Raw genomic sequence first — 98,293 nt, forward strand, 5'->3', positions numbered from 1 at the left:
CGACGGCCGATATCGGCCATCAGTGCCACAGTGTCTTCGCCGGACTTTTCATGCAGCTTCAGCATGGTTCATCCCTCCGCCCCATCTAGTCGTCGGCCAATACTTGGTCGCCGGCAACGCTTACCACAAGGTCGTCGCGATGGATCATCGCCGATCGCGCCTCGTAGCCGAGCACGTTTTCGATCTCGGCCGTCTTCAGACCCGCGATCCTTACGGCATCGGCGGCATCGTAGGCAACCAGGCCGCGCGCGATCTCGCGGCCCTCCGGCGACAGGATCGCCACCGTATCGCCGCGCGAGAAATTGCCGCTGACCAGCTTGACACCGGCAGCCAGCAGCGACTTTCCGGACTTCAACGCCCCGACGGCGCCGGCATCCACCGTGAGCCGGCCGGCCGGTTCGAGCTGCCCGGCGATCCAGGTCTTGTAGCCCTTCACCGGGTTGGCGCTGGGCTTGAAAAAGGTCGCGCGCTCGCCGCGCTCGATCGCCATCAGCGGCGAGAGCCTGGTGCCCGATGTGATGATCATGGCGGTGCCGGCGGCATTGGCGATCTTGCCGGCGTCGAGCTTCGTGCGCATGCCGCCGCGCGATAGCTCTGAAGCTGCCGCGCCCGCCATCGCCTCGATATCCGGCGTGATGCGGTCGACCACCGGGATGAACTTCGCTTGCGGATCCTTGGCCGGCGGCGCCGTGTAGAGCCCGTCAATGTCGGAAAGCAGCACCAGCAGGTCGGCGCCCATCATCGTCGCCACCCGCGCCGCCAGCCGGTCGTTGTCGCCATAGCGGATTTCGGAGGTCGCCACCGTGTCGTTCTCGTTGATGACCGGCACCGCCTTCATCTTGAGCAGGGTCGAGATCGTCGCGCGCGCATTGAGATAGCGGCGGCGTTCCTCCGTATCGCCGAGGGTCAAAAGGATCTGGCCCGATTTCAGCCCGTCCTTGCCGAGCGCGTCAGACCAGGCGCCGGCAAGCGCGATCTGGCCGACGGCGGCCGCCGCCTGGCTCTCCTCGAGCTTCAGCGCGCGTTTGCCGAGGCCGAGAATGGTGCGCCCGAGCGCGATGGCTCCCGAGGAGACGACGAGCACTTCGGCGCCCGCATCGGCAAGCACCGCGATGTCGCCGGCAAGCGAGGTCAGCCAGTCGCGCTTCAAACCTGTCGCGCGGTCGACGAGCAGCGCCGAACCGATCTTCACTGTGATGCGCCGGTATGATCTCAGCGATTTCATCGGTCTTATCGCCAGCGCGTGTCGACGGGAACCGGAACGGCGTCGCGCGCTTCTGCGACCACCGCCATCAGCGCGCGCAGCACGGCCTCGACGCCTTCGCCGGTGACAGCCGAGACAAGCATCGGCGCGCGGCCGGCGGCGCGCTTCAGCGAGGCCGCCTTCTTCTTGCGGGCGTCGGCGTCGAGGATGTCGACCTGGCTGAGCGCCACGATCTCGACCTTGTCCGTCAACCCATTGCCATAGGCATCGAGCTCGGCGCGAACCGTCTTATAGGCTTTGCCCGGGTTTTCCTCCTGCGCGGAGACGAGGTGGAGCAGCACGCGCGTGCGCTCGACATGGCCGAGAAAGCGGTCGCCGATGCCCACCCCCTCATGCGCCCCCTCGATCAGGCCGGGAATGTCGGCGAGCACGAACTCGCGGCCGTCGATGCGGGCGACGCCGAGGCCGGGATAGAGCGTGGTGAACGGATAGTCGGCGATCTTCGGCTTGGCCGCGGTGACGGCCGCAAGGAAGGTCGACTTGCCGGCGTTGGGCAGGCCGACCAGGCCGGCGTCGGCGATCAGCTTGAGCCGAAGCCAGATGCTCAGCTCCTCGCCCGGCAGGCCGGGATTGGCGCGCCGCGGCGCCTGGTTGGTCGAGGTCTTGAAATGCTGGTTGCCGAAGCCGCCATTGCCGCCCTTGGCAAGCAGGAAGCGTTGGCCGACGACGGTCAGGTCGCAGATCAGCGTCTCATTGTCCTCGGCAAAGATCTGCGTGCCGGCCGGCACTTTCAGCGTGATGTCGGCGCCCTTGGCGCCTGTCATGTTGCGTCCCATGCCGTGCATGCCGGTCTTGGCCTTGAAATGCTGCTGGTAGCGATAGTCGATCAGCGTGTTCAGCCCGTCGACCGCTTCCGCCCACACATCGCCGCCGCGGCCGCCATCGCCGCCGTCGGGCCCGCCGAACTCGATGAACTTTTCACGCCGGAACGACACCGAACCGGCACCGCCGTCGCCGGAACGGATGTAAACCTTGGCTTGGTCGAGGAATTTCATCGTTTCAAGTTTCTGCTATTGCAATTGCGGGATTGCTCTAAACCAAGGCAGGGCCGAGGGCGAGGCCGAATTGCGACTAAAGCGCCGGATGCCCTTTCGGCGCGCACGCGGTAGCACTGGCGGGGACTAAAGGGGCGCGGGAATGAAGATCGTTTCCTACAACATCCAATACGGCATCGGCCTCGACCGCAAATACGATGTCGGGCGCATCGCCGACGCCGTGCGCGGCGCCGACGTAATCGCGCTGCAGGAAGTGACCCGCAACAACCCGCGCAACGGCGACCGCGACATGGTGGCCGAGATCAGCGAGGCGCTGCCCGATTATTTTGCCGCCTATGGCAGCAATTTCGAGGTCAATATCGGCTCGCGCCTCGAGAACGGCCGCGCCATCTCGACCTCCTTCCAGCTCGGCAACATGGTGCTGTCGAAGACACCCATTCATCTGTCGCGCAATCTCCTTCTGCCGCGCAGCCGCAGCCTCGAGGCCATGAACTTCCAGCGCGGCGCGCTCGAAGCGCTGATCGAGACGCCGCTCGGCTTCATCCGCTTCTACTCCACCCATCTCGACCACCGCAGCCCGGTCGAGCGCCAGAGCCAGATCCGCTTCCTGCGCCAGCGCCTCCTGAACTATGCGCTCGAAGGCGGCGGCCTGTCGGGCATTCCCGAGATCGGCCTGCCGGACCTGCCCTATCCGGAAGCCTTCATCGTCATGGGCGACTTCAACATGCTGCCGGGCTCGCCCGAATATGTCGAGCTCGCCGGCCGCCCGGACCATGAGTTTGGCATGCCGCTGACCGCCGATCTTGCCGTCGACGTCGCCCAGCGCCTTGCCGTCGCCGACCTCGTCACCTGGGTCGACCCCGACCGCCCCGACGACAAAAGCCGCCACAAATGCATCGACTACATCTTCACCAGCGCCTCGCTGGCCAGATCGCTGAAGCGTCTATGGTCCGACCGGGACGCCGTCGGCTCCGATCACCTGCCGCTCTGGGCCGAGCTGGGCTGAATTCTGAACTCCCCCTCATCCGGCCGCTTCGCGGCCACCTTCTCCCCGAGGGCAGACGAGATTGGCGCCGGCGCTTACCGGCTCCTCTCCCCTTGGGGAGACGTCGGATTGCCCCGAATTGCCCTTCGCGATTCGGCTGGCAATCCGGGTGAGGGGCGCTTGCCCAGCCCTGTAAAGCAATCGTCAAAAATGAATCCAATTCCTCAGGCTCGTCCAGGTCTTCCTGTCGAGCCTATAGCGCTCGACCGGCACCTGCCCCGCGACGATCGAGTTCAGCATGCCCTGGCCGGCATACTGGAAGCCGCATTTGTGGATGACACGGCGTGAGGCCGGATTGATCACCCGGGTCGAGGCATGCAGCACCTGGATCGAGGTCCGCTGGAAGGCGAGGTCGACCAGGGCATGCGCGGCCTCGGTGGCATAGCCGCGCTTCCAGTAAGGCTCGCCGATCCAGTAGCCCAGTTCCAGGCCGCGATCGGTGGTGTTGAGCCCGGCGCAGCCGACGAAGGTGCCGGTATCCTTGAGCGTCAGGGCATAGACGATGCCGGCGCGGCGCGACGCCGCCATGGCGAGGAAGGTGCGGCCCTCGGCTTCGCCATAGGGATGAGGCATGCGGGCCAGCATTTCGGCGACATGCCGGTTGTCGGCCAGCGTGACGAGTTGCTCGAGGTCGCTCTCGCGCGGGGCGCGCATGGCCAGACGCTCGGTGGCCAGCACCGGGCAATCGATCGCGTAACTTTCGTCTTCGGAGTCTTCCGCTTCGGCAACCATTTTAGTCCTCCAGGGCAAGAAAAAATGAAAAAGGAGAGAGGGCAAACCCATCTCTCCTGATCCTTTTCCTGGCCTGGCCAGACACCGGTTCCCGAGATGGGCGCCGGTGTTATGGTGCGGAACCGGCTACTCCGCTGCTTTGGTAATCGGGTTCACCGATACGTAGGTTCGGCCGTTGGCTTTCTTGTTGAAGGTGACTGCGCCGGCTTCGAGCGCAAAAAGGGTGTGGTCCGTGCCCATGCCAACATTGGTGCCCGGATGCCATTGCGTGCCGCGCTGACGAATGATGATGTTGCCGGCGATGACGGCTTCGCCGCCGAACTTCTTCACGCCGAGACGCTTGGAGTGCGAATCGCGACCGTTGCGCGACGAACCGCCAGCTTTCTTGTGTGCCATTTGACTAACTCCGATGCGCCCTGAGGCGCTTGAATGGTCTTATGAACGCGTTCGCGTTCCGTTTCAAGTGCGCACCGGCGACGATTGTCGCCGGGCCATCTTATTTCAACCTGCCTTACTTCTTCGCCAGTTCCTTGGCCTGCTCGCGCCAGTCCTTGATCTGGTCGGCGCTGAACGGCATGTGCTCGTCGATCTTGGCGACATCCTTGTCGGTGAGCTTGGCGAGCTGCGCGAAGGTGACGATGCCCTGTTCGGCGAGGTCCTTCGCCGCGACCGGGCCGATGCCCTTGATCACGGTCAGGTCATCCGGCTCGCCCTTCGGCGCCTTGAACAGCGGCGCAGCCTTTGCCTCTTCGCCGGAAGCGGCCTCAGACTTGGTCTCCTTCTTTGCCTTGGCCTCCTTCGGAGCGGCTTCGGCCTTTGCCTCGGCGGCGACTTCCGCCTTGGCTTCGGGGGCCTTGGCCTCTGCCTTGGCGGCGGCCTTCTTCGACGGCTTGGCGCCGCCCAGCAGGATCTCGGCGATCCTGACGGTGGTCAAAAGCTGGCGGTGGCCGATCTTGCGGCGCGAATTCTGGCGGCGGCGCTTCTTGAAAGCGATGACGGTGCGGTTCTTGCCCTGCTCGACGACTTCCGCCGTGACCAGAGCGCCATCGACGAACGGCGCGCCGAAGGTGACATTCTCTCCCTCGCCATGCGCGAGCACATTGCCGATCTCGACGATATCGCCGACCTTGGCTTCGAGTTTCTCGATCTTCAGGAGATCGTTGGCGGCGACGCGATACTGCTTGCCGCCCGTTTTGATGACTGCGAACATTTTTTGCCTTTCGCTGTTCGGTCGGCCTCGATGAGCCGCCTCGGGCGGTTCGGCCGTCTTTTTGTCAGTCTGCGGGTTCAAAAAACAAGCGGCGCGGAAGAGCCTCCACGCCGAATGCGGGCTGTCCCTAACCGAAGGTTGCGCCGGAGTCAAGGCAAGCGGCTTGTCCTTGGAGAGGCCGCGAGCGACGTTGCCGGCAAATATCGGTCCGTCCCATCGCAACCGCTTTCCGCGGAAGCAGGAAATCGGTGGAATAGGGCCTTGTAACTGGAGCAGTCAGCCGTTATCTAGTGCGCCGCGCCGGCAACGGCCGACCATGACCTCGCGGAGAGGTGGCAGAGTGGTCGAATGCACCGCACTCGAAATGCGGCATACTCGCAAGGGTATCGGGGGTTCGAATCCCTCCCTCTCCGCCATCCTGCTTCGCGCTGCGCGCTTCGCAGGACAGGTCCAACGAATTCCTTTCCGCGCGAAGCAGGATGCCCTCCGGAGCTTTAGCGAAGGAGGGCGGCTCGGAGCTTTCCCCACATCCCCCTCACCTGCCCCATCGGCCTGCGGATGAAATCCCGTGGCCCTCGGGTGACAAAAATCCGACCATGATCGATAATAAATCGATAATAATATGATCTCACGGGTTGTTGCGTAGAGGGCCACATGCGCTCGGGGGCGAAATCTAACAATGCCCGGTCGCGGCTTCACAACGGGGGACAAGATGGTCGCGCGAACAATTGCGGTTGTCCTTGCAATTGCGTTTTCCCTTTCACCTTCGCACGCGCAACCACAGCATCGACTGCCGAGCGGCTATAGATGGGGCCGCTGCCTGCTTGTCGTTCACGGTCAAACTCGCATCTCCGGAAGATGCTCCTACCAAATCGAGAAGGGCGGCGATTTCAATATCCAGGGGCCTCGTCAGGTTTTCGCAGGCATCGACTATCCCGACACGCATAGCGGGGCCGGTGAAATGTCGAAAGATTACTGGGCGGTTGTCTACAAGGACGGCGATCTTTGGGCAGGCTATGCGAACGCTGACATTCGCGACACGCACGGCGAGGCAGGCGATTGGGGAGAGCTTCGCCGCGAAGGCGCCTGCTATGTCGGCAAGGACGTCAAGGTTTGCCTTTGGCGTTAGCCGGCTCCCTTGCAAGACCTATCCCAGCGCCACCAGGCGTTCGAGGAAGCGCCCCTTGCCTGCGTGGCGCTCCCGGAGCGACTGAAGCCGGAGACGGAAATCCTCGGTGCTGCCTTGTTTTTCGGCAAGCGCCAATAGATCGGAAAGGAGCGCCGCTGCTTTATCGTAGCCGGCGGGGTTGCGCCGCCCGATCTCGGTCTCGACCTCTTCTCAGACATTTTCACCCCGCTGGCGAAGGACCTCGACCTGGATATCGCGGGCCTTCTCAGCCGCCTCCGCTTGCAGTCGCCGCTGCGCTTCCGCCAGCTCCGCCTCGGCGCGCTTGCGGGAAAGGCGGATTTCTTCGGCCCGCGCCTGCAGATCCGCTGCTGTGTGCAAAGGGCCAGGCGAGATTGTCGTTTCGGGTTCCAGACGTGCCCGAATCGTGGCCCGCAACTCGGCGGACATATTCGGCTCGCCATTGAAAACCCGCATGAGCAGACTGGTTTTCTCGACGTCGCTCATCGCCGCGACCACCCGCCGGGCGATATCCGGTGCCGCGCCATCGGGACCCGTTGTCGCGCTTCGCTCAGCTGCCGCCCGGACGAGATCGCGATCGATGCCGAAGAGGGCTGCGAACGCTTCGAGCGCCTCGGTCAGCGGTCCGATTCCCGGCATCGGTTCAGGCTCATCGGGTTCAATCGCGCCCGCTTCGACAGCCATCAACCAAAGTAGGTAGAAAAGCCGAAGATCGCCGGCGAGCAAGTCGGCCCGCAACGGCGCCAAGGCCGAGAGCCAACCTGAGTCGTCGTCGTCCAGGTACTCGAACTCCAACTCGTCGCGCGCGATGCTTATAATGATGTTCTCACCAGCGACCCTGAGCATGACGTCGTCGGTCGCTCCAAGGAAGGCGTCCACGCGATCCCGATCAACCAGCCGAGCCGGCAGCTTGATCATCAGGCGGCGGGAACCCCAATTGGCCCAATAAAGATGAAGATCGAACCAGCGCTCCATGAGCTCGTCCGGATCGCCCTTGAAATCCCCCCACTCGTAGAAATTGGTGAAGCTTGTGGCGGTGATCCGCGCCCGCGATGACAAATCGCGAAGCACGTGGCGATCCGCGTTGCCAAGGGGACGGTCGACCGCCTGGAATTCATAATATTGGTATTCGCTCATCCTCGCTCTCAGGATTGACACAAGTGTGCGGCTGGGGGATCGGTAGCATACCGCCGGGCCGGGGCTCCATCGACGCGACTGGACGCGATGAAAAAGAAGATCTGGAAAAGCTGCTTTCCGACGACAGCAGCGACTTCAAACTGTTTCCGATAGACCGCTATCTCCATGCCGTGGCGACTGAACGGCAGGTGCCGGATCTCGCAATCGCGGTCTGCACGATCAGGATAGAAGAATCAGCGCCTGCGCTGCGCATGGTCCTTGAACGCGCCGCCAACGGACAGCCTTTGTCGGACGATGAAGAGATGCTGCTCTTCAGGGGCGTGTATATCCTCGGCGGCGCCCGCGACACCCAGGCATGCCAAGCTTTGCTGCGTCTGCTGCGCCGCCCTGGGAAGGAAGCCGACCGGCTGCTTGGCGACGCCATAACCGAAACCTTGTCGCGCATCATCGTAGGCGTATTCGACGGCGACGCCGGCGCGCTGTTCGACATCATTGCCGAACGCTCCGGCGACGAATTCATCCGCGATGCGGCGTTTGGCGCGGTGACCTTTTTGACCTGGGAAGGTCGCATCGAGCGCGACCGGACAAGGGATTTCGTGGAACGGTTCTACAGGGAGAGGCTGGCCGACGACTGGGATTACGTGTGGGTCGGCTGGCTGCAAGCCATCGCGATGCTTGCCTTGCGAGACCTCGTTCCGCTTGCCTACAGCGCTTGGGATGAGGGCCTGATCCCGGAAGATGCGCTTGAACGCAGTGATTTCGAAAGCGACCTGCGGGAAGCCGAGCAGCAACCGGGCGACATCGGCCGGTTCGATCGCGCCAGTCTGAGTTACATCGAGGATGTCCTTGTGGCGCTGGATTGGACCCGCGGCCTTGACGATGACGACGACTTCGAGTTCGGCGACGACGAATTCGATCTTGACGAGGACGAGGATGGGCAAGCCTCACGGCTGGACCTGGCCTTCACCAGCGTCACACCGGCCACCAACCCCTGGCGCGACGTCGGGCGCAACGATCCGTGCCCTTGTGGAAGCGGCAAGAAATTCAAGAAATGTTGCCTTGCCAGCTGATTGGCGATCCTTCGCGAAGATGGCCTCCGAAGCCTTGGCGAAGGAGGCCGCTCATTCATTTCAGGTTACGCATTCGCGCGGCGCCCTTCGCAGGACTGACATCCTGAGCCCGAAGCAGGATGCGGCATAGAAAGCCGGCGTTCGGGCAGGTGCGCCCCTGACGGCCGCAAACGCCGGTGATCCGGCAGTCCGTCTTTGTGCCCTCTACGGGCGCGCTCATGCTGCCAGCCTCTGCATGGCTTCGGCCATCTGAGCCGAGACACGGCGGTCGTAGTCGTCGGCAAGCGCCCGCAGGGCCGCAGCCCCGTCGCCGGAAAATGACGGACCGTGCATGAGCGCCAGAGTGCGTGGCGCGAGCTTGGCAAGCTCGCGGATGGTCGTGCCCATGCCGGGATTGAGTGCCGAATATTTGAACAGATCCTCGGCGGCGATCGCCGGGCCGACAACATCGCCGTCGGTCAGCGCGCGGTCGTTGCCGAGTTGGGTGAACAGATCGCCGCAGAGCAGGGTGCCGGTCGATTCCTCGTACATGACGCCGGCGTCCCAACCATGCGGCGTGTGCGGTGTATCGATGAAGCGCACGCGCTTGCCGCCGCCGATGTCGATCACCTCGCCATCCTTCAGCACCCGCGGCGCACGATCCGCGAAATCGTTGAGCGACACGTAGACGCCTGTCTGTCCGTGCGCGGCCGTTGCTTGCGGCGCAACGGTGAGCCATTCGTTCATGGCGCCGCATTCGTCGGATTCGAAATGGCCAAATCCAATCCAGCGAAGACGCTCCGGCGGGATGATGCGGGCAAGCGCGTCGCGGTTGAGCGCGAACATCTTCCGCAGACCGGTGTGGAACATGAGCGGCTCATCGCCCATGACCAGGAACTGGTTGAAGGTGAAGCCGACGGGCGGAGCAATGTCCGATACATAGGTCGATAGGCGGTAGATGCCCTCGGCGATTTCGTCGATTTTCGTTTCCATGGAATCTCCTCCAAAACAATGGTTGCGTTCCCTCTCCCGGTTACCCAGGGCTGGACTTCGACTAAAATCGAAGTACATATGTGTGTAGCGAAATATTAGAGCCCTGTCAACAATGGGTGCACATGCGTGTGCACTTAAATACATGACCCGCAAATACACCCTTAAACGCCGTGCCGAGCAGCAGGCGGAAACCCGGCGGCGCATCGTCGAAGCTGCGATCGACCTGCACGGTAGCGTTGGTCCCGCAGCAACGACCTTCAGCTTGGTCGCCGAGCGTGCCGGCGTTCAGCGACACACGCTCTACGCCCACTTCCCCGACGAGCGCAGTCTGCTGCAGGCCTGCTCGAGCACGCACATCGAGACGCATCCGCTGCCGAGCCCGGAGCCGTGGCGAGTTGTGGCCGACCCAGGCGAACGGATGCGGATCGCGCTGCTGGCGATCTATGAATGGTACGGGCGCAATGAAAGCGTGGTGGCCAGCGTGTTGCGCGACGCCGAACATCACCCGCCAACCCGGGAGGCTGTCGAGATGAGCATCGGCCCGTATTTCGCGACCTGCCAGGGGGTGCTCGGCGAAGGCCTTGGCGGCAGCCAGCGAGCGTTGCTACGGGTGGCGCTGAGCTTCTTCACCTGGCGCACGCTGGTGCGCGAAGCTGGCCTGCAGCCCGTTGAAGCCGTAAACGCCATGGTTCAGGCCGTCCAAGGCATGGGTTAAGCGGCAGACTCCGGCGGCAGTAGGCTGAGACGTGCGTGTTGTCAGCTTTCTGACGGGTGCGCCGCGATCGCACTCAAGAACGCCTCCCCGAACTCCTTGAGCTTCGTTGCACCCACGCCGTTCACTTCGGCAAAGTCGTCGAGGTCGCGCGGACGGCGCTCGGCCATGTCGATCAGGGTGCGGTCGGAAAACACCACATAGGCCGGCACCTGGCGTTCCTTGGCGAGCCGCAGCCGCAGCGTCTTGAGCGCGGCCAGCAAGGAAGTGTCCACGCTCTCGCCCGTGGCAGAGCCTTGCGCGGCACGCTTCCTGCCGCGCGCCAGACGGTCCCGGCCTTCGACACGATACTCGAACGCAACCTCGCCGCGGCCGAGCGCGCGGCCGCTTTCCGAGATGGCGAGGCCGCCATGGCCGTCGGGATCCGGCACCAGGAAGCCGCCGGCGACAAGTTGCCGGATGAGCGACAGCCAGACCGGCTTCCGGTGCATGATGCCGGTCCTGAAGCTGGCGAGCTGCTGATGGCCTCTGGCCAGCACCTTTTCGGTCTCATGGCCGAGCAGGATATCGATGACATGGGCGGCGCCGAAGCGCTCCCCGCTTTGCGCGATGGCCGCGAGGATGATCCGCGCCTCCGCCCCGCCATCGGCGCGCGGCGCCTGGTCGAGGCAGTTGTCGCAATTGCCGCAGGCTTGCGCCTCCTCGCCGAAATAGCCGAGCAGCACCTGGCGCCGGCACTGCGCCGTCTCGCAATAGCCGATCAGCGTTTCTAGCCGGCGATGCGCCCGTCTTTTGTGCTCGGGCGAGGTATCCTCGTCGTCGATGAACATCCGGCGCGTGCGGATGTCGCCGGCGCCGTAGAGCATGTGCGCTTCCGCCGCCCGGCCGTCGCGGCCGGCGCGGCCGATCTCCTGGTAATACGCTTCGAGGCTGCCGGGCAGGTCGGTGTGGAAGACATAGGCGACGTCGGGCTTGTCGATGCCCATGCCGAAGGCGATGGTCGCCACCATGACGACGCCCGACAGGCTCATGAAGGTGTTCTGGTTCGCCTCTCGCGCGTCCTTGCTCATGCCGGCGTGATAGGCGAGCGCGCGCACGCCGTTCTTCTCCAGGAAAGCCGCCATTTCTTCCGTCTTGCGGCGCGACAGGCAATAGATGATGCCGCTCTTGCCCTGGTGACGCTCGATGAAGCGCAGCAGCTGGCGCTTGCTGTCCTGCTTGGGCTCTATCGCCAGCTTGATATTGGGCCGGTCGAAGCCCAGCACCAGGGTTTCGGCGCGCCCGGCAAACAGCCGCGCTTCGATGTCGGCGCGCGTGGCCTCGTCCGCCGTCGCCGTCAGCGCGATGATGGGCGCCTGCGGAAACATGCCGCGCAATTGCGACAGGTCTTCATATTCGCGCCGGAAGGCCGGTCCCCATTGCGAGATGCAATGCGCCTCGTCGATGGCGATCAGGCCGACATCGAGCCGGGACAGGGCTTCGAGCATCCGCTCCGTCATCAGCCGCTCCGGCGCCATATAGAGCAGCCGCGTCTGCCCGGACGCCACGCGGCGCCAAGCAGCGACATTGGCGTCGCGGTCGAGCGAGGAATTGATGGTGTCGGCGGCCACGCCGGCAAGGCGCAAGGCGGCGACCTGGTCCTGCATCAGCGCCACCAGCGGCGACACCACGATGGTAAGCCCGCCTTTGACCAGCGCCGGAACCTGATAGCAGAGCGATTTGCCGGCGCCTGTCGGCATCACCGCCAGCACATGCCGCCCGGACAGCAACGCCTCGATCACGGTCGCTTGCCCGGGGCGAAAATCGTCGAAGCCGAACACATCCTTCAGGACGCGCCGCTTGTGATCCTCGGCCCGGATGCTCACTGCCTGCGCCGGCATCACAGCGCCGTTCCCGCCTTCAAGGTATAGGCCGGCATTTCGTAGCCGAATTCGTGGCAGAAGCTCTCCACGCGGGCGAGGAACGCCGCTGGGAGGCCATGCAGGTAGGTCTGGAATTCTTCATTGCGCTCCCATTTTCTCAGCGACGTCGGCCGTATCGGATTGTCCGCATCGCGGCTGTAAAGCGTGACCGGTGAAAGACCGAACGACCGGGCGATCCTGCCCTGGACGATATCGGGTTCGGCGATCAATTCCTCATAGCGCAGATAGAAAACGGCTCTTTCGGGTTGAGCCTTTCTAAGGCGCGTCAACCCGTCATACTCCGCCTCCCAGCGCTCGGTCGTTACGTGAAAACGCCGTTCGTTCACCGTCTCTGGATGGGAGCTTGTGAGCACGTCGAAAGGATGCCGCACACAATAGATCAATCCGACCGAGCCAGGCAGATGCTCGATGTCCTTATGGCTCTCATAGGTGCGTTTGACGACCAGATTGACTTCGGGGCGATCCAGTTCGAGCAGCGCCTGATACGGCGCTTCGTCCCTATGAACATAGATATCGTCGAAACACGCCATCAAACGACGGCTTAGCGTGGTTCCGCTGCGAGCACAGCCGGCAATGAAGATTCTTTTGCGAAACGTCATTGCCGAGGGCAGCCGGGGCGCAGCCTTGCGCAATCGCCAGAACAGTCGTCTTGCGCCACGGTGTAGAGTGGTCGCCGGCATCCGGGCTGCTTTGCCAGGAACGTCCTTCGACGTGATCTCGGCCAAGGCGATGCCGCTCTCTCCGGCAACGGCGTAGAGCAGCCAGGTGCGGCCTCTCTCCTCGAAAATCGCAGGATCGCGCAACGCGTTCTCCGCGCCTTCGGCCGGTCCGTCCCGGCTGGGGCAAACCGGCAAGCCCGCGCCTTCGAAGTCCGTCTGCGGTCGCAGCAGTTCGGTCTCGCCTTTGACCGTCCAGCCTCTCCAGTCCTCGGCGAGATCGATCGTGCCGTGAAGTATCCGTTCCGGCGCGTCGCCCCTGCGCGTGTAAAAGACCCGCAGCCAGCGACCGGATTTCTGCAGTGCAAGATGCCTCGGGGTGGGAAGATGCTTCATGCCGGACAGAACGACCGCACCCCGTTCGAAATCGGAGATGCCGGTCCTGGAGCGGAAGACGGTGATGGCTCCTGTCCCGAGAAGACCGTACCACCACTGATCGTGGCGGAAGAACCGGGCATAGGAAGGCCCGAGCGGCTCGGAAAGCGGATTGAAATGAAGGCCGTCACCGGATGTCGCGGCAAAGGTCGTCTGGCCTTCTCCGCCTTTTGCCGGTCCGTGAAAATACATAACGAAGCGGCGATTCCCCTGATCGACATGAACGTCGGGAGACGCGATGTGGCCTTTGATGAACGGACATTGAGCGAGGGACAGTACCCCGCCGGGATGGATGCGCCACGGGCCTTCGATCGAATCGGCGTAGGCGAGGCGGATATAAGAACCCCCGTGATCGGCGAAATAGAGATAGTAGGCGCCCTGCCGCCCAGGCGCCCAGTCCGGCATGCCGATAAGCGACGGCCCGTTGATGTTGATCCCATCGCCGCCGGGCAACATGTCCGGCGTCACAATAAGCCCAAGCCGGCTCGCGGTGAGAATGGGTGGCGCGATCATGCGGCAGGCTGCTTCCGGTCGCCGATTCCATCCTGGCGACAAGCGCGCCTGTCGTGGAGCCTGCACGTTCCAGCCCGGCTTCGCCGGGTCTCACATGTCGCTTGCTCTTCCAAGCCAGCCCCCTTGATCTTGCCGCCGCCTGGGGCAGGCGCCTTGGCTCGATTGCCGATCCGGCATCGTTCGGCCTTGTCGTTCGATACAACGACGTGCATTGAAACGAAAGGTCAAAGCAATGCCGCGGTCCATTCCCGGCGGCTTCGAACGACAGGGCTGTGGGACAGCGTACGCTTGCGACGAAATCATCGAAGCGTGGAAGGCCGTCACGACATTCCGCTCGAATCGCTGCGACCGCCGACTTCGCCGCCCGAGAGTTCCCCCGGCCCGTTCTGCGGTGCTATAACGCCGAGCCGCTCCGAATGAAGAGCGACGCTCGACGCAAAAGGAGCCTTGGCATGATCGATCCCGCGACGCTCGTCACCTACATCGCGGTCGTGTTCGGCTTCGTCTTCATCCCGGGGCCGGCGACGCTGCTCACGGTCGCGCGGGCGACGAGCTCGGGCACGAAGGTCGGCATCGCCACCGGCGCCGGTGTCGCGGCTGGCGACGTGATCCACACCGTCATGGCCATCGTCGGCATCTCGGCCGTCATCGCCGCTTCGGCGATGCTGTTCAGCATCGTCAAATATATCGGCGCGGCCTATCTCGTTTATCTCGGCATCCGCGCCATTTTCGAAAAGGCGCCGGCAGACCTGGCGGCCACGACGCTCCCCATTTCCGCGGGCCGGGCCTTCCGGCAGGCGATCCTGACCGAAGTGCTCAATCCGAAGACCGCGCTGTTCTTCCTGGCCTTCCTGCCGCAATTCGTGCACCCGCAAGGTGGTTTCGTGGTGCTGCAGCTGATGCAGCTTGGCATCATCTTTGTTCTGCTCGGGCTCTTCAGCACGGCCGTCTTCGCCGTCAGCGCGGGCGGCCTGGGTTCCTTGCTGCGCCGCAATCCGGCGGTGTCGAAATGGCAGGGCAAGGTGGTCGGCGGCATATATTGCGCGCTCGGCATACGCCTGGCGCTGCAGCAGCGCTGAAACGCTTCACCCGGCGGCGCCGGTCCCAGGCAGGCATGTCATAGCTGAATTCGTAACAGAAGGCCCGCTTAGCCGGCGTCGGCGGGGTGACGAGATCGCGCTTTCTTTATAAAAGAAACCAAGCATATTCTTGCAGAACTCAGCCGGGGGCTTGCTGATATTATTCTTCCGCAGTCGTCCTGCTTCTCCGACACCACAGCAATGGAATCCGTTTCGCCATGGATTCGTCCGCGCCCGTGCTGATCTTCTATGCCCGCAACGACGCGCTTGGCGACGGCCTGCTGCGGATTCCGGCCCTGCGGGCGGCGAGGACGGCCTTTCCGCAAAGCCGTGTCGTCTACGGCGCCATGCGCGGCTCATCGCTCTCGCATGCGTTGCACAAGCATGTCGCGCATCTCGTCGACGATTTCAGGACGAAGACGCCGCTTTCCGCCATCCTCGCCGAATTCGCGCCGCGCGGCCGCAAAGCCGTCGTTGCCGATCTGCGCACCGGCGTACCGGGCCTCATGCTCACGGCTCTTCGACTTGTGGGCCGGGGCATCCGCTACGAAGCGAACTTTGCCGGCCATCTTCTGTCGCTGCGCTGGGGCACGCGGTTGACGCTGCGGCCGGAACACAATGCCTGGCGCTACCATCGGCTGGTCGAGCGCCTGGCGGGGCGGCATCTGCCTTTCGACCACAGGCTCGATGTGCCGGACGCCGCCCGGACACTGGCGCGCCAGCTGCGCGGCGGTTGCGGCCGTCCGCTCGTCCTGCTTGGCGGCAATGCCCAGGGCAGGAAGTGTATGAGCGAAGATCAGGTGGTGGCCGTTGCCGGCAATCTCATCGATGCCGGCTACCGGGTGCTGTATCTGGCGACCCCCGGCAGCGGACCGGCGCCACCGGCGCTCCTCGCAAGGGAAGGCCGCCTCCAGGTGGCCGGTCCGGAACTGGCGCCGGACATTGCAAGCTTCGACGATCTCCTGCTTGCGCTGGGCGAGATGGCCGTCGCCTATATCGGCATGGAGGGCGGACTGGCGCATCTCATGGCCGCCGTCATGACGCCGGCGGTGATCGTCAACAACGGCGCCAATGTGGAGCGCTGGCGCCCCCTTTCAAACGCGGTCGAAGTCGTCACGGCGCCAAGGCGAGGCCGTTCGGCCTATGTCGCCGACGCGCCGGTCGAGGCCATACTCGATGCCGCGCATCGCCTGCTCGCGGCAGGCCGCCGCGATCACATGGCGGTCGCAGCGGTTCCGGAAAGGCGTGAAACCGCTCCGGTGCAATCGGCGTTCGATAGAACCGCCGACCTGTCCTAACCGAGGAAATCGGCCCGGCAAGGCGCAAAGCTGTCGACCAGCCGCCCGGCCTCCAGCGCCTTGACGCCATGCACGAGATTGGACGGCACGATGAAGCTGCTGCCTGTTTCGAGGATCTCCGATCGGCCGCCGATGGTAACCTCGAAGCAGCCCTCGGCGACATAGCTCGCCTGGACATGCGGATGCGAGTGCAGCGCCCCGACACCGCCCTTGTCGAAGGCGAACTCGACCATCATCAATTCATCAGTATGCACCAGCACGCGCCGCCTGTTGCCGTCCGGCGTCGGCTCCCAGGCTTTTTCGCCCGCATGCGAAAAGATATCGGTCATCGCTCAGCTTCCGTTCGGCTTGTAAAGCAAATCCAGGCAAGGTCCGGCGCGGTTTTCCGGCGGGAGACGGTCACCGCGCCAGCCAGCCGCCATCGACCGGCACCACCGCGCCATGCATATAGTCCGACGCCCGCGCCAGCAGGAACACGGCCGCGTCGCCGATGTCGTCGGGCCGGCCCCAGCGCGCCGCGGGGATGCGCCCGAGGATGGCCGCGCTGCGGTCCGGATCGGCGCGTAAGGCTTCCGTGTTGTTGGTCTCGACATAGCCCGGCGCGATGCCGTTGACGTTGATGCCTTTCGCCGCCCATTCGCAGGCGAGCAGCCTTGTGAGGCCGAGCACGCCGTGCTTCGAGGCCGTATAGGAAGCAACGCGGATGCCGCCCTGGAAACTCAGCACCGACGCGATGTTGACGATCTTGCCGCGCCGTCCGGGCTCCGTCAGCACGCGCCTGGCAAAGCTCTGGCACAGGCGAAAGACCGTCTTCAAATTGATGTCCATCACCTCGTCCCAATCGGCTTCGGTAAGGTCGACCGCATCGGCGCGCCGGATGATGCCGGCATTGTTGACGAGGCCGTCGAGCCGGCCGCTTTCGCTCCAGACCCGGTCGAGCATGGCGGCCGCCTCGGCCGGGTCACCGAGATCGGCCTTCACCGCTTCGAAGCTGCCGCCCGCGGCCGTAACTTTCGCGGCGGTGTCATCCATCGCCGATCGGCCGACGCCGACCACCAGGCCGCCGGCGCGCGCGATCGACACGGCGACGCCTTGCCCGATGCCGGTGTTGGCGCCGGTGACCAGGATGCGCTTGCCGGTAAGGCTGAAGGCGGAAAGATCGCTCACCGCAATTGATCCATCGCCACCTGATCGACGTCGGTATAGTCGACATTGTCTCCGGCCATCGCCCAGATGAAGGCGTAGTTGGATGTGCCGGCGCCCGAATGGATCGACCAGCCCGGCGACAGCACCGCCTCCTCGCTGCGCATGACGATGTGGCGCGTCTCGTCCGGTTCGCCCATGAAGTGGAAGACGCGCTGCCCTTCCGGCAGATCGAAGTAGAGATAGGCTTCCATGCGCCGGTCATGCACATGGCAAGGCATGGTGTTCCACACCGAGCCTGGCGCGAGCTGCGTGATGCCGACGACGAGCTGGCAGGTCTTGACGCCGCCGGCGTGGATGAACTGGAAGATCGAGCGTTCGTTGCTGGTCGCCTGGCTGCCGAGATCGATCCGCCTGGCGTCGCCGATGCGGATTAACTGGCTGGGATAGGGCCGATGCGCCGGTGCGCTAAGCAGGTAGAATTTTGCCGGCTTGTCGGGCTCCGCCGAGGCGAACGACACCTGCTCAGCGCCCATGCCGAGATAGACCATGTCGCGCGCCGCCAATTCGTAAGCCATGCCGTCGGCCGTGACGGTGCCGGCGCCGCCGATGTTGACGGCGATCAATTCGCGGCGGTCGAGGAAAGCCTTGGTTCCGGTCGGTTTGATCGCCTCGAGCGGCAGGGTCTTGTCGATAGGCATCGCGCCACCGACGATCATGCGGTCGTAATGCGTGTAGGTCAGGCTGACGAGGCCCGGCTGGAAAAGCCCCTCGACGTGGAAATGGTGGCGCAGCTCGTCTGTTCCCATGGCCGCGGCGGTGATGGGATCGATGGCGAAGCGCGAGGAAAATTGTGTCTGGTCCATTTCTAGGCCTTGTCTGAGGTCACTCGGTCGATGCGGCTTTCAGCGAATTGGCATAATAGGCCTGTCTGGCCTGCAGCCGCTCGCGGTAGCGCTGCTGGCTGCGGCTCAGATGCGTGCGCATCGCCTCGCGCGCGGCCTCGGCATCGCCTGCCGAGATCGCGTTGAGAATGACGAGATGCTCGCGCTGCAGGCCGCGCTGGTACTCGTCCGACTGGACGAGCTCTGTCGACCAGGGCGAGGTCACGTCGCAAGGAATGGCGCGGCGTCCCAGCACATCGAGCATCTCGACATAGAACGGGTTGTTGGTGGCGCTGGCGATCGCGCGGTGGAAGGCGAGGTCGGCCGGGCCGGTCGGCTGGCTGGCGAGCAGCAGCCGCTCGAACTCGAAGAAGGCCTCCTGGATCGCGGCCTCCTGGGCGGCGTTGCGGCGGATGGCGGCCAGGCCCGCCGATTCGATCTCGATCGCGAGGCGGACCTCGAGCACGTTGAGCGCGACCGAATCCTTGGCTCCCATGTCGGCGGCCAAAACGCCGAAGGTGGTCGAGATGTGCTCGCTGACGAAGACGCCGGCGCCTTGCCGCGCTTCGACCAGGCCATCGGCGGCAAGCTTGGCCAGCGCCTCGCGGATGACCGTGCGGCTGACGCCGAAAGTCTCCGTCAGCTGGCCTTCGGTTGGCAGCTTCTGTCCGGGCGGAACCTCGCCTGCCAAGAGCTGCTTGCGGATCGCCGCGACCACGGTCTCCGACAGTTTGGGTTTGCGTTCGACCCTGAGGTCGGCAACTGTTTGGGACACGTGGTGCCCTCCTAATGGAACAGGCTCGGCAGCCACAATGAGATCTCCGGTATGTAGGTGACAAGCATCAGCACCACGAAGGCCGCTCCATAGAACGGCCAGATCGAGCGCATTGCCGTCCAGATGGGAATGCGGCCGATGGCGCAACTGACGAACAGCACCGCGCCGACCGGCGGCGTGCAGAGGCCGATGCCGAGATTGAGGATCAGGATGACGCCGAAATGCACGGGATCGACGCCATAGGCCATGACCACCGGCAGGAAGATCGGCGTGGTGATGATGATGAGCGGCGACATATCCATGAATGTGCCGAGGATGAGCAGGACGACATTGATCAGAAGCAGTATGACCAGCTTGTTGTCGGACACGGACTGCAAAAACGCGACAAGCGCTGCCGGAACCCGGAGATAGGCCAGCAGCCAGCCGAAGGCCGCGGCGCAGCCGATGATCATCAGCACCATCGCTGTCGTGCGCACCGCCGCTGTCGTCGCGGTGACGAAATCGTTCCAGCTCATCGACCGGTAGATGATCAACGTCACCAGGAAAGCATAGACGATGGCAATGCAGGAGCTTTCGGTGGCGGTGAAGATGCCGGAGCGGACGCCGCCAAAGATGATGCCGATCAGGATCAGCCCGGGAATGGCAGCGACAAGCAGCTGCAAGGCCCGGCCGAAACCGGCAAAAGGTTCCGTCGGATAGCCGCGCCGGCTTGCCACCAGATAGGCGGTGACCATCAGCGACAGGGCCAGCAGCAGCCCCGGCAGAACGCCGGCGGTGAACAGATCCGCGATCGAGATGCGGCCGCCGGCCGAGATCGAATAGATGATCATGTTGTGCGACGGCGGGATCAGCAGCGCGATGATGGCGCCGACGGAGGTGATGTTGACGGCATAGTCGATGCCGTAGCCGCGCGCCTTCATCTGCGGGATCATCAGCCCGCCGACCGCTGAGGCATCGGCTACCGCCGAACCGGAAATTCCGCCGAACATGGTCGACGCGGCAATGTTCACTTGACCCAGGCCGCCGCGCAGATGGCCGACCAGGGACCCGGCCAATGCCACCAGGCGGGCGGCGATGCCGCCGCGAACCATAAGGTCGCCGGCGAAGATGAAGAACGGGATGGCCATCAGCGAAAAGACGCTGATGCCGGAATTGAGCCGCTGGAACACAACGACCGGCGGCAGGCCGATCGTGAGGATCGTCGCGAAGCTGGCGACGCCGAGGCAGAACGCGATCGGCGTGCCGATAACCAGCAGGAAGACGAAAGTGCCGAAAAGCACGATCAGTGCCATGGTTCAGAGCTCCTCGCCGGTTGCGTAGATGTCGGCATCGACCGGCAGCCCGGCAAAGCGCCCCGCCAGCCGCTCGAGTGAAAACAGGCAGACCAGCGCGCCTCCCATGATGACCGGCAGGAAGCTGACGCCGCCGGGCAAGGCGAGCGACGGCATCACCGTGTTCCAGGTCAACCTGGCGAGCTGCACGCCATAGACGATCATGCCGGCGCCGAAGGCCAATACGACGAGATCGGAAATGCTGCGCAGCACCGCCTTGGCCGAGGCAGGCAAGACATAGAGCAGCACGTCGAAGCCGAGATGCGTGCGCTCGCGCACGCCGACGGCGGCGCCGAGAAAGATGAACCAGCCCATCAGCAGCACGGATGAGGACTCGGTCCAGCTCGGCGAGCGGTTCAGCATGTAGCGCGAGAAGACCTGCCAGAAGATGATGACGGTCATCAGCGTCAACCCCGTGCCGCTGACCCATAAGGCCAATCGCGCAAGCCCAGAAAGGGCCTGTTCCACCCGCAGCCAGAACCCTTTCGTACCCGACCGGCTGGGTGGCAGCACGGAGGCCTCCGTGCCACCGGGCCTGTTGCCGATCCCGGTCATTTCGTCGCCTGGATACGGGCGGCGAGGTCCTTGAGCTCGGGCGTCGACAGATATTTGTCGTAGACCGGCTTCATGGCGTCGATCAGCGGCTGCTTGTCGATCTCGCTGATCTTGACGCCGGCCTTCTCGACGATGTCGCGCGACTTCTTCTCCTGCGCGTCCCACAGCTCGCGCATTTTGACGACGCTGTCCTTGGCCGCCTGGCGCACGATCGCCTGGTCTTCCGGCGCCAGCTTGTCCCAGCTTGCCTTCGACATCACCAGCACCTCCGGCACGATCTGGTGCTGATCCAGCGTGTAGTGCTTGGCGACCTCGTAGTGCTTGGCGGATTCGAAGCTCGGCCAGTTGTTCTCGGCGCCGTCGATGACGCCGGTCTGCAGCGCCGAATAGACCTCGCCATAGGCCATCGGCGTGGCGTTGGCGCCGAGCGCATTGACCATGTCGACAAAGACGTCCGACTGGATGACGCGGAACTTCATGCCCTTCATGTCTGCCATCGAGGCGATGTCCTTCTTGGTGTTGTAGAAGGAGCGCGCGCCGGAATCGTAAAAGGCGAGTCCGACAAGGTCATGCGCCTCGAACGCCTTCAGGATCTGGTCGCCGATCGGCCCGTCCATGACATGGCGCATATGCTCGACCGAGCGGAAGATGTAGGGCAACGACGGCACGGCGGTTTCCGGCACGATGCCGTTGAACGGCCCCATGGAGACGCGATCGAGGTCGATGACGCCGGCCTGGGTCTGCTCGATCGTATCCTTTTCCTCGCCGAGCTGCGCCGAATGATAGACCTCGATCGAATAGCGCCCGTTGGTGCGCTGCTTGATCAGCTCGCCCATATATTTGACCCCCTCGACTGTCGGATAGCCGTCCGGATGGGTGTCCGAAGAGCGCAGGACGGTTTCGGCCTGCGCGGCTCCGATCATCAAGGACCCGATGGCGAATGTCGCCGCCAGCAATCTCGAAATACGCAACATGTCTTTCCTCCCTTCAAAAATCACGGATATCCCGGCTCAGAGTCGGTACGCCTTCTTGGCAAGCGAGTAGGCAAGCTCCCGGGCCAGCTCATGCGCCTCCTCCTCCCGGAGGCGATGCTCGGCGACCAGCCGCGCCAGAAAGGCGCAGTCGACACGCCGCGCGACGTCGTGGCGCGCCGGGATCGACGGGAAGGCGCGCGTGTCGTCATTGAAGCCGACGGTGTTGTAGAAGCCCGCCGTCTCGGTGGTCATCTCGCGGAAGCGGCGCATTCCTTCCGGGCTGTCGTGGAACCACCAGGCTGGCCCGAGCTTGAGCGCCGGATAGATGCCGGCGAGCGGCGCCAGCTCGCGCGCATAGCTCGTCTCGTCGAGCGTGAACAGGATGATCGTGAGGTCGCGCTCCAGCCCGACGCAATCGAGCAGCGGCTTCAGCGCCGACACATAATCGGTCCGGGTCGGGATATCGAAGCCCTTGTCGCGGCCGAATTTCTGGAAAATGGAAGGCGAATGATTGCGCCATGATCCAGGATGGATCTGCATCGCCAGGCCGTCGTCGCGGCTCATCTTGGCCATCTCGGTCAGCATCTGGGCTCGGAACAGTTTTCGCTCGCGCTCATCCTCGGAGCCGCGCCGGATGCGGTTGAACAGCTCCTGCGCCGCCGCGTCGGAGAGATTGGCGGTCTCGGCCGTCGGATGACCGTGATCGGACGAGGTCGCGCCGAACTCCTTGAAATAGGCGCGGCGCTTTCGATGCGCATCGAGATAGCCGGACCAGCTGCCGGTGTCGCATCCGGTGATCTCGCCGAGCCTATCCAGATTGGCCGGGAACCCCTCGAAATCGGGATCGACCACGGCGTCCGGCCGATACGCGGTGACGACGCGACCCTTCCAGCCGCTGTCGCGGATCATACGGTGCCATTTGAGGTCGTCGAGCGCGCCTTCGGTCGTCGCGATCACCTCGATGTTGAAGCGCTCGAACAGCGCGCGCGGCCGATAGTCGTCGCGTTGCAGCAGCGCGGCGATCGTGTCGTAGATACGGTCGGCGCTGGCTGCGGTAAGCGGCTCCCTGATGTCGAACAGATGCTCGAACACACGATCGAGCCACAGCCGTGTGGGCGTGCCGCGGAAGAGATAATAATGCTCGGCGAAGCGCCGCCAGATCGCCCGGCCGTCGGTTTCGACGGGTGCGCCTTCGAGCGTCGGGACGCCGAGTTCCTCCAGCCGCACGCCTTGGCTGAACAGCATACGGAAAATGTAATGGTCCGGCACGATCAAGAGCTGCGCCGGGTCGGAAAACGGTTCGTTGAGCGCGTACCAGCGCGGGTCGGTGTGGCCGTGCGGACTGACGATCGGCAGGTCCTTCACACCTGCATAAAGGGCGCGCGCCAATGATCGCGTTTCCGGCGAAAACAGCAGGTCCGGATCGGTCAATACGGCCACGCGGCTCCTCCCAAGCTCCGCTATTGGTAGATCGGCCAGAGATAATGTCAACATACAAATATTATGCAGTTGTATGATGACTTTCGAAAGGAACGTGGCCATTGTGCACGGCGACAGCGGGTGTTAGGTCGCTGCCGTCGTTTTCCGATCGGAGACCAGCTTCCATGAACGGCCGCCTATCCAACGCCACCCTTGCGGAGCTGCCGGCCGAAGTTCTGGTGCCTCGCTATGACCGCAAATCCGTCGCGCCCGGCATCGTCCATCTTGGCGTCGGCGCCTTTCACCGTGCCCATCAGGCCGCCTATGTCGATGCCTGTCTGGCGGATGGCGAGAGCGATTGGGGCATCATCGGCGTCTCCCTGCGCAGCCCCGACACGCGCGATGCGCTGGCGCCGCAGGACGGGCTCTACACGCTGGCAATCCGCGACAGCGCCGGCGAGCAGCTGCAGGTGATCGGCTCGATCCAGTCCTTGCACGTCGCCCCGGAGGACCCTGGCGCTGTGCTCGCCGCGCTCACCGATCCGGGCACCCGCATCGTCACGCTCACCATCACCGAGAAGGCCTATCTAAGGGCAGCCGACGGCACGCTCGACGCTGCGCACCCCGATATCGTCCACGACCTCGCCAACCCCGGATCGCCGAAGACGGCGCATGGATTTCTCGCCGAGTCGCTCGCGCGCCGCCGCGCCGCCGGCACGCCGCCCTTCACGGTGCTCTGCTGCGACAACCTGCCGGCCAACGGCGCCACATTGCACCGGCTGATGGTCGAGTTCGCCGAGTTGCGAGACAGCCGCGAAGGCGGTGCCCACCTCGCGCGTCACATCGCCGACGAAGTGGCGTTTCCATCTTCCATGGTCGACCGCATCGTGCCGGCGACCACGGACGCCGATCGCGCCCGCATCGCTGGCGAGCTCGGCATCGATGACGCGTGGCCGGTGATGACCGAGCCGTTCCGGCAATGGGTGATCGAGGACCGCTTTCCCGCCGGGCGGCCGGCCTGGGAGAAATTCGGCGTCACCATGGTCGAGGACGTCGGCCCGTTCGAGGACATGAAGCTGCGGCTGCTCAACGGCGCGCATTCGGGCATCGCCTATCTCGGCCTGCTCAGCGGCCACGCCACCGTCGACCGCGCCTTTGCCGATCCGTCGATCCGGCAGTTCGTCGATTGGCTCTGGGCCGAGGCTATTCCAACCCTGCCGCAGCAGGCCGGGCTCGACACAAGCGCCTATACGGCCGAGCTCGCCGAACGTTTTTCCAACACCGCGCTCGCCCACCGCACTGCGCAGATCGCCAATGACGGCAGCCAGAAGCTGCCGCAGCGCATCGTCGCCTCCGCCCTCGCCCGGCTGGAGGCCGGCTTGCTGCCGGAACATCTGTCGCTGGTTGTTGCCGCTTGGATCGCCGCCTGCGCCGCGCGCGGTAGCAGCTTGCCTGAGGGCCATTTCACCGACCCGCTCGATACCGCCCTCGGCGACCTGTTCGGCCGCAATCTGCCGACCGCAACATTGGCCGAGGCTGTGTTCGACCTCGCCGGCTTTGCCAAAGGCCACGCGGAACGACAAAGGTTGATCGAGTTTGTCGCCACCCACCTCGTCCATTTCAAGCAGGGCGGTCCGAAGCTGGCTTTTGCCGCGCTCGGCATTAATGGCAAGAGCGGAAAGGCCGATTAGTCCGAGGGCTCGACGGCGCCTTACCGGCCGACCGACCCGTTCACGACCTGGCGTGAAGCGTAATCGAGACCTCTCGAGTTCCAGAACAGCCGAGCGGCCTTGCCGACGAGATTTTCGTAAGGAACGAAGCCCACTCTGAACCTGCTGTCGGAAGCATTATCGCGATTGTCGCCGAGCACGAAATAATGGCCGGGCGGTACGATCCAGGCGCGTGTGTTGTCGCCGACGGAATTGTCCGTCAGGTCGAGTACGAAATGGACGACGCCGCCGGGCAACGTCTCGCGCCGAAGCTTTGCCGGTCTCGACGATTCTTCGTAAGCAAACGTGCCGGCGTCCTCGAGGCCGACGGCCACGTTGTCGATGTGCAGCACGCCGTCGATCATCTGGATCTTTTCACCGGGAAGACCGACGATCCGTTGGATATAGTCGATGCTGGGGTCGGGCGGGAACTTGAACACCACCACGTCTCCCCGTTTTGGCTCGGCACCAAAAACGCGTCCCTCGATCGGCAACAGCTCGAACGGTATGCTGTACCGGCTGTAGCCATATGCAAATTTCGACACGAACAGATAGTCGCCATTCTGCAGGGTGGGGTTCATGCTGCTGGACGGGATCGTAAACGGCTGGAACAAAAGCGTACGGATCACCAGTGCAGCAATCAGCGATGTGAGAATAGCCAGGGCGAGGACCACGCCTCCGTGCGCATACCACCTGTTAGGCGTGAAGCGGTTTGCGAAGGGCGCCACGAGCGCGGCCGACAAGACCATAGATGTCACGTTTGAGAAATTTGTCGCCCGGCTAAGATCGACTCCCGGCAGCGCCGGAAAGCCGACATAAACAATCGCCAAGGCGAGCACGCTGAAAAAGACGAGGCTGACGAGGGCCAGCCTGCCCGCTCCAATCCAAAGGAACCCGGCAAACGGCCCGCCAAAAGCGGATATCAGGGCCGTCGACCACCTCGATCGCGAGGTTACTTCTCGTTGATCCGTCTGCTGCGTCATCGGCCACCCCCTGCCAAGGCAGCCGGACTGTCGGATAAACAAAAAAGCGGGGCAAGGCCCCGCTTTCAAAATTGCCCCCATGCGGATCGATCTGTCGTCCTGGACGGACTTCAGGCCGGCAGCAGCGCGCCTTCCAGCGTGGTGAGCTGGCTGAGGAACTGCTCAGCCTTGCTGCGGCTCTCGTCGTCCTTTGCGTCGGCCGCGTCTTCCTTGGCCTCCTGGATGCGACGAGCAAGATCGGCGCGATCGATGTCGTTCACATGCGTCGCCGATTCGGCAAGAAGCGTGCAACCGGAAGGCAGGATGTCGGCGAAACCGCCGAACACGACGAAGCGCTCTTCCTTGCCGCCCGCGGTCTTTATCGTGACGACGCCGGGCTTGATGGTCGTCATGACCGGCGCGTGCTGCGCCATCACCGTCATCTCGCCTTCGGCGCCCGGGATGACGACCGACTCAACCTGCTCGGAAACGAGCAGCCGCTCCGGCGAGACCAGTTCGAACTTGAAAGCTTCAGCCATGATCAATTTTAGCGAGTAGGGAATAGCGAGTAGCGAGTAGTGAAGAAACTCGCCAAACCCGTTGCTCCCTATTCGCTACTCCCTATTCGCTATTCGCTTTCTTATGCCGCTTCCGCCGCCAGGCGCTGTGCCTTCTCGACCGCCTCGTCGATGCCGCCGACCATGTAGAAGGCGGCTTCCGGCAGGTGGTCGTAGTCGCCGGCGCAAAGGCCCTTGAAGCCCTTGATGGTATCGGCGAGGTCGACCAGCTTGCCCGGCGATCCGGTGAACACTTCGGCGACGAAGAACGGCTGCGACAGGAAGCGCTCGATCTTGCGGGCGCGGGCCACCGTCTGCTTGTCCTCTTCCGACAGCTCGTCCATGCCGAGGATGGCGATGATGTCCTGCAGCGACTTGTAGCGCTGAAGGATCGACTGCACCTGGCGGGCAACCTGATAGTGCTCCTCGCCGACGACCATCGGGTCGAGCATGCGCGAGGTGGAATCCAGCGGATCGACGGCCGGGTAGATGCCCTTTTCCGAGATCGCGCGGTTCAGCACGGTCGTGGCATCGAGGTGGGCGAAGGACGTCGCCGGCGCCGGGTCGGTCAAGTCGTCGGCCGGCACGTAGATGGCCTGCACCGAGGTGATCGAGCCCTTGGTCGTCGTCGTGATGCGCTCCTGCAGCGCGCCCATGTCGGTCGCCAGCGTCGGCTGGTAACCCACGGCGGAAGGAATGCGGCCGAGCAGCGCCGACACTTCCGAGCCCGCCTGCGTGAAGCGGAAGATGTTGTCGACGAAGAACAGCACGTCCTGGCCCTGGTCGCGGAAATATTCGGCGACCGTGAGGCCGGTCAGGCCGACGCGGGCGCGCGCGCCCGGCGGCTCGTTCATCTGGCCGTAGACAAGTGCTGCCTTCGAGCCCTGGCCGCCGCCCTTCTTGTTGACGCCCGATTCGATGAACTCGTGATAGAGGTCGTTGCCTTCGCGGGTGCGCTCGCCGACGCCGGCGAACACCGAGAAGCCGCCATGCGCCTTGGCGACGTTGTTGATCAGCTCCTGGATCAGCACGGTCTTGCCGACGCCGGCGCCGCCGAACAGGCCGATCTTGCCGCCGCGGGCATAAGGCGCCAGGAGGTCGAGAACCTTGATGCCGGTGACCAGGATCTGCGCTTCCGTCGACTGGTCGACATAGGCCGGAGCCGGCTGGTGGATGGCGCGCATTTCGACGCCGTCGACCGGGCCTTCCTCGTCGACCGGCTCGCCGATGACGTTGATGATGCGGCCGAGCATGCCGGGACCGACCGGAACCGAGATCGGCGCGCCGGTGTCATAGACCTCCTGGCCGCGAACCAGACCTTCGGTCGAGTCCATGGCGATGCAGCGCACGGTGTTCTCGCCGAGATGCTGGGCCACCTCGAGCACCAGGCGGTTGCCGACATTGTCGGTTTCCAGCGCGTTCAGAATGGCCGGCAGGTGATCCTCGAACTGCACGTCCACGACGGCGCCGATGACCTGGCGGACCTTGCCGGCGGCGCCGACGCGCTTGGCCGCGACGCTGGCTGCGGAAGCCGCGGCCTTGGCCGGAGCGGCCGCCTTCTTCGCCGGAGCGGCGGCCTTCGCGGCTGCTGCCGGGGCCTTTGCCGCCTTCGGGGCCGGTGCCTCCTTGGCCGCGGTCTTCGGGGTAGCTGCTTTCGCCATCGTCTTTGCCCTTTTCGTCTATCCGTTGTTCACGCCACTCGCCGGGTGTCCCGCGCGGGGCGTGATTAGAGCGCCTCGGCGCCCGATATGATCTCGATCAGTTCCTTGGTGATCTGCGCCTGCCGCTGGCGGTTGTAGGTGATCGACAGCTTGTTGATCATGTCGCCGGCATTGCGCGTCGCATTGTCCATCGCGCTCATCTTGGCGCCCATCTCGCCGGCCGCGTTTTCAAGCAGCGCGCGGAAGATCTGCACCGCGATGTTTCGCGGGATGAGGTCGGAGAGGATCTCGCCCGGCTCCGGCTCGTATTCGTAGACGGCATTGCCGCCACTGGTCGCCTCGGGAGCGGTCGACCCGACGGCCGCCGCCGGGATGATCTGCTGCGCCGTCGGGACCTGGCTGATCACCGACTTGAACTGCGAATAGAACAGCGTGCAGATGTCGAAGCCGCCCTCGTTGAAGAGGTGGATGACCTTGCGCGCGATCGCATCGGCATTGGCGAAGCCGAGCGTCTTCACTTCGCGCAGGTCGACGCGCTCGAGGATCATCGAAGCGTATTCGCGGCGCAGGATGTCATAGCCCTTCTTGCCGACGCAGATGATCTTCACCTGCTTGCCGTCGGCCAGCAGCCTGCGGATGTGGTCGCGGGCGAGGCGCGCGATCTGCGAGTTGAAGCCGCCGCACAGGCCGCGCTCGGCCGTGCAGACGATGAGCAGATGCACGTCGTCCCTGCCGGTGCCCGTCATCAGCGCCGGGGCATCGCCGCCGCCGCCGATCGCCTGGGTGATGTTGGCCAGGACCGCGCCCATGCGCTCGGAATAGGGTCTAGCTGCTTCCGCCGCTTCCTGCGCGCGACGCAGCTTCGCCGCGGCGACCATCTGCATCGCCTTGGTGATCTTCTGCGTCGCCTTGACCGAGGCGATACGGTTACGAAGGTCTTTTAACGAAGCCATGCTTCAAACCTGATCCCGTCCAGCTTCGTTCAAGCGAAGGTCTTGGCGAAGGCGTCGATCTCGGCCTTGAGCTTGGCGCGCAAATCGTCCGACAGCGCCTTCTCCTTGCGGATGCCGTCGAGCACGTCCTTGCCGGCCGAGCGCATATGGCTGAGCAGCCCATGCTCGAACTTGCCGACCTGGTTCAGCGGCAGCTTGTCGAGATAGCCGTTGACGCCGGCGAAGATCACCGCGACCTGTTCCTCGACCTTGAGCGGCGAGAATTGCGGCTGCTTGAGCAGCTCGGTCAGGCGCGAACCGCGATTGAGCAGACGCTGCGTTGCCGCGTCGAGGTCAGAGCCGAACTGCGCGAAGGCAGCCATTTCGCGATACTGCGCGAGCTCGCCCTTGATGGAGCCGGCGACCTGCTTCATCGCCTTGATCTGCGCCGAGGAGCCGACGCGCGACACCGACAGGCCGACGTTCACCGCCGGACGGATGCCCTGGAAGAACAGGTTGGTTTCGAGGAAGATCTGGCCGTCGGTGATCGAGATCACGTTGGTCGGGATGTAGGCCGACACGTCGTTGGCCTGCGTCTCGATGATCGGCAGCGCGGTCAGCGACCCGTTGCCGTTGTCGTCATTGAGCTTTGCGGCACGCTCGAGCAGGCGCGAGTGCAGGTAGAAGACGTCGCCCGGATAAGCTTCGCGGCCCGGCGGGCGGCGCAGCAGGAGCGACATCTGGCGGTACGCGACGGCCTGCTTCGACAGATCGTCATAGCTGATCAGCGCATGCATGCCGTTGTCGCGGAAATATTCGCCCATGGTGCAGGCGGTGAACGGCGCCAGGAACTGCATCGGCGCCGGATCGGACGCGGTGGCAGCGACGATGATCGAATATTCGAGCGCGCCGCGCTCTTCCAGCACCTTGACGAACTGCGCGACGGTCGAGCGCTTCTGGCCGACGGCGACGTAGACGCAGTAGAGCTTTTCCTTCTCGGGGCCGTTGTCGTGCACCGACTTCTGGTTCAGCATCGTGTCGAGGATGATGGCGGTCTTGCCGGTCTGGCGATCGCCGATGACCAGCTCGCGCTGGCCGCGGCCGACCGGGATCAGCGCGTCGATGGCCTTGAGGCCGGTCGACATCGGCTCATGCACCGACTTGCGCGGAATGATGCCGGGCGCCTTGACGTCGACACGCTTGCGTTCGGTCGCCTTGATCGGGCCCTTGCCATCGATCGGATTGCCCAGCGCGTCGACGACGCGGCCGAGCAGGCCCATGCCGACAGGCGCGTCGACGATGGCGCCGGTGCGCTTGACGGTGTCGCCTTCCTTGATGTCGCGGTCGTTGCCAAAGATGACGACGCCGACATTGTCGGCTTCGAGGTTCAGCGCCATGCCGCGGATGCCGCCGGGGAATTCGACCATCTCGCCGGCCTGGACGTTGTCGAGGCCGTAGACGCGGGCGATGCCGTCACCGACGGACAGAACCTGGCCGACTTCGGAGACCTCGGCCTCCCTGCCGAAATTCTTGATCTGGTCTTTCAGAATTGCGGAAATTTCCGCGGCGCGGATGTCCATCAGCCGACCTCTTTCAGTGCAAGCTTGAGCGAATTGAGTTTGGTTTTGAGCGACGTGTCGATTTGGCGCGAGCCCATCTTGACGACCAGGCCGCCGAGCAGCGACGGATCGACGGTCATGGCAATAGCCACGTCCTTGCCGGCGATGCTCTTCAGCGTCGCCTGGAGTTCAGCCTGCTGCGCATCCGTCAGCGCATGCGCCGAGGTGACCTCGGCCGATGCCTCGCCGCGATGGTCGGCGGCGATCTGGCGGAATGCCTTGATCATGCCGGGTACCGCGAACAGGCGGCGGTTCTTGGCGACGACGCGCAGGAAATTGCCCACCAGGCCGGTGATCTGGGCCTTGTCGGCGATGGCGGCGATGGCCCTTGCCTGGTCCTCGCCGGAAAACACCGGGCTGTTGATCAGCCGCGCGAGATCGTCGCTGCTGTTGAGCATTGCCTCGAAGCTGGCGAGGTCGGCCTCGACCTTGGCGACTGAATTGTCCTGCAGCGCAAGCTCGAATAGCGAGCCTGCATAGCGTTCGGCGACAGCTGAGATTGGCGATGACGATTGGGCCACGGACCGTCTTTTCTCTTGTCTGACAGGCCGCAGATTGTTGGCGCGAGCGAGAACTCTGGCTAAATCTTTGACCTTACTGCATTTTTCCAAGCACGGAGGCGCGGCTTCCGCTATCCCCGGTCGAAAGTCGATTGCCGTCTAGCACAGGCTTTTTAAGACCGCAATGCATCGTCCGGCATGGTTTTCAGGCACTTTTGTCGCATCAGGCGGCTGGGGCCAACCCCAAGCGCCGGATTCACAGTACAAAGCCGAAGGCAAAGGCCAGCGGCAGCGCCGCCAGCGCCAATTCAACCACGATCGACACCCAGTTGAAAGGGGTGTTGGCGCCGTCCGACATCATCGACAGAAGCCGGCCGAAGGCGGTGAACAGCCAGGAGAAGCCCAGCGCCATGTAAAGCAGCGGCTGCGCCAGAAGAATGCAGCACAGGCTGACGCCGAGATAAAAGCCCGACATGCGGCCGCGTCCCTCGGCGATCGCCGCCGCTTTCTCGGGCCTCGGCTGCAGGCGCAGCGCGCGAAACGCAAGCCCCGGCGCCAGGAACAGGAATAGGCCGAGCGCCAAGGTCACGACGGCGCTCGACCAGGCCAGCCACTCACCCTGGCTGGCGGGCCACGGAAACGCGAAGTCCATAAAATCCCCCTCTTATTTCTTGTTCTGAAACAGCGGCATTCTAGCTAGGGAATGAAGGCGCGCCAGAGGACGGCGGGCACATTAGGTACAGCGCATCAGGCGAGCGCGAAATCGACCGCGGCCGCGGCATGGATGCGCGTCGTGTCGAAGACCGGAACGTCGAAATCGCCCTGGCCGATCAACATGGTGATCTCGGTACATCCCATGATGACGCCGTCCACCCGGTCGGTGCGCCGCATCCGGCCGATCTCGTCGAGATAGGCGGATTTCGATTCGGACCTGACGATGCCCTGGCAGAGCTCGTCATAGATCACCCGATGCACCATGTCGCGGCCGCCCTGGTCGGGCACGATCGGCTGCAGCCCGTATTTCTCCGCGAGCCGTCCCTTGTAGAAATCCTGTTCCATGGTGAAGCGTGTCGCCAGCAGCGCCGGCCGCTTCACTCTGGCATCGAGGACAGCCTGCGCCGTGGCGTCGGCGATATGGATGAGCGGGATCGATATGGCCGCCTGCACCGTGTCGGCGAGCTTGTGCATGGTGTTGGTACAGATCACCAAGCCCTCGGCCCCGCCCGCCTCCAGCTTGCGCGCGGCTTCCACCAGAAGAGCGCCGGCGCCTTCCCAGTCGCCGGCATGCTGGCGTTCGGCGATCTCGGCGAAATCGAACGACCACAACAACAGCTTGGCCGAATGCAGCCCGCCCAGCCGCTCGCGCACGATCTCGTTGAGCAGGCGGTAATAGATCGCGGTCGATTCCCAGCTCATCCCGCCGAGAAGGCCTAGGGTTTTCATAAGCGACCACTCCCGTTGAGGCTGTCTCTCCAAGGTTATAAAAAGCTCTGCGGGTCGATGTCGACCTGCACCCTGACCGAGCCGCGCAGCTTCGGTCCATTCGCCAACATGGCCCGAATAAAGCCTTGCATGTCGGCGCGCCGTTCGCCCTGCACAAGCAGGCGGAAGCGGTGACGGCCGCCGATCAGCGACAACGGCGCCTCTGCCGGCCCGAGCACGAAGAGGTCGGACGCACTGGGTGCCGCGCGCCGCAGGCCCCGTGCATGGCTTTCCGCCTCGCCGCGTGTCGCGGCGCTGACGATGATGCCGGCGAGCCGGCCGAAGGGCGGCAGCGCCGCCCGCTCGCGCTCGGCGATCTCGCGCTCGTAAAACGCTTCCGAATCGCCCGAGACGATCGCGCGCATCACCGGATGATCCGGCTGGTAGGTCTGCAAGAGGCCGAGGCTCTTCTTGCCGGTGCGGCCGGCGCGGCCCGTCACCTGGCTGAGCAACTGGAAGGTGCGCTCGGCGGCGCGCGGATCGCCATTGGCCAATCCCAGATCCGCATCGACCACGCCGACCAGCGTCATGCCGGGAAAATTATGACCCTTGGCGACCAGCTGCGTGCCGATGACGATATCGGCCTCGCCATTGGCGACGGCCTCGAGCTCGAGCCTGAGCCGGCGCACGCCGCCCAGAAGATCGGACGACAGCACGATGGTGCGGGCATCGGGGAAATGCCCGACCACTTCCTCCGCGATGCGCTCGACGCCTGGGCCGCATGCCACCAGATGGTCGAGCGTGCCGCATTCCGGGCAGGCTTCCGGCCGCCGCTCGTTATGGCCGCAATGATGGCAGACGAGCTGGCCGCGAAACCGGTGCTCGACCAGCCAGGCTGAGCAGACCGGGCAGCCGAAGCGGTGGCCGCAGACGCGGCAGAGCGTCAGCGGCGCATAACCGCGCCTGTTGAGGAAAAGCAGCGACTGCTCCTTCCTCTCCAGCGTGCGCTGCATCTGCTCCAAAAGGACAGGCGACAGGAAGCTGCCCCGCGCCGGCGGGGAACGCCGCATGTCGATCGACTTCAGGTCGGGGAGCGCCGCCTCGGCAAAACGGGCCGACAGCACGGCCCGGTCGTAGCGGCCCTGGCTGGCATTGACCCGGCTTTCCACCGAGGGCGTCGCCGAGGCGAGCACGACCGGGAAGCCGCCGATATGGCCGCGCACCACCGCCATGTCGCGCGCATTGTAGAAGACGCGGTCTTCCTGCTTGTAGGCGGGGTCGTGCTCCTCGTCGACGACGATCAGGCCGAGTTCCTTGAACGGCAGGAACAGCGCCGAACGCGCGCCGGCGACGACGCGCACGCCGCCTTCCGCAATCTGGCGCCAGACGCGTTCGCGCATCCGCGGCGGCAGGTCGGAATGCCATTCCGCCGGCTTGGCGCCGAACCGGTCCTGGAAACGTTCCAGGAAGGCGTGCGTCAGCGCGATTTCCGGCAACAGGATCAGCACCTGTCTGCCCTTGTCGAGCGCCGCTGCCACCGCTTCGAAATAGACTTCCGTCTTGCCGGAGCCGGTGACGCCGTCGAGCAGCGTGACATTAAAGCTATCGGCGGCGACCGCGGCGCGCAGCTTGTCCGCCGCCGCTTTCTGGTCAGGCATCAATTCCGGCACGGCATGGGAAGGATCGGGCGCCGCCACCACCGGACGCGGCGGGATCATCACCGTCTCGAACACGCCCTGTGCCCGCAACCCGTCGATGACGGTCGAGGAGACGCCAGCGGCGTGCGCCAGCCCAGAGCGCGTCCAGGCAAGGCCGCCTTCGGCCGTCTCCAACACGCGCCGCCGCGCGTCGGTCAACCGGTCCGGTTCGGCCAGCGTGCGCTGCAGCCCTTCGATCCACGGCTCCGGGTCGAAAGCCTCGGGAGCTCTGAGCAGCATGCGCGCCACCATGCCGGGGGCAGAGAGCGTGTATTGCGCGATCCAGTCGACGAAGCGGCGCATCGCCCTGTCGATCGGCGGGCAGTCGAACACCTCCTCGATCGGCCGCAATTTCTTCGTATCGACGGTTTCGACGGCGCCGTCCCAGACGATGCCCGCGACCTGGCGCGGCCCGAGCGGCACGCGCACGATCGAGCCCGGCACCACGCGCATGCCGGGCGGCACGGCATAGGTATAGGGCCGTTCGGCGGGCATCGGCACCAGCACGGGCGCGGCTGCGACAAAGGGCGAATCTTCGATCATCGGGCGTGACCTTGCCCCGACTTTGCTCTAGATCAAAGGGGACCCTCGCATGTGCCTGGCGGGCGCCAGGCGATCCCCAAGGAGACAGCCATGAAGTTTTTTGTCGACACCGCTGACATCAAGGAAATTAAGGAGCTGCACGATCTGGGGCTGCTGGACGGCGTCACCACCAACCCGTCGCTGATCCTGAAATCGGGCGGCAAGATTTCCGAAGTCACCAAGCAAATCTGCGACATCGTCGAAGGGCCGGTCTCGGCCGAGGTGGTGGCCACCGAATACAAGGACATGATGGCCGAGGCCGAGGTGTTGGCCAAGATCGCGCCGAACGTGGCCATCAAGGTGCCGCTGACGCTAGACGGCCTGAAGGCCTGCAAGACCATCCGCACCGAAATGAACCGCATGGTCAACGTGACGCTCTGCTTCTCGGCCAACCAGGCGTTGCTGGCCGCCAAGGCCGGCGCCTCCTTCATCTCGCCTTTCGTCGGCCGCATCGACGACACCGGCTCGGACGGCATGGAGCTGATCTCGGAAATCCGCACCATCTACGACAATTACGATTTCAAGACCGAGATCCTGACCGCCTCGGTGCGCACGGTGAACCACGTCAAGCAGGCCGCGCTGATCGGCGCCGATATCGTGACCGCGCCGCCGGCCACGCTGAAGGCGCTGGTCAATCACCCGCTGACCGACAAAGGCCTCGCCGCCTTCCTCGCCGACTGGGCCAAGACCGGCCAGAAGATCGGCTGAGACCGGAGCAGTTCCAGGAAAAGTGTGTAACGATTTTCCGTCTGGGGATTGCGCAAGGCAAAAAGCAACTGAGTAGCAAAGAAGGCCGGGCAACCGGGCCTTCTTTCGTGGCAAAGTGCCTATGCCTTGCCAGGTCACCTGCCTCGGCGATTGGCCGAAACCCCCATCGCGATCGTCATCCACAGGCGGAGCAAGGAGCGAAGCGACGCGCGCAGACCCGAGGATCCATTCCGTGACATACGAGCGTCGCAACGGTGCAGAATTCTGCTCCGCCGCACCTTCAGGCCGAGGTAACGGAATGCATCCTAGGGTCTACGCGACGCAGCTTCGCGGCTGCTCCGCCCTAGGATGACGAAGTTCGGAAGGCTTCAGCCAATCTCCGGCGAGGAACTAGGCCTTTTTGCCGTGCCTGGCCAAATCCTGGGCGATGGAAAGCCGCAGCAGGTCGGCCAACTCGCGCGCAGCGCGGTTCTCCGCATCGATCTGCGCGCGATAAGCCGCGAATTCCTGGCGCGGCCGGTCGAAGGACGAGGGGATCGAGCGCTTGCCGACGGCAATCACCGTGTTGGTCGCGGTGTCCCTGAGCACGTAGTTGGCGGTCAGCGTGACCGTGCCCGCCGTCGGCTCGTCTTCCTGGGTCTGCACCTGCACGATGGCCGCCGATTCGACCAGCTCGGTGACACCGAGATCGAGCGTGTAGGCCGGCGAGGCCGGCTCGCCCGAGCCCTGCCCGAAGGCGAAGATCAGATTGTTGCGCACCTGCTGCGCGTAGCGCGTGTTGACCGGCTTGATCGAGATCGAGCCGAGCTCGGCGGATGCGCTGAGCTGCGATCCGGGCGACAGCGGCTGGCTGGAATAGAGCGGCCGCACGGTGCAGGCCGAAACCAGCGCCAGCGCGGCGACCATGCCGCAGACCGCCAGGCGGCCGCGCAGGCGGACCGGTTGTGACTTCACCGGATCAGGCAACGACATTGACGATCCTCTGCGGGACGATGATCACCTTGCGCGGAGCCTTACCTTCCAGTGCTTTTTGCACGAAGTCGAGAGCCAGCACCGCTTTTTCGACGGCACCTTGATCCGCGTCGCGGGCAATTGTCAAATCCCCGCGCTTCTTGCCGTTGACCTGCACCGGCAGCACGATCTCGTTGTCGACCACCAGCGCCGGGTCGTAGACCGGCCAGGGCCGCTCGGCGACCATCTCCGTGCCGCCCAGCGCCTGCCAGCATTCCTCCGCCAGATGCGGCATGACCGGGGCGATGATGTGCACCAGGATCTGCACCGCCTCGCGGCAGGCGCCCTTCAGCGCGGGGTCGGCCTTGCCCTCGGCAACGTCGTTGAGCGGTGCAGCCAGCACATTGGCGAGCTCATAGATGCGGGCGATGGCGCGGTTGAAGCCGAGCTTCTCGATGTCCTCGCCAACCGCCTTCAGGATCTTGTGCGCGGCCTTGGAAACCACGCCCGCCTCGCCATCTTTCGCCGCCGCGGGCTTGATGCCGGGCAGAGATTCGGCCGCTATCTGCACCAGGCGCCAGATGCGCTGCACGAAGCGGTGCGCGCCGGCCGCACCCTCGTCGGTCCATTCGACGTCGCGCTCCGGCGGCGAGTCCGACAGCATGAACCAGCGTGCCGTGTCGGCGCCGTAACCGTCGGTGATCTCTTCCGGGCTCACCGTGTTCTTCTTCGACTTCGACATTTTCTCCAGCGCGCCGATCGTCGCCTCCTCGCCGGTGGCGATCTCGACGGCGCGGCGCTTGCCGTCGACGTCCTCGAGCCTGACCTCGCTCGGCGACAGCCAGCGCCCATTGTTGGACGGGCCGCCGACGCGGTAGGTCTCGTGCACCACCATGCCCTGCGTGAAAAGGCCCTTGAACGGCTCCGCCAGGTTCAGGTGACCGGTCTCGCGCATGGCGCGGGTGAAGAAGCGCGAATAGAGCAGATGCAGGATCGCGTGCTCGATGCCGCCGATATACTGGTCTACCGCCAGCCATTCGTCGGCCGCTTTCGGCTCGGTCGGCTCGTTTGCCCACGGCGCGGTGAAGCGCGCGAAATACCAGGACGAATCGACGAAGGTGTCCATCGTGTCGGTCTCGCGCCGCGCATCGCGGCCGCATTGCGGGCACTTCACATGCCGCCATGTCGGATGACGGTCGAGCGGGTTGCCTGGACGGTCGAACTCGATGTCGTCGGGCAGCTTCACCGGCAGGTCGGCCTTCGGCACCGGCACGACGCCGCAGGCTTCGCAATGGATCATCGGGATCGGGCAGCCCCAGTAGCGCTGGCGCGAAATGCCCCAGTCGCGCAGGCGGAAATTCACCTTGCGCTCCGCCATCGGCCGGCCGCCGATGCTTTTCTGCTCCAGGAGCTTCGCCACTTCATCGAACGCCCTCTCGGGCTTCATGCCGTCTAGGAAGCGCGAATTGATCATCACGCCGTCGCCGTCATAGGCCTCCTCGATGATCTGGAAGCTCCCCTGCTTTTCGCCTTCCGGCATCACCACCGGAATCACCGGCAGGCCGTATTTGTTGGCGAAGTCGAGGTCGCGCTGGTCTCCCGACGGGCAGCCGAAAATGGCGCCGGTGCCGTATTCCATCAGCACGAAATTGGCGACATAGACCGGCAGCGTCCAATTCTCGTCGAACGGGTGGACGACGCGGATGCCGGTGTCGAAGCCCTTCTTTTCGGCCGTCTCGAGCGCCGCCACCGAGGTGCCCATGTGGCGTACCTCGTCGATGAACTTCGCCAGCTCGACATTGCTCTCGGCGGCTTTTCTCGCCAGCGGATGGTCGGCGGCGACCGCCATGAAGGAGGCGCCGAAGATGGTGTCCGGCCTTGTCGTGTAGACTTCCAGCTCATGTGTCTCGCCGACAGGCTTTGCCAGCGGCCAGCGGATCAGCAGCCCTTCCGAGCGGCCGATCCAGTTGTGCTGCATCAGCTTGACCTTTTCCGGCCACTCTTCGAGTCCGTTGAGCGAGTCCAGCAGATCTTGTGCGAAGTCGGTGATCTTGAAGAACCACTGCGTCAGCTCGCGCTGCTCGACCAGCGCGCCCGAGCGCCAGCCGCGGCCGTCGATGACCTGCTCGTTGGCAAGCACCGTCATGTCCTCCGGGTCCCAGTTGACCTTGGAGGATTTGCGCGTCACCAAGCCCTTCTCGACGAAGTCGAGGAACAGCATCTGCTGGCGGTGGTAATAGTCGACGTCGCAGGTCGCGAACTCGCGCGCCCAGTCGAGCGACAGGCCCATCATCTTGAGCTGCTCACGCATGACCGCGATGTTTTCGTAGGTCCAGTCCTTGGGATGGACCTTGTTCTGCATGGCGGCGTTTTCGGCCGGCATGCCGAACGCGTCCCAGCCCATCGGATGCAGCACGTTGAAACCCTTGGCGCGTTTGTAGCGCGCCACCACGTCGCCCATCGTGTAGTTGCGGGTGTGGCCGATATGGATCTTGCCCGATGGATAGGGGAACATCTCAAGCACGTAGTATTTCGGCTTCGGATCGTCGTTCCTGGCCTCGAACAGCTTCTTTTCGGCCCAGGCCTTCTGCCATTTGGGCTCTGACGTGCGCGGATTGTATCGTTCGGTTGCCATCGGATGTTTTTCACTTAAAAGCAGGTGCGCGGTGCTGGATTAAGGCGTGTCGATATTCAGGTCAGGCCGAGCCGAAAATGGCGGGTTCCGAGAACCGGAGCGAAGCGTACTTAAGTACGTGAGCACCGGAAGCGCAGGAAACCGGCATTTGCAGGCCGGCATCACCTGAATATCGACACGCCTAGGCCGGCAGCCGAGACAATGTCGTCGCGGTGTTCACCATGGATTGCCGGACCCGTCAACTGCGGCGAGCCGGCCGGCCATGAAAACTATGGGCAGGATAGTGGCATGACGAACGCCGTAGAGCAGCTTCACGCGGTCAGGGCGAAGATCGCGAACGCCGAGCGCGAGGCGAAGCGAGCGCCCGGCGCCGTCACGCTTGTGGCGGTGTCGAAGACCTTCGCGGCCGAGGACATCCGCCCCGTCATCGAGGCAGGCCAGCGCGTCTTCGGCGAGAACCGCGTGCAGGAAGCGCAAGGCAAATGGCCGGCGCTGAAGGCGGCATTTGCCGATATCGAGCTGCACCTGATTGGCCCGCTGCAATCCAACAAGGCCAAGGAAGCGGTGGCGCTTTTCGATATCATCGAAACGGTGGACCGTGAGAAGATCGCCGCTGAGCTCGCCAAGGAGATCGTAAGGCAAGGCCGAACGCCCAAGCTGTATGTCCAGGTCAACACCGGCTCCGAGCCGCAAAAGGCCGGCATCGAGCCGCGCGAGGCGGTCGCCTTCGTCAAACGCTGCCGCGAGATGCATGGTCTCGCCATCGAAGGCCTGATGTGCATCCCGCCGGCCGATGAGAACCCCGGCCCGCATTTCGCGCTGCTGGAAAAGCTCGCCCGCGAAGCCGGCGTCGCGAAACTTTCGATGGGCATGTCCGGCGACTACGAAACCGCGATCGCTTTCGGCGCGACCAGCGTCAGGGTCGGGTCGGCAATCTTCGGCAACCGGTGACGCCGCCACCCGCTATCTTTCCCTGGGGTTGATTGATGATCCGCTGCCACCGCGCTATATCTAGCCAAGCTAGCTAGGAGCGGCGGATGAACTGGCATCTTCAGGACGCGAAGAACAATTTTTCAAAAGTGGTCCAGCGCGCGCGAACCGAGGGGCCGCAGACCGTGACGCTTCGCGGCGAACGGGCTGCGGTCGTGCTGTCCGCCGAGGATTACGACCGCTTGGCCGGGAAGAAGAAATCGCTCGCTGAATATCTTCTGACCGGCCCCGGCTGGGACGATGAGTTTCATAAGGAAATCACCCGCCGCTCGGATACGATGATCCGGGACGTCGACCTCTGATGTATCTGCTCGATACGAACGTTGTTTCAGACGTGCAAAGGCGGCTGCCGAAACCAACCGCCTGGCTGGCTTCGGTTGATCCGACCTCGATCAGTCTCAGTGTGATCACCATTGGTGAGATCGAACGTGGGATCGTCAAGCAGCGCAAGACCGACCCCGACAGGGCAGCGCGGCTTGACGTCTGGCTGCGGGAACTGCGCCGAGACAATGCGGACCGCATCCTGGCGATCACGGAAGAGGTCGCCCTCGCGTGGGGCCGTATCACGGCCAGACGTACGCGAGGAAACGCCGACACCCTCATTGCGGCAACCGCCCTCGTGCACGACCTGATCCTGGTCACTCGAAACGTGGCCGACTTCGAAGGCATGGGCGTGACGGTCGTCAATCCCTGGGAAGTCTGACGTTTCAAGATCCGCTGATTGGCAACTTCACATCAAGTTGACCACCGCGTTTGCGCCAGAACTTGAAACGAAACGGGCCGTTCCTATTTACCCGGTGCACATTCACTCCTTTCTCGGGGAATCTCACCATGCGTTATAATCAGCTCGGCAACACCGGCCTGTTCGTTTCCGAACTCTGCCTCGGCACCATGACCTTCGGCGCCGCCGGCGAGAATGCCCAATGGGGCCTGATCGCCAGTCTCGACCAGAAGGGCGTCAACGAGATCGTCGGCCGCTCGATCGCCGCCGGCGTCAATTTCTTCGACACGGCGGATGTCTATTCCTTCGGCCAGTCCGAGCAGCTGCTGGGACAGTCGCTCAAGGATCTCGGCGTGAAACGTTCGGACGTTATCATCGCCACCAAGGTGCATGGCGCCATGGGCAACGGGCCGAACGAGCGCGGCTCCTCGCGCGGTCACATCATGGATTCGGTCGACCGCAGCCTGGAGCGACTGCAGCTCGATCACATCGACCTCTACCAATTGCACGGCACCGACACGGTCACGCCGATCGACGAGACGCTGCGCGCGCTCGACGATCTCGTCGCCAGCGGCAAGGTCCGTTACGTCGGCGTCTCCAACTGGCAGGCCTGGCGCATCGCCAAGGCGCTGGGCATCGCGGAGCGCAAAGGTTTTGCCCGTTTCGAGACAATCCAATCCTACTACTCGATCGCCGGCCGCGATCTCGAGCGCGAGATCGTGCCGCTGATCAACGAGGAAAAGCTTGGCCTGATGGTCTGGTCGCCTATGGCCGGCGGGCTGCTTTCCGGCAAATACGGTCCCGGCGCACCCGGCAATGGCGAAGGCCGTCGTGCTTCGTTCAATTTCCCGCCGGTCAATGAGGACCGCGCCTGGGCGGCGGTTGCGGTCATGCGCGAGGTCGCCAGAAAGCACGATGTCAGCGTCGCCACGGTGGCGTTGGGCTATGTGCTGGCCAAGCCTTTTGTGATGAGCGTCCTCATCGGCGCCAGCCGCATGGACCAGCTCGAGCAGAACCTCGCCGCAACCGGCTTGAAGCTCGACGCCGACGACCTCGCCAGGCTCGACGAGGTAAGCGCGCTGCCTGCCGAGTATCCCGGCTGGATGCTGGAGCGGCAAGGCGCCGGCCGGCGTCCCGCGCCGTTCGTGCCGAAGGCGTAATTCCGCTCAAGCAGGCAGGTCGGAGCCGCGTGCCATTGGCGCGCGGCTCTTTCCTCATTCAGAGAGGAACGCTTTCCGCGAGAAAATCGAGGAACGCTCGGACGCGGGCCGGCAGATGCTTGCCCTGGCCGACATAGACGGCATGCGTCGGCTCCTCGTCGCCTGGATTGAACTTCTCAAGCAACGGCACGAGCAGCCCGGCGGCGATGTCGGGTTCGACATGCCAACGCGCCAGCCGCGCTATGCCGGCTCCTGCCAGCGTCGTTCGCCGCTCGCTTCGCCGTCGGTCAGCGACATGTTTCCGACAATCGGCATGATGATCGATTTGCCTGTCGCATCGACAAACGGCCAGCCCTCTATGTGCCTGGCGAAGCCGAAGGCCAGCATGTTGTGGCGAGCGAGGTCGGATAATGCGCGTGGCCTGCCGCGCGCTGCAAGATACGCAGGCGACGCGACCAGGACCATCCGGCTCTGGCCGAGCTTGCGCGCAACCAGGCGTGACTCGCGCAGCGGCCCGGCGCGGATGGCGACGTCGGCGCGCTCTTCCAGAAGGTCGATGACACTGTCGGTCAGCACGGCTTCAACGAAAATCTCGGGAAATTTTTCCAGGAAGCGCGGCAAGAGCGGCATCAGCCGGTGCTGGCCGAACGGCACATAGGAGTTGACCCTCAGCCTGCCGCGCGGCGCCGCGCCCGCCGCCGCTTCGCGCTCGGCCGCGTCGAGATCGGCGAGGATGCGCAGGCCGCTGTCATGGAAGGCAGCCCCTTCCGGCGTCAACTGCAGCTTGCGCGTCGAACGGCTGATCAGCCGCGCGCCAAGCCGCGCCTCCAGCCGCGCGATCAGCTTGCTCACGGCCGACGGCGTCATGCGCAGCGCCCGCGCCGCGGCCGAGAAGCTGCCCGCCTCGACGACGCGGACGAACACTTCGACCTCGCCGGAGCGGTTGATGTCCGGTCTCGCCATTCGTGAATCTATTTCACAGAAAATATGCCCGATGCAAGGCTGGTTCACAGTTTGGCGGATCACGATCTTGCGTGTCGGGGCGCGGGGTTGAGCGTTCCCTTCCCGATCAACCGGACCGCAGCCATGCCTCTTGCTTTATATGCCCTCACCGCCGGCGCCTTCGGCATCGGCGTCACCGAATTCGTCATCATGGGCCTGCTGCTCGATGTCAGCGCCGATCTCGGCGTCTCGATCTCGGCCGCGGGCCTGCTCATCTCCGGCTATGCGCTGGGCGTCGTCGTCGGCGCGCCGCTGCTTGGCGCCTTGACCGGACGCCTGCCGCGCAAGACCCTGCTGCTTGCCCTGATGGTGGTCTTCACCGTCGGCAACCTCGCTTGCGCGCTGGCGCCCGACTACTGGACGCTGATGGCGGCCCGTGTGCTCACCGCCTTCGCCCATGCCTCCTTCTTCGGTGTCGGCTCCGTCGTGGCCACCAGCCTTGTCGCGCCCAACCGGAAGGCCTCGGCCATCGCGCTGATGTTCACCGGCCTTACCGTCGCCAACATCCTCGGCGTGCCCTTCGGCACCTGGCTCGGCCAGGCCTATGGCTGGCGTTCTAGCTTCCTGGCCGTCACGCTTGTCGGCGTCATCGCCTTTGCCGTGATCGCGCTGCTGGTGCCGCGCGACGAGCCTACCGCCACGGAGGAAGAGGAGACCTCCGAAGGCATGCTCGCCGTGCTCGGCCGCCGGCCGGTGCTGCTCGGCTTGTTGACCACGGTGCTGAGTTGGGTCGGCGTCTTTGCGGCCTTCACCTATCTGGCGCCCATCCTCACCCGCGTCACCGGCTTTTCCGAGGCAGCCGTGTCGCCGATCCTGCTGGTTTTCGGCGGTGGCCTGGTGGCGGGCAATCTGCTTGGCGGGCGCCTTGCCGACCGCCATCTGGTGCCGACGGTTATCGGCACGCTGGTCGCACTTTCGGCGATGCTGTTCGTCACGGCCGCGGCGATCCACCAGCCGGTAGCAGCGATTGTCGCCGTCGGTCTGCTCGGTGCCGCCGCCTTCGCCACCGTTGCGCCGCTGCAGATGTGGGTGCTGGAGAAGGCCAAGGGCGCCGGCCAGGGCCTGGCCTCCTCCTTCAACATCGCCGCCTTCAATCTCGGCAACGCCATCGGCGCCTGGCTTGGCGGCTTCGTCATCGACCACGGCCCCGGCCTCGGCGCCGTCCCCCTTGTCGCCGGCTTGGCGCCGCTCGCCGCGCTCGGCGTCGTGTTCATGACGCTGCGTCTCGAACGCGGCCGGGCGATCGGCAAGCCGGTCACCGCGCAGTGCTGAGCGCTGACTCCCTTCGACATCCAATCAGGAGAAAAAACATGGATTATCGACCTCTCGGGGCCTCCGGCCTGAAAGTGCCCGCCCTTTCCTTCGGCACCGGAACTTTTGGTGGCTCCGGCCCGCTGTTCGGCCATTGGGGCAACAGCGACGCGAAGGAAGCGCGCCGCCTGGTCGACATCTGCCTGGAGGCGGGCGTCAACCTCTTCGACACGGCCGATGTCTATTCGAACGGCGCTTCGGAGGAGGTGCTGGGCGAGGCGATCAAGGGCCGCCGCGACGCGGTGCTGATCTCGACCAAGACCGCGCTGCCGATGGGCGATGGCCCGGCCGACTGGGGCTCGTCCCGCTCGCGCCTGATCCGCTCTGTCGATGCGGCGCTGAAGCGCCTCGGCACCGATTATATCGACCTGCTTCAGCTCCACGCCTTCGACGCCTCGACGCCGATCGAGGAGGTGCTGTCGACGCTGGATCGCCTCGTGCGCTCCGGCAAGCTGCGCTATGTCGGCGTCTCCAATTTCTCCGGCTGGCAGGTGATGAAATCGCTCGGCCTGGCGGAAAAGCACGGCTATCCGCGCTATGTCGCGCATCAGGTTTATTATTCGCTGGTCGGGCGCGACTATGAATGGGAGCTGATGCCGCTCGGCCTCGACCAGGGCGTCGGCGCCTTGGTATGGAGCCCGCTCGGCTGGGGCCGGCTCACCGGCAAGATCCGCCGCGGAAAACCCTTGCCGGAGAAGAGCCGGCTGCACGGCACCGCCGATTTCGGCCCGCCGGTCGAGGACGAGCAGCTTTTCAAGGTGATCGATGCGCTGGAAGCGGTCGCCGCCGAGGCCGGCAAGACCGTGCCGCAGGTCGCCATCAACTGGCTCCTGCAGCGGCCGACCGTGTCATCGGTGATCATCGGCGCGCGCAACGAGGAGCAGCTGCGCCAGAATCTCGGCGCCGTCGGTTGGGCGTTGACGCCGACGCAGATCAGGGCGCTCGATGAAGCAAGCGCGGTGACGGCGCCTTATCCGTACTTCCCCTATCGCCGCCAGGAAGGCTTCGCCCGGCTGAACCCGCCGGCGGTGTGAAGCCAGCGCTGAAACTGCCAATCTCCCCCCTTGCGGGGGAGATCAGCTGTACCACCGCCTCAGTGCACCCGAAACTCCCCATCCACCTTCCGCCACTCGTTCGGCGCGATCAGCTTCTGATGCGTGTAGGTGACCGAATGCAGCGGACCGTCGAGCTTGGTCTTCCAGAACTCGATGAAGCGGATCAGCACCGGGAATTCCGGAGCTAGGTCATAGTCCTGCCAGACATAGCTTTGCAGCAGGTGCGGGTGATCGGGGTAATGATAAAGGATCTTAGCCGTAGTCAGCCCGTATCCCCTGAGCATCAGATCCATTTCGGAATTGTCGCGCATTGCGTTTCCTTGGTTGATTCTCCTTCCTCCCAACGCTGAATTGTGCCCACGGTTGCTTAACTGTCTATGGATTTCTTCGAGACTCTGCAAAATTTTTGTCGTTAAAACAGGCGGTTAGCAGCCGCGAAGCGAGAGTGCTAATGGCTGGTCGAACTGCCCCTGCGTCATCCCGCCACGCGAATCCAACGTCTAATGTTGCCGTCACCGCGGAACTGTTAATAATGCCCGCGAATTCGCGGCCGCTTCGCTGCGATGCCGCCGGCGGCGCAAGCCGGTGGATGGTTTGGGAGGAAAGCAAAGAAATGTCCGATGTGCATGTCCACCGCGTCCAGCCGGCGTGGAAGAAGAACGCGTTGATCGACAACGACACCTATCTCAAATGGTATGCCGACAGCGTGAAAAATCCGGATAAGTTCTGGGGCAAGCACGGCAAGCGCATCGATTGGTTCAAGCCCTTCACCAAGGTCAAGAACACCTCCTTCGACGGCAAGGTCTCGATCAAGTGGTTCGAGGACGGCCAGACCAACGTTTCCTACAATTGCATCGACCGGCATTTGAAGAAGCGCGGCGACCAGACCGCCATCATCTGGGAAGGCGACAACCCCTATGACGACCGCAAGGTCACCTATAACGTGCTCTACGCGCATGTCTGCCGCTTCGCCAACGTGCTGAAGAAGCATGGCGTCAAGAAGGGCGACCGCGTCACCATCTACATGCCGATGATTCCGGAAGCGGCCTATGCCATGCTCGCCTGCACGCGTATCGGCGCGATCCATTCGGTCGTGTTCGGCGGCTTCTCGCCCGATGCGCTGGCCGGCCGTATCGACGACTGTAAATCGACCATCGTGATCACCGCTGACGAGGGCCTGCGCGGCGGCAAGCCGATCCCGCTCAAGGACAACACCGACAAGGCGATCGACATCGCCGCCAAGGCCGGCACCAAGGTCGAGAAGGTCGTGGTGGTGCGCCGCACCGGCGGCAAGACCGGCTGGGTACCGGGACGCGACGTCTGGTACCACGAGGAGGCGCAGACCGTTAAGGCCGACTGCAAGCCGGAAAAGATGAAGGCGGAAGACCCGCTTTTCATCCTCTACACCTCCGGCTCGACCGGCAAGCCGAAGGGCGTGCTGCACACCACCGCCGGCTATCTCGTCTATGTCTCGATGACGCACCAATATGTCTTCGATTACCATGATGGCGACATCTACTGGTGCACGGCCGATGTCGGCTGGGTCACCGGCCACAGCTACATCGTCTACGGGCCTTTGGCCAATGGCGCCACGACGCTGATGTTCGAGGGCGTGCCGAACTATCCCTCGCAGTCGCGCTTCTGGGAAGTGATCGACAAGCACCAGGTCAACATCTTCTACACCGCGCCGACGGCGCTGCGCGCGCTGATGGGCGCCGGCGACAGCCATGTGAAGAAGACCTCGCGCAAGTCGCTGCGCGTGCTGGGTTCGGTCGGCGAGCCGATCAATCCGGAAGCCTGGGAGTGGTATTACAACGTCGTCGGCAACGCCAAGGTGCCGATCGTCGACACCTGGTGGCAGACCGAGACCGGCGGCATCATGATCACGCCGCTGCCCGGCGCCACCGACCTCAAGGCGGGTTCCGCCACGCGGCCCTTCTTCGGCGTCCAGCCGCAGCTGGTCGACGGCGAAGGCAAGGTGCTGGACGGCGCCACCGACGGCAATCTCTGCATCGCCGATTCCTGGCCGGGCCAGATGCGCACAGTGTATGGCGACCACGACCGCTTCGTGCAGACCTATTTCTCGACCTACAAGGGCAAATATTTCACCGGCGACGGCTGCCGGCGCGACGCCGACGGCTACTACTGGATCACCGGCCGCGTCGACGATGTCATCAACGTTTCCGGCCACCGCATGGGCACGGCCGAGGTGGAATCGGCCCTGGTCAGCCATGACAAGGTGTCGGAAGCCGCCGTCGTCGGCTACCCGCACGACATCAAGGGCCAGGGCATCTATTGCTATGTCACGCTGATGGCCGGCACCCAATCGAGCGAGGAATTGCGCAAGGAGCTGGTCGCGCATGTCCGCAAGGAGATCGGCGCCATCGCCACGCCCGACAAGATCCAGTTCGCGCCGGGCCTGCCGAAGACCCGTTCGGGCAAGATCATGCGGCGCATCCTGCGCAAGATCGCCGAGGACGATTTCGGCGCGCTCGGCGACACCTCGACGCTGGCCGATCCGGCCGTGGTCGACGATCTCGTCGCCAACCGGCAGAACAAGAAGGGCTGATGACCGGCAAGGCAATCCTCGGCACGGTCAGCCAGCTCTGGCGCTATCCGGCGAGCTCGCTCGCCGGCGAGCGGCGTGACGGCATCTCCGTCGGGCTGAAGACCGTCGACGGCGACCGGCTGTTCGGACTGGTTGATGCTTCCGACGGCGAGATCGCCAGGCCCGACCGCGAGGCCAAGTGGCACAAGGTGCCGCTGATTCGCACCCGGCTGAGCGAGGCCCCGATGAACAAGGAATGGCGGCTCGAAGTGGCGGTGCCCGGCGGCGAATGGCTGCCGGCGCCGGATCCTGAAAGCGACCGCACGGTATCGGCCTTTCTCGGCTTCGAGGCCTCGATCCGGCCGTTCGGCGCGGAGAACGCGGCGCCCGGCTACACCGGCCCGTTGACCGAGGCCCGCTATGCCAAGGCGCCGATCCATCTGCTCACCACCGCCTCGCTGGCCAGACTGAAGGCGCTGCATCCCGAAGGCGTGCCCGATCCGCGCCGCTTCCGGCCCAACATCGTCATCGACATGGCGCCGGTCCAAGGCGCTTTTCCCGAAACGGAATGGATCGGCAAGAAACTCGCGGTCGGCGATCTGCTGCTCACCGTCTCCGAACCCTGCCGCCGCTGCGGCTTCACCATCATCGCCCAGGACGGCTTCGACACCGACCCCGGCATCCTGCGCAATTTGGTACGCCACAACGCTCACAATCTCGGTGTCTACTGCACGGTCGACCGGCCCGCGCGGATCGAGATCGGCGCGCCGATGCGCTTGATGGACTGAAGCGGGTCGGGTCTACCGGTACAAATCCGCCCGTGTTGGCGGCAGGCCGCTCGGGCCGCGGGCGCGCCTGGTGGCGACGGTCTGGAAAATCTGCGCCGAGGCGCGCTCGAAGGTGATCGAGCAACCCGTCAGATAGAGCAGCCACAGCCGCGCCTTGGGCTCGCCGACCTCGGCGACCGCCTCGTCGAAGCGTGCACTGAGGCGCTCCGCCCACAGGCGGCAGGTTCGCGCATAATGCTCGCGCAGGTTTTCCACGTCATAGACCAGGAAGCCGTGCGCCTCGAGATTGCCGAGCGTCATGCCGATCGTGTCGAGCTCGCCGCCGGGAAAGATGTATTTGATCAGGGCCTTGTATTCCGGCCCCTTGCGCAGGGTCTTCTTCAGGTCGCCCTTGCTGCGCCGGGTGATGGCATGATGCAGATAGATGCCGCCGGGTTTCAGCAGGCGGTGGACAGTCGAGAAATAGGCAGCGTGGTTGGCGATCCCCAAATGCTCGAACATACCGATCGACGAGATCTTGTCGAAGCTGCCGGAGAGCTCGGCATAGGACTTTATCTCGATGGTGATGCGATCCTGCAGCCCCTCGGCGCGAATGCGCTCGCGGGCAAGCTCGGTCTGGGCCTGCGACAGCGAGACGCCGTGGCCGACGACGCCGTAATGTTTCGCCGCATGGATCAGCATCGCGCCCCAGCCGCAGCCGATGTCGAGCAACGTTTCGCCCGGCTTCAGCCTGAGCTTGCGGCAGATATGGTCGAGCTTGTCGATCTGCGCCTGGTCGATGCCGTTGGCGAAATCCCTGAAATAGCCGCAGCTGTAGACCATGCGCTCGTCGAGGAAGAGCCGATAGAAGGCGTTCGAAATGTCGTAATGGTGCTGGATCGCCTCCTTGTTCGACCCGCTGACATAAGGGTTGCGGCCGGAAAGATCGCTGCGCGCCGTCATTTGTTTGCGCGAGAAAAGCACCGCCGGCAGGTCGCGCAAAATCGCCAGCTTCGGCAGCGATCTGAGCTTCGCCTTGAGCTTGCCTTGCGAAGGCAGCGCGTAGAAATCGAACAGCGTGCCTTCTTCGATGTCGATGGTCTTGGAGATCCACATCTCGACCAGCGTCGAGAAGCGCGGCCGGCGCAGCAATTGCCAGACGATATCCTGGTCGTTGATGGTGAGCACAGGACCGCCGGCGGGACCGATGCGCTCGCCGGTCCAGAGCTTGACCGCGAAACCCGGTTTCAGCGTCTCGACGACCGTTCGTGCGATCCGCGCGGCTTTGTCGGCGGCGTCCATTCTCACCTCCCGATGCGTCGAATGCGGGCCCCCCGGGCGCCACTGTCATCCAACTGGCCTGCGTAGCGCAATCCCGATCTGTTGCCCAAAAACACCGCGGGCAGGGATTTCCCGCCTGCCATTCCGTTGCGGCACCTTGCCATTTGCCGCGACGCACCCCATCATCTGTGTGTGTTCAACGAACTGAAAGGAGGTGATCCGATGTCGAGTGATTTCGTTTTCCATAACGTGAGCTCAGCGGATTGCACTTTCGGGAAGCAGTCTTCCCGTTAAGGCGCGAGACGCGCGGCAGGTAGCCCGATGGGGTTGCCGCCGGAGCCGCGTCATGGACGGAAACACGGAAGGCCGCCGGCTTCGTCAAGAAGCGGCGGCCTTTTCCTTTTTGGGGTCGGCGCTGCAGTTCAGCGGCTGATTGTAAGCTTTTCGATATTACGGCTGATTTCGCCGAAGGCCTGTTTCAATTCGGCGCCGTTGGCGGCCTCGTAGTAATGCTTGAGCGACGAGGTGTCGTCAGTCGCGCAGTTCTTCAACAGGGACTTGGCCTGATCGCGTTCGGTCGCGGACATAGCCGGGTCGTTGAGATCGAAGCCGATGGTGAATATCTCGATGCTGTCGCGTTTCATGTTATCGCAGATGGCTTCGGCATTGGCGCGCGACTTTTGACCTTGATCCTGCGACCGCGACGCGCCGCGTCCGCCGGCAAAGGCGGTGTTGAACTGGCCGTCCGTCATCAGAATGGCGATCTTGGCCACCCTGTTCCGATCGAAGTTGGCGGGGCCGGCACCCAGGCGGGCGCTCGAGATTGCCGTGCGCCAGGATGGCGAGAGCATGTAGTAGCCCCATTGCGCGGCAATGCCGCCTGCGGTCACGCCCCCAGCCTGAAAATGATCGATCGCCGTCAGCAGCTTGTCCTCATCAGCAGTCAGCGGAACCAGGGCAGCCGTAGGGCATAGCGTCATGCGGTAGTCGCGGTTGACTTTGGCCAGATAGATCTTGCCCTGGTTGTCCCGGCGTTGCGTGTAGGGCCCGTCCGATGAATAATCGGCGTAGCCGTCCTTGTCCTTGCGCTCGGTTGCGCAATGATCGGAGACCGTAGTGGAAACCGCTACCGGGGCATCGATCGGCGGCGGCACTTTCGGCCCCGTCTCGGTCTCGACGAAGACGGTATCGGCCAGGCCGCCGGTGTTGACGGCTTCGGCGTAGGGTATGATCGATACCCGAATCCGGGGATCGTTGGGATCCCGGTTTTGATCCAGGAGATCCTTTACCGTCTGTGATGCGGCTGCCTGCAGGTCGCCGATCTTGTTGGTCTTGGTGCGCCAGTCGGGCCTCATCGAACCGGTGACGTCGAGCATCATCGCCACCTCGACGGTCTTGTCGGAATAAAGCGCCGAGGTCGAGGCGGTCACGCGGCGCATGGTGCTGGTGCTGAACAGCGGAAAATAGAGGCCGACATCGACATGCGCATCCGCCTGTACGGTGTTGGCCGTCCTGTTGACCGTAAGCCTGTCGAGCACGATCTGGTTGGCCTGCAGGATGCCGGCCGTGCTGTTGGCGTCGAGAAACGCCTGCACCGTTTTGTTGGCATCGGTTTCCGTGATGACGCCGAGGGTGAGATCGCGGGCCGTCGAGGTCACGGCGGCGTCGACGACGCCCTGCAGGCTCGATCTCGCATTGTAGAGTTGCGAGATGTTGACCGCGAATCCCACCCCCAGCGCGAGGACCGATGCGGCAGCTCCGAACAGTACCGCGAAATTGCCTTCGCGGTTGCGGGCAAAGCCGTCCACCCCACGAACGACACCTCTGAACTGCCGCATCCCTTCCGCCTCCACTGTCCGCGGCACCGTGCCGCTCGGCAGAGGCGTTGCAGGATTTCGGCCAGAAGCCGCCGTAAGGCGATTAACAAGAGGTTAATCCATTGTTTTGCTGACTTTCGGCAAATCTGAAGGTGAACCGGAAGTAAACGAAAATGCCTTGGAAACGCGACCTTCATGAAGCGCTTACCATAGTCTTGAAGACTGTCGCGGTCGTTCTCTCTTCGGCACAATCGAACTGTGCCGAAGCGGGTCAGCGGCTCCGGTGAAACATGGCGCAGCGCAGGGTCTGTTGAGATTCGGGTCAGGCCGAGTCGAGAAGGGCGGCTTCCGAGAACCGGAGCGGAGCGTACTTAAAGTACGTGAGCACCGGAAGCGCAGGAGGCCGTCCTTCGCAGGCCGGCCTCACCTGAATATCGACAGAACCTACCCCAGCATCTGCGCGCTGGCCGTCCGATCGACGCCGTGATGCGGAGGATTGAAGCGGTTGCCTTCCTGCTCGTAGGTCCAGACCTTGAACAGGGTGAGCCGATGCGGGCCGAAACTGTGCAGGAGCGGCACGTCGGTGGCGTCGCGGCCGCGGGCGATGACGACCCGGCCGATGCGCGGCTGGTTGTGGCGCGGATCGAACGTGTACCACTTGCCGTCAAGGAAGACTTCCATCCAGGCCGAGAAATCCATCGGCGCCGGATCGGCCGGCACGCCGATATCGCCGAGATAGCCGTTCACATAGCGCGCCGGAATGTTCATGCATCGGCAAAGCGCGATCGCCAGATGCGCGAAATCGCGGCACACCCCGACACGCTCCTCATGCGCCTGGGCCGCCGTGCGTGTGGCGCGCGCATAGCCGTAGCCGAAGGAAAGCCGGCTGTTTACATAATCGACGATCGCCTGGACTCGTGCCCAGCCGGGCGGCAGCTGGCCGAAAAGCTGCCAGGCGGTGTCGCTGAGATGGTCGGTCTCGCAATAGCGGCTGCCGAGCAGATAGACCAGCACATCGTCCGGCAGTTCCGCGACCGGCGTTTCGTGCGCCAGCGTGTTCACTTCGTCGGTCTCGCCGCTGTCCTCGACCGCCGCATCATAGAGGATGCGGAAGTTGCCTGCCGGCGCCGTGAAACGACGGCAGATATTGCCGTGGCGGTCGCGATAGGTCCGGGTCGGCACCGAGGGCGAGGTCAGAACCCGCGTCTGCCGCTTGATGTCGGCATGGCGGTCCGGATGGATGTCGAGGAGCGAGATGATCGGCGTCACGGCCGCGCATTCGATGGCGATTTCATAGCCGAGCCGGATCAGCATCGCATGCCCCCCTTGGTGATTTTGGAAGACTGCCCGTTCAACGCCGCGAGCCGGAGCTTGTTCCCGTGCCGGGATGAAATGGTGGGCCTCTCGCCTTCTCAGGCGGTGCCGGCCGGTCTAAACTGGGCTTTGCGTTTCGCCCCTCCCGAAAACGATTCTCCAGGACATTCGATGTTTGCAGGCTCAAAATTCGCCGCCTTCCTATTCGACATGGACGGCACGGTGCTCAATTCGATCGCCGCGGCGGAACGGGTGTGGGCAAAATGGGCGGAGCGTCACGGCCTCGACGTGGCGAGCTTCCTGCCCACGATCCATGGCAAGCGCGCGATCGAGACGATCGCGGGACTGAAGCTGCCGGGCGTCGACGCCGTCGCCGAAGCCGATGCGCTGCTCAAGGCCGAGGCGGAGGACCTCGAAGGCATCGTCCCGATTCCCGGTGCCATCGCGTTTCTGCAATCGCTGCCGCCGGAGCGCTGGGCGATCGTCACCTCGGCGCCGCGCGAGCTGGCGCTGCTGCGCATCGAGGCGGCCGGTATTCCGGTTCCCGCCATGATGGTCACGGCGGAAGATGTCACTCATGGCAAGCCGGCGCCGGACTGCTTCCTGCTGGCGGCAAGCCGTCTCGGCGTCGAGGCGCGCGACTGCCTGGTCTTCGAGGATGCGCCGGCGGGCATCGCGGCAGGCGAGGCCTCCGGCGCGTCGGTGGTGGTGATCAGCGCCACGCATGTCCACCCGCTGGTCACGCCGCACCCGACAATCCGTTCCTATGACGAAATCGGCATCGCTACGGACGTCAGTGGCTGGATCGCGCTCGCGCCCGAGCGTGCGGTTGCTTAGAAGTCGGTGGCGAGCCCCTTCACCTCCCAGTCGCCGTAGCGGCCGGGCTCCTTGCCGCCGCGACCGCCGATTTCCTTCGGCAATTGCGCTTCGGCCGCCCGGTAATTCCGGCGACGCGCTTCGGCTTCGGTCAACGCGCGCTGCGCCGCTGGGGTGAGCGTTTTTTGCGGCTCTTTGGTCGTTGCAACTGCTTCGGTTTTGCTGGGTTCTTCAGTCATGCGATACTCCCGCCGATTGAAACGAAGACCGGCGCCTCCCATCATATAGCCATGACGACAGAAGGATCGACCCCTATTCGCCACCTCCTCCGCCATCAGACCAGACGGATGAAACGATGAACACGCTTCGCACCGCCATGCTTCTCGCCGCGATGACGGCGCTGTTCATGGGCGTCGGCTATCTGATCGGCGGCCCGGGCGGCATGGTCATCGCGCTTCTGATCGCCGCCGGCACCAATTTGTTCAGCTATTGGAACGCCGACAAGATGGTGCTGTCGATGAACCGCGCCGTCGAGGTCGACGCCAAGAACGCGCCCGAATATTACGCGATCGTGCAGGCGCTGGCCAAGCAGGCCGGCCTGCCGATGCCGAAGACCTATCTGATCGACAACCCGCAGCCCAACGCCTTCGCCACCGGCCGCAATCCGGAAAATGCTGCCGTTGCGGCGTCCACCGGCCTGCTCGAGCGGCTCTCGCATGAAGAGGTCGCGGCGGTGATGGCGCATGAGCTTGCCCATGTGCAGCATCGCGATACGCTGACCATGACGATCGTGGCGACGCTCGCCGGCGCCATCTCGATGCTCGGCAATTTCGCCTTCTTCTTCGGCGGCAGCCGCGAGAACAACAATCCGTTCGGCTTTGTCGGCGTGCTTGTAGCGATGATCGTTGCGCCACTCGCCGCGATGATCGTGCAGATGGCGGTGAGCCGCACCCGCGAATACGAAGCCGACCGGCGCGGCGCCGAGATCTGCGGCAACCCGTTGTGGCTGGCTTCGGCGCTCAACAAGATCGCTCGCGGCGCCGAACGGATCCCCAATGAGGATGCCGAGCGCAATCCGGCGATGGCGCATCTTTTCATCATCAATCCTCTGCATGGCGAGCGCATGGACAATCTGTTCTCGACCCACCCGAGCACCGAGAACCGCATAGCCGCGCTGCAGGAGATGGCGCGCGCGATGGGTGGCGCATCGCCGGTCGCCCGGCGCCGGGCTTCTCCGCCACCCATTCAGCCCGAGGAGCCGTCGGCGGGGCCATGGGGCAAGCCGGCGGACCCGCCGCCAGCGGAGGCTGAGCCGGCGCCGCCAAAGCCCAATCCCTGGGGCCGCAACCCGACCGGACCGCGCAATGTCCGGTCGAAGGGTCCCTGGTCGTGACGCCGCCGAGGCGCGGACAGTCAGGCAATCCGCAACACAGGGCTGGTGACGAGAACGTCGCCGGCCTTGCCGCACGCAAGGCGGCGGCGCGGCTGCTTGCCGCCGTCATCGATGCCGGCACGCCGCTCGATGGGTTGACCGACAACGAGCATGGCCATCCGCAATACAAGGCGCTGGACGGCCGCGACCGGGCGCTGGTGCGCGCCATCCTGGTCACGGCGCTGCGCCACCGCATGACCATTGCCGGGCTGCTGTCCAAGCGCCTGGAAAAGCCGCTGCCGGCCAATGCCACGGCGCTCTCGCATATCCTCAATGTCGCCGCCGCGCAGATCCTGTTTCTCGATGTTCCCGACAGCGCCGCCGTCGACCTTGCCGTCACCCACGCCAAATCCGATCCGCGAACGCTGCGTTTCTCCGGCCTCGTCAACGGCGTGCTGCGTTCGCTGGCGCGCGCCAAGGAGGCTGAGCTTGCCCCGGCGCTTGCCGCCACCAGCGAGGCGCCGCAATGGTTCTCCGAGCGGCTGACCGCCGCTTACGGAGCCGACAAGGCGCGCGCCATCCTTGCCGCCCATCGCCACGAGGCGCCCGTAGACTTCACCGTCAAGGCCGATCCGGCGCTCTGGGCCGAGCGTTTGGGCGGCATCGTGCTGCCGACCGGAACCGTACGCGTCGAGAAGCTCGCCGCCAATGTCATCGACCTCCCCGGTTTCGCCGACGGCGCCTGGTGGGTGCAGGATGCGGCCGCAAGCCTGCCGGCACGCCTGTTCGGCGACATCAGAGGCCAGCGCGTCGCCGACCTGTGCGCCGCGCCCGGCGGCAAGACGGCGCAGCTTATTCTGGCCGGCGCCGAGGTGACCGCGATCGACACCTCGAAGAACCGGCTGGCGCGGCTCAGTCAGAATCTCGAGCGCCTTGGCCTGACCGCCGAGCTCGTCCAGACCGACCTCCTGGATTACCGGCCGGCACAATTGTTCGACGCCGTGCTGCTCGATGCGCCCTGCTCCTCGACCGGCACGGTGCGCCGCCATCCCGACGTGCCATGGACCAAGACCATGGCCGATGTCGAAAAACTCGCCGATCTCCAGCGTCGGCTGCTTGCCCATGCCGTTACCCTTGTCAGGCCCGGCGGACGGATCGTGTTCTCCAACTGCTCGCTCGACCCGATCGAAGGCGAGGAGCTTTATCGCGATTTCCTCGCCGGGAACCCCGGCGTCGTCGCCGATCCGATCCGGCCTGGCGAATTTGCCGGCGTCGATCCGTTTCTGACCCTGGAGGGTATGTTGCGCACCACGCCGGCCGACCTCGCGCTGGAAACGCCCGGGATTTCAGGCCTGGACGGCTTCTTTGCCGCGCGGATGAGACGGGCCGATTGAGACGTTATCTCATAAAGTTTGCTGACTTTTTTAGCGACGGCACGGGCAAGGCGGCGTGAAGCGGTTCACTTCGGCGAAATCCGCCTTCGCATAAGTTCTTGAATCGCATAAGCTTGTGCTTGGGTTATGGGGACATCAGGAGGGCTATTGGCACTTGTTGCCGGCAGCACGACGCGTCTTTGGACGCTTGTCGCGAGGGAGTTCTGGCGCAAAACGCGTCGGCGCCTCCGCGCCGGGCCGATCTATCGCTGGCGCTATTCCGGCCGCACGCCCGAACGCGTCCTGATCGCCCCGCCGGATCTGCGGCTTGCCGATCCGCAGATCGCGCTGGAGATCTATTACGGCCGCTACCCGCTGTCCGGCCATTTGGTCGAGACCGGCGGCAAGTCGCCTTTTCAGCTCGACGTGCCCAATCGCGGCTGGCAGAAATCGTTGCATGGCTTCCGCTGGCTGCGCCACATGCGCGCCACCGGCACCGAGCTCGCCGCCGCCAACGCGAGAGCCCTGGTGACCGACTGGATCGCCATGCATGGCAACCAGATCTCCGGCATCGCCTGGGAGCCGGGAACGACGGCCAAGCGGGTGATCGCCTGGCTGCAGCACTCCTCGGTGGTGCTGCAGGGCGCCGAATTCCCTTTCTATCGCGCGTTCCTGAAATCGCTCGCCGTGCAGATCCGCTATCTCCGCTCGATGGTGCGCGAGATGCCCGATGGCGAGGCCAGGCTGCGCGCCCGCATCGCGCTCGCCTTCGCCGCGCTGTCCCTGCCGGCGCCGGCCTCGGCGCTGCGTGCCGCGACACGCAACCTGGCCGAGGAGCTCGAGCATCAGATCCTGCCCGATGGCGGCCATATCTCGCGCAAGCCGATGGCGGTGCTCGAGCTGCTGGCCGATCTTCTGCCGTTGCGCCAGACCTATGCCAACCAGGCCGAGGCGCCGCCGTCGGCCTTGATCGGCGCCATCGACCGGATGTTGCCGGCGCTGCGTTTCTTTCGCCATCAGGACGGCAGCCTTGCCCGCTTCAACGGCATGGGCGCCACCATCCACGACCGCATCGCCACCATCATGCGCCATGACGACACGGTGGGCGCGCCGCTGCTGCACGCGCCGCATTCCGGCTACGAGCGCCTGTCGATGGGCGGCGTGACGGTGATCGCCGACACCGGCCTGCCGCCGCCGGTCGACGTCTCCAACGCAGCACATGCCGGCTGCCTCGCCTTCGAGCTCTCCTCCGGGCGCCAGCACTTCATCGTCAATGCCGGCATCGACACTTATGGCGCCCCGGAATTCCGGCCGCTGGCCCGCGCCACCGCCGCGCATTCGACCGCCACGCTCAACGACACCTCGTCGGCGCGCTTCAGCCACTCGCTGCGCGTCAGCGACCTTTTGGGATCGCCGCTGATCGGCGGCCCGCAGCATGTGCCCTGCAAGCGCCTCGACCAGAAGGGCATGCAAGGCTTCGTCGCCCGCCATGACGGCTATGTCCAGCAGTTCGGCTTCCTGCATGAGCGCGAGTTGAAGCTGACCAGCAACGGCAACGTGCTTGCCGGCCGCGATCGGTTCCTGCGCCCGGGCAATGCCGCGATCCGCAACAACGGCCGCGACTTCGTCACGGTGCGCTTCCACGTCCACCCAGACATCAGCCTGCTGCAGGACGACCACGACCGCCTGACGCTCGCCGGCGCGCAGGGCGACAGCTGGGTCTTCACCTGCGCCGAAGTGGTGCCGGAGGTCGAGGAATCGATCTACTTTGCCGGCCTGAGCGGGCCGCGCCGCAGCCGGCAGATCGTGCTCGCCTTCAAGGCCTCGGAAATTGCCGAGGTCCACTGGCAGCTGACCCGCACCGTTATCTCCGGCTATTCCGAAAACAACTGAGGCTGGCTGGCAAACGGCTGCGCGCCTGATCCCGGACTCACTTGATTTCCGGGGCTCATATGCTAGGGCCGGCCAACGTCCCTGCCAACAGCTCTGAAAGGCCGCCCGCCATGGCCGTGCCCACAAAAAACATTCCGGCGCCCGACCTCGTTCCGGTGCGCCGCGCGCTGCTTTCCGTCTTCGACAAGACCGGCCTGATCGACTTCGCCAGGGCGCTCGCCGCCGCCGGTGTCGAGCTGGTCTCGACCGGCGGCACGGCAAAGGCCATCGCCGAGGTGGGCCTGGCGGTCCGCGACGTTTCCGACCTCACCGGCTTTCCCGAGATCATGGATGGGCGGGTGAAGACCTTGCATCCGTCGGTGCATGGCGCGCTGCTCGGCATCCGCGACGACGCCGAGCATGCCAAGGCCATGCACGACCACAGCATCGAGCCGATCGACCTCGTGGTCTGCAATCTCTATCCGTTCGAGGACGTCCGCCGCTCCGGCGCCGGCTATGCCTCGATCGTCGAGAACATCGACATCGGCGGGCCGGCGATGATCCGCGCCTCGGCCAAGAACCACGCCTACGTCGCCATCGTCACCGACCCGGCCGACTATGCTTCCGTCGTCAACGCGCTGGAGATGAATCTGGGCTCGCTGTCGCTCGATTTCCGCAAGATGCTGGCGGCCAAGGCCTTTGCACGCACCGCAACCTACGACGCTGCGATCTCCGGCTGGTTTGCCGAGGCGCTGGAGATCGAGCACCCGACATGGCGCGCGTTCGGCGGCCGGCTCGACCAGGTGATGCGCTATGGCGAGAACCCGCATCAGGGCGCAGGCTTCTACCTGTCGGGAGACAAGCGGCCGGGCGTGGCAACGGCAAAGCAATTGCAAGGCAAGCAGCTCTCCTACAACAACATCAACGACACCGACGCCGCCTTCGAGTTGGTCGGCGAGTTCGATCCGGCGCGCTCGGCGGCGGTCGCTATCATCAAGCATGCCAATCCCTGCGGCGTTGCCGAGGGCTCATCGCTGAAGGCGGCCTACGCCAAGGCGCTGGCCTGCGACCCGGTCTCGGCTTTCGGCGGCATCGTCGCCATGAACCGCATCCTCGACGCCGAGGCGGCGGAAGAGATCGTCAAGACCTTCACCGAGGTCATCATCGCGCCCGACGCCACCGACGAGGCCGCCGCGATCGTCGCGGCGAAGAAGAATTTGCGCCTGCTGGTCACCGGCGGCCTGCCCGATCCGCGCGTCGCCGGCACGACGGTGAAATCCGTCGCCGGCGGACTGCTGGTGCAAGGCCGCGACAATGCGGTCGTCGACGATCTCGAGCTCAAGGTGGTGACGAAGCGCGCGCCGACGCCGGCCGAGATGGCCGACCTCAAATTCGCCTTCCGCATCGCCAAGCATGTCAAGTCCAACGCCATCGTCTATGCCAGGGACGGCGCGACCGTCGGCATCGGCGCCGGCCAGATGAGCCGCGTCGATTCCTCGCGCATCGCCGCCCGCAAGGCGCTGGACGCGGCCGAAGCGGCCGGCCTCGCCGAGCCGCTGACCAAAGGCTCGGTCGTCGCCTCGGACGCCTTCTTCCCCTTCGCCGACGGGCTATTGTCAGCGATCGAGGCCGGTGCCACCGCGGTGATCCAGCCCGGCGGCTCGATGCGCGACGAGGACGTCATCGCCGCCGCCGACGAGCACGGCATCGCCATGGTTTTCACCGGGGTGAGGCATTTTAGGCATTAGCGCCTCTTCCTTCTCCCCTTTTGGGAGAAGGTGTCGCCGAAGGCGACGGATGAGGGGTGCTCCAGGGAATGAGGCGTGGGCGATTGCAGCTTTCGACGGGCATGTTCGCCAAGCTGGAGCACCCCTCATCCGTCTCGGCGCTCCGCGCCGATCCACCTTCTCCCACAAGGGGAGAAGGAAAAGTGGCCCTACCTCTTCGGCTTATCCGCCGGATAGGGTGTCCCCGCCAGGATCGCCATGCCGATGCCGAGAAACAGGATGATCGCCGCCATGCCGAGTCGCGGCGAATTGCTTATGGTGGTGATGCTCGCCACCATAAACGGCGCCAGGAAGCTCGTCGCCCGGCCGGCCAGCGCATAGATGCCGAAATAGCGGCCGGACTCGGCGGCGGTCACACTGCGCGCCATGTAGGATCGCGATGACGCTTGCACCGGCCCAAAGGCGAGCCCAATCAGCAGGCCATAGAGGATATAGGCTTTCTCCGCAGCTGTGCCGAACAGGCCGCCGGAATCGGCGGTCGGCAGCGGGACCAGGCCGAGCAGCGTGAAGCCAGGCCCTGTCGAGACGACGCCGAGGGTGGCGACCGACAGCATCACCAGCGCGATCATCACCACATGCTTCGAGCCCAGCGCTGTATCGAGCCGCGCCGCGATCCAGCAGCCGAAGATGGCGACGATGTTGAGAATGATGCCGAACAGGCCGATCTCGGTGATCGACCATTGAAACATCCCGGCCGCGAACGTACCGCCGAGCGCCAGCAGCGCATTGACGCCGTCCTGATAGATCATGCGGGCCAAGAGGAAGCGCAGGATGCCGCTGCGCTGGCGCACTTCCACCAGGGTGGACTTCAGCTCGGACAGGCCCTCGCGCACCGCCGGGCCGATCGGGATCCCCTTGGTAGCGTCCGGCGTGAATAAAAACATCGGCAGGATGAACAGGAAATACCAGCCGGCCGACATCGGCCCGGTGAAGCGCGCGTCCTCGCCGAGTTTCGGATCGAGTCCGAACAACGGATCAAGGCCGATGAGCGTCTTGCCGGTCTCGAGATTGCCGGCCAGGAACAGCACCACGAAGATCAGCGCGATCATGCCGCCGAGATAGCCGAGCCCCCAGGCCATGTTGGAGATCCGGCCGATCTCTTCCTTCGGCACCAGCCGCGGCATCATGGAATCGTTGAACACGGTCGAGAATTCGGCCGCCACCGAAGCCAGCGAGAACAAGAGCACGACCAGGAAAAGGTTGGAGCCCGGCGCCGCGAACCACAAAAGCGTGAGGCTGGCGATCTTGATGGCCGCGAAGAAGGCGATCCACGGCTTGCGCGGCCCGGTCTGGTCGGCGATCGAGCCGAGCACCGGCGACAGCACCGCGATGACCAGGCCCGCGGCGGCAATGCCGTAACCCCACGCGGCCTGCCCGGCAGTCGGATCGCTCGCCATGCGCGAGACAAAATAGGGTCCGAAGATGAATGTGGTGACGACGGTGAAGAAAGGCTGCGCCGCCCAGTCGAAGAACATCCACCCCCAGATGCCGCGCCCCGATGCCCGCTGCACTGTCTCTACCGCCACCATGCTGATTCCCCTGGCACCGCTCGCGTCGGGCGCCATGTCTGCATGTTTTCGGGCAGCGATGCAAATGGACAAGCGGCGCCGTTCGGGTTCCTCGCCCCACGCAGTGGGTTACGCTATGCACACATCTTCTGTGACTGGCGCGACTGATCAGGCCGAGGCTTGATTGCCACGTGGTTCCCCAATCCGTCGCTACTTCGCAGCGCCACCTTTCCCCCCTCCGGAGGGAAAGGAAGGGAGCGTTGCTGGACCAGCATTGACGGCAAAAAGCTTGGCGCCTTTCCTCTACCCCGTCGATCAGGGGAGAGGTGGCTCGGCGAAGCCGAGACGGAGAGGGGAATGCGGCGACCTCCGGCAGGTTGATCATTCAAAGAAGATCTCCGCCCTGCGAAGGCCCCTCTCCGCCTCGCTGCGCTCGGCACCTCTCCCACTTCGTGGGGCGAGGAACTTCACATCCCCGTCAGGTCGCTCATCAGGCCCGATGCCACCGACAGCCGCGACACGGTGATGTCGCCGCCTTCAGTCAGCGCCTGCAGCCGCTCGCGGATGCGCGCGACGCGGTCGCCGCCGGCTTCCAGCCAAGCCGCGACCGGATCCGCCGCCGTGCCGTGCGCGGTGAGCGCCGCCACCGCGATGCCGCGCCGCGCCACGCCGATCGTGTCGGCCGCGCGCGACAGCGCCAACTGGTCGTAATAGTCCGGCGGCATGATCGAGCGTGCGGCTTCCTCGACGCGCGGGATGCGGAAGGCATCGCTGACGGCGAAGAAGGCCTTGGCCGCGCTGACGATGTCGGCATTGGCCGTGCGCGCGGTGAGCGCGACGTCGGGGATCAGTTCGGCCACTTCGGCCAAAGCGAGCTGCCCGGCGAGCTTCTCCGGCGCGCCGCTCTTCGACAGGCCGTGCCGCCGTTCCTCGACGCGCTCGCGCGAGAAGGCCGGCAGCAGCGAGAGAAGCTTCGGCTCGAGCGCCTTGCGCGCCTCCTGCAATTCGGCGATGCGCTGGCCCAGCGGCGCGGAGCCGGCTTCGTGCTTCAGGTACCAGCCGCTGGTCACAAAGATAAGCCGGCTGATCGCTTGATAGAGATCGAGCTGGACCTGCCCGTCGATATGGTTGTCGAGCCCGTCGATCTCGCGATAGAGCGCGGGCAGCGCGAAGCCGTCGCGGACCATGGCGAAGATGCGCACCACATCGGCCGCCGTGCGGCCTGTGGCTTCCTGCAGCCGGTTGGCGAAGGACGGTCCGCCGCGATTGACCAGGTCGTTGGCGAGCACGCGCGCGATGATCTCGCGCCGCAGCCGGTGTTCGCGGATCTCACCGGCGAATTTCCTCGCCATGCGTTCCGGGAAATAGCCCATCAGGTCGCGGTCGAAATGCTGATCGTCGGGCACGTCGCTGGCGACGATATCGGAGAACAGCACGATCTTGGCATAGGCGAGCAGCACGCCAAGCTCGGCCCGGGTCAGCGGCTCGCCGCGCGCCTCGCGTTCGGCAAGCGCCGCCGGCGAAGGCAGCGTCTCGACCGCCCGGTCGAGCAGGCCGCGCGCTTCCAGCGCCGACATGAAGCGCGCCTGGTGCGCGATGTCGGCGAGCCCCCGCTTGCGCGCCAGCGAAAGCGCCAGCGTCTGCTGATAGTTGTTGGCGAGCACCAGCGCGCCCACCTCGTCGGTCATCTCGGCGAGTAGCTTGTTGCGCGCCGGCCTCGCCAGCGAGCCTTTGCGCATCGCCGACGCCAGCGCGATCTTGATGTTGACCTCGACGTCGGAACAGTTGACGCCACCCGAATTGTCGATGGCATCCGAGTTGCAGCGGCCGCCATTCATGCCGAACTCGATGCGCGCCCGTTGCGTGACGCCGAGATTGGCGCCCTCGCCGATGACTTTGGCCCGGACATCAAGCGCCGTGACGCGGACGGCGTCGTTGGCGCGGTCGCCAACATCGGCGTTGCTTTCGCCTGAAGCCCGCACATAAGTGCCGATGCCGCCGAACCACAAAAGGTCGACCGGCGCCTTGAGGATGGCGTTCATGATCTCGACCGGCGTAGCCGTGGTCTTGGCGAGGCCGATCGCGGTGGCCGCGGCCTGCGGCAGCGTGATCGATTTCTGGTTGCGCGAGACGATGACGCCGCCTTCCGACAGTTTCGACTTGTCATAGTCCTGCCAGGACGAGCGCGGCAGCGCGAACATGCGCTGCCGCTCGGCCATCGAGGCGGCCATGTCTGGATCGGGATCGATGAAGATGTCGCGATGGTCGAAGGCGGCGATCAGCCTGGTGGCCGGCGACAACAGCATGCCGTTGCCGAACACGTCGCCCGACATGTCGCCGACGCCAACCAGGGTGAAGGGCGAGGTCTGGATGTCGCGGTTCATCTCGCGGAAATGCCGCTTTACCGCTTCCCAGGCGCCCTTGGCGGTGATGCCCATCTTCTTGTGGTCGTAGCCGGCCGAGCCGCCGCTGGCGAAGGCGTCGTCCAGCCAGAAATGGTGTTTTTCGGAAATGGCATTCGCGGTGTCTGAGAAGGTCGCCGTGCCCTTGTCGGCGGCGACGACGAAATAGGGATCGTCCTGGTCGCGCCGCACCACGCCGGCCGGCGGGATAACGCCGTCGACGCCGATATTGTCGGTGATCGAAAGCAGGCTGGAGACGAAGTTCTTGTAGGCCGAGGTGCCTGCTTCGAAGATGGCATCGCGCCCGGCGCTCATCGGCAGCTTCTTGGGATAGAAGCCGCCCTTGGCGCCGACCGGCACGATGACAGCGTTCTTGACCTGCTGCGCCTTGACCAGCCCCAGCACCTCGGTGCGGTAATCCTGGGCGCGGTCCGACCAGCGCAGGCCGCCGCGCGCCACCGGGCCGAAGCGCAGATGCACGCCTTCCACCTCGGATCCGTAGACGAAGATCTCGCGCCATGGCCTCGGCGCCGGCAGTCCCTCGACCGCCTGCGAATCGAGCTTGATCGCCAGCGACTGCCCTTTTTGTTTCGTATCGGTTACGAAATGATTGGTGCGCAGCGAGGCTTCGATGAGGTTGAGATAGCGGCGGATGATGGTGTCGTCGTCGATATTGGGCACCTCCTCCAGCGCATCCTTGATCTTGGCCTTGAGGTGCTTGGCCGCGACCGCGCCTTCGCCTTCGGCCGCCGGACCGAGCCGGGCGACGAACAGCGCGTGCAGGCCGCGCGCGATCTCGGGATAGCGATTGAGCGCGGCGGCGATGAAATCCTGGCTCTGCGGAATGCCGGCCTGCTGCAGATAGCGGCCATAGGCGCGCAGGATGGCGATCTCGCCAGACCACAGGCCGGCGGTCTGGGCCAGGCCGTTATAGCTGTCATTGTCGACATCGCCGCGCCAGACCGACAGGAAGGCGTCTTCGAACAACGCGCCGCCATCGGAGATGTCTATACGCGCGCCGTAGCTGTTCTCCAGCTCCATGTCGTGGATGAAGACTTTGCCGGAGCCGGTGTCGGCGACCTCGAAGGTGCGCTCGCTGATGACGCGGAAGCCGATATTTTCGAGCACCGGCACGCGCCGCGACAGCGCGACAGGGCTGCCGAAATGATAGATCTTCAAAGCCGCTTGGTGCGGCTTCTGGTCGGCATGGCGGTAATAGTCGATGGCGATCGGATTGTCGGCCCCGATCTTCGCGATGCGGCCGGCATCGGCCAGCGCCACGGCGGCCGAGAAGCTGTCGCGATAGCTTTCGGGGAAACGCGCCGCGATCGCCTTCAGCGCCGGATCGCTGCCGGCGGCTTCCGCGGCTTCGGCGAGCGCGTCCTCCCAAGTGCGCACGATGTCGCGAATCGCCGCCTCGATCGCCGACTGCTCGACCTTCGGGGTCTTGCCGCCGGAACGGCCGATGATGAAATGCACGCGCGCCAGCCCGCCTTCCGGGAAGGCCGGGTAATAGGCCGACAGACGGCCCTCGAACACCGTCTTGAGATAGGTGCCGACCTTCTCGCGCACGACGCTGTCGTAGCGGTCGCGCGGTACGAAGACGATGATCGAGACGAAGCGGTCGAACTGGTCGACGCGTACCAGCGCCCGCACGCGCGGCCGCTCGATCAGCCCGAGTATGGCGCTGGCGTGCTTGCGCAGGATGGGAATGGGAACCTGGAACAGCTCGTCGCGCGGATAGCTTTCCAGGATGTTGATCAGCGCCTTGCCGGAATGATCGTGCGGATCGAAGCCGGATTTCGAGATCACGGTCTCGGCCTTGGAGCGCAGATAGGGGATCTTCATCACCGAGCGCGTGTAGGCGGTCGAGGTGAACAGGCCGACGATACGCAGCTCGCCCGCGAGCGCCCCCTTCGACGTGTAGGTCTTGATGCCGATGTAATCGAGATAGATGCGGCGATGCACCGACGACTTGGCATTGGCCTTGGTGACGATCAGCGGCTCCGGCCCGTGCAGGAAGGCGCGGATTTCCGGCGTCGTCGTCACCGCCTCGGTGCCGCGCCTCAACACCAGCACATCCGGATCCGACAGGATGCCCAGGCCGGGTTTGTCGGCGCGCTCCAGCGAGCCGCTTTCCTCGCCGCCGGTATATTTGAACTCGCGCATGCCGAGGAAGGTGAAATTGTCGTCGCGCAGCCATTCGAGGAAGGCGATCGCCTCGGCGACGCTCTTCTTGTCGAGCGGCACCGCCGAATAGCGGAATTCGGAAATCGCCTGGTCGAGGCGGGCGAGCATCCGCTTCCAATCGACGACGGCCGCCCGGACCTGCGAAAGCACCTTGTGCAGCCGCCCGGTGAGGCTCTTGGCCTGCTCGGCGGTCAGCCGCGGGATATGAACATGGACGACGCTCAGCCGGTCGTCATCCTCCTTGCCGCCGTCGCCAAGCACCTCGACCACACCGGTCTTGCCGTGGCGGACGGTGACGATCGGATGGGTGACCAAGGTCGGCTCACCGCTTGTCTCGGTGATTTCGCCGAGGATGGAATCGAACAGGAACGGCATGTTGTCGTTGACGACGGTGATGACCGTGACCGGCCGGCCGTCGCAGGCAACGCCCGAATCGGCTTCGACGGCAACGACGCTCTCGCCCTTCCTGTGGCTGGCGACTGCTTGGGCGGCGAGCTCGCCGGCGCGCTCGAGGTCGGCCACGTCATAGGCCGCGATGTCCTCGGCGGGCGCCCGCGCCAGCAGATAGTCGGCAAGCCTTGCGGGTTTCTCCTCCGCTTTCGCGGCGGCGGCTTTCCTCTTCGGCTTGGATTTCACGCTGGCCATGACGCTTAGTCCCTCCCGTTATATGCTTTTGCGACTATGGTAGCCAGATGACCGCCGTTTGGCGACAAAGGTTTGACGGCGCTTAAAAAAATTCCAACCGACGCCATCACAGCGCGAGGAGAACAGTCATGACCGGCAAAGTAACCGCGCTCGACCTTGTCCAGGCGGAGCTCGGCGAGGCGACGAAAGCCTATTTCGACAAATGCCGGGAGAAGCTCGGCCTCGTGCCAAACGTGCTTCTCGCCTACGCCTTCGACGAGAAGAAGCTGCGCGCCTTCACTGACATGTATAACGACCTGATGCTGGGCGAGTCCGACTTGTCGAAGCTGGAGCGCGAGATGATCGCCGTGGTCGTCTCCTCGATCAACCACTGCTTCTATTGCCTGACCGCGCATGGCGCGGCGGTGCGCCAGCTGTCGGGCGAACCGGCCTTCGGAGAGATGATGGTGATGAATTTTCGCGCCGCCGAGCTGTCGGACCGGCAGCGCGCCATGCTCGAATTCGCCGTGAAGCTGACCGAAGAGCCGGCTAAAATCGTCGAGGCCGATCGCGCCGCCTTGCGCCAGGCCGGCTTCACCGACCGCGACATCTGGGACATCGCCTCGACCGCCGCCTTCTTCAACATGTCGAACCGGGTGGCAGCAGCAGTCGACATGCGGCCCAACCCCGAATACCACGCCATGGCAAGGTGAGCTCGTTACAGTAGACTCAACTTAACATCGATTGCCTGTTTTTCGTTTTGGTCCGATGATCAGGATTGCGGCAAGGCCGCATATCGGATTGCAGCATCACTGCATATCGCAAGCGGCGTGGCCGCATGCCGGTTCGACGCCGCCGAAAAGGGAGGAGAACATGGCGAAATTTCTCTATGTCTATCACGGTTCCGGCAAGATGCCGACCGACGACGCCGAACGCAAAGCGGCTATGGATGCCTGGACGGGCTGGTACGACAAGCTCGGCTCGGCCGTGGTCGACGGCGGCAATCCGGTCGGCATGTCGAAGACGGTGCTGCCCGGCGGCAAGATCGAGAACAATGGCGGCAGCAATCCGACCGCCGGCTACACCATCGTCGAAGCCAAGGACATCGACGATGCCGTCGCCAAAGCCAAGGACTGCCCGATCCTGATGGACCCGGCTTTTACCGTCGAGATCGCGCCGATCATTGAAATGATGTGAGGCCGGCGCTCTATCGCGCGGCGATAGCGGCGGCGGCGCCCGCCATCGTCGTCGCGCTGACACGGTTGGCGATCTTCATGGCGCGCCTGCTCTTCAGCAGCCGGCGCGCCTGGGAGGCGGCCAGCACCCAGGCGAGATCGATGACGATCAGCACGAGCGCCATGGTCAGCGTCAGCTCGACCCAGCCGATCACGCTGACCGAAGCCAGATCGATGATGGTCGGCAGCAGCGCCAGATAGAACATCATGATTTTCGGATTGCCGAGTGTCACCGCCATGCCGGCAAGGAAAAGTTTCAGGGGCGAGTCCTCGCGCGGCATCTCGCCCTCCTTCGCCTCGACCGGCGCCGTCCACATCTTGAACGCGAGATAAGCAAGGTAGGCGACGCCAACCCATTTCACGACGACGAAGGCGTAGTGGAAGGTTTGCGCCACGACGGCGAGCCCGAACACCGCCAGCGAAAGCCAGACGCCCTCGCCGATCCACATCGCCAGCAGGAACGGGAAGACGTCGCGGAATCCTTTCGAGATCACCCGCGCCACCAAGGCTGCGATCGACGGGCCGGGCGAACCGGCGGCGACAAAGAGCGCGGCGGCGAAGATCAGCAAAGAGGCGAGATGCATGGGGTCGCTCCCTATAAGAGATAAAGAACGATAGCCGATCGTACTAGATTTGGCACGCCCAACGAGGCGCGAACGTTGATCAAGGCGACAACAACTGCCAGCGCCGGCGCCGCCCCTCATCTGGCTGCCGCCATCTTCTCCCCGTAAACGGGCGAAGGGACATGGCGCCGACGATTTCGCCAGTCGCGAACGTTGCAGAAAGAGCGCCGGAGTTCGCGCGAGATTCCCTTCTCCCCGTTCACGGGGAGAAGGTGCCGGCAGGCGGATGAGGGCAGCGCCGACGCCTAAATTGAAACGAAAGCAGCTGACTGCGGCTGAAACAAAAGAGGGAGCACCCGCTCCCACTTTCGAACTTTCCGTGGAACCTTACGCCGCGCCCATCACCTTGGCGGCCTTTTCGAAACGCTTGCGCTCGTTCGGGTCGAGATGGAGCTTGCGCAGGCGAATGGTCTTCGGCGTCACCTCGACCAGTTCGTCGTCCTGGATCCAGGCCAGCGCGCGCTCCAGGGTCATGCGGATCGGCGGCGTCAGCTTCACCGCTTCGTCCTTGCCGGCGGCGCGGATGTTGGTGAGCTTCTTGCCTTTGAGCACGTTCACTTCGAGGTCGTTGTCGCGCGAATGGACGCCGATGATCATGCCCTGGTAGACCTTGACGCCCGGATCGATGATCATCGGGCCGCGGTCTTCCAGGTTCCACATCGCATAGGCGACCGATTCGCCCTGCTCGTTGGAGATCAGCACGCCATTGGTGCGGCCGGGCAGCTCGCCCTTATACGGCTCATAGGCAAAGAACAGCCGGTTCATCACGGCGGTGCCGCGCGTGTCGGTCAACAATTCGGACTGGTAGCCGATCAGGCCGCGCGTCGGGGCATGGAAGACCAGGCGCTGGCGGTTGCCGCCGGACGGGCGCAGCTCGACCATCTCGGCCTTGCGCTCGGACATCTTCTGCACGACGACGCCGGCATGCTCCTCGTCGACGTCGATAACGACTTCCTCGACCGGCTCCAGCAGCTGGCCGTCCTCGCCCTTCTGCATGACGACGCGCGGGCGCGACACGGCAAGCTCAAAACCCTCGCGGCGCATCGTCTCGATCAGCACCGCGAGCTGCAATTCGCCGCGGCCGGACACGAAGAAGGAGTCCTTCTCCGCCGATTCCTCGATCTTGAGCGCGACATTGCCCTCGGCCTCGCGCAGCAGGCGGTCGCGGATAACACGGCTGGTCACCTTGTCGCCCTCGGTGCCGGCAAGCGGCGAGTCGTTGACGAGGAAGGACATGGTCACGGTCGGCGGATCGATCGGCTGCGCATGCAGCGGCTCGCTCACCGTCGGATCGCAGAAGGTGTCGGCGACGGTGCCTTTCGACAGGCCGGCGATGGCCACGATGTCGCCCGCCTGGGCCTCGTCGATCGGCTGGCGCTCGAGGCCGCGGAAGGCGAGGATCTTCGAAATGCGGCCGGTCTCGATCTGCGTGCCGTCATGGTGCAGCACCTTGACCGCCTGGTTGGCCTTCAGCGTGCCGGACTCGATGCGGCCCGTGATGATGCGGCCGAGGAACGGGTTGGCCTCGAGGATGGTGCCGATCATGCGGAACGGGCCGGGATGGACCGTCGGCGCCGGCACATGCTTGACGACCAGGTCGAACAGCGGTGCGAGACCCTGGTCTTTCGGGCCTTCCGGATTTTCCGAAACCCAGCCGTCGCGGCCCGAACCATAGAGGATCGGGAAATCGAGCTGCTCGTCGGTGGCGTCGAGCGCGGCGAAGAGGTCGAACACCTCGTTGACCACTTCGATATGGCGGGCATCCGGACGGTCGATCTTGTTGATGACGACGATCGGGCGCAAGCCGACCTTGAGCGCCTTGCCGACAACGAATTTGGTCTGTGGCATCGGCCCTTCGGCGGCGTCGACGAGCACGATCGCCGAATCCACCATCGACAGGATGCGCTCGACCTCGCCGCCGAAATCGGCGTGTCCGGGCGTGTCGACGATGTTGATGCGGGTGCCATGCCAGTCGACCGAGGTCGCCTTGGCCAGGATGGTGATGCCGCGTTCCTTTTCGAGGTCGTTGGAATCCATGGCGCGCTCGGCGACGCGCTGGTTGTCGCGGAAGGCGCCGGACTGTTTCAGGAGTTGGTCGACGAGGGTGGTCTTGCCATGGTCGACATGCGCGATGATCGCGATATTGCGGAGGTTCATTGTCTGGTCTCGGGAGCGTTGCAGGCAGCAGGCCCAGAGGCGCCGCCTTTTTCGGTTGCGCGGCTCATACAAGGTTTTTCGCAATTGCGAAAGGGGAGGCCCGACCCCAAATACATGGTCACTGATTCTTAAACGTCTTGGTGTGAAATGATTCCGTTAACCAAGGCGGAACCTTTGAGGGGCCGGACAGTTCGATGTTCATGACCGATCCTATGTCCAGATTGCGTCCGGTTTTCGCGTGGGCGGCGCTTGGAATGCTCGTCGCTGCCGGCGCAGCGCAGTCGGCGGCGACGCTTCGGCAAGCCGACCCGATCGCACCGCCCGACGCCAGGACCGCGCAGCAGATGTTCGCCGACGCCCCCGACGGCGTCGACCCGATCGTCACCGGCCCGGTCAGCGCCGCCTTCAAGCAACGCCAGAAGGATGCCAACTGCGACACCGCGGTCTGGCCCAACGTTCCCCGGGCTTGCTATCCGGACTGACGGTCTTTTGCGAGTTCAGTTCTGGACCACCTCACCGCGTTGACGTCACACGACGACGCGACTGCTGGGCCTAGGGTGTGTTGAGATTCAGGTCAGGCCGAGCCGAGAACGGTGGTTTCCGAGAATCGGAGCGGAGCGTACTTAAAGTACGTGAGCACCGGAAGCGCAGGTAACCATTGTTCACAGGCCGGCATCACCTGAATATCAACGCAGCCTAAGCCGACCGCACCGGATCGAGCGTAACCTTGTAAAGCTCGTTGTCGTCGCGATCCATCAGCCGTACGGTGAGCTGTTCCGTTGCGCCGGAAATGTCGACCAGACCGAAGAACTGCAGCCCGGCCGACGGCGGCAGGTTCTGGCCCTGTTCGGCGGTTGGCGCCTTGATGAACTTCAACTCCGGCCCGAAGGTCATGTCGAGATCGTTGGGGCCGAAGCTGCCGGCGTGGATCGGGCCGGAGACGAATTCCCAGAACGGATTGAAATCCTGGAACTGCGCCTTGTCGGGATTGTAGTAATGCGCCGCGGTGTAGTGGACGTCGGCGGTCAGCCACACCGTGTTGGTGATGCCGGCATTCTTGATGAAGCGCAGCACGTCGGCGAATTCGAGCTCGCGGCCTTTCGGCGCGCCATTGTCGCCGTTGGCGACCGCCTCGGCCCCGGCCTTCTTCGCCGCATCGTTCCAGACGACAAGGCCAAGCGGCATGTCGGCGGCGATGACCTTCCACGTTGCCTTGGAATTCGCCAGCTCGCGCTTCAGCCACTTGGACTGCTCCTCGCCGATCATGCGCGACTTCGGCGTCAGCGTCTCTTCCATGTCGGGGCCGTTCGGGCCGCGATAGGAACGCATGTCGAGGAAGAACACGTCGAGCAACGGCCCATGCGAGACCTTGCGGTAGACGCGGCCCGGCTCCGACGGCTCGTAGCGGATGGTCGTCATTTCATGGAAGGCGCGAGCCGCCCTGGCCGCCAGCACATGGATCGACTTTTCCTTGTAGCGGTCGTCGGCGGTCAGGTCCTTCGAATCCGACCAATTGTTGAGCACCTCGTGGTCGTCCCACTGGTAGAAGGTCGGGCAGATGGCCGACAGGCCAAGCACATGCTTGTCCATCATGTTGTACTTCCACTGGTCGCGGTATTCGTCCAGCGTCTCGGCGACCTTGCGCTTGCCGTCGATCATGACGACGTTCTTCCACTTGCCGCCACCGGGCAGGTCGACCTCGTCCTTCATGGCGCCGTCGGCATAGATGGTGTCGCCGGAATGCAGGAAGAAGTCCGGCGTGTGCTTGGCGATGCTCGAATAGGTCTTCATGCCGGTCTCGTCGATGCCCCAGCCCTGGCCGGCGGTGTCGCCGGACCAGGCGAAGCGCACGTCGCGCTTGGACGACGGCGCGGTACGGAAACGGCCGACGATCGGCTCGGACACGGCATTGATGTCGGAAAGATCGGCAGCAGTCATGCGGTAGAAGATGTCCTGGTCCGAGGCGAGATCGGTGAGCAGCCGCTTCACCGTGTAGTCGCTGGCCGGCGAGGTATCGAGCGCAGCCAGCCGCGTCGCATTGGCGAAGCTTTCGGTCGTCGATACTTCATACATCACACGGGCCGGACGATCGGTGCGGGTCCAGACCATGCCCGAGGTGGCGTCGACATCGCCGGACTGGACGCCATGCGTGAAGGCCGGACGCTGGCTGGCGCGGGAATAATAGGGCAGCGCCAGACCGGAGGCGCCGACAAGGCCGAAGGCGCTGGCCGAAGTGACGAAAGCGCGGCGGGTGAGCGAAAGCTTGTTCATGGCTGTCTCCGGGATGGCATTGAGCGGGACCGCCAAGCTCTCGCCTCAATGTTTCAGGCGCATATCGGAACCATGAAGTTTTGATAACAGTCGACATCTTCCTTCTCCCCTTGTGGGAGAAGGTGGATCGGCGCGATAGCGCCGAGACGGATGAGGGGTGTTCCAGCGGAGTGAGGCGTCGGTGTTCCAGCGGAGTGAGGCGTCGGTGTTCCCTGGAGCACCCCTCATCCGGCCGCTTCGCGGCCACCTTCTCCCACAAGGGGAGAAGGGAAAGTCGCGCCTAAGCCGCCTGCGGCTCCGGCCCGAAGGCCGGCCTGCTCGTGTTGATCAACAGCGAGATACAAGCCGCCGCGATACCGGTCATGCCGGCAATCAGGAAGGCCAGCTCGTAATTGCCCTGCAGCTCGCGCATCGTGCCGCCGAAGGCGGCAGCGGCGGCGGCGCCGACCTGGTGGCCGGCGACGATCCAGCCGAACACGATTGGTCCGCTGCGATCGCCGAACGCCTCGTTGGCGAGCCTGAGCGTCGGCGGCACGGTGGCGATCCAGTCGAGCCCGTAGAGCACGGCGAAGATGACCAGGCTGGTCGCCGAGAAGCCGGAATAGGGCAGGTAGATCAGCGACAGCCCACGCACCGCGTAATAGATGCCGAGCAGCTTGCGCGGATCGAAGCGGTCGGTGAGCCAGCCGGACAGCGTCGTGCCGATCAGGTCGAAAATGCCCATCATCGACAACAGCCCGGCTGCCTGCACCTCGCCAATGCCCATATCGCCGCAGAAGGCGATGAGATGCGTGCCGACGAGACCATTGGTGGTGAATCCGCAGACGAAGAAGGTGGCGAACAGGTACCAGAACACCCGTGTGCCCGCCGCGCGGCGCAGCGTGTTCAGCGTATGGGCCAGGAAGTTGCCCTGCGATGCAGGCGACACCGGCGGCACGTCATTCGCATCGGCGCCGTAACGAACCTGGCCGATCGAAGCGGGGCGCTCCGGCACCAGCAGCAAGACGAAGGGTATCAGCGCGGCGGTGGCCAGCGCCACGGCGATCGCCACCGGCTTCCAGCCGCCGCTCTGCGCCAGCGAGGCGATGAGCGGCAGGAAGACCAGCATGCCGGTGGCGCTTGAGGCCGACATCAGGCCCATCATCAGGCCGCGATTGGTCTTGAACCAGCGGTTGACGATAGTGGCGCCGAGCACGCTCGCCACCGCGCCCGAACCGATGCCGGAAAACACGCCCCAGGTGATGAAAAGATGCCATGGCTCAGTCATGAACAGGCTAAGCGCGGTCGATCCCGACATCACCAGCAGCGAGCCGAGCAGCGTGCGGCGCAGCCCAATACGTTCCATCAGCGCGGCGGCGAACGGTCCGGTCAAACCGTAGAGCAGGATGCCGACGCTGGCGGCCCAGGACGTTACGTCGCGATGCCAGCCGAAGCTTTCCTCCAGCGGCACCATCATCACCGAGGGCGCCGAACGGAGCCCGGCCGCGATCAGCAGGCACAGAAAAATGACGGCAACGACGACGAATGCGTAGCGCTGGCCAAACGGACGGGACTGGATTATCATGTTACTGACCGGTACGTTGCAATGGAGTGAAGCCATACATACGTACCGGTCAGTAACATTGTCAAGCGAGTTGTTTGAATGCCATCCGACAATAAAATTGAAGCGTCGATCAGCGAGCCCCCTGCTCCCCGAGCGGCAGACAAGATCCTGGACGTGGCGCGCGACCTCTTTTACCGCGAGGGGATAAGGGCGATCGGCGTCGACGAGATCGTCAGGCGTGCCGGCGTCACCAAGCCGAGCCTGTACCGCAGCTTCCCGTCCAAGGATGAGCTCGCCGCCTCCTATCTGCGCAAATACGACCTCGAATTCTGGGAACGCTTCGACGAAGCGGTCGATGCGCATCCGGGCGATCCGCGGGCCCAGATCATCGCTTTCCTGACCCGCGTCGGCAAACGCACGCAAAAGCCCGATTATCGCGGCTGCGGCATGACCAACGCGGCGGTGGAATATCCCGAGCGCGGACATCCTGCGCGGGTGGTGAGCGAGAACAACAAAGTGGAATTGCGCCGGCGCCTGCGCGCCATGGCGGCCGCCATGGGCGCTGCCGATCCCGACACGCTGGGCGACGGCCTGCTGCTGCTCATCGAAGGCGCCTATATCAGCGGCCAGTTGTTTGGCTTGGGCGGACCGGCAGCGGCAGTCGCCCGCAACGCCGATCTCTTGATCGAAGCCAGCTTGAAGAAATAGCGATTGACGTTACGCTCGGGCAGCTCGAACGGAGTTGTCAGCGATGCGCGCTCTTCTGGTCCCGCTTGCCCTCGCCGGTTTCTGCCAGGCGGCCCAGGCCGGCGACATCTCCAGCGCCTATACCGAGCTCGACTGGAAGAAGGACTGCGTGACCTATGCGCAGGCCGCGGAAGGCGACGGCGACTGGGCGAGCCTCGCTTGCTCCGGCTATCGCGGCTACCCGGTGATGATCAGCTACGACGACGCGCGCGAATCCGTCTATTACGGCTTTCCGTCCGACGACATGACTGCGGTCTGGGAGAGTTTTACCGCGTTCAACGGCTCTGGACCGAAAGTCGAATGGCGCATCGAGACCAATGGCGACGTCGTCATCCCCTTCGCCGCCATCCACCGCCGCTCCGTCAGCAACCCTGAGGACGAAAAGAAATCGACCGATGTGCTGGTCGTCGCCAAGGTGGCGCAACCGGAAGAGCATCAAGGTTGCACGATCGGCCTGGTATTAGCCACTGGCAATCCGCAGGCCAACGACCAGGCGCGCAAGCTCGCCGACGACAAGGCAAAGACCTTCGCCTGCGGCAAGGACAAGCGCGAGGTGATCGGCGACGTGCCGCCCTTCGGCCGCGTGGACAACTAACCGGGCCTCGCCAACAATTGGGCCAGGGCCGGATCGGGTTCCCATTCACCTCGCTGCCTAGTAAACCCTTGCGCGGTTGCAGCCAGTCTCGGGAGGTTCCGCTTGTCCAGTTCTGTCAGCGTGGCGAACGAGAACGGCGTGGCGGTGGTCACCATCGACAACCCGCCGGTCAATGCGCTGAGTTTTCATGTCCGCAAGCCGCTTTACGAGGCGCTTACCGCTTTGCGCGACGATCCCGCCGCGAGCGCGATCGTCATCGCCTGCGCCGGCCGCACCTTTGTCGCCGGCGCCGACATCACCGAATTCGGCAAGCCGGTCGAGCAACCGGAATTGCGCGCCATTATCGCCCTGCTGGAAACCATCGCCAAGCCGACGGTCGCCGCCATCCATGGCACGGCGCTCGGCGGCGGGCTGGAACTGGCGTTGGGCTGCCATTTTCGCGTCGTGGATGCCGGCGCCAAGCTCGGCCTGCCGGAGGTAAAGCTCGGCCTGCTGCCGGGCGGCGGCGGGACCGTACGTTTGCCACGCCTGGTCGGCGCCGCGAAAGCGCTCGGCATGATCGTCTCGGGCAGCCCGATCTCGGCCGGCGAGGCGAAGGCCGTCGGTCTTGCCGATGCGGTTGTCGACACCGATCTCTTGGCAGAGGCGGTTCGTTTCGCCCGCGAAATGGTTTATCGAGGCGGACCGTTCGTGCCGGTGCGTGACCGCAACGACCGCCTTGCCGGGACCGACCTCGCATCCTTCGATAGCCTAGCCGCCGATCTGGCCGAGAAAGCCCGCGGACTGGACGCGCCGCTTGCCTGCGCCGAAGCCGTGCGCAACGCGATCACCTTGCCGTTCGACGCAGCGCTCGCGGCCGAGCGGGAGCTTTTCCAAAAACTCGTTTCCGGCGACCAGTCGCGCGCGCAGCGGCATTTGTTCTTTGCCGAGCGCGAGGCGGCGAAGATACCGGGTAAGGATCTGCAGAAGCGCCGGATCGAACGCGTCGGCATCATCGGCGCCGGCACGATGGGCGGCGGCATCGCCATGGCCTTTGCCAACGGCGGTCTCCCGGTGACTTTGCTCGAGACCAGCGAGGAAGCGCTGCGGCGCGGCCTGGCGACGATCGAGAAGAACTATGCCGTCTCCGTCAGCCGCGGCTCGTTGACGGAAGAGGCCAAGCAGCAGCGGCTCGGCCTATTCAAGGGCAGCACCGACTACGCCGATCTCGTCGATTGCAACTTGATCATCGAGGCCGTGTTCGAGGACATGGCGGTGAAGAAGGACGTGTTCGGCAAGGTCGACGCGATCGCCAGGCCCGGCGCCATCCTCGCCACCAACACCTCCTATCTCGACGTGAACGAAATCGCCGCCTCTACGTCGCGGCCGCAAAACGTGCTCGGCATGCATTTCTTTTCGCCGGCAAACGTCATGAAGCTCCTTGAGATCGTGCGCGCCGAAAAGACCGCGCCTGAGGTTCTGGCGACGGTCACCGACCTCGCGCGGCGCATCGGAAAGATCGCGGTCGTCGTCGGCGTCTGCCACGGTTTCGTCGGCAACCGCATGCTGTCGGCGCGGGGCGCCGAAAACGAGGCGCTGTTGCTGGAAGGCGCGACGCCAAGCCAGGTCGATGGGGCCTTCACAGATTTCGGCTGGCCGATGGGGCCGTTCCAGATGGGCGACCTCGCCGGCCTCGATATCGGCTGGCGCAACCGCAAGGCCCGCGGCCAGAAGGCTGTGATCGCCGATGCGCTGTGCGAAGAGGGACATTTCGGCCAGAAGACCGGGCGCGGCTGGTATCGTTACGAGACCGGCTCGCGTGAGCCGATTGCCGATCCGGACGTCGAGGCGCTGATCCGGGCGAAGGCGGCGGAGCTTGGAATTGCGCGGCGCGAGATCGGCGCCGAGGAGATTCTCGAACGTACGCTTTATCCCTTGGTCAACGAGGGTGCGAAGATACTCGAGGAAGGCATCGCCGCGCGCGCGTCCGATATCGACGTCGTCTGGGTCAATGGCTACGGCTTCCCGATCGGCAAGGGCGGGCCGATGTTCTGGGCCGGCCTTGCAGGCGCTGCGAAGATCGTCGAGCGGCTGGAGCATTGGCACCGGCAGACCGGCCGGCCGATATTCGAGCCGGCGCCGGCGTTGAGGCGGTTTGCCGAGACGGGGGCTTGGGAAGAAGTGAGCGACGCCCGGTAATTCGTCATTCCAGGGCGAAGCGAAGCGTAGACCCTGGAATCCATGCCGTTCCATCAGACGAAGAATGCCACGGTCCAGAATAGGCATTGGCGCAGCCGTCGCTGATTCTGCGCCGTTGAGCAGCGTCAAGGTCACGGCATGGATCCTCGGGTCTGCGCTGCGTCGCTACGCTCCTTGCTCCGCCCGTGGATGACGAACGCACAGGCGTCCCCATCAAATTTGACCATGTGGACAAATCTCAGGCGCCGTTCCATAGTCCTGGGTGTCTGACATTCTTGGAACGGCCGGCTCGACACGGCTGTCGAACAGAGGGGCACTTCAATGGAAAACGAACGTAGCAAAACGCAACGCGCCGGCCTGTCGCGGCGCAGCGTGCTGGAACTCGGCGCGCTCGGCCTCGCGGCTACCGTGCTGCCCGGCGCGGCCTTCGCCAAGGACAAGAAGCTGAAGGTGGCGGCGATCTTCGCCACGCCGATCGAGGAGCCGTGGGACAACCAGATCCATGTCGCCCTGCAGAAGGCCGAGAAAGAACTGGGCATCGAATACAAATGGTCGGAAAAGGTGCAGACCGCCGACTTCAGCCGCGTGATGCGCGAATATGCTCAAGGGGGGTACCAGCTCGTGCTGGGCGACGCCTTCGCCGCCGAGCGCGAGTCGCGCCGCACGGCTAAACAATTCCCGAAGACGGCGTGGCTGTTCGGCTCCGGCGCCGGCCCGGCCGAGCCCAATTTTGGCGTCTTCGACAACTGGATTCACGAGCCCGCCTATCTCTCCGGCATGATCGCCGGAAAGATGTCGAAATCGGGCACGGTGGGCGCCGTCGCGGCGATGGGCATCCCGGAAGTGAACCGGCTGGTCAACGCTTTCTTCGCCGGCGCCAAGGAGGTCAACCCGAACGTCAAGAAGAAGGTCGCCTTCATCGGCTCCTTCTTCGATCCGCCCAAGGCCAAGGAAGCAGCCGTGGCGCAGATCGATGCCGGCGTCGACGTCATCTATGCCGAGCGCTTCGGCGTCATCGAGGCCGCGGTCGAGAAGAAGATTTTTGCCATCTCCAACATGTCGGACCAGTCCAGCCTCGGGCCGGACACGGTCATCACCGGCCCGGTGTGGGACATGTACCCGACCGTCGAGCAGGCGATCAAGCTGGTCAAGGCCGGCGTCTTCACCGCGCAGGACTATGGCGATTTCTCGCGCATGGCCAAGGGCGGCTCGTATCTGGCGCCCTACCACAAATTCGACAAGACACTGCCCGCCGACGTCAAGGAGCTGGTCGAGAAGAAGAAGGCCGAGATCCTCGAAGGCAATTTCCGCGTCGACGTCGACGAGAACACGCCGGTTTCGGATTGACGCCGGCGTTCCCCTCCCCCTTGAGGGGAGGGTGGCCCGCAGGGCCGGAGGGGTCGCCCGCGACGCACTCCATCCTTTGTATCAACGTCGAGGCGGTTGAGGCGACCCCTCCCGCCTCGCTTCGCTCGGCACCCTCCCCTCAAGGGGGAGGGATACCAGCGCAGGAGCACCCTTGTCCGCCCCACTCATCGAAATGCGCGGCATCACCAAGAGCTTCGGCGCCGTCAAGGCGAACGAGGCCGTCGACCTTAGCGTCGCGCCCGGCGAGATTCTCGGCCTGCTCGGTGAGAACGGCGCCGGCAAGACGACGCTGATGAACGTGCTGTTCGGCGCCTATGCGCCGGACGCCGGCGAGATCCTGGTCGAAGGCAGGCCGGTCGCCATCCACAATTCCGCCGACGCCCTGGCCGCTGGCATCGGCATGGTGCATCAGCATTTTCACCTCGCGCCGCGCCTCACGGTGCTGGAAAACCTTTTGATAGGCATTGCCGGCAGGTCCGGCCGCATCGATCGTGCTCGCGGGCTTGCCCGCCTGGACGAAATCAGCCGGCAATATGGGCTGAGCCTCGATCCGAACCTGCCGGTCTCGGCGCTGTCCGTCGGCGAGCAGCAGCGGCTGGAAATCATCAAGGCGCTGTTTCGCGGCGCCAGGCTTTTGATTCTCGATGAGCCGACGGCGGTGCTGGCGCCGAGCGAAGTGGACGGCCTGTTCGCCGCCCTGCGCTCGATGGCGGCGCAAGGGCTCGGCATCATCTTCATCTCGCACAAGCTCAACGAAGTCAGGGCGCTCACCCATCGCTGCGTCGTGCTGCGCCACGGCAAGGTCGCCGGCCGCGTCGACGATCCGGCAAGCACCACGTCGGCGGAAATGGCCAAGCTGATGTGCGGCCACGAAATTGTCCCGCCGGTCAAGCAGTCTTCGACGCCCGGCGCTTCCGTGCTGACGCTCGACCGCATATCCACTTCCGCTCATGCCGGCACGCCGCTGCGCGACGTCTCGCTTTTCGTCCGCGCAGGCGAGATCCTGGGCATCGCCGGCGTTTCCGGCAACGGCCAGCGCGCGCTGGCCGATGTCATTTCCGGCATGCTGTCGCCCAAGGCCGGAGCGATGACGATAGCCGGCAAAGCGGTTGCGCAATTTTCGCCGCGTGAATTGCAGACGCTCGGCCTCGGCCGCATCCCGGAAGACCGGATGACCACCGGCCTCGTCACAAACCTGCCTTTAGCCGATTCCATGGTGCTGCCGCGTATCGGCACCGAGGTCTTCAGCCGCAAGGGCCTGCTCAACCCGGCCGCCATCCGCGCCTTCGCCGAGCAACAGATCAAGGCCTATGACATACGCTGCCCCGGACCGATGGTGCGCGCCGGAGCGTTGTCCGGCGGCAATCTGCAGAAGGCGCTTCTTGCGCGCGAGCTCGCCTTCGACCCCAAGGTGCTGATCGTCTCGCAGCCGACGCGCGGCCTCGACATCGGCGCTGCCCGCTTCATCCACGAGAAATTCCTCGCCATGCGCGCCAAGGGCTGCGGCATCATCGTCATCGGCGAGGACCTCGAGGAATTGCTGATGCTCTCGGACCGCATAGCCGTGATGTATGAGGGCCGCATCGCGGGCACGCTTCCCAGCGCGGATGCCACCGTCGCGAGGCTCGGCCTGATGATGACCGGCGCGGAGGGCCACGCCTGATGTTCCGCCTCGAAGCCCGCACGTCAACGCCCGCCTGGTTCAGCCTCGCGCTGCCGCTGGTCGCCATCGCTGCCACACTGATCCTGTGCAGCGGCCTGATCGCGATTGCAGGCGCCGGCGTGATCGAGGCCTATGGCGTCATGCTGTCCGCATCGCTCGGCGACAGCTACGCCATCACCGAGACGCTGGTGCGCGCCGCCCCGATGATCTTCACCGGCCTGGCGGTGGCGATCGCCTTCCGCGCCAAATTCTGGAACATCGGCGCCGAGGGCCAGCTGCTCGCCGGTGCGGTGGCAAGCTGCTTTGTCGGCGCCATCCCGATGCCGGGCTATCTCGCTATGCTGCTGATGGCCCTTGTAGGCGCGGCTGCGGGCGCTCTCGTCGCGCTGGTGCCGGCGACATTGCGCGTCAAATTCAAAGTCGACGATGTGGTGAGTTCTCTGTTGCTCAACTCGGTCATCTATTACGCGCTGATGGCGTTGATCGAGGGGCCGTGGAAGGACACCTTCTCCGGCTATCCGATCTCGCCGCCGATCGAGGACTCGGCCAATTTCCCGGTGCTGATCGAGAGCACAAGGCTGCATCTCGGCGTGGTCGTGGCGCTGATCGCCGCACCCCTTTGCTGGTTCCTGATCGCGCGCACCACGCTCGGCTTCAGGATTCGCGTCACCGGCGAGAACCCGGAAGCCGCGCGCTATGGCGGCATCAACGTCCAGCGCGTGCTGCTGTCCACTGCGCTGCTCTCCGGCGCGCTGGCCGGGCTCGCCGGCGTCGGCGAGGTCGGCGGCGTGCACTTCCAGGTGATGAGCGACATCTCGCCGGGCTATGGTTATTCGGGCATCGTCGTCGCCATGCTCGCGAGGCTCAACCCGCTCGGCGTGGTACCGGCGGCGATCTTCCTGGCCGCGGTCATGACCGGCGCCGAGGCGATGTCGCGCGCCACCGGCGTGCCGGCTTTCTTAAGCGACGTCATCCAGGGCACGGCGCTGCTGGCCATGCTGGTGGCGCTGCTGTTCACTGCCTACCGCATCCGCCGCGTGGGAGCGCCAGCATGAGCGTGGTGTTCGAGCAGATCTTCCAGGTCGGCTTCCTCGCCGCCATCATCCGCATCGCCACGCCGCTTGCTTTCGCCACGCTTGGCGAAATGTTTTCCGAGCGCGCCGGCGTGCTCAATCTCGGCATCGAAGGCATCATGCTGCTGTCGGCGATGGCTGGCTTCACCGCGGCGAGCCTTGGCGGCAGCCTGTGGCTTGGCGTGCTGGTAGCCGTGCTGGTCGGGGCGCTGATGGGCGCGCTGCATGCGCTGTTCACCGTGGCACTGGGCCTCAGCCAGCATGTCTGCGGCATCGGCGTGACGCTGTTCTCATCCGGCCTTGCCTATTTCCTCTACCGGCTGATCTTCGGCCAGCAATCGGTGCCGCCGAGCATCGACGGCTTCAAGCCGGTGCCGATCCCGCTGCTTTCGGACATCCCGATCCTCGGCCCGGCGGTGTTCAGCCAGTTCACGCTGGTCTATCTGGCGATCATCGCCATCCCGCTCGCCGCCTTCGTGCTCTACCGCACGCCATGGGGGCTGTCGGTGCGCATGGTCGGCGAGAATCCGCGCGCGGCGGACTCGGCCGGCGTCAGCGTGATTGCCACGCGCTTCCAGGCGGTGATCCTCGGCGGCGCGCTGATGGGCCTTGCCGGCGCCTTCCTCACCATGGCGCAGTTCAACGCCTTTACCTTTGGCGTCGTATCCGGGCGCGGCTGGGTGGCGATCGCGCTGGTCGTGTTCGGCCGCTGGGATCCCTGGCGCTCGGCGGGCGCGGCGCTGCTCTTCGCCTTCGTCGACGCGCTGCAGCTCAGGATGCAGGCGAGCGGCCTCGGCCACATCCCCTACGAAGCCTTCCTGATGCTGCCCTTCATCTTCACCATCGTCGCCATGGCCTTCATGTCGCGCAACGCGGTCGCGCCTTCGGCCCTGCTGAAGCCGTTCCGCCGGGAGGAGCGGTAGGCGGGTGGCGCCCTTTCCTCTCCCTCCGGAGGGGAGAGGTGGCGCTGCGAAGCAGCGGCGGAGTGGGGGAACCACCTCGCAACCGCCGCGAGCGAAAGGGCACTCGGCGCACGAATCTCCTTGCACCGCGCCATGGGTCGACCCCCACTCCGTCGAGCGCCTGCCGTTCTGGAACGAAAAACCTGGAACCGGGTATGCCGCTACCGGGCGAGAATGAAAAACTACAGATTGCATCCTCCCCAAAAATTTGTTCCAGAAACTGCTCAAAAATAGCGATCGACAAAGTCTACTAACTTTATAGATTAACGGTCGCGACGGAGGATCGACCATGTCCTACATTCAGAACGCCCAACGCAAAGGCCAGAGGGTTGCCGCCGACCAGAGCTGGAGGCCCGCCTATGGCGGCACGTTCGCCTACCTCGTCTTTGCGCTTGCCTTCGTGTTCACCGGCGCCGTCGTTTTCGGGATCATCCCCTGACTGAGCCGGGGCCAGAGCAATTCCAGGAAAGTGCGAACTGTTTTCCGTCCGGAATTGCGTAAAAACAAAGGCCCCGCCGTCCAAAAATCTGAGTTGTGTAATCGGAGCTGAAGAAGGCCGGCGCGCTGTCGCGCGCCGACGAGATGGATTTGACTCGGGTTCGGAGCGGGGCGGCCCAACGTGATGGAGGAGATGGCAATGCCAATCGAGTTCACGCATGTTCCTGGTAAGCCTGCCCATGGCAGCTTCTTCTATGATTTCGCCGAGACGGCGACCAAATTGTCGCTGATCGAGGATTCCGGCTTTCGCAAGCTGGTGGTGGACGATCCGGCCGGACTGCTTGCCAACATGGATATCGCCGCGCAGACGCTCGACCGCACCGGCTCGCTGGAGGTGGTGCTGACGCATTGGGCCGGCGTTATCGAGCCGACGGTAGCGGCCAGGCAGCTCGCAGCGCTCGACCGCAGAGGCGGGGGGCGTCTGTCGCTTCGCATGCTGAGCGAGCCGCTTGAAGACAGCGATGCCGAGGCGCGGCCGGTCGGCCACAGCGTCGTGTGGCAGCGCATCGACGAATATCTGGTGCTGCTGAAGCGCCTGTGGTCGAACGACAGGCCCTTCGACCATGAGGGCGCCTTCTACAGCGTGCGCGGCGGCTTCGTGCCGCGCAAGGGTCCGCACGGCGCCGATCTCGTCATCCGGCTCGGCGGTCAGTCGGGCACCGCGCTGAAGGTCGCCGGCAAGCATGCCGATGTCTTCGAGCTGGCCGCCGGTTCGCCCGACGAGGTGAGGCAATTGATGGAGCGCGCGCGCAGCGCCGCCGCCGAGCACGGCCGCGGCGGCAGGCTGCGCTTCGCGCTTCCGGTGCGCATCCGCCCGGACGGCTGGACGGGCGCCTCGGATCACAAGGCGGTCGAGATTGTCGGGCCGCCGGCGCGGCTCGCCTTGGCGCTGTTGCCCTATGCGGCGCTGGGCGTCGAGGAATTCATGATCGGCGGCATCGACCGCCTGGGCGAGATCGCCCGCATCGGGCGCGAGACGATCACGCTGGTCGCGAATTCGCTGGCGCGACGCGAGACGGAGGTCCCGCAGCCGGGTGCGTTTACCTCCCACCCTTTTGCGCAACACTGCGCGTCCTAGACTAAGGTCGCTCCGCGTCGGAATAGTCCAGGCCGTCCATCACGTAATCCGCGAACAGGAAGTCGCGGATGCCGGCGATCCGGCCGTTCTCCCAATCGATGAGGATGAAATAGCGCGGCGCTCCGTGCGGACGCTCCGGGCTGGTGACCAGGATAGCGGGCCGGCCTTCGACGAGGCCGGCCGTGAAATGCCAATGCGTCTCGTCGGCATAGCGGCCGAAATAATTGCCGACATATTCCTTGCCGTCGGCTCGCAGGCGGTTGACCAGCTCCAGCTTGACGTCCTCGGCCAGCAGGCCGCGCAAGGCATCGAAGTCCCTGGCGTTGAAGGCGGCCACATAATCGCCGAGGCGCCGCATGTCGTGTTGGTCGAGCGCCGGGCGGGGCGGCGCGATGCGCGGCGCGGCCGCCAGCTTGCGCAGGCTCTCGCGACCCCGCTGCAGCGCGCCCTTGATCGCGGTCTCGGAAGTTTCGAGGATTTCGCCGATCTCTTCCAGGCTGTGTCCAAGCACATCCTTCAGCACGACCGTGCATCGTTGCGCCGGCGGCAGTTGCATCAGTTCGGCCAGGCTCGCCTCGGCGGCAATTCGGGCATCCAGCGCCGAGTTCTGGTCGGCGATCGTGTCGAGCTCGACTTCGCTTTCGCGCCCCCGCAAGCGGGCCCGCTTGCGCAGGAAATCGAGGGCGGCGTTATGCGCGATGCGAAACAACCAAGGCTCGGTCTTGTCGGGCATGTCGCCATTCCTGATCGCCACGAAGCCTTTTGCCAAAGCCTCCTGGACGATGTCTTCGCCATCGATGACCGATCCGACCATGCGCGACGCGTAGCGGTGCAGCTTGGCTCTCAGCGAAGCGGCATCGCGCTCGAAGGCGCGAAGCCTGGTTTCGGTTGCCGCAACGGACTGATCGTGCGAACCGGTCACGCGTGCTCTACCTCTTTGTTCGACGCAATTCCGGACAGAAGGTCGGCGAAGGCGCCGAACCTAACCGTTTCACACTTTTCCTGGAATTGCTTCAGTTCTCCACTCCGCCCGTATGGGAATAAGTCGTGTGGCCCATCATGGTCTCGCCGGAGGCGAGCTCGACGATGCTCTTCATGTATTCGCCGAAGCGGGGATCGCCGCGGAAGGCCGCGATGTCGTCCGCCGAACGCCATTGCGAGATGTTGGCCACCTTGCTGCCGTCGACGCCAATCACCACGGATGACGACAGCGAGCCCGGCTGCTTGCTGAAGAAACTCTTCGTGCCCTCGGCAAGCGTGTTGGCGAGTTCCTGCTGCTTGCCCGGCTTGGCGGTGAAGACGTTGATCAAGGTCACTGTGGTCGACATGGCTGGGCTCCGTTTGTCCTGATGGCGGAGGCCGTCTCGGCTCTCGCACCCGTTACGACCCTCAAGACGAAGCCTGAACCGAAAACGGAACGGTACACGCAAAAGTTTTTCGGCAATCAATCAAGTTCGCGATTCGGACGCTGCCATTGACCTATCAAGCGGCCGCCGCGCCCGTGAGTTCAGAAAAATTTATCCTCGCCGTTCCAAAAGCCATCCGCGTTTCGTCTTGGTGAGTGCCGGGTTGCCATCCCGGCATCAACCAAGGGAGAAGCAAATGTCGATCCTGTCATCCATCGCTCGCATCGCAGGCGAATACACCGCGACCCGTGCCCGCTATCGGGCAGCGCGGACGCTCTATCTGCTGCCTCTCGACATCCGCAAGGATATCGGCTGGCCGGAACCCGGCGATCCGCGCGATCCCGAAATCCTCAGCTCGCCACACCCGCGAGCCGTGATAGCGCGCTGATGACGGCCGCCGAGTTCGCCAGCGCGCCGAAGACGCCGTCCTCGACCGTCACCATATGCGGTGCGGCTTCATGCGCATACCGGTCGCCGCTGGCGCAGGCGTCCGAAATCGTCAGGCACTGGAAGTTGCGGTCGCAGGCCTCGCGCAACGTGGTGTGCACGCACACATCCGTCGTGCAGCCGGTGAACAGCAGATGCGTGATGCCGCGCGCCCGCAGAATGAGCTCGAGATCCGTGTGGGTGAAGGCGCTGTTGCAGGTCTTGTCGATGATGATGTCTCCAGGCGCGACCTCGATGTCGGAAACGATCTGGAAACCTGGGCCGGAGCGCAGCAGGACATCGGTGCCGTCGAGCCCTGCCCGCTTGCGTCGCCATCTTTCGTAAGGCGTCATGTCGGCCATGTCGGCGCGGTAGCCTTGCCTGGTGTGGATGATGGTGAGGCCGGCGACGCGGGCCGCGGCAATCAGCCGGTTGACCGCCGGCAGGATGGCTCGCAGCGGCGACGGATCGTAGCCCTTCCTGGCGAAGTAGCCGGTCGGCGAGAGGAAATCCTCCTGCAGGTCGATCACCAGCAGTGCCGTATGCTGCGGCTCCAGCTTGCCGTCATAGGGAAAGTCGAAAGGTATCGCCGTGATCATCGGCCGCCTGCTCTTCTTGCTCCATGCGCATCGTGCCCGGCAACCGTCTTGCGGTCCAGGCCCGCAGCGTGCTCAGGCGGGCATAGGCACATTATGAATTGTGGAACAGCATAGTCATCTTTATAGTTGACTCGCAAACTCATGTTTCATAGTCAACCGGCACGGCTCGCCCTGCGCCTGTCTGTATGGCGGCCGCCGCATTGCAATGATGAAGTGAGGACGAGCCTTGTCCCGAAACAGCCTCTTGGCGGCGCTGGCCGCGTCGCTCATTCTTTCGGCTGGTGTCGCCGCGGCGCAGGGACGATCGCCTGCGCCGGTCGAGCAGGCGCCGGCCGCTCCAACCCTGCAGACGCCCCCGGCGCAGGCGCCCGCCGCCACGTCGGTCGCTCCAGGCATTCGGCCGGCTGCGAACGGCACCACGAGCGAAGAGCCTTCCATCTCGCTGACGCTGCCGCATGACCTGTCGCCCTGGGGCATGTTCATGAATGCCGACATCGTCGTGAAGGCGGTCATGGTCGGGCTGGCCTTCGCTTCTCTCGTCACCTGGACGATCTGGCTCGCCAAGTCGCTGGAGGTCTTCGCCGGCAAGCTGAGGGCCCGTCGCGCCGCCGATGCGATCGGCAACGCCGCGACGCTGATGCAGGCCGGCCGGGAGCTTGGCCACAGCGGCGGTCCAGGTGCGCTGCTGGTGCGGGCGGCGGAAGAGGAACGGGCGCTGTCGGCCGGCGCGCTCGATCATGCCTCCGGCGACGGCCTGAAGGAACGCGTCGCCTCCAGGCTTGCGCGCATCGAGGCGGCGGCGGCGCGGCGCATGTCGCGCGGTACCGGCCTGCTCGCCACCATCGGCTCGACGGCGCCCTTCGTCGGCCTGTTCGGCACCGTCTGGGGCATTATGAACGCCTTTATCGGCATCTCGCAGGCGCAGACCACCAACCTCGCCGTCGTCGCGCCCGGCATCGCCGAGGCGTTGCTTGCCACCGCCATGGGCCTCGTCGCGGCCATTCCGGCGGTCGTCATCTACAACGTCTTCGCACGCTCGATAGCCGGCTACAGGCAGATCCTCGCCGACGCTTCCGCCGGCGTCGAGCGGCTGGTCAGTCGCGACCTCGATTTCCGCACTGTGCCGCAGGCGACGGCCATGGCGGCGGAGTAGCGGCGATGGCGGCACGAATTCGCGAGACGTCCGGCGACGATCTCGAGGAAAGCCACGACATCAATGTCACGCCGTTCATCGATGTCATCCTCGTGCTCCTGATCATCTTCATGGTCGCCGCACCGCTCGCGACCGTCGACGTCGATGTCGACCTGCCCGGATCGACGGCTGCGCCGGCGCCGCGGCCCGAGACACCGCTGTTCCTTACGCTGAAAAGCGATCTGACGCTGGCGATCGGCAATGACAGCGTGCTCCGCCCGGCCTTCGCCGGGGCGCTCGACAACCGCACCAGGGGCGACAAGCAGACGCGCATCTTCCTGCGTGCCGACAGGACGGTCGGCTATGGCGACCTGATGGAGGTGATGAACCTGCTGCGTAGCGCCGGCTACCTCAAGGTCGCGCTGGTGGGGCTCGAAACTACGTCGGGCAGTGCTGGCGGACCGGCCGAGTCTGGAGCTCCGGCAACTGGTGTAAACTCGGCGTCGGCTCCGGGTGACGGTTCAGCGCCATGACGCTCGCCGCGCTTTCCCGCATTTCGCAGCCGCGCTTCGGCGCGCGTGAGGCCGGCCTGTGGACGAGCGCCGCCGCAATCATTCTGGCCGCGCATGTGGCGGTTGCCTATGCGGTGCAGAATCTTAGCTTCGCCGAGATGCAGGATGGCGGTCCGCCGCCAGCGCTGGCGGTCGAGATGGCGCCGCTGGCCATCGCCCCCGCCGTGCCGGAAGAGGCGGCGATGCCGGACACGGTGACACCGGAGCCGCCCGATGCGGCGGAGGAGACGGAAAAGCCCATCGACGTGAAATCGGTGATCGACCCGGCGCCGGTGGCCGAGCAGACCAAGTCCGTCGCTGAACAGCCCCTCGATATCGACGACACGCAGGAGGCCAAACAGGCCGCTCCCGCCGAACAGGCCGTTGCTGCCCTGAGCGAGCGGCCGCCGCTGGACGAGGTCGTGCCCGATCCTGTCGAGGCGATCGCGCCGGACGTCGTCATTCCCCTGCCGCAACCGAAACCTGTGGAAGCCGAGGTGAAGGTGCAAAAGCCGGTCGAAGCTAGGAAGAAGGCTGAGAAAAAACCGGTCGAAAAGCCGAAAGAACGGGTGAAAAAGGAAAAGGCGCCACCGCCAAAGGCGACGACCACCGCCAGCATCGACGCCAAGGCGGCGGCGAAGACGGCAGCACCGCAGTCCTCGAATGCGGCGCCGCGCTCCAGCGTCGGCCCGTCGCGCTGGAATTCCAGCCTGGCGGCGTGGATCAGGCGGCACACCCGCTATCCGAGCGCGGCGCGCTCCAGGCGGGTCGAGGGCACGCCGAGCGTGACCTTCACGGTCGACACCTCCGGCAGGGTGGTCTCGGCCCGGCTGGCGCGATCCTCGGGCGATGGCGATCTCGACCGTGCGGCGCTCGGCGCATTGCAGGGCGCCTCGGTGCCGGCGCCGCCGGCGGAGCTCGGCGCCCGCGTCACCCGCACCGCGCCCTTCGTCTTCAGCCTGCGGGACTAGAGCAATTCCAGGAAAAGTGTGGGCGGTTTTCCGTCCGGAATTGCGCAAAAACAAGGAGATAGGGCGTTTCGCCGTTTCCATGAAACGGTGAAACGCACTAGGCCGGCGCGCCGGATGGTGGTAGGCGGCTCACTGGTTCAGCTCAATTCCAACGGCCGAGGCATCCTGCCGACGGAAACCATATGACGATATTCACGCGCCGCGCCTTTCTCAAAACCACAGCTGCCGCAGGCCTGGCCGGCATCGGCGCCGCGACTGTCGGCAGATTGGCCGGCTTTGCAGCCGCCAAGCCGGCCCCGCTGATCCTGAAAACCGCGAACATCGAGGCGCAGCTGATGGACGGTACGCCGACGAGGAACGTGCTGACCTACGGCGAGGCCGGGATGCCGCCGGTGGTCAGGATGAGAAAGGGCGAGCCGTTTGCCGCGCGCTTGATCAACGGCATCGACGATCCGACGACCATCCACTGGCATGGCATCCGCGTTCCCAACAAGATGGACGGCGTGCCGTTCCTTGTGCAGCCCTATGTCTATCGGGGCGACCATTTCGACTATGAATTCACGCCGCCCGACGCCGGCACCTTCTGGTACCACCCGCATTGCAACACACTGGTCCAGATGGGTCACGGCCTGACGGGCGTGATCGTGGTCGAGAACCCGAAGGACCCGGTCTTCGATGTCGAGATGGTCGTCAACCTGCGCGACTGGCGGCTCGGCGACGACGGCCAGTTCATCGAGCCGTTCCGGCCGCGCGACGCGGCCAAGGCCGGCACCTTCGGCACGGTGCGCACCGCCAATTGGGTCGACCAGCCGCAATTCGATGCGCCGGCCGGCGGGTTGGTGCGGCTGCGGGCGGCCATCACCGACGTCACCCGCATCTATGCCTTCCGGGTCGACGGCGCGGAGGCGACGGTCATCGCGCTCGACGGCAATCCGGTGCCGCAGCGGTTTACGCCGGATGCCTTGCAGCTGGGGCCTGGCCAGCGGCTCGAGCTTGCCATCCGCATGCCCGACGAGGAGGACGCGATCGTCAGCCTGCGCGACGTCAGAGGCACCAAGCCGAAAATCCTGGCGACGCTGCGTTCGGTCGGCAAATCGCTCAAGCACGATCTGCGCGATCTCGGCCCGCTTGACGCCAATCCCGTGCCGGAGGTGGACCTGACAAGCGCCAAGCGGATTCGCCTGGCGCTGAGCGCGACGGCCGAGAACGTTGCGGCCGACGGCATTTGCGGCTCGCTCGGCTACAGTTTCTGGGCGATGAACAAAGTGCCGTGGCCGGGCGACACTCCGGACCCGACCGCGCCGCTCGCCGAACTGAAGCTCGGCCAGAGCTACATCATCGACATGGAGAACCTCACCCCGCACGCGCACCCGATCCATTTGCACGGCATGAGCTTCAAGGTGCTGTCGTCATCCACCAGGGCAGTGCAGCCGCTAATCTCCGACACCTATCTCATTCAGCCCGACGAGAAGGTGCAGCTCGGCTTCGTCGCCGACAATCCCGGCGACTGGCTGCTGCATTGCCACATCATCGAGCACCAGAAGACCGGCATGACGAGCTACTTCCGGGTGGTATGAGCGCATCGGCGCGGAAGGCGTCGGCATTCCGCGGGTTGACGCGTTTGGCCGATTGCCTAGGTAGGCAGGAGGGCGCTGGGGCGGCACACAACTCCGACCGACGGCATGACATCCTTGCATATTCGAAAACTTGCCTTTGTTGCGGCAGGCATCTCCACCCTGTCGTCCTGCGTCATCCCCGACGATACGTCGAGCATCGCCAAGGTCGACGCCACCACGGCCGCTGCCCGCAAGGAGATGGTCGGTCTCAGCGAGGCCGATGTCCGCATGTGCGCCGGCTTTCCGACCGCGACGGCCGATACGGGGCCTTCCGGTCAGATTTGGACCTACCAGCGCACCGTGCAACGCGGCAATCTCAGCATCGCGGTGCCGACAATGGCCGTGGGCGCGATTCCCGCGGTCGGAGGGTCGGTCAACGTCGCCCCCGGCGGCTATTGCAATACGCAAATACGCATGCTCAACGGCCACGTCGCAGAGGTGGCCTATGCCGGCGACAATAACTTGCCGAACAGCCGTGACGCGCTATGCGTCAGCACCGTGGACGCCTGCGTGGCCTATGCGCGCCAACGCAAAGCAACACCAGTCTCCAGGTGAAGGGGGGCGAGGCCGGTCCGAGACTCCGCTTGTGTCAGCGTCCTCCGGGGTGTATGGCGCCAGGCTCCTTTTTGGAGGCGTCGGGCGAAACATGCCGGCCCATGTCTCTGCCGGTTTCGGGCGGCGGGACATCCATCAGGTTTCTGACCTTGGCGTTGTTGTGCGCGTGGATGATGGCGCGGCTCAAACGAAGCAGGGTTCCGAGCGCAGACATTGGCACGTCCTCCATTTGAAATGGCTGATATGTCGGCGGCGGGTGCCGGAAAAATGCGCCCGGTCTGTTTCACGCGAATGGCTCGGAAACCGGCTGACCGTTTCCAAACCCTTTCGTCTGGAAACACTTGCGTGCAAATGGCTGCGACCGCGATAGACCTCGACGAAAGAGCCGACGGGCTCCGCGGAACAGTCCGAAATTCGTCCGGCGCGGGGCCCATGTTTCGGCAGGATTCAGTCGCGCGCCAGAAGCATGTATGTTTGACGATACTGATTCTTCCGATCGTTTTGGCTGGTCGATGTGAGAAAAATCGTCGCTGCACTCACCGTAGCCGTCGTTCTTGTCGTCGGGCTACTTTTCCTTCTGCCCGCGCTTGTTTCAACCGACTGGGTTCGTGCCGAACTGAGCCGGCAACTGTCAGCCGCAACCGGAATGACAATTCGGCTGGACGGACCTGTCAGACTATCGCTGCTGCCCAAGCTGGCGGTGGTCGCGGACGATATCTCGCTTTCGACCGGCACGGGCGATATCGCGATATCCGCTCCGCGGTTCTCGACTTCGATAACGCTGTCGTCCCTATGGTCGAAAAAGCTTGAGATACAGTCCGTCGCGCTGGCGGATCCGACAATCGCGCTCAAGGCTTCGGCAAACGTGGCGTCAGCTCCGGAACCGAAGGATGTACAGGCCGATCCGTTCGCGGCGGTTGTCGATACGCTCGAGCGGCTGGCGATCAACCAACTGACGATAACGAACGGCACCCTCACCTCAGGCGCGTCGGCCGGCAATTCCGCTGAGGTGACAGCAATCGACGCCGATCTGAGGGTTCCGGACCTCGACCGGGAGGTCTCGTTTTCATTGGCCGGCACCAGCGGCGGCCGTCGCGTTGAAATGAGCGGGAGCCTTTCCGCCTTGAGGCCGATCCTGAAACGGCTGCCGGCCCAGATCGCCATCGAGGCGCGTCTCGATCCGGCGCCGGTTGCCAAATTCTCTTCATTGCATGCGAGTGGAGAGATCCAGCTCAACGGGAACGGCAGTTATCAGATCAAGGGCGGAAAGTTCGATGTCGGCGACCAGAGCTTCCAGATGGACGCGCTCTTTCAGCCCGGGGCGCGGCATCGCTTCTTCGCCGACCTGGCGGCAAAGCGCGTCGATATCGACGCCTTGAGCGATATTGGAAAGGGTGGTTCCAGCGCGGGCAAGGTTTCGGCCGGCTCCGGCGAGCCCCACCTCGCGATGCTCTCTGCGTTCGACGCCGACATCAGCGTCGCCATCGATGAATTGGTCGGCGGCAAGATACGGGCTTCCGATGTCCAGCTCGCCGCGACGGTGCGCGACGGACATCTCGAGGCAAGGCTGGAGCACTTCGGCCTCGATGCGGGAAGCGTTACCGCGAAAGCCTCGACGAATGTCGGTGAAACACCGCCGACCGTACGCGGCAATATTGCGAGTTCAGGGCTGGATATCGACTCGATAGCGAAGCTGGCCGGGCAATCCGTGCCGTTGTCCGGAAAGCTGACCGCCGATATGGGGTTCGCTTTTCGCGGACTCACCGCAGAGCGCATACGCAGCAGCGTCAATCTGCAGGGAACGGTCGGAATTCGGGAAGGCAAGCTTCCGCTCGCAGCACTTGCCGAGGCCCGGACGGCCGACGACATCACCGGACTCAATCTTGACGCGAAGGTTCACGATGTCGGCAAGCCGGTCGATTTGACGGGCAAGCTCGTCTGGCGGGGACAGGCCGTGACGTTCAAGTCCCAGCTCGCGCCTGCATCCTTTCTGGCCAGCGGCTCCGTTGCCGATGCGTCCGGGCCGATCAGCCTTTCGGTTTCCTCCAAATGCCTCGAAGGCAGCATAAGCGGCGCTGCCGGGGGTGGCGGCACGTTCAAGGGTCAGGTTTCGGTCACATCGGCCTCGGTCGACAAGCTCATGCAATGGCTGGGGCAGAGTGCTTCCCACGGTCTGCGAGACTTTGCCTTCAAAGGCGACGTGGACGCAGGGCCAGGGCAGCTTTCCTTCCAGAAAGCCGCTGTTGCCTTGAACGGCGTCAAGGCGTCGGGCCAGGGCTCGATGAAACTTGGGGCGCCCCTCAACATCCGGACGTCGCTCAATTTCGCGAAGCTTGACTTCGCGGCGTTCGCCGGCGGCGGCGAGCCTGCCACGGGCGGAAAGCAGAAGCCGAACGGCGCCACCGACGCGCCGATCGATCTCTCCTTCCTCAAGGGAATTGACGCCAAGGTGGATATCCAGGCCGACAAGCTCGGCTATGGAAAGGTCTTCGCCGGGCCGGTGGCCACCACTCTGGTGGTTGCTGATGGCAAGGCGCACCTGAACGTGCCGCAAAGTCCCTTCTACGGCGGCACGATTGCCGCGGAGATGACAGCCGACGGCTCGAAGGACGCCGCTTCCCTGACCCTGAACACTGCGATCGCCGGCGCGGCCGCGGCTCCCTTGCTCCATGACGCGGCGGATTTCGACCGCATCGAAGGAACGCTCAATGCGACCGTCGCGGTTTCAGGCTCGGGAAAGACTACGAAATCGCTTGCCCGCTCCCTTGGCGGCAAGGCGGCGGCAAAATTCGGCGACGGCGCCTTCCGGGGCATCGACATAGCGGAGGTCTACAACAACCTGGTCGGGCTGCTTTCCAGCGGCTTCAAGCAGGATCAGACCAAGAAGACGACGTTCACCGAACTCGGCGCCTCTTTTGTAATCGAGAACGGCGTCGCGCAGACGACGGACATCAGCCTGCTGGGTCCGCTGGTGCGAATGGACGGCTCGGGCAAGATAGACTTCGCCGACCAGACGCTCGACATCCGTCTCAACCCCCGCGTCGTTGCCTCGTTTGCCGGGCAGGGAGGCGACGTTGCCGTTAATGGCATCGGGGTGCCCATCGTGGTCCAAGGCCCGCTGTTCGCGCCCCGTGCCTATCCGGACCTGAGCGCATTGGCCAAAGACCCGCAGGGCGCCCTGGATATGTTGAGCCGCCTTGGGCTGCCGACCGGGAAGCTCAATCTCGACAAGCTGATCCCGGGCCAAACGGGCTCGAACGGCGACGGTTCCGGCAAGGGAGCGGCGGATCTGATCGGCGATCTTCTGCGCAACGTCGCACCCCGGCCCAAAGCGCCGCCCGCGGCTCCGGAACCCGCCGTGGCGCCAGACAATCCGGATAGTGCAGCGTCGCCGCCAGGTTAGGACGCCGGCGGCGAGGCCGAAGCTGAGATCACCGCGCCGGCGGCCGAACCCGCTTCCGCCGGCCCGCAGGCCGCCCCTGCTTCGCCCGAAGTGCCAAAGAAAGGGGAAATCGACACGCTTCTCGATCAGTTGGCCAATTAGCAGTGCAGGGTGGCCTCCGCTCGCGGGATGATGTGAAAGACAGCGGCCGCTATGGTTGCGTCAGCCTGACGCCGGCGCAGTACATGGTCTAACGCTCATATGTGCGACCGAAAATCAAAGTGATCTCGGCCGCCGCAAATCGTCCCCAATCAGGACGTTCTTCCGGCCTTAATCTGCACAGATTGGAGAGGCCGATGAAATTGTCTGTTCTTGCCCTTGCCGGCACCATGCTGGCGGTGATGCCAGCAGTCCATGCGGCGCCGATGATTGGCACGCCGGCCAGGAATGGCCTGGTGCAGCAGGCGCATGTCACATGCGCCTACCTGACCGAGGACGGCTACTGCGTGCGGCCGCACAAAAAGCACAAATACTGGAAGCGCCACCACTACGACCGGCCTGCCTACCGCACCTATGAGCGTCAGCTACCGGACGAGGATTACTGGCGCTACCAGCGTGCGCGGCCGATTATCCGCGTCGTTCCCGACTACCCGCCGCCGGACGAAGACAATTGGGATGACTGGGACGATTGAGGTGAGCCGCCCTTCATTCGCAAGAGGGATGCCCGCAGGCCCGCTATTCATCAGAGCGGACACCCCCGCCATTGGTCTGGCAGGTCGGCGGAGAGGTCGATGAAACTCGCCGTCTGGCCTGCCCGGCGCGACCTTGTCGTTGACATTGCGCGCCCGGGCACGCCTGAACCGGCCCGTGCAGGAATAACGAACGGAGTTGGGACTCCTACCTTTTCAGCGCGATGCTCATGCCGCTGAGGTCGGCGTTGACCTGCAGGCCGACCTGCCGGCCGGTGAGCTCGAGCTGGGCGCCCTTGTCATTGGTCATCACGATCACCTGGGCGCCTCTGCCGAGCGCGCCGCCACCGCCGGCCGCGCCGTAGACGCCCGTCACATCGCTGGCGCGTCTGATGTGGCGCACCCTGCCCTGAAAATAGGTCTTGGATGCGCCGAAGGCCAGGCCGCCCGAGATGCCGCCGATCGAGATCGGATACCGTTTGCCGTGGAAGGTCAGCGTGCCTTCCCCGCCGGAGCCGCCGATGAAGAAGGCCGCCTTGTAGACGGAGAAGCGGATCGTACCGCTATCGGCATGCGCGGCGCTGGCAATGCTGACGCTGGCGGCAGCAATGGCCGCAACCGCGACTGAACGGAACCTGGACGAAATCTTCATGATGGGGACCTCCTCAAGCATCGCCGCTTGCCCAGCCGGCCGGGCACATCAGCTTCAAAAGTATAGCTGAACCGTCTTGCCCCACCATTGGTTCCAAGCACGCGGCCCGAAATCCGGCGGCCACAAAATGCTGAACGAGGAAGGCAACCGCCCGCGAGAGGCACATGCGTGTGCTGGCTGGTGGAGCTGAGGGGGATCGAACCCCTGACCTCATCATTGCGAACGATGCGCTCTCCCAGCTGAGCTACAGCCCCGTTCCAGCGGATCGGCTTGTATCGGTCGCGGCCGTTTCATGTCAAGGCGAAAGACCGGCAGGCGACGAGCACGCTGACTGGTAGGCCTTGCCCGCCAGTCAAGCCCGCGGGCCTTGCCCGCACGCCAAGCAATGGCTACATGTCGGCGACAATTTGGAGACCGGCATGATCGCCCTTATTCAGACCATCGTCATGGCGCTTGATATCTACTGGTGGATCATCATCGCCTCGGCGATCTTTTCCTGGCTCTACGCCTTCAATGTCGTCAATTCGCGCAACCAGTTCGTCGGCAGCGTGGGCAACATGCTCTACCGGCTGACCGATCCGGCATTGCGCCCGATCCGCCGCTTCATGCCCGATCTCGGCGGCATCGACATTTCGCCGATCATCCTGCTTCTGATCATCTTCTTCATCCGGCAGTTCCTGGTCACCACCGTCTGGTCCTGGGTCGTGACCGGCGGCTGATGAGCACGCCGTTTCGGCAGGGCGAGAACGGCATCGACCTCTTCGTGCGGCTTACGCCAAAAGCGGCGCTCGACCGGATCGACGGCGTCGAGACCGCTGCCGACGGGCGCAGTCATCTTGAGGCCGGCGTCCGCGCCGTGCCGGAGAACGGCGCCGCCAATCAAGCGCTGGAACGGATGATGGCGAAGGCGCTGGGTGTTCCAGTGTCGGCCGTTTCGGTGGTTGCCGGCGGGACATCGCGACTGAAGACGCTGCGGGTCGTAGGTGATGGGGCCGAGCTGGCGAAAAGCGTCGAGGCTCTTTCTAAGCAATCGAAGATCTGAGACGCAGGCGGGACGGCGCCCCCCTCTGTCCTGCCGGACATCTCCCTCGCTTGGCTACGCTATGCACACATCTTCTGTGACTGTCGTGACTGATCAGGCCGAGGCTTGATTGCCACGTGGTTCCCCCAATCCGTCGCTGCTTCGCAGCGCCACCTTTCCCCCCTCCGG

88 protein-coding genes, 2 tRNA genes and 2 pseudogenes (1 of these 92 cut by a window edge) are annotated in these 98,293 nt (G+C 64.5%); 44 read left to right on the top strand and 48 right to left on the bottom strand.

The features are described 5' to 3' along the window. The 3 genes in view from FJ423_RS11565 to obgE are tightly spaced (at most 20 nt apart) and all read right to left on the bottom strand, a layout consistent with a single transcriptional unit that may run on beyond the window. On the bottom strand, window positions 1-65 hold the start of the coding sequence (locus FJ423_RS11565; protein WP_140841788.1) for a glutamate-5-semialdehyde dehydrogenase. Its footprint begins 1,222 nt before the window's first position; 65 of the gene's 1,287 nt are visible here — the first part of the coding sequence; its start codon is at window positions 63-65; its stop codon lies off the left edge, out of view. A gap of 20 nt (window positions 66-85) precedes the next feature. Further along, entirely contained in the window at window positions 86-1,225 is a 1,140-nt protein-coding gene (gene proB, locus FJ423_RS11570; protein ID WP_140841790.1) for a glutamate 5-kinase, read from the bottom strand. 5 nt (window positions 1,226-1,230) lie between these two features. Continuing rightward, window positions 1,231-2,259 (bottom strand): GTPase ObgE, encoded by a 1,029-nt coding sequence (gene obgE, locus FJ423_RS11575; RefSeq protein WP_140841792.1) that lies wholly within the window; start codon window positions 2,257-2,259, stop codon window positions 1,231-1,233. 142 nt (window positions 2,260-2,401) lie between these two features. On the opposite strand from obgE, the gene FJ423_RS11580 reads away from it, so the two are divergent. Then, complete coding sequence (locus FJ423_RS11580) at window positions 2,402-3,265, top strand: endonuclease/exonuclease/phosphatase family protein (RefSeq protein WP_140841794.1); 864 nt, start codon at window positions 2,402-2,404, stop codon at window positions 3,263-3,265. Window positions 3,266-3,448: 183 nt separating this feature from the next. On the opposite strand, the gene FJ423_RS11585 is transcribed toward FJ423_RS11580, so the two are convergent. The 3 genes from FJ423_RS11585 to rplU form a co-directional block, all read right to left on the bottom strand. Then, window positions 3,449-4,036: a GNAT family protein gene (locus tag FJ423_RS11585; RefSeq protein ID WP_140841796.1), complete on the bottom strand. Its 588-nt coding sequence runs from the start codon at window positions 4,034-4,036 to the stop codon at window positions 3,449-3,451. Between the two features lie 126 nt (window positions 4,037-4,162). Further along, window positions 4,163-4,432, bottom strand: a complete 270-nt coding sequence (gene rpmA, locus FJ423_RS11590) for a 50S ribosomal protein L27 (RefSeq protein ID WP_095767205.1) — start codon at window positions 4,430-4,432, stop codon at window positions 4,163-4,165. A gap of 115 nt (window positions 4,433-4,547) precedes the next feature. Further along, window positions 4,548-5,246 carry a 50S ribosomal protein L21 gene (gene rplU, locus FJ423_RS11595; RefSeq protein ID WP_140841798.1) on the bottom strand — a complete coding sequence of 233 codons (699 nt, stop codon included), beginning with the start codon at window positions 5,244-5,246 and terminating at the stop codon, window positions 4,548-4,550. 326 nt (window positions 5,247-5,572) lie between these two features. Between rplU and FJ423_RS11600 the strand changes: the two genes are divergently transcribed. Both FJ423_RS11600 and FJ423_RS11605 read left to right on the top strand, forming a co-directional pair. Further along, a tRNA-Ser gene (locus tag FJ423_RS11600) sits at window positions 5,573-5,662 on the top strand. A 263-nt stretch (window positions 5,663-5,925) separates the two neighbouring features. Further along, a complete protein-coding gene (locus FJ423_RS11605; protein ID WP_140841800.1) occupies window positions 5,926-6,375 on the top strand; it encodes a hypothetical protein in 450 nt (149 codons plus the stop codon). 18 nt (window positions 6,376-6,393) lie between these two features. On the opposite strand, the pseudogene FJ423_RS11610 reads toward FJ423_RS11605, so the two are convergent. Then, a pseudogene (locus FJ423_RS11610) lies at window positions 6,394-7,530 on the bottom strand (hypothetical protein). Window positions 7,531-7,553: 23 nt separating this feature from the next. On the opposite strand from FJ423_RS11610, the gene FJ423_RS33510 reads away from it, so the two are divergent. Continuing rightward, window positions 7,554-8,600 carry a DUF1186 domain-containing protein gene (locus FJ423_RS33510; protein ID WP_181174775.1) on the top strand — a complete coding sequence of 349 codons (1,047 nt, stop codon included), beginning with the start codon at window positions 7,554-7,556 and terminating at the stop codon, window positions 8,598-8,600. A gap of 216 nt (window positions 8,601-8,816) precedes the next feature. Here FJ423_RS33510 and FJ423_RS11620 read toward each other — a convergent pair whose 3' ends face one another. Further along, entirely contained in the window at window positions 8,817-9,572 is a 756-nt protein-coding gene (locus tag FJ423_RS11620) for an MBL fold metallo-hydrolase (protein ID WP_140841802.1), read from the bottom strand. 142 nt (window positions 9,573-9,714) lie between these two features. Between FJ423_RS11620 and FJ423_RS11625 the strand changes: the two genes are divergently transcribed. Then, window positions 9,715-10,287 (top strand): TetR/AcrR family transcriptional regulator, encoded by a 573-nt coding sequence (locus FJ423_RS11625; protein WP_140841804.1) that lies wholly within the window; start codon window positions 9,715-9,717, stop codon window positions 10,285-10,287. Between the two features lie 41 nt (window positions 10,288-10,328). On the opposite strand, the gene recQ is transcribed toward FJ423_RS11625, so the two are convergent. Beyond that, on the bottom strand, window positions 10,329-12,164 hold the full coding sequence (recQ, locus tag FJ423_RS11630) for a DNA helicase RecQ (protein WP_140841806.1): 1,836 nt from the start codon (window positions 12,162-12,164) through the stop codon (window positions 10,329-10,331). After that, window positions 12,164-13,810 (bottom strand): hypothetical protein, encoded by a 1,647-nt coding sequence (locus FJ423_RS11635; RefSeq protein WP_140841808.1) that lies wholly within the window; start codon window positions 13,808-13,810, stop codon window positions 12,164-12,166. The genes recQ and FJ423_RS11635 overlap by 1 nt, the downstream gene beginning before the upstream one ends. A gap of 452 nt (window positions 13,811-14,262) precedes the next feature. Here FJ423_RS11635 and FJ423_RS11640 point away from each other — a divergent pair, with 452 nt between their 5' ends. Then, the gene (locus FJ423_RS11640) at window positions 14,263-14,889 is read left to right on the top strand and encodes a LysE family translocator (protein WP_140841810.1); all 627 of its coding nucleotides are present in this window, start codon (window positions 14,263-14,265) and stop codon (window positions 14,887-14,889) included. A 218-nt stretch (window positions 14,890-15,107) separates the two neighbouring features. Further along, the gene (locus FJ423_RS11645; protein ID WP_140841812.1) at window positions 15,108-16,187 is read left to right on the top strand and encodes a glycosyltransferase family 9 protein; all 1,080 of its coding nucleotides are present in this window, start codon (window positions 15,108-15,110) and stop codon (window positions 16,185-16,187) included. Here the strand turns inward: FJ423_RS11645 and FJ423_RS11650 are convergent. The 8 genes from FJ423_RS11650 to uxaC form a co-directional block, all read right to left on the bottom strand. Continuing rightward, window positions 16,184-16,516: a cupin domain-containing protein gene (locus tag FJ423_RS11650; RefSeq protein ID WP_140841813.1), complete on the bottom strand. Its 333-nt coding sequence runs from the start codon at window positions 16,514-16,516 to the stop codon at window positions 16,184-16,186. The genes FJ423_RS11645 and FJ423_RS11650 overlap by 4 nt on opposite strands. Window positions 16,517-16,586: 70 nt before the next feature. After that, window positions 16,587-17,354: a 2-dehydro-3-deoxy-D-gluconate 5-dehydrogenase KduD gene (kduD, locus tag FJ423_RS11655; protein WP_140841815.1), complete on the bottom strand. Its 768-nt coding sequence runs from the start codon at window positions 17,352-17,354 to the stop codon at window positions 16,587-16,589. Further along, a complete protein-coding gene (kduI, locus tag FJ423_RS11660) occupies window positions 17,351-18,196 on the bottom strand; it encodes a 5-dehydro-4-deoxy-D-glucuronate isomerase (protein WP_140841817.1) in 846 nt (281 codons plus the stop codon). The genes kduD and kduI overlap by 4 nt, the downstream gene beginning before the upstream one ends. Before the next feature lie 19 nt (window positions 18,197-18,215). Beyond that, window positions 18,216-18,989: a FadR/GntR family transcriptional regulator gene (locus tag FJ423_RS11665; protein ID WP_140841819.1), complete on the bottom strand. Its 774-nt coding sequence runs from the start codon at window positions 18,987-18,989 to the stop codon at window positions 18,216-18,218. Window positions 18,990-19,000: 11 nt separating this feature from the next. Then, complete coding sequence (locus FJ423_RS11670) at window positions 19,001-20,281, bottom strand: TRAP transporter large permease (RefSeq protein ID WP_140841821.1); 1,281 nt, start codon at window positions 20,279-20,281, stop codon at window positions 19,001-19,003. A 3-nt stretch (window positions 20,282-20,284) separates the two neighbouring features. Beyond that, a complete protein-coding gene (locus FJ423_RS11675) occupies window positions 20,285-20,875 on the bottom strand; it encodes a TRAP transporter small permease (RefSeq protein ID WP_246680142.1) in 591 nt (196 codons plus the stop codon). Further along, window positions 20,872-21,849 (bottom strand): TRAP transporter substrate-binding protein, encoded by a 978-nt coding sequence (locus tag FJ423_RS11680; RefSeq protein ID WP_140841823.1) that lies wholly within the window; start codon window positions 21,847-21,849, stop codon window positions 20,872-20,874. The genes FJ423_RS11675 and FJ423_RS11680 overlap by 4 nt, the downstream gene beginning before the upstream one ends. Window positions 21,850-21,885: 36 nt before the next feature. Next, window positions 21,886-23,289 (bottom strand): glucuronate isomerase, encoded by a 1,404-nt coding sequence (uxaC, locus tag FJ423_RS11685; RefSeq protein ID WP_181174776.1) that lies wholly within the window; start codon window positions 23,287-23,289, stop codon window positions 21,886-21,888. A 164-nt stretch (window positions 23,290-23,453) separates the two neighbouring features. On the opposite strand from uxaC, the gene FJ423_RS11690 reads away from it, so the two are divergent. Continuing rightward, window positions 23,454-24,959 carry a mannitol dehydrogenase family protein gene (locus tag FJ423_RS11690; protein ID WP_140841827.1) on the top strand — a complete coding sequence of 502 codons (1,506 nt, stop codon included), beginning with the start codon at window positions 23,454-23,456 and terminating at the stop codon, window positions 24,957-24,959. Between the two features lie 20 nt (window positions 24,960-24,979). On the opposite strand, the gene lepB is transcribed toward FJ423_RS11690, so the two are convergent. The 9 genes from lepB to FJ423_RS11735 form a co-directional block, all read right to left on the bottom strand. Continuing rightward, the gene (gene lepB / locus FJ423_RS11695) at window positions 24,980-25,960 is read right to left on the bottom strand and encodes a signal peptidase I (RefSeq protein WP_140841829.1); all 981 of its coding nucleotides are present in this window, start codon (window positions 25,958-25,960) and stop codon (window positions 24,980-24,982) included. Window positions 25,961-26,070: 110 nt separating this feature from the next. Then, window positions 26,071-26,478 (bottom strand): F0F1 ATP synthase subunit epsilon, encoded by a 408-nt coding sequence (locus FJ423_RS11700; protein WP_095769727.1) that lies wholly within the window; start codon window positions 26,476-26,478, stop codon window positions 26,071-26,073. Between the two features lie 101 nt (window positions 26,479-26,579). Further along, the gene (gene atpD / locus FJ423_RS11705; RefSeq protein WP_140841831.1) at window positions 26,580-28,157 is read right to left on the bottom strand and encodes a F0F1 ATP synthase subunit beta; all 1,578 of its coding nucleotides are present in this window, start codon (window positions 28,155-28,157) and stop codon (window positions 26,580-26,582) included. A gap of 65 nt (window positions 28,158-28,222) precedes the next feature. Beyond that, window positions 28,223-29,110 carry a F0F1 ATP synthase subunit gamma gene (locus tag FJ423_RS11710; RefSeq protein WP_140841833.1) on the bottom strand — a complete coding sequence of 296 codons (888 nt, stop codon included), beginning with the start codon at window positions 29,108-29,110 and terminating at the stop codon, window positions 28,223-28,225. Between the two features lie 29 nt (window positions 29,111-29,139). Then, window positions 29,140-30,669, bottom strand: a complete 1,530-nt coding sequence (gene atpA, locus FJ423_RS11715) for a F0F1 ATP synthase subunit alpha (RefSeq protein ID WP_140841835.1) — start codon at window positions 30,667-30,669, stop codon at window positions 29,140-29,142. After that, window positions 30,669-31,229 carry a F0F1 ATP synthase subunit delta gene (locus FJ423_RS11720; protein WP_140841837.1) on the bottom strand — a complete coding sequence of 187 codons (561 nt, stop codon included), beginning with the start codon at window positions 31,227-31,229 and terminating at the stop codon, window positions 30,669-30,671. Before FJ423_RS11720 ends, atpA begins: the two co-directional genes overlap by 1 nt. A gap of 235 nt (window positions 31,230-31,464) precedes the next feature. After that, on the bottom strand, window positions 31,465-31,860 hold the full coding sequence (locus tag FJ423_RS11725; protein ID WP_095769732.1) for a DUF4345 family protein: 396 nt from the start codon (window positions 31,858-31,860) through the stop codon (window positions 31,465-31,467). A gap of 95 nt (window positions 31,861-31,955) precedes the next feature. Further along, on the bottom strand, window positions 31,956-32,651 hold the full coding sequence (locus FJ423_RS11730; protein ID WP_140841839.1) for an aspartate/glutamate racemase family protein: 696 nt from the start codon (window positions 32,649-32,651) through the stop codon (window positions 31,956-31,958). Window positions 32,652-32,686: 35 nt separating this feature from the next. Next, a complete protein-coding gene (locus FJ423_RS11735) occupies window positions 32,687-34,870 on the bottom strand; it encodes a primosomal protein N' (RefSeq protein ID WP_140841841.1) in 2,184 nt (727 codons plus the stop codon). A 90-nt stretch (window positions 34,871-34,960) separates the two neighbouring features. Between FJ423_RS11735 and fsa the strand changes: the two genes are divergently transcribed. Next, window positions 34,961-35,617, top strand: coding sequence for a fructose-6-phosphate aldolase (gene fsa, locus FJ423_RS11740; RefSeq protein ID WP_095769735.1), 657 nt, complete (start codon window positions 34,961-34,963; stop codon window positions 35,615-35,617). 390 nt (window positions 35,618-36,007) lie between these two features. Here the strand turns inward: fsa and lptE are convergent, their stop codons facing one another. Both lptE and leuS read right to left on the bottom strand, forming a co-directional pair. After that, window positions 36,008-36,589, bottom strand: a complete 582-nt coding sequence (gene lptE, locus FJ423_RS11745; RefSeq protein ID WP_140841843.1) for an LPS assembly lipoprotein LptE — start codon at window positions 36,587-36,589, stop codon at window positions 36,008-36,010. Continuing rightward, on the bottom strand, window positions 36,576-39,203 hold the full coding sequence (gene leuS, locus FJ423_RS11750) for a leucine--tRNA ligase (RefSeq protein WP_140841845.1): 2,628 nt from the start codon (window positions 39,201-39,203) through the stop codon (window positions 36,576-36,578). The genes lptE and leuS overlap by 14 nt, the downstream gene beginning before the upstream one ends. Window positions 39,204-39,491: 288 nt before the next feature. On the opposite strand from leuS, the gene FJ423_RS11755 reads away from it, so the two are divergent. From FJ423_RS11755 to FJ423_RS11770, 4 genes are all read left to right on the top strand, one after another. Next, window positions 39,492-40,154, top strand: a complete 663-nt coding sequence (locus FJ423_RS11755) for a YggS family pyridoxal phosphate-dependent enzyme (RefSeq protein WP_140841847.1) — start codon at window positions 39,492-39,494, stop codon at window positions 40,152-40,154. An 86-nt stretch (window positions 40,155-40,240) separates the two neighbouring features. Continuing rightward, on the top strand, window positions 40,241-40,495 hold the full coding sequence (locus FJ423_RS11760) for a type II toxin-antitoxin system Phd/YefM family antitoxin (protein ID WP_095769739.1): 255 nt from the start codon (window positions 40,241-40,243) through the stop codon (window positions 40,493-40,495). Then, a complete protein-coding gene (locus tag FJ423_RS11765; RefSeq protein ID WP_140841849.1) occupies window positions 40,495-40,896 on the top strand; it encodes a type II toxin-antitoxin system VapC family toxin in 402 nt (133 codons plus the stop codon). The genes FJ423_RS11760 and FJ423_RS11765 overlap by 1 nt, the downstream gene beginning before the upstream one ends. A 128-nt stretch (window positions 40,897-41,024) precedes the next feature. Then, complete coding sequence (locus FJ423_RS11770) at window positions 41,025-42,074, top strand: aldo/keto reductase (RefSeq protein ID WP_140841851.1); 1,050 nt, start codon at window positions 41,025-41,027, stop codon at window positions 42,072-42,074. Window positions 42,075-42,132: 58 nt separating this feature from the next. On the opposite strand, the pseudogene FJ423_RS11775 reads toward FJ423_RS11770, so the two are convergent. Then, window positions 42,133-43,037, bottom strand: a pseudogene (locus tag FJ423_RS11775) (LysR family transcriptional regulator). 123 nt (window positions 43,038-43,160) lie between these two features. Here FJ423_RS11775 and FJ423_RS11780 point away from each other — a divergent pair. Next, window positions 43,161-44,348 carry an MFS transporter gene (locus FJ423_RS11780; RefSeq protein WP_140841853.1) on the top strand — a complete coding sequence of 396 codons (1,188 nt, stop codon included), beginning with the start codon at window positions 43,161-43,163 and terminating at the stop codon, window positions 44,346-44,348. Between the two features lie 38 nt (window positions 44,349-44,386). Then, window positions 44,387-45,421, top strand: a complete 1,035-nt coding sequence (locus FJ423_RS11785) for an aldo/keto reductase (protein ID WP_140841855.1) — start codon at window positions 44,387-44,389, stop codon at window positions 45,419-45,421. Between the two features lie 59 nt (window positions 45,422-45,480). On the opposite strand, the gene FJ423_RS11790 is transcribed toward FJ423_RS11785, so the two are convergent. Then, window positions 45,481-45,753, bottom strand: a complete 273-nt coding sequence (locus FJ423_RS11790; protein ID WP_095769745.1) for an usg protein — start codon at window positions 45,751-45,753, stop codon at window positions 45,481-45,483. Window positions 45,754-46,055: 302 nt separating this feature from the next. Between FJ423_RS11790 and acs the strand changes: the two genes are divergently transcribed. Both acs and FJ423_RS11800 read left to right on the top strand, forming a co-directional pair. Then, entirely contained in the window at window positions 46,056-48,011 is a 1,956-nt protein-coding gene (acs, locus tag FJ423_RS11795) for an acetate--CoA ligase (protein ID WP_140841857.1), read from the top strand. Next, entirely contained in the window at window positions 48,011-48,778 is a 768-nt protein-coding gene (locus tag FJ423_RS11800) for an MOSC domain-containing protein (RefSeq protein WP_140841859.1), read from the top strand. The genes acs and FJ423_RS11800 overlap by 1 nt, the downstream gene beginning before the upstream one ends. Before the next feature lie 12 nt (window positions 48,779-48,790). On the opposite strand, the gene FJ423_RS11805 is transcribed toward FJ423_RS11800, so the two are convergent. From FJ423_RS11805 to FJ423_RS11815, 3 genes are all read right to left on the bottom strand, one after another. Continuing rightward, entirely contained in the window at window positions 48,791-50,059 is a 1,269-nt protein-coding gene (locus FJ423_RS11805; RefSeq protein ID WP_140841861.1) for a cyclopropane-fatty-acyl-phospholipid synthase family protein, read from the bottom strand. 401 nt (window positions 50,060-50,460) lie between these two features. Continuing rightward, window positions 50,461-51,876 (bottom strand): pilus assembly protein, encoded by a 1,416-nt coding sequence (locus FJ423_RS11810; protein ID WP_140841863.1) that lies wholly within the window; start codon window positions 51,874-51,876, stop codon window positions 50,461-50,463. A 423-nt stretch (window positions 51,877-52,299) separates the two neighbouring features. Continuing rightward, on the bottom strand, window positions 52,300-53,169 hold the full coding sequence (locus FJ423_RS11815; protein WP_140841865.1) for a transglutaminase family protein: 870 nt from the start codon (window positions 53,167-53,169) through the stop codon (window positions 52,300-52,302). Between the two features lie 171 nt (window positions 53,170-53,340). Here FJ423_RS11815 and FJ423_RS11820 point away from each other — a divergent pair, with 171 nt between their 5' ends. Then, on the top strand, window positions 53,341-54,006 hold the full coding sequence (locus FJ423_RS11820; protein ID WP_095769749.1) for an HAD-IA family hydrolase: 666 nt from the start codon (window positions 53,341-53,343) through the stop codon (window positions 54,004-54,006). On the opposite strand, the gene FJ423_RS11825 is transcribed toward FJ423_RS11820, so the two are convergent. Then, window positions 54,003-54,224 (bottom strand): DUF1674 domain-containing protein, encoded by a 222-nt coding sequence (locus tag FJ423_RS11825; RefSeq protein ID WP_140841867.1) that lies wholly within the window; start codon window positions 54,222-54,224, stop codon window positions 54,003-54,005. The two genes, FJ423_RS11820 and FJ423_RS11825, sit on opposite strands and share 4 nt — an antisense overlap. Before the next feature lie 116 nt (window positions 54,225-54,340). Between FJ423_RS11825 and htpX the strand changes: the two genes are divergently transcribed. The 4 genes from htpX to purH all read left to right on the top strand — a co-directional run bounded on the left by htpX (window position 54,341) and on the right by purH (window position 60,350). Beyond that, a complete protein-coding gene (gene htpX, locus FJ423_RS11830; protein ID WP_140841869.1) occupies window positions 54,341-55,378 on the top strand; it encodes a zinc metalloprotease HtpX in 1,038 nt (345 codons plus the stop codon). Then, window positions 55,369-56,751, top strand: a complete 1,383-nt coding sequence (locus FJ423_RS11835) for an RsmB/NOP family class I SAM-dependent RNA methyltransferase (RefSeq protein ID WP_181174781.1) — start codon at window positions 55,369-55,371, stop codon at window positions 56,749-56,751. The genes htpX and FJ423_RS11835 overlap by 10 nt, the downstream gene beginning before the upstream one ends. A 147-nt stretch (window positions 56,752-56,898) precedes the next feature. Next, entirely contained in the window at window positions 56,899-58,623 is a 1,725-nt protein-coding gene (locus tag FJ423_RS11840; RefSeq protein ID WP_095769753.1) for a heparinase II/III family protein, read from the top strand. Between the two features lie 110 nt (window positions 58,624-58,733). After that, window positions 58,734-60,350 (top strand): bifunctional phosphoribosylaminoimidazolecarboxamide formyltransferase/IMP cyclohydrolase, encoded by a 1,617-nt coding sequence (gene purH, locus FJ423_RS11845; RefSeq protein WP_140841873.1) that lies wholly within the window; start codon window positions 58,734-58,736, stop codon window positions 60,348-60,350. A 188-nt stretch (window positions 60,351-60,538) separates the two neighbouring features. Here purH and FJ423_RS11850 read toward each other — a convergent pair whose 3' ends face one another. Both FJ423_RS11850 and FJ423_RS11855 read right to left on the bottom strand, forming a co-directional pair. Next, a complete protein-coding gene (locus FJ423_RS11850) occupies window positions 60,539-61,918 on the bottom strand; it encodes an MFS transporter (RefSeq protein WP_246680143.1) in 1,380 nt (459 codons plus the stop codon). A 446-nt stretch (window positions 61,919-62,364) separates the two neighbouring features. Further along, on the bottom strand, window positions 62,365-67,134 hold the full coding sequence (locus tag FJ423_RS11855; RefSeq protein WP_140841874.1) for an NAD-glutamate dehydrogenase: 4,770 nt from the start codon (window positions 67,132-67,134) through the stop codon (window positions 62,365-62,367). Between the two features lie 128 nt (window positions 67,135-67,262). Here FJ423_RS11855 and FJ423_RS11860 point away from each other — a divergent pair, with 128 nt between their 5' ends. Together FJ423_RS11860 and FJ423_RS11865 are read left to right on the top strand one after the other, a co-directional pair. Continuing rightward, window positions 67,263-67,826: a peroxidase-related enzyme gene (locus FJ423_RS11860; protein WP_140841876.1), complete on the top strand. Its 564-nt coding sequence runs from the start codon at window positions 67,263-67,265 to the stop codon at window positions 67,824-67,826. Between the two features lie 160 nt (window positions 67,827-67,986). Further along, window positions 67,987-68,310, top strand: coding sequence for a YciI family protein (locus tag FJ423_RS11865; RefSeq protein ID WP_095769764.1), 324 nt, complete (start codon window positions 67,987-67,989; stop codon window positions 68,308-68,310). Window positions 68,311-68,320: 10 nt separating this feature from the next. On the opposite strand, the gene FJ423_RS11870 is transcribed toward FJ423_RS11865, so the two are convergent. Both FJ423_RS11870 and typA read right to left on the bottom strand, forming a co-directional pair. After that, the gene (locus FJ423_RS11870) at window positions 68,321-68,932 is read right to left on the bottom strand and encodes a LysE family translocator (protein WP_140841878.1); all 612 of its coding nucleotides are present in this window, start codon (window positions 68,930-68,932) and stop codon (window positions 68,321-68,323) included. A gap of 366 nt (window positions 68,933-69,298) precedes the next feature. Beyond that, window positions 69,299-71,128, bottom strand: a complete 1,830-nt coding sequence (gene typA / locus FJ423_RS11875) for a translational GTPase TypA (RefSeq protein WP_140841880.1) — start codon at window positions 71,126-71,128, stop codon at window positions 69,299-69,301. A gap of 194 nt (window positions 71,129-71,322) precedes the next feature. On the opposite strand from typA, the gene FJ423_RS11880 reads away from it, so the two are divergent. Further along, window positions 71,323-71,610 (top strand): hypothetical protein, encoded by a 288-nt coding sequence (locus FJ423_RS11880; protein ID WP_246680144.1) that lies wholly within the window; start codon window positions 71,323-71,325, stop codon window positions 71,608-71,610. Window positions 71,611-71,824: 214 nt separating this feature from the next. On the opposite strand, the gene FJ423_RS11885 is transcribed toward FJ423_RS11880, so the two are convergent. Both FJ423_RS11885 and FJ423_RS11890 read right to left on the bottom strand, forming a co-directional pair. Next, complete coding sequence (locus tag FJ423_RS11885) at window positions 71,825-73,399, bottom strand: alkaline phosphatase (protein ID WP_140841882.1); 1,575 nt, start codon at window positions 73,397-73,399, stop codon at window positions 71,825-71,827. A gap of 280 nt (window positions 73,400-73,679) precedes the next feature. Beyond that, window positions 73,680-74,963: an MFS transporter gene (locus FJ423_RS11890; protein WP_140841884.1), complete on the bottom strand. Its 1,284-nt coding sequence runs from the start codon at window positions 74,961-74,963 to the stop codon at window positions 73,680-73,682. 78 nt (window positions 74,964-75,041) lie between these two features. Here FJ423_RS11890 and FJ423_RS11895 point away from each other — a divergent pair, with 78 nt between their 5' ends. The 9 genes from FJ423_RS11895 to FJ423_RS11935 all read left to right on the top strand — a co-directional run bounded on the left by FJ423_RS11895 (window position 75,042) and on the right by FJ423_RS11935 (window position 85,104). Further along, complete coding sequence (locus FJ423_RS11895) at window positions 75,042-75,650, top strand: TetR/AcrR family transcriptional regulator (protein WP_095770066.1); 609 nt, start codon at window positions 75,042-75,044, stop codon at window positions 75,648-75,650. 43 nt (window positions 75,651-75,693) lie between these two features. Beyond that, window positions 75,694-76,284 carry a hypothetical protein gene (locus FJ423_RS11900; protein ID WP_140841885.1) on the top strand — a complete coding sequence of 197 codons (591 nt, stop codon included), beginning with the start codon at window positions 75,694-75,696 and terminating at the stop codon, window positions 76,282-76,284. Between the two features lie 102 nt (window positions 76,285-76,386). Continuing rightward, complete coding sequence (locus FJ423_RS11905) at window positions 76,387-78,462, top strand: 3-hydroxyacyl-CoA dehydrogenase NAD-binding domain-containing protein (protein ID WP_140841887.1); 2,076 nt, start codon at window positions 76,387-76,389, stop codon at window positions 78,460-78,462. A gap of 321 nt (window positions 78,463-78,783) precedes the next feature. Next, window positions 78,784-79,809, top strand: coding sequence for a BMP family protein (locus FJ423_RS11910; protein WP_140841889.1), 1,026 nt, complete (start codon window positions 78,784-78,786; stop codon window positions 79,807-79,809). 172 nt (window positions 79,810-79,981) lie between these two features. Further along, window positions 79,982-81,493: an ABC transporter ATP-binding protein gene (locus tag FJ423_RS11915; RefSeq protein WP_140841891.1), complete on the top strand. Its 1,512-nt coding sequence runs from the start codon at window positions 79,982-79,984 to the stop codon at window positions 81,491-81,493. After that, window positions 81,493-82,548, top strand: coding sequence for an ABC transporter permease (locus FJ423_RS11920; protein ID WP_140841893.1), 1,056 nt, complete (start codon window positions 81,493-81,495; stop codon window positions 82,546-82,548). Before FJ423_RS11915 ends, FJ423_RS11920 begins: the two co-directional genes overlap by 1 nt. Continuing rightward, window positions 82,545-83,489, top strand: a complete 945-nt coding sequence (locus FJ423_RS11925; RefSeq protein ID WP_140841895.1) for an ABC transporter permease — start codon at window positions 82,545-82,547, stop codon at window positions 83,487-83,489. The genes FJ423_RS11920 and FJ423_RS11925 overlap by 4 nt, the downstream gene beginning before the upstream one ends. A gap of 328 nt (window positions 83,490-83,817) precedes the next feature. Next, window positions 83,818-83,967, top strand: a complete 150-nt coding sequence (locus FJ423_RS11930) for a hypothetical protein (RefSeq protein WP_140841897.1) — start codon at window positions 83,818-83,820, stop codon at window positions 83,965-83,967. 198 nt (window positions 83,968-84,165) lie between these two features. After that, complete coding sequence (locus FJ423_RS11935) at window positions 84,166-85,104, top strand: LLM class flavin-dependent oxidoreductase (protein ID WP_140841899.1); 939 nt, start codon at window positions 84,166-84,168, stop codon at window positions 85,102-85,104. A 1-nt stretch (window position 85,105) separates the two neighbouring features. Here FJ423_RS11935 and FJ423_RS11940 read toward each other — a convergent pair whose 3' ends face one another. After that, window positions 85,106-86,026: a sigma-70 family RNA polymerase sigma factor gene (locus FJ423_RS11940; RefSeq protein ID WP_246680145.1), complete on the bottom strand. Its 921-nt coding sequence runs from the start codon at window positions 86,024-86,026 to the stop codon at window positions 85,106-85,108. 91 nt (window positions 86,027-86,117) lie between these two features. Continuing rightward, the gene (locus FJ423_RS11945; RefSeq protein ID WP_140841901.1) at window positions 86,118-86,432 is read right to left on the bottom strand and encodes an antibiotic biosynthesis monooxygenase; all 315 of its coding nucleotides are present in this window, start codon (window positions 86,430-86,432) and stop codon (window positions 86,118-86,120) included. Between the two features lie 274 nt (window positions 86,433-86,706). Here FJ423_RS11945 and FJ423_RS11950 point away from each other — a divergent pair, with 274 nt between their 5' ends. Further along, on the top strand, window positions 86,707-86,898 hold the full coding sequence (locus tag FJ423_RS11950; protein ID WP_140841903.1) for a hypothetical protein: 192 nt from the start codon (window positions 86,707-86,709) through the stop codon (window positions 86,896-86,898). On the opposite strand, the gene FJ423_RS11955 is transcribed toward FJ423_RS11950, so the two are convergent. Next, on the bottom strand, window positions 86,861-87,535 hold the full coding sequence (locus tag FJ423_RS11955; RefSeq protein WP_140841905.1) for an isochorismatase family cysteine hydrolase: 675 nt from the start codon (window positions 87,533-87,535) through the stop codon (window positions 86,861-86,863). The two genes, FJ423_RS11950 and FJ423_RS11955, sit on opposite strands and share 38 nt — an antisense overlap. Window positions 87,536-87,761: 226 nt before the next feature. Here FJ423_RS11955 and exbB point away from each other — a divergent pair, with 226 nt between their 5' ends. The 5 genes from exbB to FJ423_RS11980 all read left to right on the top strand — a co-directional run bounded on the left by exbB (window position 87,762) and on the right by FJ423_RS11980 (window position 92,360). After that, the gene (gene exbB, locus FJ423_RS11960; RefSeq protein WP_140841907.1) at window positions 87,762-88,688 is read left to right on the top strand and encodes a tonB-system energizer ExbB; all 927 of its coding nucleotides are present in this window, start codon (window positions 87,762-87,764) and stop codon (window positions 88,686-88,688) included. A 5-nt stretch (window positions 88,689-88,693) separates the two neighbouring features. Further along, window positions 88,694-89,200, top strand: a complete 507-nt coding sequence (gene exbD, locus FJ423_RS11965) for a TonB system transport protein ExbD (RefSeq protein WP_140841909.1) — start codon at window positions 88,694-88,696, stop codon at window positions 89,198-89,200. Next, on the top strand, window positions 89,197-90,189 hold the full coding sequence (locus tag FJ423_RS11970) for an energy transducer TonB (RefSeq protein WP_140841911.1): 993 nt from the start codon (window positions 89,197-89,199) through the stop codon (window positions 90,187-90,189). Before exbD ends, FJ423_RS11970 begins: the two co-directional genes overlap by 4 nt. A 182-nt stretch (window positions 90,190-90,371) precedes the next feature. After that, complete coding sequence (locus tag FJ423_RS11975; protein ID WP_140841913.1) at window positions 90,372-91,766, top strand: multicopper oxidase family protein; 1,395 nt, start codon at window positions 90,372-90,374, stop codon at window positions 91,764-91,766. Window positions 91,767-91,871: 105 nt separating this feature from the next. Then, window positions 91,872-92,360 carry a hypothetical protein gene (locus tag FJ423_RS11980; protein WP_140841915.1) on the top strand — a complete coding sequence of 163 codons (489 nt, stop codon included), beginning with the start codon at window positions 91,872-91,874 and terminating at the stop codon, window positions 92,358-92,360. Window positions 92,361-92,394: 34 nt separating this feature from the next. Here the strand turns inward: FJ423_RS11980 and FJ423_RS33515 are convergent, their stop codons facing one another. Beyond that, a complete protein-coding gene (locus FJ423_RS33515) occupies window positions 92,395-92,574 on the bottom strand; it encodes a hypothetical protein (protein WP_181174778.1) in 180 nt (59 codons plus the stop codon). A 233-nt stretch (window positions 92,575-92,807) separates the two neighbouring features. Further along, a complete protein-coding gene (locus FJ423_RS34135; protein WP_246680146.1) occupies window positions 92,808-93,332 on the bottom strand; it encodes a hypothetical protein in 525 nt (174 codons plus the stop codon). Between the two features lie 97 nt (window positions 93,333-93,429). Between FJ423_RS34135 and FJ423_RS11990 the strand changes: the two genes are divergently transcribed. Next, on the top strand, window positions 93,430-95,763 hold the full coding sequence (locus FJ423_RS11990) for an AsmA family protein (RefSeq protein WP_140841917.1): 2,334 nt from the start codon (window positions 93,430-93,432) through the stop codon (window positions 95,761-95,763). Between the two features lie 335 nt (window positions 95,764-96,098). Further along, entirely contained in the window at window positions 96,099-96,434 is a 336-nt protein-coding gene (locus tag FJ423_RS11995; protein WP_140841919.1) for a hypothetical protein, read from the top strand. 205 nt (window positions 96,435-96,639) lie between these two features. Here FJ423_RS11995 and FJ423_RS12000 read toward each other — a convergent pair whose 3' ends face one another. Next, window positions 96,640-97,083, bottom strand: coding sequence for a hypothetical protein (locus tag FJ423_RS12000; protein ID WP_095770069.1), 444 nt, complete (start codon window positions 97,081-97,083; stop codon window positions 96,640-96,642). A gap of 178 nt (window positions 97,084-97,261) precedes the next feature. Beyond that, window positions 97,262-97,337 (bottom strand) — tRNA-Ala (locus FJ423_RS12005). A 165-nt stretch (window positions 97,338-97,502) separates the two neighbouring features. On the opposite strand from FJ423_RS12005, the gene FJ423_RS12010 reads away from it, so the two are divergent. Next, window positions 97,503-97,802, top strand: coding sequence for a YggT family protein (locus FJ423_RS12010; RefSeq protein ID WP_135888880.1), 300 nt, complete (start codon window positions 97,503-97,505; stop codon window positions 97,800-97,802). After that, entirely contained in the window at window positions 97,802-98,125 is a 324-nt protein-coding gene (locus tag FJ423_RS12015; RefSeq protein ID WP_140841921.1) for a DUF167 family protein, read from the top strand. The genes FJ423_RS12010 and FJ423_RS12015 overlap by 1 nt, the downstream gene beginning before the upstream one ends. Window positions 98,126-98,293 lie beyond the last annotated feature (168 nt).

The sequence above is a fragment of the Mesorhizobium sp. B2-8-9 genome (genome assembly GCF_006439475.1).
Taxonomy (GTDB): domain Bacteria; phylum Pseudomonadota; class Alphaproteobacteria; order Rhizobiales; family Rhizobiaceae; genus Mesorhizobium.

What these genes read in the sequence shown, in the direction of transcription:
- proB (WP_140841790.1), bottom strand. Translation starts at nt 1,225, where the DNA reads ATGAAATCGCTGAGATCATACCGGCGCATCACAGTGAAGATCGGTTCG.
- obgE (WP_140841792.1), bottom strand. Translation starts at nt 2,259, where the DNA reads ATGAAATTCCTCGACCAAGCCAAGGTTTACATCCGTTCCGGCGACGGC.
- FJ423_RS11580 (WP_140841794.1), top strand. Translation starts at nt 2,402, where the DNA reads ATGAAGATCGTTTCCTACAACATCCAATACGGCATCGGCCTCGACCGC.
- FJ423_RS11585 (WP_140841796.1), bottom strand. Translation starts at nt 4,036, where the DNA reads ATGGTTGCCGAAGCGGAAGACTCCGAAGACGAAAGTTACGCGATCGAT.
- rpmA (WP_095767205.1), bottom strand. Translation starts at nt 4,432, where the DNA reads ATGGCACACAAGAAAGCTGGCGGTTCGTCGCGCAACGGTCGCGATTCG.
- rplU (WP_140841798.1), bottom strand. Translation starts at nt 5,246, where the DNA reads ATGTTCGCAGTCATCAAAACGGGCGGCAAGCAGTATCGCGTCGCCGCC.
- FJ423_RS11605 (WP_140841800.1), top strand. Translation starts at nt 5,926, where the DNA reads ATGCCCGGTCGCGGCTTCACAACGGGGGACAAGATGGTCGCGCGAACA.
- FJ423_RS11620 (WP_140841802.1), bottom strand. Translation starts at nt 9,572, where the DNA reads ATGGAAACGAAAATCGACGAAATCGCCGAGGGCATCTACCGCCTATCG.
- FJ423_RS11625 (WP_140841804.1), top strand. Translation starts at nt 9,715, where the DNA reads ATGACCCGCAAATACACCCTTAAACGCCGTGCCGAGCAGCAGGCGGAA.
- recQ (WP_140841806.1), bottom strand. Translation starts at nt 12,164, where the DNA reads ATGCCGGCGCAGGCAGTGAGCATCCGGGCCGAGGATCACAAGCGGCGC.
- FJ423_RS11635 (WP_140841808.1), bottom strand. Translation starts at nt 13,810, where the DNA reads ATGATCGCGCCACCCATTCTCACCGCGAGCCGGCTTGGGCTTATTGTG.
- FJ423_RS11640 (WP_140841810.1), top strand. Translation starts at nt 14,263, where the DNA reads ATGATCGATCCCGCGACGCTCGTCACCTACATCGCGGTCGTGTTCGGC.
- FJ423_RS11645 (WP_140841812.1), top strand. Translation starts at nt 15,108, where the DNA reads ATGGATTCGTCCGCGCCCGTGCTGATCTTCTATGCCCGCAACGACGCG.
- FJ423_RS11650 (WP_140841813.1), bottom strand. Translation starts at nt 16,516, where the DNA reads ATGACCGATATCTTTTCGCATGCGGGCGAAAAAGCCTGGGAGCCGACG.
- kduI (WP_140841817.1), bottom strand. Translation starts at nt 18,196, where the DNA reads ATGGACCAGACACAATTTTCCTCGCGCTTCGCCATCGATCCCATCACC.
- FJ423_RS11670 (WP_140841821.1), bottom strand. Translation starts at nt 20,281, where the DNA reads ATGGCACTGATCGTGCTTTTCGGCACTTTCGTCTTCCTGCTGGTTATC.
- FJ423_RS11675 (WP_246680142.1), bottom strand. Translation starts at nt 20,875, where the DNA reads ATGACCGGGATCGGCAACAGGCCCGGTGGCACGGAGGCCTCCGTGCTG.
- FJ423_RS11680 (WP_140841823.1), bottom strand. Translation starts at nt 21,849, where the DNA reads ATGTTGCGTATTTCGAGATTGCTGGCGGCGACATTCGCCATCGGGTCC.
- FJ423_RS11690 (WP_140841827.1), top strand. Translation starts at nt 23,454, where the DNA reads ATGAACGGCCGCCTATCCAACGCCACCCTTGCGGAGCTGCCGGCCGAA.
- lepB (WP_140841829.1), bottom strand. Translation starts at nt 25,960, where the DNA reads ATGACGCAGCAGACGGATCAACGAGAAGTAACCTCGCGATCGAGGTGG.
- FJ423_RS11700 (WP_095769727.1), bottom strand. Translation starts at nt 26,478, where the DNA reads ATGGCTGAAGCTTTCAAGTTCGAACTGGTCTCGCCGGAGCGGCTGCTC.
- atpD (WP_140841831.1), bottom strand. Translation starts at nt 28,157, where the DNA reads ATGGCGAAAGCAGCTACCCCGAAGACCGCGGCCAAGGAGGCACCGGCC.
- FJ423_RS11710 (WP_140841833.1), bottom strand. Translation starts at nt 29,110, where the DNA reads ATGGCTTCGTTAAAAGACCTTCGTAACCGTATCGCCTCGGTCAAGGCG.
- atpA (WP_140841835.1), bottom strand. Translation starts at nt 30,669, where the DNA reads ATGGACATCCGCGCCGCGGAAATTTCCGCAATTCTGAAAGACCAGATC.
- FJ423_RS11725 (WP_095769732.1), bottom strand. Translation starts at nt 31,860, where the DNA reads ATGGACTTCGCGTTTCCGTGGCCCGCCAGCCAGGGTGAGTGGCTGGCC.
- FJ423_RS11730 (WP_140841839.1), bottom strand. Translation starts at nt 32,651, where the DNA reads ATGAAAACCCTAGGCCTTCTCGGCGGGATGAGCTGGGAATCGACCGCG.
- FJ423_RS11735 (WP_140841841.1), bottom strand. Translation starts at nt 34,870, where the DNA reads ATGATCGAAGATTCGCCCTTTGTCGCAGCCGCGCCCGTGCTGGTGCCG.
- fsa (WP_095769735.1), top strand. Translation starts at nt 34,961, where the DNA reads ATGAAGTTTTTTGTCGACACCGCTGACATCAAGGAAATTAAGGAGCTG.
- lptE (WP_140841843.1), bottom strand. Translation starts at nt 36,589, where the DNA reads ATGTCGTTGCCTGATCCGGTGAAGTCACAACCGGTCCGCCTGCGCGGC.
- leuS (WP_140841845.1), bottom strand. Translation starts at nt 39,203, where the DNA reads ATGGCAACCGAACGATACAATCCGCGCACGTCAGAGCCCAAATGGCAG.
- FJ423_RS11755 (WP_140841847.1), top strand. Translation starts at nt 39,492, where the DNA reads ATGACGAACGCCGTAGAGCAGCTTCACGCGGTCAGGGCGAAGATCGCG.
- FJ423_RS11760 (WP_095769739.1), top strand. Translation starts at nt 40,241, where the DNA reads ATGAACTGGCATCTTCAGGACGCGAAGAACAATTTTTCAAAAGTGGTC.
- FJ423_RS11765 (WP_140841849.1), top strand. Translation starts at nt 40,495, where the DNA reads ATGTATCTGCTCGATACGAACGTTGTTTCAGACGTGCAAAGGCGGCTG.
- FJ423_RS11770 (WP_140841851.1), top strand. Translation starts at nt 41,025, where the DNA reads ATGCGTTATAATCAGCTCGGCAACACCGGCCTGTTCGTTTCCGAACTC.
- FJ423_RS11780 (WP_140841853.1), top strand. Translation starts at nt 43,161, where the DNA reads ATGCCTCTTGCTTTATATGCCCTCACCGCCGGCGCCTTCGGCATCGGC.
- FJ423_RS11785 (WP_140841855.1), top strand. Translation starts at nt 44,387, where the DNA reads ATGGATTATCGACCTCTCGGGGCCTCCGGCCTGAAAGTGCCCGCCCTT.
- FJ423_RS11790 (WP_095769745.1), bottom strand. Translation starts at nt 45,753, where the DNA reads ATGCGCGACAATTCCGAAATGGATCTGATGCTCAGGGGATACGGGCTG.
- acs (WP_140841857.1), top strand. Translation starts at nt 46,056, where the DNA reads ATGTCCGATGTGCATGTCCACCGCGTCCAGCCGGCGTGGAAGAAGAAC.
- FJ423_RS11800 (WP_140841859.1), top strand. Translation starts at nt 48,011, where the DNA reads ATGACCGGCAAGGCAATCCTCGGCACGGTCAGCCAGCTCTGGCGCTAT.
- FJ423_RS11805 (WP_140841861.1), bottom strand. Translation starts at nt 50,059, where the DNA reads ATGGACGCCGCCGACAAAGCCGCGCGGATCGCACGAACGGTCGTCGAG.
- FJ423_RS11810 (WP_140841863.1), bottom strand. Translation starts at nt 51,876, where the DNA reads ATGCGGCAGTTCAGAGGTGTCGTTCGTGGGGTGGACGGCTTTGCCCGC.
- FJ423_RS11815 (WP_140841865.1), bottom strand. Translation starts at nt 53,169, where the DNA reads ATGCTGATCCGGCTCGGCTATGAAATCGCCATCGAATGCGCGGCCGTG.
- FJ423_RS11820 (WP_095769749.1), top strand. Translation starts at nt 53,341, where the DNA reads ATGTTTGCAGGCTCAAAATTCGCCGCCTTCCTATTCGACATGGACGGC.
- FJ423_RS11825 (WP_140841867.1), bottom strand. Translation starts at nt 54,224, where the DNA reads ATGACTGAAGAACCCAGCAAAACCGAAGCAGTTGCAACGACCAAAGAG.
- htpX (WP_140841869.1), top strand. Translation starts at nt 54,341, where the DNA reads ATGAACACGCTTCGCACCGCCATGCTTCTCGCCGCGATGACGGCGCTG.
- purH (WP_140841873.1), top strand. Translation starts at nt 58,734, where the DNA reads ATGGCCGTGCCCACAAAAAACATTCCGGCGCCCGACCTCGTTCCGGTG.
- FJ423_RS11850 (WP_246680143.1), bottom strand. Translation starts at nt 61,918, where the DNA reads ATGGTGGCGGTAGAGACAGTGCAGCGGGCATCGGGGCGCGGCATCTGG.
- FJ423_RS11855 (WP_140841874.1), bottom strand. Translation starts at nt 67,134, where the DNA reads ATGGCCAGCGTGAAATCCAAGCCGAAGAGGAAAGCCGCCGCCGCGAAA.
- FJ423_RS11860 (WP_140841876.1), top strand. Translation starts at nt 67,263, where the DNA reads ATGACCGGCAAAGTAACCGCGCTCGACCTTGTCCAGGCGGAGCTCGGC.
- FJ423_RS11865 (WP_095769764.1), top strand. Translation starts at nt 67,987, where the DNA reads ATGGCGAAATTTCTCTATGTCTATCACGGTTCCGGCAAGATGCCGACC.
- FJ423_RS11870 (WP_140841878.1), bottom strand. Translation starts at nt 68,932, where the DNA reads ATGCATCTCGCCTCTTTGCTGATCTTCGCCGCCGCGCTCTTTGTCGCC.
- typA (WP_140841880.1), bottom strand. Translation starts at nt 71,128, where the DNA reads ATGAACCTCCGCAATATCGCGATCATCGCGCATGTCGACCATGGCAAG.
- FJ423_RS11880 (WP_246680144.1), top strand. Translation starts at nt 71,323, where the DNA reads ATGTTCATGACCGATCCTATGTCCAGATTGCGTCCGGTTTTCGCGTGG.
- FJ423_RS11885 (WP_140841882.1), bottom strand. Translation starts at nt 73,399, where the DNA reads ATGAACAAGCTTTCGCTCACCCGCCGCGCTTTCGTCACTTCGGCCAGC.
- FJ423_RS11890 (WP_140841884.1), bottom strand. Translation starts at nt 74,963, where the DNA reads ATGATAATCCAGTCCCGTCCGTTTGGCCAGCGCTACGCATTCGTCGTC.
- FJ423_RS11895 (WP_095770066.1), top strand. Translation starts at nt 75,042, where the DNA reads ATGCCATCCGACAATAAAATTGAAGCGTCGATCAGCGAGCCCCCTGCT.
- FJ423_RS11900 (WP_140841885.1), top strand. Translation starts at nt 75,694, where the DNA reads ATGCGCGCTCTTCTGGTCCCGCTTGCCCTCGCCGGTTTCTGCCAGGCG.
- FJ423_RS11910 (WP_140841889.1), top strand. Translation starts at nt 78,784, where the DNA reads ATGGAAAACGAACGTAGCAAAACGCAACGCGCCGGCCTGTCGCGGCGC.
- FJ423_RS11920 (WP_140841893.1), top strand. Translation starts at nt 81,493, where the DNA reads ATGTTCCGCCTCGAAGCCCGCACGTCAACGCCCGCCTGGTTCAGCCTC.
- FJ423_RS11925 (WP_140841895.1), top strand. Translation starts at nt 82,545, where the DNA reads ATGAGCGTGGTGTTCGAGCAGATCTTCCAGGTCGGCTTCCTCGCCGCC.
- FJ423_RS11930 (WP_140841897.1), top strand. Translation starts at nt 83,818, where the DNA reads ATGTCCTACATTCAGAACGCCCAACGCAAAGGCCAGAGGGTTGCCGCC.
- FJ423_RS11935 (WP_140841899.1), top strand. Translation starts at nt 84,166, where the DNA reads ATGCCAATCGAGTTCACGCATGTTCCTGGTAAGCCTGCCCATGGCAGC.
- FJ423_RS11945 (WP_140841901.1), bottom strand. Translation starts at nt 86,432, where the DNA reads ATGTCGACCACAGTGACCTTGATCAACGTCTTCACCGCCAAGCCGGGC.
- FJ423_RS11950 (WP_140841903.1), top strand. Translation starts at nt 86,707, where the DNA reads ATGTCGATCCTGTCATCCATCGCTCGCATCGCAGGCGAATACACCGCG.
- FJ423_RS11955 (WP_140841905.1), bottom strand. Translation starts at nt 87,535, where the DNA reads ATGATCACGGCGATACCTTTCGACTTTCCCTATGACGGCAAGCTGGAG.
- exbD (WP_140841909.1), top strand. Translation starts at nt 88,694, where the DNA reads ATGGCGGCACGAATTCGCGAGACGTCCGGCGACGATCTCGAGGAAAGC.
- FJ423_RS11970 (WP_140841911.1), top strand. Translation starts at nt 89,197, where the DNA reads ATGACGCTCGCCGCGCTTTCCCGCATTTCGCAGCCGCGCTTCGGCGCG.
- FJ423_RS11975 (WP_140841913.1), top strand. Translation starts at nt 90,372, where the DNA reads ATGACGATATTCACGCGCCGCGCCTTTCTCAAAACCACAGCTGCCGCA.
- FJ423_RS11980 (WP_140841915.1), top strand. Translation starts at nt 91,872, where the DNA reads ATGACATCCTTGCATATTCGAAAACTTGCCTTTGTTGCGGCAGGCATC.
- FJ423_RS33515 (WP_181174778.1), bottom strand. Translation starts at nt 92,574, where the DNA reads ATGTCTGCGCTCGGAACCCTGCTTCGTTTGAGCCGCGCCATCATCCAC.
- FJ423_RS11995 (WP_140841919.1), top strand. Translation starts at nt 96,099, where the DNA reads ATGAAATTGTCTGTTCTTGCCCTTGCCGGCACCATGCTGGCGGTGATG.
- FJ423_RS12000 (WP_095770069.1), bottom strand. Translation starts at nt 97,083, where the DNA reads ATGAAGATTTCGTCCAGGTTCCGTTCAGTCGCGGTTGCGGCCATTGCT.
- FJ423_RS12010 (WP_135888880.1), top strand. Translation starts at nt 97,503, where the DNA reads ATGATCGCCCTTATTCAGACCATCGTCATGGCGCTTGATATCTACTGG.
- FJ423_RS12015 (WP_140841921.1), top strand. Translation starts at nt 97,802, where the DNA reads ATGAGCACGCCGTTTCGGCAGGGCGAGAACGGCATCGACCTCTTCGTG.